The following is a 110,774-nucleotide window of genomic DNA, read 5'->3' as shown; positions in this document are numbered from 1 at the left end:
GGCGAAAATGCTGGCCGTAGGCGCCTACCCCGCTGTCACGCTCGCCCAGGCCCGCGAACGCCGGGATGCCGCGCAGAAGTTGCTGGCGCAGGGTGTAGACCCAAGCGCCCATAAACAGCAGGAAAAGGTAGCCGCAGCGATCCAGGCCCTAACGGTCGAATCGCTGGCGCGGGAGTGGTACGCCTACAACCAGCCACGATGGGCACCGGCCACCGCGTCGAAGGCATTGCAGTATCTGGAGTCGGACATTTTCCCGGTGATCGGCAAGCGGCCCGCTGCCGAGGTACAACGCCCGGAGCTGGTCGACCTGGTGCGCAAGATTGAGCGGCGCGAGGCGTTCAACGTCGCCCGCAAAGTTCGCCAGTGGCTGAGCCAGATATTCCGCTTTGGCCTGGCCAAGGGCGTAGTGCCTGGCAACCCCGCCACCGATCTGGACGTGGTAGCCGCGCACGCCCCACGCACTCGCCACCACCCGCATGTATCAGAGGCCGAGCTTCCCACGCTGCTGGAGAAGCTTGAGACAGCCCAGTGCGACTTCACCAGTAAGATCGCCATTCGCCTGCTGCTGCTGACAGCAGTGCGCCCCGGCGAGCTACGGCTGGCACCCTGGGGCGAGTTCGACCTGGATGCCGCGACCTGGACAATCCCAGCAGCGCGGATGAAGGCACGACGCCCTCACATTGTCCCACTCCCACGCCAGGCCGTGGTGCTGCTGCGCACCCTGCATGAGCTGACCGGCACCTACTCCCTCGCCTTCCCTGGACGCAATGACCGGGCCAAGCCCATGAGCGAGAACACGGTGAACAAGGTGCTATCCACAATGGGTTACGAGGGACGTCAGACCGGCCACGGCTTCCGCCACCTGCTGAGCACCAGCCTCAACAGCCGGGGATACAACCGCGACTGGATCGAGCGGCAGCTGGCCCACGGCGATCAAGACTCGATACGCGACACCTACAACCACGCGCATTACCTGGAACAACGCCGGGAAATGATGCAAGCGTGGGCTGACTCCATCGACGCGATGTGTGCCGGTGAAAACTCCAAGATTCGAATCATGAGGGCTTGCTAATGCTTTGCGAATATTTCCGCCATATAGACTTGGAGGGTGTCTATGAGGACATGGAAGCCTTCACGGCGTATGAAATACACAAGCTCTCCAACATACCCGAACAGTTCGCAGACACATTGCAAACCGTATTCGAGGATCTGGCTGACGTAACGTGTCAAGACAATGAAGCATGGAAGACTCTTGAGCCGATAGAACTAGCAGCCGAAGTTGGCGATGTGATTGAAGGAGATTTAGAGCGCCTCGCCATGGCTGCCGATATCACCTTGCCTGGACCACGAACATCCGCAAGCAAGACCATCGAAAAATTGAGAACCCTCTCAATCCACGCCTCTTTTGGTGACTTTGACTACTGGCAGAAAAACAGCCTTTTAGCGTATCAATACGACATTCTTTGCTGGCTGTACAGCAAGGGGAAAATGCCGGAGGCCTTTGAAGTTTATGAGATGCTACTTAGAACCTTCGGAGAAATTTCCGCAAAGTACGCCTTAAATGTCGCCTTTCATAAACAGAATGAAATAGCCTCAAATATTGCACGCGAGCGTGCCAATAAACGGCACGCCTCCACCAACAAGAAAAAGACTGAACTACTGGATGAATGGATCAAAACCGGTGCTGAGTACAAAAGCCGTGCAGATTTCTGCCGAGTTGTATCACGACTCCGTGGCCTGAAAGAGCGGACAGCCCAGGAGTGGATTCAGGCTTACGAACGAGAGCGCACGTAAGCCGACTACGGTCTGCACTGCAAACCGTACATTATGCTCGGCAAACTGTACGGTTTGCAGTGCATACCGGACTGTTGCCACCGTCTCTTACCCGCCAGCATTGCCATCGTCAATTACCCAAAACGCCCTAGGAGGCGCCGACGATGACAGCCACCACCCACGCCATCCGCAAACAATCGAAGCAAGCCGTAATAGTCCCCGGTGACAATCCGGCAATCCGTTTTATTAAGCGCCAGGAAGTGGAAGGCATCACCGGCCTCTCATGTACCGAGATTTACCGCCGCATTGCCGCCGACAACTTTCCGAAGCAAATCATGCTGGGGCCGAAGTGCGTGGTCTGGGTAGAGGCTGAAATTTACGGCTGGATGAATGACCGCATCGCGGAAAGCCGAGCGGTGGCCTGAAATGAAAAAGGCCACGATCCCCGAAGAGAAACGCAGCCAGTCGCAAGGCAATACTACCACCAGCAAAGCGCCGAGCAAGATTGCCCGTGTGCTGGCGTACATGCTGAATGACGGCAGTCTGCAACGGTTCGAGGCAGAGCGCCTGGGCGACCACTGCTTGCACTCGACCATCAGCAGCCTGGCCAACGGCTATGGCCTGAAGTTCCAGCGCCAGCTCGAGCGCGTGCCGAATCACTGGGGCGAGCCTTGCACGGTGACCCGGTACACCCTTCCTGCCAGCGAGCGCCGCCGCGCCAGCGCCGTGCTGGAGATGCTGTGTTCGCCACTGAAGCAGCGCCAGCGGGTGGCAGCATGAAAAAGACGACCGTGTCGCCGGCAGAGCCTGGCAACGAGAAATCCTCCATCACCTTGACCCAGCACAACGGTGAGCCACGCGTGGATAGTCGCCTGCTGGCTGAACAGTTGGAGAACAAGCACAAGAACTCCATGGCGCTGATCGACCGCTACCTGGCCAAGTTCGAAGAGTTCGGGGTTGTTCCGTTTCAAACGGAGAAACCCTTGGCCGGAACTGCTGGTGGTAGGCCGGAACGCTTCGCCCTGCTGAATGAAGATCAGGCGTTCTTCCTGCTGGCGCTGTCCCGCAACAGTGATCGCGTGGTTGGTCTGAAAGCCGACCTCATCATGGCCTTCCGCGAGGCAAGGTATGGGTATGCCCGCCAGGCCTTGGAAGCTCGCCAGCAGCAAGCCAGCGATTGCGGTCGCCGCCTGGCTCACTGGCGCTACGACAAGCCAGGCGCGTATCAGCACGTCGCCCATTTGCGGGAGCAACTGAAGCTCCCACTCGACCCTGAAGGTAGCCACCAATGATGCTGGCGCTCAAGACAGAAGATGACCGGTCGATATTTTCTATTGCAGGCAGTCGTGTTGCTCGGTATGGTTTGCCCGTCGCTGCAAATTCAGCGGCCGGGCGTAGGAACCCGATGAGCAAAAGGCGCAACAGCGCCCAGATCACTACTGCCGGCGTTTTTTTTCGCCTGCAGTTCCGTGTTATGGCGGCTGTGTGCGGGCAGGCTTCGGCCTGGCCGGGTTCCTTTTGCCCCGGTATTCCTACCCCGTGCACAGCTGCCACCCAATCCCGTAGGAAGGATCGTGGCAGCTCCTCGACAGCAGAAGGAGCTCCACCCATGCACGCCCTCAATCCGTCCGCAATTTCCCCAGAACATCAGAAAGCCTACTGCTCGCGTCTGTTGAAGACGTTACTGCGCTATTCCTCCGCAAACGAGCTGGGCCGTATCACTGCAACTCTTGAGGGCGAAGTCAGCAAGACGCTGGCCACGCGATTCGTCCCTGGTCTCAACGATGCAAGCTATGACGTTTATCGCAGCTTCTGGCTGAAGGGTGGTGCCAAATGAGTATTCCTGCCCGCCTCCGCGCCCTTACTCACCGCCGTATGGCCCTGAGCGCCCTCCGTGCAAATTCGTCCCTTTCCGTCCGCCTCGCACGCTACAGCCATCACGTAGAGATTGCCCGCGCCCTTGAAGCGCAAGGTGGTGCCAGATGACTCATGCTCTCCGCGCAGCCGGTGCCGTTCCAGGCTTTATCGAATGCCGAGTCGTGATCAACGTACCGGGCCAGGAGCCATTTCGTCTTCCAGCAATTATTGGCCGCAGCTCAGCCTCCGCCATAGCCAGCTTGCTGCATTCAGATTTCCCCGACGCTTCAATCAGCATTCAAGAGCGTTGCCAGTGCTCTTTGGACGGTCTGGATGAAGCCTTGCGTGTATCGGATGACGTCAGAGCCATGCTGGTGGAGTGCCAACACCAATCGCGCCCAGGTGCCGCGCTGCTGAAGCACTTCAAGAACGCGGCTTGTGTCGGGGGTGTCCAATGAGCTGCTTCCCAAACGCTGCAATCCTTGAAGGGGAGGTGCTACCTAAAGCGGTCCTCGACGCCCACGCAATGAGTTCAATGAACTTTGCCCGCGAAGAGTTCGACAGGCTGGAGCGCATCCTCTTGCCGCTGCTAGACCCGCTGCTGTGTCGGGAGGAAAACACCATCGCCTCTGACGTTGCCCGCCACCTTGAGCAGATCCGCATCTTCAGCGCCAACTTCTGCTGGAAGCACCGCCACTTGGGCGCCTCGTATGGCGTCGTAGGCAAGTGCGCTGACATGGACGGGAGGGCTACCGCATGAATCCCCCTATCCAGATGCCCGACGACACCCACGACGATCTGCGCGAGGTGCAAGGCATCCTTGTACTGCTGAGCCTGGCGCTTGCCGTCATTGCCTCGCCCGCCACCCCCGTCATCGTGGCCCGTGTCACCGCCGCGATAGCGCAGCACACCGCCATGGCCTGGGCCGAAATGCTGGAAGGCGTGATCGCTGAGCAAGGGGGTGACCTGTGAATGCCGTGATTAAAGCTCCCATCGTTTGTCGCGACGATCTCACTTTCACAAGCCGGGACGATTGCGGGCGGATGGTCAACTGGCCGCGCAACAACCCTGGTGTCGCAGCTGACTGGGAAAAGGGCATCGCCTTTTTCGACAGTGAAATTGCCGAACTGGCGGCCAACGATGAGACCGCAGCATATGAGGCCATCAGGTTTGCTATTGCTGGCATGGGCGGGCGTACGACCAATCTAGAGCTGGGCTTTGCAGACGCATTGGCCAGGGCTGCCGCACTTGGCCTGAGAGTAGTACGCAACGGCGCCGAACGCTTCACGCCTAAAGACTTCGACGGGGAGTAACACCATGAAAATTCAAAACGGTGCTTCAGCGCCGATGGGATCGGCTTGCCTGAAGAAAGCTGCCGAGCTGTTTTACGTGACTCACCCCAAGGCTTCTAGGGCTGTGCTTGGGCCATTCCTCAGCCAGGCCGATGCCGAGTGCGGGCGCGTAGTTTTGCGTAGCGCTGACGCCATGGTGACGGCTTGCCTCGTCGATTCGCTGGACGAACTGACCTACTGGCACGCGGTGAACAATGGCCAGGTCTGCCGGGCATTCAATGGCGCTGATCGGGAGGGCGTGAGCCATGACTAAGGTCACGCCTATTCGCCGCAAGGGTGCCGGTGGTCCACCTACTGCTGGCGCTCACATCGACAGCGGCAGCTATGCGCTGCTGGTGGAAACCCTGATTGGCTTTTTGGAACTGCGCATTGTCGAGGATGATGCTGGCCGTCACTGCCCTGAGCTAGAGCGCCTGACCCAGCAACTCGAACGGCTCGCCCAGCGTTTCACTCAGCCGCAGGGGGCCGCATGACCGACGCCACGATCCTTTTCCGTGAAGCGCTCCAGTCGGTCTATGGGCTGCTCGACTGGCTGCCCCTGGGCGATGGCGACATTCACCGCTTCCACGTCCCCGGCGACAAGTCCGGCACCCTAAACGGCTGGTACTGCCTGTTTGCCGATGGCATCGCCTCGGGTGCGTTCGGGAGCTGGAAGACGGGCGGCACCAGCACCTGGTGTAGCCGTGAGCCGGTGGACGCCCGCGAAGCCGAGCAGGTGCGCCAGCGCATCGAGCAGGCCCGGCACCAGCGGGAGGCCGAACGGCAGCGGCGCCAGCTCAAAGCGGCGAATCTGGCTCAACGTTGGTGGCGTGACGCCCGCCGTGCCGACCCGGCCCACCCGTACCTGCTCGCCAAGGGCATTCGTTCCCATGGCCTGCGCCAGCGTGGTCACGACCTGCTAATTCCTCTGTATGCCGGTGGTGTGCTGGTGAATCTGCAGCGGATCGCCGCGGATGGCGAAAAGCGCTTTCTGTTCGGCGGGCGGATTAAGGGCACCTATTCGCCCCTGGGCCGCATCACACCGGGCAAGCCGCTGTGCATCTGCGAAGGCTGGGCCACGGGCGCCACGCTTCACGAAAGCGGTTACACGGTCGCCTGCGCGATGAACGCCGGGAATCTGAAACCGGTGGCGCTGGCGCTACGGGCCGACTACCCCGGTACCGAAATCATCGTCGCCGGCGACGACGACCGCCAGACCGAAGCCGAAGGCAAGGGCAACCCTGGGCGCATCGCCGCCCATGAAGCCGCGGCCGCGTGTGGTGGCCTGGTGACCTTCCCCGAGTGGCCAGCCGATGCGCCGCTGACCCTTTCTGACTTCAACGACCTCGCTGCCTGGAGGTGCCGCCATGCGCCCGCCTGAAACCAACGTCATCAACCTGCGGCCAGAGGCGCCCAAGGTCGAGCCTGATCGTCCGTGCTGGGGCGTGTATGAGCACTGGGTGACCAATGAGAAAGGCCGCAGGCTCAAGCCTGGCGTGTACTGGCACGGCTTCAAGCGAAGCGCCGCCGACGATGACGGCGACGACGACAAGGCCGATCGCCCGATCACTGATGAGTGGATCGCCACGCCCGTGACCGTCGCCGCTCGCACCACCAACAGCGACGACGGCAGCGAGGGCCGGTTTCTGCGCCTGCTCACCGACAGCGGTCCCAAGGAGTGGATCATTCCTATGGAGGTGTTCGGGGGTAGCGGTGAGGACGCCAGGCGGACGCTGTTTGGCATGGGCGTCATCATCGCCTTGAAGAAGCGCGGCCAGTTCATGGAGTACCTGCTGGACCAGCGCCCTGCAGAGGTGTTCGCCACTACCTGCCGCCCCGGCTGGCATGAGTCGGGCGCCTTCGTGCTGCCTGGACGCACCATTGGCAGCGACAAGGTGCGCTATCAGGCCAGCGCCAAGGGCCAAAACCTATTCAGCGTGCGCGGGAGCCTGGATGGCTGGAAGGTCGAAGTGGCGGCCAAGTGCGAGGGAAACCCGGTGCTGACCCTAGCTATCGGCTGCTCCCTTGCTGGCCCGCTGCTGAGCCTGGTGGGCGTGTTGGGTGGCGGTGTTCATCTGGTGGGCGATAGCTCCAGCGGCAAGTCGCTGGCTCAGTTGATCGGCTCATCGGTATGGGGCGACCCGGGCATATTCGCCGCGTCATGGGATATGACCAAGGGCGGGCTGGAGATTGAGGCATCGAGCCGCAACGACACAATGCTACCCCTGGACGAGATCAAGCGGGCCGACCCCAAGCGCGTACAGGAGATGGCGTACTCGCTCGCCAACGGTCAGGGCAAGGGCACCATGACTCGCGATCGGGAAGCCCGCGGGAAACTGAGCTGGCGCCTCCTGGCGCTATCCAGCGGCGAGCGCTCCCTATCTGAGCACGCGGCCATCAGCGGTAACGCCGCACATGCTGGTGCTGAGTTGCGCATGGTGGACGTGAACGCCGGCACCCGCACGCACCGGGCCTTCGATGAATTGCACGGACTGGAGGGCGCCGACTTCCACCGCCAGCTCACTGTGGCCGTGGGAGCAAACCATGGGCATATCGGGCCGGCATTCGTGGAGAAGCTGCTGGCCAGCGATGACCGCCCCGGCCTACTCGAGGACTTCGCCGGTATCCGCGCCCAGTTCGCTGAGGACAACGCCCAAGCCGGGCGGGTGGCCGACCGCTTCGCGGTGATTGCCCTGGCCGGCGAAATGGCCATTGCCTACGGCCTGTTGCCGTGGACGCCGGGCGCCGCTCTGGCCGACTGCCAGTTGCTGTACGGCGAGTGGTTGAGCCGGGTGGGCGGTGGCAACGCCGAGGACCGCCAGATCCTGGCCGGCATCCTCGACTTCATCGACAAGCACGGCACCAGCCGGTTTTCGGACGTAGAAGACCAGACACCGGACACCAAGGTGTTCAACCGGGCCGGGTACTGGGAGGTGGTGGGCGCCAAGCGCCTGTACCTGTTCAACAAGTCCGCACTGACTGAGGCCGCTCATGGGCACGGGCTGGCGCGTGTCGTGAAGGCGCTGGAAGGCGCTGGCGCTCTCGCCAAGCACGATACCGACCGTGACAGCCGCAGAACCAAGAAATACCGCCTGCCTGCTGGTGGGTCTGCCCGCCTGTATGTGATCGATCCCGACGCCATGGATAGCGAAGGCGGTGGCCTATGACCGTCATCACCATCCAACGCCAATGCCCGAATCCACAGGAACCTAAAAACGTGGGGAACAGGGGGAACGGGGGAACAGCCAGTAAATACGCGGGCTGTAGCCGTTCCCCCTTATTGAAGTGTTGGGGAACAGGGGGAACACAAACATGTTTTTGAATATAAGCGCCTGTGCGTTTCCTGATGTTTGGTTATCACTGTTCCCCCGTTTTTCGCGTGGGGAACACGTACCCCCGCTGGAGGCCCCGGAAACACTGGGTGTTCCCCGCGTTCCCCCGTTCCCCCGATTTTTTTTCACAGACACATTTGGGAGTTATGGAAATCAGGGAGAGGTGACGCCATGAGCCTCCTTGCTGACCTGCTCAATCACATGCCGCCGAACGTTGCTGGCGCTGACAAATCATCCGTGGCGAAACGCGCCCAGGATCGCCCACGCCTGGTACTGGTTGAGCCTGCGCAATTGCCGTCCAGCCCTTACACCAACGCCGCCAATGCCACGCCCGAGTGGCGCCAGGCCCGTGACCGGTACATCAACCACGTTATGACCTGCCGGGGCTGCTATGCGCCTGGTGGCCGCCATTGCCTGACCGGTGCCGAGCTGCGCGCCGCCTACGACAACACGCCCATGGAGGCCCACCCATGAAACCCACACAGACCATGCGCCTGTGCGATATCGCCCTGAAGCCAGGGGCCAGCGCCAGCACGCAGCTCATCACCACCCGGCGCATCTGCCGCAACATCAACCGCAACCTCGATTCGGTCCGCGATGAGCGACGTGCCATGCGCCGCCAAGCGGGCAAGCTGAAAGCGTTCTTGCCGTTCACCCGCCAGGCCATTGCCGATCTGGAGCAGCAGGCTCAAGCGCACCGAGAGGACGAACGCAGCAAGGCCCTGGTCGCGCTTGCCGGGTTCGGCCAATCACTGCTGTTCGACCATGACGGGCTGGCCGGCGCCCTGGGGTTCGACCGTATGTGCGATCTGCTGAGCGTGAACACTGTTGAGCGCGAGCAGGCCAGGCGGGAGGGCGTCACCAGCCTGGAAGACCTGGTGTTCGCCCATGCGCTGGAGGACAGCGCAGAACACCGGGGGCAAGAGTGGAATGACGCGCCGCTGTTCAACGCCTGCCATGCGGCGATGGCGGACTTCATCAGGGAGTGCCCCAAGCATCTGCTGCCCGATCCCTTCGCACCCGGGGCACCGTTCGGGCCGAAGCTGCCACCCAAGCTGAGCGTGGTGTGAGCCATGACCACGCCAATGAAACAGGCAGATTCAGCCGCCAAGACGAAACAACGGGTTTCAGATGAGCAGCGGCACCTGGTGCTGGAGTTGCGCCGCCGTCACTCGCTGCGCGAAGTGGCCGAAGCGACCGGCCTGCCGCTGGGAACGGTGAAGACCCTGGTTTCACGCTCCGGGGCATTCCGCGACAACGAGCAGCACCGCGCCATGTTCACTCTGCCGCCGATCAGCGCCAGCACCGAGACCCTGCCGAGCGTGCCCGAGCTGCCGCCGCAGGAGGTCGTGACCGGGGATAAGGAGGTGGATGCGGTGCTCTGGTTGCGCTCGATCATCAGTACCGGCCAGACCGCTCTGATTGACCGGGCCATGGAGGGCGCCAAGAAGATCAGGACGCCGCTCGATGTGCTGGAGAAGCGTTACCGCGATTACCTGGTGGCCGCCAACCCCGGTCACCTGTTCGCTGCCATGTCGTCGTTCGGCTTCGCTGACCTCGAGGCGCTGGCCAGTCGGGCCATTGGGCAGCACCAGCTTCGGCTGGAAGGCGCCGCCCGCTTCGGTGACGACCTGCTGGCCGACACCTCCGCGGAAACGTTCTGCATCGAGGCGCTTCGCGGGCTGGAGGCTACCGGCCAATTCGGCGACTTCGATAAAGACCAGGTAGCCGCCAGGTTCAACGCCCACCCTGAGCTGCTGCCGCACACCCTCGCGGATTGCCTTTACGAGCTGGGCTACTGGGATCAGCTCTACCGCCTGCGCCACGCCGCGGACCGGGACGCCAGCGACGGGCCGCCCGATGCAACAGCACGGGACTGGTTTGTGTTCGGCCTGCTGGCGCAGATCCGGCCCCGAGACAAAGCCGAGGCGCTGACGGTGTTCCGCTACCTGATCGCCAGCCAGCGCGACGACATGGCGGAGTCTGAGGCAATTCTTTGCAACTTGATTGGATAGGCCGCGCCACGAAACGCAACTGCGAGAAAACGTGGCGCGACATGGAACAACACCACCGGGCACTAGCCCATGACCAGCGCCAGCGGCGCACTGAGGTACGCATGACAGAACCAAGCAACAGCAGGGCTTCACAGCCAACCCACCGCGAGCGTTTTGCCGAAGCCTGCAAGATCGCTGACTTTGAGGAACACCCCACAGTGGTGGGCGGTTACAAGGTCTGGGACGTGAGCGACATCGTGAAGGGTGGGCGCAAGGACTTCGACGGTCCTTACTTCACCGAGGACGAAGCGAGGATAGCTGCCGAGCTTTGGCAGGCAGTGCCAGAACGCAAGTGCGCACGCGCTGAGGTGTCCATCCATTGCGCAGCCTGGAACCCTGATCCGATACGTGAGAAGGCCATTAGAGAGGATGCGATGGCCGCTCGCATGATCCTTGCCGAGCAGATCGGCGCCGCTGTACCAACCCGCACCCAAAACGACAGTTGAGAGGCAAAGACCATGGCCGCATTAGCAATCGAATACAGCCCGCGAACCATCATCAAACTTGGCGGCTATCTAGGGAGGAAATACGGAAGGGAGCACCCGTACCTTCTTTCCGACCATGGCGACACTCGTGAAGCGATGAGGGCGATTGATGTAAATCACCCCGGCTTCTTGAAAGACCTCGCGGATGCGCGATCGAAGGGGCTGGACTTCGCGGTGTTCCGAAACGGCAGGAATGTCGGCGAAGAAGAGTTCGGCCTGGGCGGTTGTCGCGAGATCAGGATTATCCCAGTGGTCCGTGGGAGTAGCGCTGAGTAAGCCATGAGCACCTCCTTTTGGCTGAGTGGGTTTCCCTAAGATATGGGGATTCCCGTGATGGCTATCAACAGGGACGCTGATTATTGCCATGGTGCATTCCGTGTCAATGGCAATCTGTCTCTATTTGTACCTCACTATCGGGAGGCGTGCATAGGGAAAGGCATCATGCCTGCCACTTTGTTGTACCCAGCCTTTACCGAGTGTGAGACAGGCATGAGACGGAAACCGTATGGCCTGGGCGCCCGAGGCCTCACGCCAGGCTGCGTCGGTAAAACTGGCGATCGGCTCCGTCTTACATTCTGGTGGTGCCGGACACTTGTTTGACCACGCTTTGACGGAGTGAGGGCCAGGCAGATGGCGACCGCGCCTGTGGGCGGGCGTCTAAGGTCCGGCCGGTGCTGGAGGCCGTCAAAGTAGAGGGTCTGGCCGTCTCATACCCCTGACAGACCCCTGACGGATTTTGGACAGCTTTGGACGGATCGGCGCCAGCAACAGGTGGGAGGGGTGGGCCTGAGGGCAGATGCCATTGAGCATTCAGCCTGGGTTGGCGACTTCGTCAGCGTGCGGGCCGTCAAAAATCAACAGCGAATGTTTGACTGACACTAGACAGAATTAGACGAGTTGCCACGAGCATGCGGTGCTCAAGCCCACGACTGGCCTGGGCGGCGACCCAAACAGTGGTCCCGACGCGCCTCACCTCGTCAAACATTTTCGAGTGCTTATTCTGGACAGGCTCTGGACGGATTCAGGGTGCCAGCAGGTGGCCACCTGGGCCGGGGAACGCGCCAGGCGGGGCTTACAGATGGTTGGTGTCGAGCGCCAGGCGAACGCTCGTCCAGAATCGCGCCCAGCCTTGACAGTCCTTGACGGAAATTCTTGACCCTTCTTGACGGATTGGGACACTGGCGCTTGAGCGGGATCGACTGTAGAGCTTGCTGTACAAGGGCTGGCGCTGTATCTGGCGGACCTGTGGGAGCGGAGGTCGTCAAGAATTCTCGGCCGTGTTCGTCAAGGGAAAACCGGTCGGTCCAAAACCTGACATGTCGGGTCTGCGAAGCGGGCGGCCAAGCGGCGCGGTTCAAGGCTGTCGCGCATCCTGTCGGAGCGGGAACCAGGGTCAACACCACTGATAAGGGTGGATATCACCACGCCCTGGCGGCAAAGGTGTCTCCGAGGAGACACCATGAGAGCGGGGGTATTGCCTGAGTAGGCTGCCCTAGACGAAATTACTTTTGCTCTACCTTATCGAGCCCTGACCAAGTGCGCCCTTTGGACTGAGTTACCAGTATGCCCCCTTTCTTTTTGGTAGATTTAACAGCATCTTTTACTGAGTCGAGCACGATCTGGCGGATCTTTTCGTCACTCGAAAGGTTGTACTCAGCTGTTGGCAATTGGACAGTGACCCCATTGCCGCCAGTGATAGTGTTTGTGAAACCAAGCTTCTCCATTGCTTCGTGCAACGTTCGATAATCCTCAGAATCTGCGTCATGCAGCTCTACACGTACAGTGAAACTCGTCATTACAGCCTCCTCACGGCTCGTTGATAGACGAGGTTGTATGTGATGGCTTAATGCCTCTATTTCAAGGGGCCCGACTGGGCTCGCAGGATCATCAGGCAGATGGGGCTGTAATTACGGGATTCCCCGTAGTTGCCTGGTCAAGGGGTTGCTGTCATCGCAACACCCGCCAGCGAGAACTCATGGTCATTGGGTGGTGAAGCGCCACCCCACCCTTCCTGGTCGCTGGTATTCCCCGGTGAAGGGTGAACGATCCGTTCACCCAGTGGCCTTACCCTGATCTACCCGTGACAGGTGCCGAGCACTACCCCGAAACAGGGTGGCGATAACACCGCCGATTTGTCCGATTAAGAGTCGCAAAGGGGCCACGCGAAGAAAAGTGAGTAGATTTGTGAGTAGATCAAAAACCACAAATCACGAAAAACCCATAAACACTAGACAAAGCCCCATGTGTTTTAGTCCCCCTCGGGCACCAAACGCAAAAAGAAACCGACCCTCGGGTCGGTTTTTTTGTGCCCGGCGAATCAAGCGCAAGCCACCAGGCGCTGCACCTGCCGGTGGGTTTCCTCACCGTGATTGAGCTTGGCAGTGCGCAGGTCAAACGCCGTCTGCAGGTTGAGCCAGAACTCGGGGGTGGTGTCCAGGCAGGTGGCGAGGCGCAAGGCCATGCCTGCCGATACACCGCGACGCCGAGAAAGAACGCCATGGATCGAAGTGGCAGACACGCCGAGCGCACGAGCCAAAGCGGCAGCGCTAACACCCATCTCGCTTTGGAAGTCCTCGCGCAAGACCTCTCCTGAGTGGACCGGACGCATGGCGTTCTTGCAGATCATGATGCACCTCAGTGGAAGTCCGTAGTTTCAACACTTACAGGCTTAGCGCATTGCGCAATGGATTGCCCGTCACTGCACCACCCCACACGCAATCCGCGCCCCACCACCACCCAACGCCTGTGGGTGATCGCTGTGGTTATCACCGCCGCCATGCACCATCAGCGCATGGCCCTTGAACTCTTCGGCCTTCAGGCGTGGCGCCAGGACCGGATAACGGGCGGTGCCGTCGGCGCTGACATACAGGGCCGGCAAGTCGCCTTTATGCCCGGCATCGTCGTATGGGCCCAGGTGTTTTTTTCTCTGTTGCGGATCCCAGTGCCCGCCCGCAGCACCTGCCGGTGTGGTCTTGCCATCGGCGGTTGCCGGTGCACAGGAAGGCTGTTCATGCAGGTGAAAACCGTGTACGCCCGGCGGCAAGTCGCGCAGGTCAGGCGTGAGCAGGGTGCCGTATTGGTTCTGCTCGAGGGTGATGGTACCGACCGGTTTGGCGCTGCCGTCGGCGCCCACCAGGGCCAGTTCCACAGTCTGGGCCTGGGCGGCGCCCGCTGTTGCCAGGGCGGCAGTGAACAAGAGTGCTTTCATGGTGTTGCTCCTTGTGGGTCGATGCAGCCGAAGGGCACCTTATCAAGGAGACCCTTGGTCCGGCGTGGGGATTGCATTACCGGCTTTGTCAAAATGTGTAGGATCACTGTCCCCCCTCATTTGCAGATCGAGTCGCGCCATGCAATTGACCCACCGCCCCGTCCAGCCCCACGACATCGCTGCCATTTGCTGCTTCCCCCAGGGCCCGGACGAGCTGTTCTACATGTTCCCCAAGGCCAGGTACCCGCTGACACCCGCGCAACTGAGCGAGGCCATCGCCCAGCGCAGCGGCTCGACCGTGGTCGAGGGCGACGGGACCGTGCTGGCCTTCGCTAACTTCTACAAGGCAGAGCATGGTGGCGTTTGCGCCCTTGGCAATGTGGTGGTGGCCCCCGCCGCGCGCGGCCATGGCGTAGCGCGCTATCTGGTGCAGAGCATGATCGAGCTGGCGCGCCGTCAGTTCGAAGCTCGCGAGGTGCAGGTGTCATGTTTCAACAGCAACACCGCCGGGCTGCTGCTTTATCCACAGCTGGGCTTTGAGCCCTTCGCCATCGTCGAACGTGAGGGCCCCGGCAATACGCGGGTCGCACTGGTGCAGATGAAGCAGGCGCTGTAGCCGATCGATGGGCTGCAACGAACCTTGAGCGTGCGACGGCGTTCGATCCCGTGCGCTGGTGGTGCTGGTCAGCTTTCGCAACAGCAGCGCCTACAACCGCTGGTGGGAAGCGCGCACCTTGTGGGGCGGGCTGGTCAACAGTTCACGCAGCTTTGCCCGCCAGGTGCTGACGCTGATCGATGATTTGGATGACGGCGTCAACCCGATCAAGACGACATTGCTGCGCCGCCATATCGCCTATGTGAACTGCCTGGCCGCACACCTTCGCGACGAACCGTGCCCGGATGAACTGATGGCCTTCATCCCGCCCGAAGAATTCGACCGGCGCAGCCGCTCGAACAACTTCGCCAACGACATCCTCACCGGCTCTGCGGCGCTGCTAACCCGCGAATACAAGGCCGGGCGCCTGGACAGCATTCGCCTGGCGCGGCTGGAATCGACCCTGGTCGACCTGTCCAACAGCCAGGGCGGCATGGAGCGCATCGCCAACACGCCCCTGCCCTACCCTTACGTGTATTTCCCGCGGCTGTTTATTTCGCTGTTCTGTTTGATCGTGCCGATCGGGCTGGTCGAATCGCTGGGCTGGTTTACCCCGCTGGCGTCGACCGTGGTGGGGTTCATGCTGCTGGCCATCGAGCGCATCGGCACGGATTTGCAGAGCCCGTTCCGGATCAGTGAGCATCAGATTCAGATGGATGCGATTTGTGAGACCATCGAAAGGAATTTGGAGTCGATGCAACGGGATGCGCAGTGTGGGGAGCTGGTTGGCGAATCTACCCATTGACGTGCAATCGAGTGCGGGCGACTCAGAGTCTCGACGAAGCATGAGGGTGGGCCAGAAGATCAATCCCTAGCGCCCGGATGACCTTCAGTACAGTGTCAAAACGAGGCTTCGCACCGGGGGTCAACGCCTTGTACAGGCTCTCGCGCCCCAATCCACTGGCAGTTGCGATCTGGCTCATGCCGCGAGCCTTGGCGATATAGCCGAGGGCGCGAATCAGTTCGTCATGATCACCATCCGCCAGCACTTGAGAAAGGTACTCGCTGATTGTCTCATCGCTATCGAGCAACGCGGCCATATCAAACGTAGTAAGTGACAAACTCATATCAAATTTCCTTGGCCAGCTTCCTGGCCAGTTGGATATCAACAGATTGCGATGACTTGTCACCACCTGCCAACAAAACAATGACTACACCGTCCCGAGCCGTGAAATACACCCGATAACCCGCCCCCACATCGATGCGCATCTCGCAGACCTGACCACCGACGGACTTCACATCTCCCAGATTTCCCGCCGTTACACGCTCTATTCGCCGTGCGATTGCCACCCTTGCACGCATGTCGCGTACGGAAATCAACCAAGAGGTGAATCTGGGCGTTTGCAAAACACTGTATTTCAAGGCTCACACCAATGTATCCCATTGGATACAAGCAAGCAACCAGCAACCCACACCTCTCATCGCCTGGCCAGAAATTTGGCCGGGTTATGCAGATGCCTGAAGATGGCAACAATGACACCGAGAGAAAGGTTGCTGGATACCGCTGCTTCGCTGTTTCGTGTAGTCCATTTCCCAAGCATAATCCCCAAGCACTTCAGCTGTTGCGCCTGCATCGCTAGCTGCCTAGTCTTGGCCGGTCGTTGCCAAATCAACGACCGGTTTTGACAGACCGCTGTTGATACAGTCGCACTGCTCTATGGCAGCTGTGCGTGGGGCACATTCGTGTGCGCCGGTTCCTGTATCACCGGTCTGTCAACCCACGTACTGCTGCCACCCTCCTGTTTGACAGCGGGTTTGTGGCGGCTCGACCGATACAGGAGCTGACCATGCTGAAAATAGTCCCCGATCCCCCGCTTCTCTCCACCGATTCCCCTCATTGCCTTGAAGACATCCTGGTTCATGCCGGCGAGCATCTGGCCTGTGCCCTGGCTGTCGGCCAGCAAGCGGTGTTGTTGCATCCCGATAGGCATGGGCAGGCGCTGGTGCGTACTGCCCTGCACGAGATGGAAACGGCGCGCTGGCGGGTTGAACAGGCGCTGGCCTGCGTTCAGGTAGCCCACTGATTACGAGCGCTTTGCGCTCGATCGCTGGCAAGCCAGCTCCCACAGGGTTCGGCGCATGCCGATCGTTTGTGGGAGCCGGACTTGCCGGCGATGGGCGGCGCAGTCGACCCGGGCATCCCCAGCGAACAGGCACTGGAGCACGCCTCGCTAGGTGCCAGCGAAGAAGACCCCACCCTGGCCTGGGCCGCGCACCTTCTGGGCGAGATGGCAAGGCGATTGTTGATGACATGGGCCTGGGTTTGCAGCAGGCCGAGCACGCAACAGGTAAAACCCAGTGAGGATTTCGCCCGCGCGGCCGTTATCCTCAAGGTAAGACCCTGCGCCCGAGGTAACGATGTTTCAACAATGGAGCGAAATGCTGCAGCTCTACAAACGCAGCCGCCCGAACTATTGGCACGCGATTCGCCACAATCCGCTGGCAGCGCACCTGTTGCCGACCTGGCTGGTGGTGCTGGCAATCATTCTGGTGGTCAGCGCGTCCTTCAGCGTGCAACAGCACCCGCTGGGACCGGTTACGGTGATGTTCAGTACCAGCCTGTGCATGTGGGCGCTGTTGCTGGCCCGTGAGTACTTTGTCGCCGAGCAGTTCAAAAGCCTGTATCAACGCCACGCCATCGCCAGCCAGCCGCTGCTGCAGCGCGACAGCTACCTGCGCTATGCACATTTCCTGCAGATGCTTGAACAGAACGCTGTCAGTGCGGCCCAGGCGGCCGAGATCGTAGCGTTTGCGAAGATTTCCGAGAACCCGCCCAAGTCGTTGAACCTGACCCAGAACGCGATGTTCGTGGCGATCATGACCTTCCTCGCCACCATTGCGGCCGAAAAGGCCAAGTTGACCGAGCTGTGGGCGTTCGGCAAAGGCAACCTGGTCATCCTGCTGACCTTCGCCGTCCTACTGGTGCTGTGGCTCGGATTGATAGTGGTGCGCGATCACCTGCATTACAAGGAACGGATCATCCGCTACCTGGAATGGGCCAGCCATGATCTGCCCGCTCGTGAAACCCCTTGGAAATGAGACTCACTCTTATTAGTATGCGCGACTCGCGTGGGGCGAAATCAGGGTGGCGGGGGCTGTGGCCGTGGAGACGAATCAACAAAAGCTCAGCACGCTTTTTATCGGGCAGCGCAGTGCCTTGATCCGCATGCTGTCGCGAGTCGTCGGCTGCGCCAGCCTGGCCGAGGACCTGGCGCAGGAAACCTATCTGAAAGTGGCTAAAGCGCTGAACACCCGACCGATCGAGCATTTGCACCCGTTCCTCTACCAAACCGCCCAGTACCTGGCATTCGATCACTTGCGCAGTCAACGAAGCAAGCGTCGCTTCGAAGACCCGTACGCGGATGAAAACCTTGTGGTGGAAGTGCCGACCAGCGCGCCTGGCCCGGACAGTCACGCCCAGGGCCAGCAACAGTTGCAACAGTTTCAGCAAGTGCTCGCAACCTTACCCAAACGCCAGCAACAAATCCTGATATTGCATAAACTGCATGGCCTTGCCCAAGCTGAGATTGCCCAGCGCCTGCAGGTTTCTCTGAGCACGGTGGAAAAAGACCTACGCAATGCGCTCACTGCCTGCATTAAAGCCACCGACATGCAGACCGCCCATGACTGAAGCATCCCCCCTCCTCATTCCCGGCGAATCAGCCAGAGAGCAGGCAAGCTACTGGTTCGCCCACCGTGCCCAGATCGCCAGTGATCAGGCAACCCGCCAGCGCTTCGAGCAGTGGCGCGGTGCCGATGCAGAACATGACGCAGCCTATGCCGAGCTAGAAGCACTGTGGAACAACCGCGCGTTCGAGCAGGCTCTGCAAAGCCTGGAAGTCGATCTGGGGTTGCCACCCGCGCCTGTCCAGCGCTCCTGGCGACGCCCAATGCGCCAATACCTGGCCACCGCCGCTGCCGTACTGCTGATGCTCGGTGCCGGCTGGATGGCCGATGTGCCGATGCGCTTGCAAGCCGAGCACCTGACCGCCATTGCCCAGGTCGAACACCTGGAGCTGGCTGACGGTTCGCATATCGTCCTGGGCAGCAACAGCGCAATCAGCACCGCGTTTGACGGTCAATCCCGGCATATTCGCTTGCTGCGTGGCGACCTTTACATCGAAGCCTTTCACGACGCCGCGCGCCCGTTGATCATCGATACCGGCGAAGCCAGGGTAACGGTGGTCGGTACTCGCTTCAGCGTCAGCAAGCGTGACAAGCAAGTCACCGTTGCCGTACGCGAAGGCCGGGTACGCTTCGCCAACAACGCCGGTGACAACAACCTGCTGCTGGTCGGTAACTGGCAACAACTCAAGGCCGGGCACCTGCAACCTGCGCACCAGGAAGGCGGCGAACGGCAGATGGCCTGGATCAATGGCCGCCTGTCGTTCCAGGATGCGCCGCTGGCCGACGTTCTCAGCGAGTTGCGCCGCTACTACCCGGCGCCCATCCTGCTGTTCAACAGCACTGCCGCCACTCAGCGCGTCAGCGGCAATTACCAGTTGGATGAGCCCCTGGCGATTGTCCAGGCGCTGAGCAAAGTTACCGCCACACAGGTCACCCGCCTGCCCGGCGGAACCCTTGTGGTTCGCTGAGCGACACCAGCCGATCACACCGGTGAAAAAAGTTTTACGGCTTTCGAGCTTTCAACCCGTCAAGGTTTTTGCGCTTGCAAATAATTCCTATTCAGAACGGGGCTCGCATGCACCTTCCAGCACTCCACCCAACCCACGCCCATAGCATCCTGGCACTGGCCATCTACCTGGCCTGTAGCAACGCCATAGCCGCCGAGATCATCGACACACCGATTGGCAACCAGGTGCTGAGCACCCACGATTTCGCCATTGCCGCACAACCACTGGCCAACGCCCTCGATCAATTGAGCGAGCAGAGTGGCTTGCAGATCGCCTATTCGGCAGATCTGGCCCAAGGTGTGCAATCGTCCGGTGTCAGTGGCCAGATGACCAGCCAACAAGCGCTGGCCCAACTGCTGGCAGGCACACAGCTGGGCTTCGAGCCCAACGGCGCGAATGCAGTCATGCTCGTGCGCCGCCCTGCCCCGGGTTCGGCACTGGAGCTGGGCGCCACCAGTATTATCAGTAACCAGCTAGGCACGGTTACCGAAGGTACGGGCTCCTATACCCCAGGCACTATCGCCACGGCAACGCGCCTGGTCCTGACACCCCGGCAAACCCCGCAGTCGATCACCGTCATCACTCGCCAGCACATGGATGACTTCGGCCTCAACAACGTTGATGACGTGATGCGCCATACACCCGGTATCACCGTCTCGGCCTTCGACAGCGACCGTACCAACTATTACGCCCGTGGTTTTTCCATCAACAACTTCCAGTACGACGGCATTCCCTCCACCGTACGCAACGTCGCCTATTCGGCGGGCAATACCCTGAGCGACATGGCCATCTATGACCGTGTCGAGGTACTTAAAGGCGCCACAGGACTGTTGACCGGTGCCGGGTCCCTGGGCGCCACCATCAATCTGGTGCGTAAAAAACCCACCGCTGATTTCCAGGGCCACGCCAGCGCCGGGATGGGCTCCTGGGATAACTACCGCAGCGAACTGGACCTCAGCGGGCCCCTGACCGACACCGGCAATGTCCGTGGCCGGGCGGTGGCGGCCTACCAGGACAAGAACTCGTTCATGGACCACTACTCGCGTAAAAGCTCGGTGTACTACGGCATCCTCGAGTTTGATCTGTCACCTGACACGATGTTGACCGTGGGCGGCGATTATCAGGACAGCAACCCCAAAGGCTCGAGCTGGTCGGGGAGCTTCCCGCTGATCAACTCCGCGGGTGGTCACAACAGCGTCTCGCGCTCGTTCAACAACGGCACCGACTGGTGCGGCTGGGAGCAATACACCCGCACCGTGTTCGCCACCCTCGAACATGAGCTGGGCGATGGCTGGGTCACCAAGCTGCAACTGGACCACAAGATCAATGGCTACCATGCCGCGCTTGGCTCGATTCAGTTCGACCAGCCCAAGCCCGATGGCAGCGCCAGCATCAACGCGCAGAAGTACACTGGCGAAACCACCAGCGACTCGGCCGATCTCTATGTCAGCGGGCCCTTCACGCTACTGGGACGCGAGCATGAGCTGGTGCTGGGTGGTTCGATCGGTACCTCGCACTGGAAAGGCAAGGGCTACTGGGACGTGACCCATCGCGGCCCCAACATTGTCGATTTCAATCATTGGAACGGCAATTTCCCCGAGCCTGACTGGGGCCCGGTGTCCCAACGTAGCGATGATGTGGTGCGCCAGACCGGCGCCTACATGACCACCCGGCTGAACCTCAGCGATGACCTGAAAGTCTTTCTTGGCGGCCGCGTCGTGAACTATCACCTGACAGGCCTGAACCCGTCCTACAAGGAGTCGGGACGCTTCGTGCCTTACGTCGGCGCAGTCTATGACCTCAACGACACCTATTCGGTGTACGCCAGCTACACCGACATTTTCATGCCCCAGGAAAGCTGGAACAAAGACCGCGACAGCAAGCTGCTCGAACCGGACGAAGGGCAGAACTACGAGTTGGGCCTGAAGGCGGACTTTTTCGAAGGCCGCCTGAACAGCAGCCTGGCCTACTTCGAGGTGCATGAAGACAACCGCTCCATGCCCGATGATGACTACAACAACCTGCAACCCACGCCACCCAACTACGCCTTCAAAGGCACCCAGGCGGTGACTAAAGGGTATGAGCTGGAGATTTCCGGGGAGCTCAGCCCGGGCTGGCAGTTGCAGGCCGGCTACACCCACAAGATCGTGCGCGATGACAATGATCAAAAGATCTCGACCTTTGAACCGGAGGACCAGGTCAGCCTGTACACCAGCTACAAGCTCAACGGTCGCCTGGAAAACCTGACCGTCGGCGCCGGCGCGCGCTGGCAAAGCGTGGGTTGGCAATCGATCTACAACGCCCCTCTCGGGCATTACCAAGACATCTCCCAGGAGTCCTACTGGCTGGTGGACCTGATGACCCGTTACCAGTTCAGCGAACACCTGTCGGCAACGCTCAACATCAACAACCTTTTCGACAAGTACTACTACACCAACGTCGGTTTCTATAACTCGGCGGCTTATGGTGAGCCACGCAATTTCATGCTGAGCACCCGCTGGGACTTCTGATCCGGGCACATCGCGGTAAACAAAGCCAGCGGACTGATCAAGCCCGCACAAACCGCTGCCTGAGCACGTCACTCAAGGCATCCACCAGCAACACCAGCACCAGCATGGCGATGATCACCGTGCTGGCCTGGGCTTCCTGGAACAGGCTCAGGGTGGTGTAGAGCATCTGCCCCAGGCCACCGGCACCAACAAAACCCAGTACGCTGGCCATGCGGATGTTGTTCTCCCAGCGGTACAGGCTGTAGGCCAGCAACTGCGGCCAGAGGTTGGGCAAGGTGCCGAAGCAGAACGCCGTGACCTGGCTGCCGCCTTGCAGGCGAATGGCCGCAGCCGGTTCTGGCGGGGTGTTTTCCAGCGCTTCGGCGAACAGGCGGCCGAGTACGCCTGAGGTATGCAAGGCCAAGGCCAGCGTGCCGGCATTCGGTCCAAGGCCCGCGGCCAGGACGGTCAAGGCCGCCCACACCAGCTCCGGAATCGCTCGCAATGCGTTGAGCAGCAGGCGCGCTACGCCTTGCAACGGCCAGCCAAAACGCCCGGCTGCCGGCAAGGCCAGCAACAGGCCGAGCACCACCGCAAGCAAGGTACCCAGCCCTGACATCGCCAGGGTTTCCAGTGCGCCTTTGCCAACCGCCCGCAGGTGATCGGGGCTCAGGTCGGGGCTGAGGAATCGCAGCGCGTATGCACCCATCTGCCCTAACCCGCCATCGCCAAACAGCGCCTGCAGATCAAGACTCAAATAAGCGAACGAAGCTGCCACCGCCGCCAACAGCGCCAGCACCAGCGCCGTGTTGACCAACGCTCTCATGCCAGCCTCCCGCGCAGCAGGCGACTGAGCTGGTCGGCCAGCCATACCAGCAGCAGAAACGTCAGCAGCATGCTTGCTACCTCGGCGCCTGCGAACATGCGCATGGACAGGTCGATCTGCTGGCCCAACCCGCCCGCGCCGACAAAGCCCATCACCACCGAGGCACGGATCGCGCATTCCCAGCGGTACACCGTGTAGGACACCAGCTCCGCCGCCGCAGCGGGCAGGATGCCGTAAAAAAACGCGCTCAAGCGGCTGCTGCCGGCCTGCAACAGGGCATGGGCCGGGCGCTGGTCGACCGATTCGAAGATCTCCGCGTAGACCTTGCCAAGCATGCCGCTGTAGGTAATGGCGATGGCCAGCACCCCGGCGGTCGGGCCCAGGCCGACCGCGCGGACGAACAACAGCGCCCAGACGATCTCCGGCACGCTACGCAGGAAGATCAACAAGGCGCGCACCGGCAGACGCAAGGTGCGCGACCAGAAGCCCAGGCGCCCGCCCCGTGAGGCAGCGCGCAACGACAGCGCCCGGCTGGCCAGCAGGCTGGCCGGGATCGCCAGCAGCAAGGCCAGGGTCATGCCGGCGGTAGCCACTGCCAGGGTCTGCAAGGTGGCATCCAAAAGCAGCCGAAGGAAGTCAGGCTCATGGGCCGGCGGCCAGAAGGCGCTGAGGAAATTGGCCATCTCCCGGCGGTTGTCGGCCTGCAGCAATACGCCGGGGTTCAGTTCGCTGAGGCGGATGCCCGGCCACAACAGGGCAATCGCCAGCAGCGCCAGCAGCACCCTGGGCAGTGCCGCCGGGTCGCGGCTATCGACCTTCAGCATCGGGGAATCTGCAGGTTCAACGCTGGCAGCGGTAGCGGCGGCGACACCAGATGTTCGTTGGCATACAAGCCATCGAGCATGTCGCTGGAGACCTCGCTCGCCGGGCGATCAAAGACGATCCGCCCTTCTCGAACACCAATCACCCGCGGGAAATGCGCCAGCGCCAGCTCTACCGCATGCAGGCTGGCGATCAGGGTCACGCCGCGCTCATTGGCATGCTGGTTGAGGGTTTTCAGGCTGTGTTCGGCCAGCACCGGGTCCATGGCCGAAACCGGCTCGTCAGCCAGCAGAATCTGTGGTTGCTGATACAGTGCCCGGGCAATGCCGACCCGCTGCAACTGGCCACCGGACAGTTGCCCGCACTGGACAAAAATCTTCTCGGCCATGCCCAGGCTCGTCAGCACTTCGCGTACACCCGGAACGTCCGCCGGGTGCAGCAGATTGAGCAGCCCGCGCAAGGTGCTCCACTGCCCCAGGCGCCCGGCCAGCACCGCCGTCACCACCCGCTGGCGCGGTGGCAGCGGCGGCGCCTGATGGATCAGGCCGATGCGCGCGCGCAGGCGCTGACGCGCCCCGGCCGACAAGCGCCAGGGCGCCACATCGAGCAGCTCGACGGCGCCGGTACTGGGGGCCAGGGCAGTGCCCAGCAACTGCAACAGGCTCGACTTGCCCGCCCCCGAAGGGCCGATGATCGCCACCCGCTCGCCGGCGCCAATCTGCAGGTCGATGCCGTGCAGGGCCTGGACCTGGCCATGGCGCAGGCTGGCGCCGGTCAAACGGATGGTCATTTCAGCAGTTCGGCGGCGCGCGCGGCCTCTTCGATGCCCTTGTAGTTGTCCGGGCTGGTTTCGATAAAGCGGCTGGCGGCCTGCAGGTCGAGGATGGCCTTGTCGGCGGGCTTGGCCGGATCGAGGTCGAGGAACGCCTGTTTGATCTTGTCTTTCAGCGCCGGGTCGAGGCTGCCGCGCACGGTCCAGTTGTAATCGAAGTAGCTTGGGGTGGTGGCGAACACCTTCACCTTATTGGTATCGACCTTGCCCGAGGCCACCAGCTTTTCCCAGACGCTGGCGTTGAGTACCCCACCGTCGGCCTTGCCGGCCTGGACCCACGCCGCCGTAGCATCGTGGGCACCGGAATAGGCGACGCGGCTGAAGTAGGTTTCAGGCTTGATGCCATCCTTGAGCATGAAGTAGCGCGGCATCAGGCTGCCCGAGGTGGACGAAATGGAACCGAAGGCAAAGGTCTTGCCCTTGAGATCGGCGAGGCTCTTCACATCCGGGTTGGCGGTGATGAATTTGCTGGTGAACTTGGCGTCCTGTTCACGCTGTACCAAAGGCGTGGCTGTCGGATCCTTGAGGTGCACCTGCACGAAAGTGAAACCGCCCAGCCAGGCCATATCCAGCTTGTTGGCGACCAGCGACTCGACCACCGCCGGGTAGTCTGCCACCGGCACGAACTCGACTTTCATCCCCAGCTTCTGCTCCAGATACTCACCCAACGGCTTGAACTTACGCAGCAGTTCGGTGGGCGCTTCGTCAGGGATCGCGCTGACCCGCAGGGTATCGGCCGCCTGGGCCAGGTAAGACGTGCAGGACAATAGCAGACCGGCAAACAGCGCCAGGGGACGTTTGAGCATGGGGATTCTCCGGTTCAATAGCGGGGAAAGGGCCGGTACGGGCCACCCCGGAAATTATAAGAGGCATCGGCGCAAAGGCCAGCTTTGCTACACTCGGGCCTTGACGATTTTTCGAGGTGCGTATGAGCGAAACGATTCGCCTGACCCAGTACAGCCACGGTGCCGGCTGTGGCTGCAAGATCTCTCCGAAGATGCTCGAGGTGATTCTCGCCGAAAGCGGTACCCAGGCGCTGGACCCGAAACTCTGGGTCGGCAACGCTTCGCGCGATGACGCGGCAGTTTACGCCCTCGATGACGAACGCGGTGTGGTTTCGACCACCGACTTCTTCATGCCGATCGTCGATGACCCCTATGACTTCGGCCGCATTGCCGCCACCAACGCCATCAGCGATATCTACGCCATGGGCGGCGACCCGCTGATGGCCATCGCCATTCTCGGCTGGCCGGTCAATGTGCTGGCCCCGGAAGTGGCCCGTGAAGTGATCCGCGGCGGCCGTGCCGTGTGCGCCGAGGCCGGCATTCCCCTGGCTGGCGGCCACTCCATCGACGCCCCCGAGCCGATCTTTGGCCTGGCGGTAACCGGCGTGGTGCAAAAGCGTCACATGAAGCGTAACGACACCGCCACGGCAGGTTGCCGTCTGTACCTGACCAAACCCTTGGGTATCGGCATCCTCACCACCGCCGAGAAAAAGGCCAAGCTGCGCGATCAGGACAAGGGCCTGGCCCGCGACTGGATGTGCACCCTGAACACCCCCGGCAGCCGCTTCGGCAAGCTGGCCGCGGTCAAGGCCATGACCGACGTCACCGGCTTCGGCCTGCTTGGCCACCTGGTGGAGTTGGCCGACGGCAGCGGCCTGAGCGCACGCCTGAACTACAACGCGGTGCCCCGCCTGCCGAGCGTCGAGCATTACCTGGCCGAAGGCTGCGTGCCCGGCGGAACCCTGCGCAACTTCGACAGCTACGGCGACAAGATCGCGCCCCTGAGCGATGAGCAGAAGCACCTGCTGTGCGATCCACAAACCAGCGGCGGGCTGCTGGTGGCGGTGACCCCGGAAGGTGAAACGGAGTTTCTCGCCGTCGCCGCCGAACTGGGCCTGAACCTGGCGCCGATCGGCGAACTGGTAGAGCGACAGAGCCATGCGGTTGAGGTGCTTTGATGCGCGACAACTGCACCGACTACCGCCAGCTGTTTCTCAACGATGTAGCCATGATGGACCTGCGCGCCCCGGTCGAATTCACCAAGGGCGCCTTCCCCAATGTCAGCAACCTGCCGCTGATGAACGACCTTGAGCGGCAAAAGGTCGGCACCTGCTACAAGCAGCAGGGCCAGCAGGCCGCCATCGCCCTCGGCCATCAACTGGTCAGCGGCCAGACCAAGGACCAGCGCATTGCCGCCTGGGCCGCGTTCGCCCGGGCCAACCCAGAAGGTTACCTCTACTGCTTTCGCGGTGGCCTGCGTTCGCAGATCGTCCAGCAGTGGCTCAAGGCTGAAGCCGGCATCGACTATCCGAAAGTGGTCGGCGGTTACAAGGCAATGCGCACGTTCCTGATCGAGACCACCCGGCAGGCCGTGGCGGAGTGCGACTTCGTGCTGATCGGCGGCCTCACCGGTACCGGCAAGACCGAAGTGCTACAACTGCTGGATAACACCATTGACCTGGAAGGCCACGCCAACCACCGCGGTTCCAGCTTTGGCAAGCGCGCCACCGGCCAGCCGGGGCAGATTGACTTCGAGAACGGCCTGGCCATCGATGTGCTGAAGAAACGCGCCCGGGGCATCGAGCAGTTTGTGCTGGAAGATGAGGGCCGCATCGTCGGCAGCTGCACGGTGCCGCTAGAGCTGTACCAGGGCATGCAGGGTTACCCGCTGGTGTGGCTGGAAGACAGCTTTGACAACCGCGTCGAGCGGATTCTCGGCGATTACGTGATCAACCTGTGCGCCGAGTTCGTTGCCCTGCACGGTGATGAAAACGGCTTCAGGCTGTTTGCCGAACGCCTGACCCGGAGCATGGCCAATATCCTCAAACGCCTGGGCGGCGAGCGCTACCAGCGACTGTCGGCGTTGCTCCAGCAAGCGCTACAGGAACAACTGCGCAGTGGCGCGGTGGAGCTGCACCGCGCCTGGATCAGCGGCCTGCTCAGCGAATACTATGACCCGATGTACGCCTACCAGCGCGACAGCAAGGCCCAGCGCATCGAGTTTGCCGGCGATCAGCGCGAAGTGCGCGAGTACCTGCGCGAGCGCGCCGCCCGGCGCTGATCTCAGGGCTGCAGCAATGCCTGCAGTTCGTCTGCCCGGTCCCGGGTGCTGCCGAGGATGCACCCGGCGCCATTGAGCTGGTCGATAGTGCCGCCGGTGAGGCTGTAATACAGGTTGCAGTTGGCGTCGCGGTACTTGATCCAGGCCCGCTGGGCCTCACGCAGCTGGGTTTGCTGAGGGCCTTCGAAAGCGGCCATGGCCTTTTTGTAGGCGCTGTTGAGGCGGCTGTCCTGGCGCTTGATCTCGGCGCCGTTGCAGTTGTTCATGGCCAGGGTGGACTCGGCGGTTTTCATGCAGGCTGTGTAGGCCGGGGAGTACTCGTCCTGGGCCTGGGCTATTGAGGAACCACAGACCAATAGGCCGAGGAGCAAAAATGGGCGGTTCATGCTGCGGACTCCGTCTTGGGTGGGAGCGGGCTGATCGTGGTCGGCATGCTAGATGGCGCCCTTGTCGATCTGGACCGGCGTCGGTGGCTCGATCACTTTCTTTAGCTGAAAGTGCAGGCTAGGCGTCTGGATCGCGTAGACGATGGCAATGTTGAGCACGATTGCCAGGCCGCCATCAAGCCAGTGCCAACCCGGCATCTGCGCGCCTTTGACCCCCTGTCGGCACCACCAGGCCTGCGCTACGCAGAAGAAGCCGATCGATAGCAGCCAGACGTAATAACCGGGGCCGAAGCCTGTGACGTCGAGAAAACTGTAGCTGTGATTGTCTGGCAGACGCTCGACTTGCAGCGCGCTGAGTGCCAGGTACAGCGCGCCAAGGCCAAGCACCAGGGCCAGCCAGCGCCAACGCCGGTGCATCAGGATCGCCAGCCCCAGCAACGGGTTGGCAAACCAGCCGTAGATCTGCATGACAATGCCCCAAGGCCCGAGCAGCAGCACCTGCAAAGCATGCAGAGAGCCGTCAGCCGACAGGTAGATGGCTTTGAAGCACAGGCTCAACAGGTACAACGCCAGGGTGATTGCAACGTAGAAACGGGCCATCAGTTGCCTCCGCACTCAATGCACGGTACCTGCTCGGGGACCGACCGAAACGGCACTTTACTCCAGGGCGTGAATGCCAGCGGCACACTGACTACGATGCCAGCGACCAGCACCCAGCCCGGCCAGCCCAGCAGCGGTACCCTGCTGCTACCCGCAGGTTCCTGGCGGTAGCGCCACTGGCCAAGGATGAACAGCGCCATCGCCAGCAACCACACGTAGTAGCCGATCAGCAGCCCCGGACCGTTGGGCGAATCGGGTACCGGGGTCAAGTCGAACCAGCCCAGCGGCACCATCGAGCCACTGAGCAACAGCGCAGCGCACCCCAGGTACAGGGCCACCCGTGGTTGTTTGCGGTGCATCACCAGGGCGGCGAAATACAGCGGATTGGCATACCAGAAGGAGCCGCCCAAGACCCCCAGGGCCAGGGCGTGCATGCCACGCATCACATCGTGCTCACGGGCACAAGCCTCAAGGAACAGGCAGGTCAGGTAGCAGGCGAGGCTGAGGGTCAGGTAGTTCAGGGGCACCAGTAAATCCATTTGGCTGGTCAAAGAGCGCGCGACAATAGCGCAGACTGCGCTGCCGCGCTTGAGTATTCAACCTTCCATTGGCGCCTGATCGAGCAGCAGCCCGTATAGCCCCGAGTCCGACAGCTCACCGGCGACACACCAGCGCTGGCGCAGCAACCCTTCGAGCACAAACCCCTGACGCTCCAGGGTGCGTGCCGAGCCGTGGTTGCGCGGGTCGATTTCGGCCTCCAGGCGCCGCAAGTGCAGGCCGTGAGCCAGGTAGTCAATGAAACAGGTCAGCGCCTCGTCCATGAAACCACGGCCTTGGGCAGCACTGGCCAGGCAGTAGCCGATTTCCCCGCGGCGCGAAGTGGGCTCCAGATTGAACAATTGGCTCATGCCGATCAGTTCGCTGTTGTCGCGCCGGTAGATGCCCAGCTTCAGCATCTGCCCAGCGGCATAGGCGGCGCGGTCTTCGGCCAATGCCGCCCGTGCCTCGGTCAGCGCTTGCCAGGGACGGTGGTGCCAGTAACGCATGACCTGCGGGTCGGCCATGATGGCAAACCATGCGTCGGCATCCTCGAGCACCATCGGGCGCAGTTGCAAGCGCGGGCTTTCCAGGCACAGGTCAGCGGGAAAACTGTACATGCGGGTCACGCGGGACCTCCTGTCCGATTCATGAACCCGCCAGTGTACCCCTCAAGCCGCGCCTCAGGCGACTTCAGCGCCCTCGTCCGGCCAGATCGGTTCGTTGGCCTCGAGCGGTGGCAGCCCATAGGCGGCGCGGGCCGCATCGCAGCTGGGGTTGGCTTCGCCATTGACCCAGGCCGCGTCGAACTCCCGGCACGGGCTGGAGCGTTGTTCATACAAGGTGCAGCTCACACCTTTGCCGATCTCGCCTTCGAGCCCGATGCAGCGACAGGGCTTGCTGTCGGTGCCGATCATCGCCACGCGGCTGGGGCTGATCTGGACCACCAGATCGTCGGGCACGACACCACCCGCCGACGTGCACTCACCCCAGAAGAAAGACACACGGAAATACCCGCAGCAGGCGCCGCAGTTCAAACAAGGATTATGTTCGGACATGATCAGAAGGGGGGGAGGTTGATTATCGTTATAGGGAGAAACCCGCCGCCATTCTATGCTTTGCCGGATGTTTGAGAAGGGGGGTATTGCAGAAATAAATCGCCGCTGACGGACGGTTGTTTCGCTGCGGCAATCCCGCTCCCACTGTAGGAGCGGGATTGACCCGCGATGGCCTGTACGCTTATTTCTGGGCCGGCTTGCTGCCCACACCATCAGCCCTGAACATCTGCCGGATGCCGCGCACCGCCTGACGGATGCGGTCCTGGTTCTCGATCAGGGCAAAGCGCACATGGTCGTCGCCATAATCACCAAAGCCGATGCCCGGCGACACGCAGACCTTGGCCTCGGCCAGCAGCTTCTTGGAAAACTCCAGCGACCCCAGGTGCGCGTACTCTTCGGGGATTTTCGCCCAGACGTACATCGACGCCTTGGGGTTCTCGACCATCCAGCCCAACTCGTGCAGGCCCTTGACCAGCACGTTGCGACGCTGGCGATACTGCTCGGCGATATCGAGCACACACTGCTGATCGCCTTCCAGCGCGGCAATGGCCGCGACCTGCAGCGGGGTGAAGGTGCCGTAGTCGTGGTAGCTCTTGATGCGTGCCAGGGCGCTGACCAGCTCGGGGTTGCCGACCATGAAGCCGATCCGCCAGCCGGCCATGTTGTAGCTCTTGGACAGGGTGAAGAACTCCACGGCAATGTCCTTGGCCCCCGGCACCTGCATGATCGACGGTGCTTTCCAGCCGTCGTAGACGATGTCGGCGTAGGCCAGGTCGTGGATCACCAGCACGTCGTACTGCTTGGCCAGGGCCACCACCCGTTCGAAGAAGTCCAGCTCGACGCACTGCGCGGTCGGGTTGGAGGGAAAGCCAAGGATCATCATCTTCGGTTTCGGGATGGTTTCGCGGATTGCCCGCTCCAGCTCGTTGAAGAAATCCACCCCCGGAATCAACGGCACCGAACGCACCTGGGCACCGGCTATCACCGCCCCGTAGATGTGAATCGGGTAGCTGGGGTTGGGCACCAGCACGGTGTCGCCATGGTCAAGGGTGGCGAGCATCAGGTGCGCCAGGCCTTCCTTGGAGCCGATGGTGACGATGGCTTCGCTTTCCGGGTCGATCTCGACCTCGTAGCGGTCCTTGTACCAGCGCGAGATCGCCCGGCGCAGGCGTGGGATACCGCGGGAAGTCGAGTAGCCGTGGGTGTCTTCACGCTGGGCGACCTGCACCAGTTTCTCGACGATGTGCGGCGGCGTGGCGCCGTCGGGGTTGCCCATGCTCAGGTCGATGATGTCCTCGCCACGACGGCGCGCGGCCATCTTGAGCTCGGCAGTGATGTTGAAGACGTAGGGGGGGAGACGATCAATGCGCGCAAAGCGGCGCGGCGAACCTTGGTCAGCCATGGCTTCCTCGAAGACGTAAGCGCCCGGAACCGTCCGAGCGACGTTGGCCACTGCGGTGGCCGAGGCAAACCATAGAGCCTTTGCCCGCCGGGTGTCCAGTAACTGCAGAAAAATACCTCGCCAAGCCTTTCTTTTGCATTACAGTCCTGACACCATAATGAGAATCATTTGTATCACATTTATTAATTAGCCAGCATTCAAAGGAACTGCAATGCTTCCCCCCCTCCCCCAGCACCTCCCGTTCACACCGACACTTCTTGCCATCGCGCTATGTGCCGCCAGTGCCGGGCTGCACGCAGCCACGCCAGAAGACGACACTGAACCTGTCGACGTTCATCACCATCATGTGTGGGAACTTGGCGAAACCCAGGTCATCAGTAACCAGCTGGGGACCATCACCGAAGGCAACGGCAGTTACACCCCGGGCACCATCGCCACTGCCACCCGCCTGGTGTTGACCCCCAAGCAGACTCCGCAGTCGATCTCGGTGGTCACCCGCCAGTTCATGGATGACTTCAATCTCAACGCCATCGACGAGGTGATGCGCCATACACCGGGCATCACGGTATCGAGACTGGACAGCGAGCGCACCACCTACTATTCCCGTGGCTATTCGATCCAGAACTACCAGTACGACGGCATTCCCACCCTGGATAACGGCGTCAACGCCGCCGGCAACAACCTCAGCGACACTGCCATCTACGACCGCATCGAGGTGATCAAGGGCGCCAACGGCCTGCTTTCCGGTGCCGGCAAACCTGGTGCAGCGATCAACTTCGTACGCAAGAAACCCACCGCCGACTTCAATGCCCATATCGGCGCCAGCGGTGGCTCCTGGGACAACTACCGCAGCGAGCTCGATGTCTCTGGCGCACTCAACGACAGCGCCAGCGTGCGGGCTCGGGCCGTGGCCGCCTTCCAGGACAAACACTCGTTCCAGGATCACTATGAACGCAAGACCAGCGTCTACTACGGCATTGTCGAAATGGACCTGGATGACGACACCCTGCTGACGTTGGGCGCCGACTACCAGGACAACGACCCCAGGGGCTCCAGTTGGGCGGCCATCCCGATATTCAACAGCGATGGCAACCTGAACAAGGTTTCGCGTTCGTTCAATCCGGGGGCGCAGTGGAGCCGTTGGGAGCAATACACCCGTACCGCATTTGCCAGCCTGGAACGGCACTTTGCCAGCGACTGGGTCGCCAAGTTCGAGCTGAGCCACAAGCTCAACGGTTACCACGCAAGGCTCGGCTCTCTCAGCGGCGGTGCCCCCAACCCTCGCACGGGCAGCGGCAGCGCCCTGTACTCGGGCAAGTTCACCGGCGAAACCAAAACCGACACCGCAGAGCTCTATGCCACCGGCCCTTTCGAGCTGTTCGGGCGCGAGCACGAGTTGGTGGTCGGCACCAGCTATTCGCGGGCCAGGTTCGATGCCAAGGCCTATGACGCGGCGGCGGGTTACAACAACCGGGTCGACAACTTCTACACCTGGAACGGCAACATTGCCGAACCGGACTGGAAGCTGTCGCGCACCGACGACCTGACCACCCGCCAGACTGCCAGCTACATCACTGCGCGTTTCAAGCCCACTGATGATCTGGCACTGATCCTCGGGAGCCGGTTTGCCAACTTCACCCGCTCCGGCGACAGCGATCAGAAGGAAAGCGGACGCGCCGTGCCTTACGCGGGCGTGGTCTACGATCTCAATCCGACCTACGCCGTCTATGCCAGCTACACCAGCATTTTCAACCCGCAGTCCAGCCAGGATCGCTTTGGCAAGACCCTGGAGCCCAACGAGGGCGACAACTATGAAGTCGGTCTGAAGGGCGAATGGTTCGACGGGCGCCTCAATGCCAGCCTGGCCTACTTCGAGATCCATGAAGACAACCGCGCCGAACAGGACCGCAGCGGGCAACCGTCACAGGTTCTGAGCCCCTATGTGGCGACCAAGGCCAAGTCCAAAGGCTACGAAGCGGAGATTTCCGGGGAACTGGCCCGCGGCTGGCAGGTGCAGGCCGGTTATACCCACAAGGTCATTCGCGATGACGATGGCGACAAGATCTCTACCTGGGAACCGGAGGACCAGGTCAGCCTGTTCACCAGCTACAAGCTGCCCGGCGAGCTGGAGCGCATGACCGTTGGGGGTGGCGCGCGCTGGCAGGGCAAGTCATGGCAAGCGGTGAACAACCCGGTTCGCGGCCGGGAAGACTACACCCAGGAAGCCTACTGGCTGGTCGACCTGATGACCCGGTATCAGTTCACCGACAGCCTCTGCGGCCAGGTCAACCTGAACAACCTGTTCGACAAGAAGTACTTCACCAACGTCGGCTTCTATAACTCCTACTACTACGGCGACCCACGCAACGTGAGTGTCAGCGCTCGCTACGATTTCTAAGCCATGTCTCAGCGAATTTCCTGGTAGGAAGATGCCTGCCAGGTGATAGGCGCTGCCAACCCGGCAGGCGGCATCAAGGTGCCGCCCTTCACCGCAGAGAAGCCAGCGCCCTGGCTGCCCAGCGAAACAGCCCGCTCGCCCTTCTCCGACTCGGTCAGCACGGTGTAGGAATGCGTGCGCATTGCCTGGTACTTGCTGTCGTCGCGCGCGAGCACCTGGTGATAGGCCTGCAGGTCGCGCTCGCCGAGGTTGAGCATTTTCTGCAGTTTCACTCCCCAACGGGTCAGGCACACTTCAGCAAAATGGCGAACGATCAGGCCCGGCTCGGCCAGCACCTTGCCACCGGCGGCACCATCGGCTGCAGCATTGCCCACCAGAGTGGCATGGCGCCCGGGCATCGGGTAGACATGGCAACGGGTGCTGGCATGGGTCTTGGGGATCACGCAGGAGAAACCTTTGGAGCGTTCGTCGCGGGAGAAGAAGCCAACGTACTGCTTGACGTTTTCGCCCAGTTGCACCCGGTGGTGGTCGAAGTTGCCAATGCCTGGTACCGGATCGATGGCGAAAATATTCACCGCAAGCTTCTTCAACTCACTATCGCCAAGCAGGGCATTGGCCAGCATGTGACAGCTGACGCCGCCTCGGCTCCACCCCACCAGGTTGACCTGGGTGGGGATGATGCCGTCCTTGCGAAATTGCTTGATGATCTGCTCCTGGAGCATTTGCGGCGTAATCTTGCGGTTGCCGTAGTTGTAGGTGCGCCAGAACCAGGAAGCCGTTGCCGTCGAGTTGGGGATTGGGACGCCAGCGGCTTTCAGGCGCTGATACTCCTCCTCACTCAGTTCCGTGCGCTGCCAGTTGCTCTCGCCCTTGATGATCTGCAGTGCATGCTGGACATTTTCCTCCCAGCCTTTGCCAAACAGGGTCTGGTTCCAGTTGTAGTAGCCACCTGGCTCCACGAACAACTCATCGGCCTGCAGGTTGCCACTGCCTGGGCCGTCGACGGCAATCCAGTGGGCATACTCCTTGCCCTGGTCGTTGGAGGCCAGGGTCGAAACCAGCTCGCCATTCCAGAAGTTGGGGTTCTTGTCGTCGAAACGATGAGAGCCGGTGCCACAAAAGTAAACGGTCAAAATGCTCATGTCATGATCCTGTCAGGTTGAGGACCAGCACACGCTATTGCAGCCCGAGCGCCACCGACAGACGGAAAGAAACCCTGACAGCGGGCACCCCGCTGTCAGGGTCAGCGCCTCAGTAGACCTGAACCCGCCAGAGCTCGCGCGAAGCCGAAGCCGGCGACATCGGCAAGCGACCATGCAGGGTCTGGTAGTTGTCGATCAGAACCAGATCGCCCTCGACCCACTCATGGGCGATCAGGCAATCCTCGTCATAGACCAGCGCATTGAGCTGCTCGAGCAAAGCCTGCTGGGCTTGCGCCTCGAACCCGTGCACTTCCTGGCTCAAGGTCTGCAGGGTCGACTCGGTGCCTTCCTGGTAGCGCAAAATACGTTCACCGGTGCGCGGGTGCAGGTCCACCAGGCTGTAGCTACGCGGCGAGCCACCGAAGTAGGTCATGCGCGTGTAATAGGTAATGTCCACGGCCTGCCATTGTCGGGCTACCTGGCTGCCGACCTTGCGCAGGGCATTGCGGCTGTCGACGATGGTGGTCTGGCCTTCACCCGGCTGCGGCGCGGTCTTGCAATAGAGCATGAACTTGCTCGCGCAGAACTTCGGATCACGCTGCACCTGGGCATCGCTGGCCGGCAGCATGTTCAGGTCCCAGTGCAGTGGCGTCTTCTCCAGCGAGTGCACCACGCCCTCGGGCTTGTCCGCCGGCTTGACCACATGCACCTTGCCGAAGGCCCATTGGTAGATGGTGCCGAAACGTTCGCAATCGCGGGCGAAGCTGTCGCGGTCTTCGAAGGTGCAGCCGCGCAGGCAGACAAAACCGAAGGTTTCCACCAAGGCTTCGAGCAATTGCGTCGAGAAACGCTCAAAGCCCAGGCCCAAGGGGGCGCGTACCAGCAAGCCGAACAACGGGCGCTTCTGGAGCTCGAATTCAAAGCCCTGCAGCGCCTCGCCGGTGGTTTCGTGGTACAGCCAGGGGCGCCCCTGGTACTGCACCAGCAGGTGCCGGTCGATATCCACTTCAGCCCGGGTGCGCAGCGTTTGGCTGCCATCCAGATGACGCACCGGCACCGCATGCCAGGGGCTGGAAACCCGTGTCAGGCCATCAGCCAAGGCCAGGGTGAACTTCGGCCCGGCATTGTCGTACTGATGCACCGACAGACGAATGTCGTCCGGGAAGAAGCGATTGACCGCGGCATTCAGCGCTTGCCCGCGGAACATCATCTGATAGGCCTTGTAGCCGATCTGCAGCAGGTGCTCGTCTTCGCTCTGCCCCGCTTCGCGGCACAGACGCAGGTCGTTGTAGAGGTGGCTGCAGAGCTTGTCGTGGGCATGACTGAGGGTCTCGTCATGGCGACTCTGCGCGATCAGCGCCTCGACGTTCTTCCACGGCAGCCGGGCCTGCTTGACCAGCGTGGCGCGCACGGCATCGGCGCTGCTGGCCTGGGGGAACAGGTCTTCCATGCTTACCCAGTTGATCGTGTGGGTGGTGCACAACTCGCGCAATGCCTGGTTGTAGGCTTTGCGCACGTCGTCGGGCACGCCGACGATATCGTTGAAGGTCGTGCCGTCACTCAGGATCGATACCACGCAACCTGGCGCGTACAGCGCCGCGATCTCCTGGCCCAGTTGGTCCAGACGCTCGATGGCCATGGCTTCGCCGTAATCTGGCAGCACACCGAACGTCTGGTCGCGGGCATTCGGCGACTTGCACGGGAAGCCCGGCAACACCAGGCGTACCGGCGCCTGTTGATCGTAGAAGTGGGCAAGGCTGGTGGCCAGGCTGGCCCGACCTGCCCTGTCGAACCGATCGTCGTTGTCCTTGAGCAGATAACCTGCCAGCACATCGCTGACCGCCTTGATCCAGGTGTCCTTGTGTTGCATGACCTTTCTTCCTTGAGAGGTGGTGTATCAGAGCGGGCTGGCAATAGCGCCAGCCACGCAGGTTGGGTTGGCCCGCTGCACGGCATGCAGCAGGTCTGCCGGTTGATCGCAGTACAGGTCCGCCGTCTGTGCTTGCAAGGCATAGGCCCGACCGTAGCCCCAGGTCACGCCAGCGGCGTGCATGCCGGCTGCGCGTGCGGTCATCAGGTCGATGACGGTATCGCCGACGAACAGGCAGCGGGAGGGTTCCACCGCCAGATGCCGGGCCGCTTCCAGGGCAGCATCCGGCTGGGGTTTGAGCGGGTGGCCACGGCGCTGGCCAAGAACGATTTCGAAGGTGTTTGAGGGGAACAGCTGCCCAGCCACCTGCAACGCCATGTCGTGGGCCTTGTTGGTGACGATGGCCATCGGCAATTGCAATTGGCGACAGCCCTCGAGCATTTCCAGCACGCCCTCGAACGGTCGCGAGAACTGCACCAGGTGCTGCTGGTAGCAGGCGATGTAATGGGTATGCAGGGCCTTGTCATCGGCAATGCCCAGGCGCGCGGCGACACGCTCGAGCATCGCCCCGGTTCCACCGCCGACATAGGCGCTGATGGTCTCCCGTGGCAGCGGCTGATAGCCCTGATCCTGCAGCACCCGGTTCAGGCACCAGACGATGTCCGGCAAGGTATCGACCAAGGTACCGTCGAGGTCGAAAATCACGGCATCTGCCGTCAATGCTGGAAGCATCATTGCGCACTGGCGTAGTGGCAGGGGCGGCCCTGGCGGAACACCAGGCGGCTGTAGCGCTCGTCGATATTGCTGCGCTTGTCGAGCATCACCACCCCGCGGCGCTTGATCGCTACCGAGTGCCAGGGCGTACGCCACAGGTCGCTGGTGGGCACCAGGCGGATGCCGATCTTCTGTGACACGGCCAACTGCGGGTGAATCGACAACCGCAGGCACTGTGGGTAGCGCGCCTGCAACAGCGCGCTCCAGGCTTCGCTGCGCTGGATCACCCGTTGCGACGCCGGCTTGGCGATCTTCTTCACGGCGTTGAGGCTCATGCCGGCGAACTCGGCAAGCCCCGAGTAATCCTCGGACAGAAAACGGTGAATGCCGCAGTACATCAGCATCATGTGTGGCTCATCCTGAAAGCGCTGACCCAGTGCGATCAGCGACTGGCCATACTCGATCATCAGCTCCTCGCGCATGGAGTCCAGGCAGCCCAGTTGCGGGTAGGCATCCTTGAGATCGAACAAGGCGAAGCTGTGCGGATAATGCTGCTCGGCGTAACGCTGGATTTCGTCGGTGTAAGCCTTGACGTGGGCATCGGGCACACGCACCAGGTCGGAAAACACGTAGCCGTCGGAACAGATGTGAATCAACGCGCCCGGCGCATACAGCGCCTGGATTTCAGCGCACAGGTGCTGCAGTTCATCGATGGCGTGACGCTCGGCAAGGTCCGGTAGGTGGCTGAGGGTTTTCTGCCGGTTCGGCGACTTGCCCGGGAAGGCTGGCAGGACCATTTCGATGCGCTGGCCGGCCTCGATCGCGCTGAGGACTTTATCCAGATGCGGCTCGAGCACTTCAGCCGACAACTCGTCGTCCTGGCCCGGTGCCAGGCTGCGGCGGCGGAACAGGCAGTCGAGCACCTGCAAGGCGGTATCGAGGTGCGCAGAGGTATGGCGTTCGCGCAGCAGCGCGAGGCACGCCCGTTGAGCAACGGCGTTTGGCTCGGTCATGGACAATCCCTTGTGTGGTCAATCACGGCCAGCATCCTCTGGCCATACGCAGATACTCCTTACCCGCGCCGCGCTAAAATCCGGCAAACCCCGGGTACTTGTCAACAGCAGATTCGGTCGTTGTGGCGTTCACTATCGATCGCGGGACAAGCCCGCTCCTACAGGGTTGATGCAATTCCTGTGGGAGCGGGCTTGACCCGCGATGAGCCCACCGGCACAAACAAAAACGCCCCAGGCTCTGCAGCCTGGGGCGTTTTTGTTACACGCGGATGAATCAGTGCGCGTAAGTCAGCAACAGCTCGGTCGGCACCTTGGTGTCCAGCGACATCATCACGCTCAGGGCAGTGATGGTGAAGATCGAGAACACGAACAGCTTGCGTGCCCACAGGCGATCGTCCACTGCCTTGTAGCCGGTCCAGGCCATGTACAGCCAGTACATGCCCATGGCGGCGGCAACGGCCATGTAGCTCATGCCCGCGTAGCCGCCCAGGGTCAGCATCAGGGTCGCGACCAGGAACGCCACGATGTACCAGAGGATGTGCTTCTTCGCCACCAGGATCCCACGCTTGACCGGCAGCACCGGAATCGATGCGGCCAGGTAGTCGTTGAAGCGGAAGATCGCAATGGCGTAGGAATGCGGCATCTGCCACAGGCTGAACATCACCAGCAGGGTCAGTGCAGCCAGGTCGAAGCTGTTGCTCACCGCGCAGTAGCCGATCACCGGAGGCATGGCACCGGACAGGCTGCCCACCAGGGTGCCGTGCACCGATTTGCGCTTGAGGTACAGGCTGTAGAAGCCGACGTAGATGACAAAGCCGATCAGGCCGAACAGCGCCGCCAGGGCATTGGCCTGCACATACAGCAGGCCAAGGCCGGCCACCCCAAGCAGGGTGGCGTAGGCCAGCGCGACGTTCAGCGAGATCTGGCCCTGGACCATCGCACGGTTCTTGGTGCGCTCCATCTTGATGTCGATGTCACGGTCGATGCAGTTGTTGAACACGCAACCGGACGCCACCACCAGCGAAGTGCCAATCACCGTGGCCAGGAACAGCATGAAGTCGACATGCCCTTGCGCGGCAAGGAAAAAACCGCCTGCCACAGAAAGCACGTTACCGAAAATGATCCCCGGTTTGGTGATTTGGATAAAGTGCTTAACGGACATGTCGTCTTACCTCACTTCGCCATCATGCTGGTGTGGATGCTGAACATGATCCACAGCGACAGGCCGACCAACAGTGCAATGACCATCGCTGTAAACAGGAAGGTCGACACGTTGGAGCGCTGCTCGGCGGAACGGTCCATGTGCAGGAAGTACACCAGGTGAACCACGACCTGAATGACCGCCAGGGCCACCACGATCATGATCGTGATGTCCTTCGGCATGCTCGGGAACATCACCAGGCCGAACGGAATCGCCGTCAGGATCACCGACAGGATGAAACCGATCACGTAGGACTTGACGCTACCGTGGTTGCCCTCGGCGTGGCTGTTATGTGCGTTAGCCATTTACAGAACCCCCAGCAGATACACGACGGTGAACACGCAGATCCAGACCACGTCCAGGAAGTGCCAGAACAGGCTCAGGCAGCTCATGCGGGTCTTGGCGGTACCGGTGATACCGTGCTTGTTGATCTGGTACATCATCACCGCCATCCAGATCAGACCTGCGGTCACGTGCAGGCCGTGGGTACCGACCAGCGCGAAGAACGCCGACAGGAAGCCACTGCGCTGCGGGCCGAAGCCCTCGGCGATCAGGTGATGGAACTCATAGACTTCCATCGCGATGAAGCCGGCACCGAACAGGAAGGTGACAGCCAACCAGCCCAGCACGCCGCCCTTGTTGCCTTTGAACATCTGCAACATGGCGAAGCCGAAGGTGATACTCGAGAACAGCAGCAGTGCGGTTTCGACCGCGACAAAGTCCAGCTGGAAAATGTCGTGACCCGACGGGCCGCCGGCAAAACTGCCGGACAGCACCGCGTAGGTGGCGAAGAGCGACGCAAACAGGATGCAGTCGGTCATCAGGTACAACCAGAAACCGAATACGGTCATCTGGCCCGAGTCGTGGTGGTGGTCGTCATGCCCATGGTCGTGACCATGAGCATGAGTATCAGCGTTAATTACATGACTGGACATTGATTAAACCCGTTCAAACGATTCGACACGTGCGCCAACCGGGGTACCGGTAGCCAGGCCCAGGGACTTCATGCGCTCACCTTCGATGCGCGCCACTTCCTCGGCTGGAACCATGTAGCCCTGGTCGTCACGAGCAGCGTGGGCGACGAAGACCGCGATGGTACCGATCAGGCTTGCGCCGACCAGCCACCAGATGTGCCAGATGAAGGCGAAACCGAATACGGTGAGCAAGGCACCCATGAACACACCGGTAGAGGTGTTGTTCGGCATGTGGATCGCTTCGTACTTGGCTGGAACCTTGTAAGCCTTACCGGCTTGCTTGGTTTCGTGCCATGCATCCAGATCGACATTCTCAGGCATGCTGGCGAAGTTGTAGAACGGCGGTGGCGACGAAGTCGACCATTCCAGGGTACGGCCGCCCCATGGGTCGCCGGTCACGTCCATGTTGTCCTTGCGGTCGCGGATCGAGACGTACAGCTGGATCAGCTGGCAAGCGATACCGAACAGGATCAGCACGGCGCCGAACACGGCTACGTACAGGTAGGGTTCCCACAGTGGGTTGTCGGAGTGGTTCAGACGACGGGTCATACCCATGAAGCCCAGTGCGTACAGCGGCATGAAGGCCACGTAGAAACCGGAGATCCAGAACCAGAAGGCAGCTTTGCCCCACTTCTCGTTCAGGGTGAAACCGAAGGCTTTCGGGAACCAGAAGGCGAAGCCGGCAATGTAGCCGAACACCGCACCACCGATGATCACGTTGTGGAAGTGAGCGATTACGAACAGGCTGTTGTGCAGGACGAAGTCAGCACCTGGAACAGCCAGCAGTACGCCGGTCATACCACCGATCGAGAAGGTCACCATGAAGCCCAGGGTCCACAGCACCGGTGCGGTGAAGCGCAGACGGCCCTGGTAGATCGTGAACAGCCAGTTGAACAGCTTCACCCCGGTCGGAATCGAGATCAGCATGGTCGCCAGACCGAAGAAGGTGTTGACGCTGGCGCCCGAACCCATGGTGAAGAAGTGGTGCAGCCATACCGCAAAGCCCAGTACCGCGATCGCGCCCGAAGCGTAGATCATCGACTTGTGGCCAAACAGGCGTTTGCCGGCGAAGGTCGAGGTGACTTCCGAGAACACACCGAAGGCCGGCAGGATCAGGATGTAAACCTCAGGGTGACCCCAGGCCCAGAACAGGTTGACGTACATCATCGGGTTCCCACCAAGCTCGTTGGTGAAAATGTGGAAGTCCAGATAACGGTCAACAGTCAGCAGAGCCAGTGCAGCGGTCAGGATCGGGAACGAAGCGACGATCAGCACGTTGGCCCAGGTGCAGGTCCAGGTGAAGATCGGCATGTCCATCAGCTTCATGCCAGGAGCGCGCATTTTCAGCACGGTGGCGAGGAAGTTGACACCCGTTAGCGTCGTACCCAGACCCGATAGCTGTAGCGCCCAGATGTAGTAGTCGACACCCACGCCAGGGCTGTACTGGATACCCGCCAGCGGTGGATAGGCGACCCAGCCGGTCTTGGCGAACTCACCAACACCCAGGGAGACGTTGACCAGCACGACGCCGGACACCAGCAGCCAGAAGCTCAGGGAGTTCAGGAACGGGAAGGCAACGTCACGTGCACCGATCTGCAGAGGCAGGGCCAGGTTCATCAGGCCGGTGAAGAATGGCATTGCCATGAAGATGATCATGATCACACCGTGAGCGGTGAAGATCTGGTCATAGTGTTCGGGAGGCAGGTAGCCCTCGGAACCGCCGGTGGCCATGGCCAGCTGCGTGCGCATCATGATGGCGTCGGCAAAGCCGCGCAGCAGCATGATCATCGCGACGATGATGTACATCACCCCGATTTTCTTGTGGTCGACCGAAGTCAGCCACTCGGACCACAGGTAGGTCCATTTCTTGAAATAGGTGATTGCACCGATCAACGCAATACCGCCGAGCGCGATCATGGCAAGTGTCACCATGACTATCGGCTCGTGATACGGAATCGCATCCAGACTTAGTTTACCGAACATCTCTTACTCCTCTGCCCCAGCAGCTGAATGCATAGTCACGTCCATCCCTTCGGTACCGGCCGCTTCTTTGCTCTGCTCTTTTTCGTGGACCGGCCGACCGCGGTTCATGCCTTCGTACTTGTCGACGATGGACTGGAACTGCTCAGGCGAGGCCACGCTGTACAGCGCGACTGGATTGTTTTCGCTCGTTTTGGCCAATGCCGCGTATTCAGCCGCATCCAGCTGTTTAGGCGATTGCTTGACTTCGTTCACCCATGCTTCGAAATCAGCCTGGGAGGTGGCGGTTGCCTTGAACTTCATACCGGTGAAACCAGCACCGCTGTAGTTGGCGGAGATACCGTCGAACTCACCGTTCTCGTTGGCGATCAGGTGCAGTTTGGTGGTCATGCCAGCCATTGCGTAGATCTGCCCGCCCAGGCCCGGGATGAAGAAGGAGTTCATCACCGAATCGGAGGTCACGCGGAAGTTGACCGGGGTGTTGGCCGGGAAGACGATCTTGTTGACCGTGGCGATGCCTTGTTCCGGGTAGATGAACAGCCATTTCCAGTCCAGGGCGACCACGTCGATCTGCACCGGCTTCACGTCGGAAACCAGCGGACGATACGGGTCCAGCTCATGGGTGGTCTTGTAGGTGACGTAACCCAGGGCAATGATGATCAGCACCGGGATGGTCCAGACCGCCACTTCGATCTTGGTCGAGTGCGACCAGTCCGGGGTGTAGGTGGCTGCCTTGTTGGAAGCGCGATACTTCCAGGCAAACGCCAGGGTCATGAAAATGACAGGAATCACCACCAGCAACATCAAGCCGGTAGCGATCAGGATAAGGTTCTTTTGCTCAATGCCGACCTGGCCCTTCGGGTCGAGCAGGGTCCAGTTGCACCCACTGAGTAAAAGCATGCCTAAAAAGGGCAGAATGCCAAACAGTCTGGGGTAACGCTTTTTACTCATCTCACGACCTCTAGAGCAGCTTGCTTCAATGCAATTTGTGTTTTGGTCGCCAACACTTCGTCCTGCCAAGCGTCAGCATTTATGGGATCGAATACGGTCATGCCTTGAGGCCAGCTGCGGCGGCTCGGCATAAACCGGGTATTACGGTGTTTATTGTTTTGACTTCAGTAGGCAACAGGCCTGTCTTCAGACCAATTCCATTTGGTGCGGGAAATCACGGAGGGGGGTCAGCCCGGCATCGCCGCAGGCGATGCTCGTCAGAGTCAGCGAAAAGAGCCTGGGCTCCTTTAATCCTGCGACTCGCAAGCGGTGCCGAACGGAAATTGGGGGCGATTGTAGATAGGTAACCAATCGTTGACTATGACTTATTGAGCAACAGTCCTTTACCGATTACGTAACAATAGCGCCTGAAAAATCAGTTTCGCGACAGTTTGTCGCACCCCTTCCAATACCCCTGGAACGCCCGTTTTACAAGGGCCGAGACTTGATCAGGATCAAGTCTGGTGCGACAAACTTTGCAAATCTCATTGCGCAACGGACTTGCGTCAATACATGACTTTTGTCTAAGCCTGGCGGCGGTTGCGGTAGATGCCCAGAGGCACCAGAACGGCGGTCAGGATAAAGGCCGCCAGGGCCCATTGCGCCAGGGACAGGCCCATGACCGGCGGGTACGGCGTGGAGCAGAAACCATCGACCTGGAACACCAGTGGCAGCACCGACGCCAGCGGCAGGCCGTCGACGATCGGTTGCAGGGTATCGATGCCGCAACTGACCGCTGGATTGGCCAGAATGTACACATGATTACCGGCAGCGGCGATACCGCCGATGGCGCTGAGCACCACCAGGCCTTCGAGCACGGTCAGGCTGCGTTTGCCGGGCATGGCCGCACCGATGAAGGCAAACAGCGCGATCAGCAGCAAGGCATAGCGTTGCAGGATGCACAGCGGGCATGGCGCCTCGCCCAGCACGATCTGCATGTAAAGCGCCCCGCCGATCAGGGCCAGGCAGATCACCCCCAGCAGTACCAGAAAGCGCCGTTCCCGATTCAGGCGCGATGTTTGCTCGTTCATTGCTGTTCCTTCGTAGACTGGATGGCTCGACTGCCGATACGCAATTCTACACGCTGAAGCAGACCATAGAGAGCGGCAAAAGTGCCGCGCCAGGCCCTCGTGGAGAGAAGCGAAGAGCAGAATACTGATTTGCCACTATCTTAGTCCTGTGGATTACCCTATCATTAACACTGTACAAATAAACAGTATCGAATACATCGATTACCAAAGGCATGTGAGGTGATGAATGGCCGTCGAAGTGGTATACCGCAGCAGCCGCGACCTGGAGCGCTTGTTCATGGATAAAGCCGAAGCAGACCGTCACGACAAGATGCTCGAGCTGGCCGAGCTGTTGGCCGAGGTCCTGAAGAAAGCCGTGCCTTCGCTGAGCGAACAGCAGGTCGAGGATGCCGGTATCTATATGGCGAAAAACCGTGATGTGTTCGCCAAGGCCTTCAAGAGCCAGCCCGACGCCCTGTCCGAGTTGCTCAACGACAGTACCGCCGAGTAACCGTCTTCAGTTGTAGATCAACTGCTCGGCCAGCATCTGCGCCACCCGCGCCGGCGAGCGCTTCTCGGCCTGGGCATGAGCGAAGACCTCGGTCAGGCGCAAGGGGATGCGCGCCAGGTGCGCGGTAATGGTGCTCAGGTCCTCGCCACGGTGCCTGAGCGCCACGTAGATCAACCCGCCGGCATTGATCACGTAATCCGGGGCATAAAGGATGCCGCGGCTTTCCAGCTGATCGGCCACCTGCAAGGTGGTCAACTGGTTGTTGGCCGCCCCCGCCACCGCCGCACAGCGCAACTGCATCACGCTCTGCCCCGTGAGCACCGGCCCTATCCCGCACGGGGCAAAGATGTCGCAGGGTGTGCTGATCAACATCTCGTTGGCCACCGGCCGGGCATTGAACTGCTCAATGGCCAGTTGCACCCGCCCCGGGTCATGATCACTGACCAGCAACTCGGCACCCGCTGCATGCAACTGCTCAGCCAGCGCATAACCGACATTGCCCAGGCCCTGCACGGCAATACGCAAACCTTCGAGGTTATCGCTGCCCAGGCGTGCCATCGAGGTAGCGCGAATGCCGGCGAACACACCCATGGCCGCATGCGGCGAGGGGTCGCCGGCAGCGGTGGTGCTGGTGACATGCTGGGTGGTCTGGGCGATGCAGTCCATGTCCAGGGTCGAGGTGCCGCTGTCCACGGCCGTAATGAAGCGCCCCTGCAGGGTATCGACAAAGCGCCCGAACGCCTCGAACAAAGCTGCACGGTTTTCCACATGGGGGTTGCGAATGATCACCGCCTTGCCCCCGCCCAACGGCAACCCTGCCAGCGCAGCCTTGTAACTCATGCCCTGGGCCAGGCGGATGGCGTCGATCATGGCGCTGTCGTCGTCCGGGTAAGCCAGGTAGCGGCAACCTCCCATGGCCGGGCCCAGGTGTTCGCTATGAATGGCGACCACTGCTTTGAGGCCGGTCGGCGGATCGATGCACAGGTGCAGCGACTGCGTGCGGGTGCTTTGCATGAGAGCGAACATCAACGGGCTCCTCGATGAGGTGCTGATCCCAGTATAGGTCGCGCTTTCACGCCTGATGACAACACTCGGACCACTGGACGAAAAGCCGCGCCAGCGCTACAACAGAAGCTTGAGCGGAGATTGTCATGAACCCACGTAGCGCCTGCCTGGCTTGCCTTGAACGTGACCCGGTCGCCTTGCTGGAAGCGGCACTGTGGATTGCTGCCGAGCACGATGAGAGCGTGGTGCCGGCGCAGGTCCTGGCCGAGGTTCAGGCATTGCAGCAGGAGGTCAGCGCCGGGCTGCCGATGCTGCCGCTCAGCGAACTGGCCCAACCCTTGTTGCGCCGCCTCAACGCCCTGGGTTTCCAGCAGGACGAGTACCACCCCCTGCGGCCCCAGTCGGCGCTGCTCGACAAAGTCATACAGCGTCGCCGCGGTCAACCATTGGCCCTGGCCCTGCTGACCCTGGAACTGGCCCGTGGCCTGTCGATCCCCCTTGAGGGCGTGAACTTCCCCGGGCATTTCCTCTTGCGGGTGCCAGGCGCCGATCACCTGCTCGATCCTTGTGGCGGGCGGCGCCTGTACCCGGCCGATTGCCGCGAACTGCTGGGCCGTCAGTTCGGCCCGCAACTGGCCCTGAGCGCCGACCACCTGCTGACCGCCAGCCCTATGCAGATGCTCCAGCGCCTGTCACGCAACCTGCGCCAATTGCACGCCAGCCACGATGACTACCTCGAAGCCCTGAAGGATGCCGAACGGGTGTTGCAGTTGGGCCCGGGCACGGCTGCCGACTACATGGCACGCGCCACCCTGTATCAGCACCTGGAATGCCCCCAGGCCGAACGCTTCGACCTGGAGCACGCCCTGCTGCTCAGTGACGATCCAATCCAGCGCTTGCGCCTGACGGAACGCCTGAGTCATTTGCCACCGGCGTCGCCATCGGTGCATTGACCGCCTCGGCCGGGCTGCGCACCTGAATGATCAACAACGCTGCCAGCACCGCCGGAATCGCGCAGAAGAAGAATATCTGCTCGACCGGCAGGTGCATGGCCAACAGCAGGCTGCCGAACAGCGGCCCGAGGATCGAACCAAAGCGCCCTACCCCCAGCGCCCACCCCGTGCCGGTGGCGCGCACCTGGGCTGGATAGAAGTTGCTGGTAAAGGCGTTGAGCGTCAGTTGCCCGCCGATGATGCAGAAACCGGCGGCGAACACGCAGACCACCAGCCAGCGCGGGTTGCTGTGGTTCAGGCCGACCAGCACGGTAAACACCGCCGCCGCCAGCAGCACGGCACTGAGCAGGCGCACCTTGCGCTTGAGGCGGTCGGCGAACCAGGCCATGAACACCGCACCCAGGGTGCCGGCAAACAGGAACATCGAGGTCACCAGGTTGGCCTGATTCAGGGCCAGACCGCTTTCAAGCAGCAGCGAGGGCAGCCAACTGATCATGAAATACAAAAGGATCAGGCTGACGAAGAAGGTCGACCAGATCAACAGGGTCGGCCTGGCGTAGCCATCACGAAACAGCGCCACGACAGTGAGCTTGTTCTGGTTGTCTGCCATGGCCTGCGCACTGGCTGCAGGCGGCTGCCAGCCCGGGAGCATCTTCGCCGTGATCTTGAGCAGGCGCGCATAGGGCGGCGCATCACGCAGCAAGCGGGGCAAGGATTCAGGCAGGTACAAGACCAGGAACGGAAACAACAGCAGCGGCGCAATACCGCCGGCGAGGAACACCGCCTGCCAGCCGAAGCTGTCGATAAACCCGGCAGCGACGAAACCGCCCGCAGCGCCCCCCAGCGAGAAACCGCAAGCGGCCAGCGTGACCATCAGGGTACGCAAGCGCGGCGGCGCATATTCGGACATCAGCGCCATGGCACTGGGCATTGCCCCGCCCATGCCGATGCCACACACAAAGCGCGCCAGCATCAGGCTGTTGAGGGAGTTGGCGAACACCATCATCACGGTCAGGCTGGAGTACAGCAGTACACAGCACAGCAGCACCCGACGCACGCCAAAACGATCCGCCAGCGGCGTCACCGCCAGCGAACCGAGGGTCAGGCCCAGCAGGTTGGCGCTGAACACCGGCCCGAATGCGGCCTTCTCCAGGCCCCAGTCCTGGGCCAGAGAAGGAATCACATAGCCCAGCACCTGAGCATCATAACCATCGGTAACCAGCAATAAGGCGAGTAACAACAGCAATAACCACTGATAACGCGACACGGGCCGGGCATCCAGCGCCGTGCGAAAGCTGGCAATCTGATTGTGCATCGCAAGGTACCTTTTATTGTTATGGGTATCAGGTGCGGGCAGCGGGGTTTATGGCGTATCGGGCTGCCTCGACGGATGAGCCTGGGCGAACGCCGCATGTTGCTCGGCCAGCGCGGCGACCCGGCGAATGCGCGGGAAGCCACTGAGGTCGATGTTGAAGCGTTCGGCGGCATACAGTTGCGGAATCAGGTAGACGTCAGCCAGCCCCGGCTCGTCGCCAAAGCAGAAGCCTTCATCGCCGATCAACTGCTCGACAGCAGCCAGGCCCTGGCTGATCCAGTGGCCGATCCACTGGTTGACCTGGGCGTCATCGTGGCCCAGGCCACGCAACTGGTTAAGCACACTGACGTTGTGCAGCGGATGGATATCGCAGCCGATCAACGCCGCAACACCACGGGCCTGGGCCCGCCGAAGCGGATCTTGCGGCAGCAGCGCCGGCTGTGGATAAACCTCTTCCAGGTATTCGATGATCGCTGGCGACTGCACCAGCACCTCACCGGAGTCGACCTTCAGCGCCGGCACCCGCCCTTGCGGGTTGAGGGCCAGGAAGTGCGCCTCGCGCTGCTCGCCCTTGAGCAGGTTGACCGGCAGTTGCCGGACCTCCAGCTGCTTGAGCGCCAGGGCAATCCGCACCCGGTAGGACGAGGTCGAGCGGTAGTAGGTAAAGAGTTCCATGGCCCTGCCCTCTCAGTGAGCCGCAAGGATCTTGCCGCGGCATTCACCGAAGCCGATCGAGGCCACGCCATCGCGCTTGCAACGGGCGCGCAGGATGATCTCGTCACCGTCTTCGAGGAACTTGCGCACCTCGCCCGACGCCAGTTCGACCGGCTCCTTACCGCCCTGGGTGATTTCCAGCAGGCTGCCGAACTGGCCCGGCTGGGCACCGGACAGGGTGCCGGAACCGAACAGGTCGCCCGGCTGCAGCTGGCAACCGTTGACGCTGTGGTGGGCAACCATCTGCGCCACGGTCCAGTACATGCTCAGGGTGTTGCTCAGGGTCAGGCGATGGGCCGGCAGCTTCTGCTCGCGCATGCGCTCGGTCAGCAGCAGCACTTCCAGCTCGATATCGAAGGCGCCGTTGGCCTGGTCGCGCTTGTCGAGCAGGTACGGCAATGGCTGCGGATCACCTTCCGGGCGCGCCGGCTGGGCGCAGCGGAACGGTTCCAGAGCTTCGGCGGTGACCACCCACGGAGAAATGGTCGAGATGAAGCTCTTGGACAGGAACGGGCCCAGCGGCTGGTATTCCCAGGCCTGGATATCGCGTGCCGACCAGTCGTTGAGCAGGCAGAAGCCGGCGATGTGTTCAGCGGCTTCGGCGACCGGGATCGAATCGCCCATGTCGTTGCCCTGGCCGATCCAGATGCCCAGCTCCAGCTCGTAATCCAGGCGCGCGCACGGGCCGAAGCTCGGTTCGCTCTGGCCGGCGGGCAGGGTCTGGCCTTTTGGCCGGCGCACGTCGGTACCGGACGGGCGAATGGTCGACGCGCGGCCGTGGTAGCCGATCGGCACGTGCTTGTAGTTGGGCAGCAGCGGGTTATCGGGGCGGAACAGCTTGCCGACATTCTTGGCGTGTTCGATGCCGACATAGAAGTCGGTGTAGTCGCCGATACGCGCCGGCAGGTGCAGTTGGCACTCGCTGGCCGGATACAACAGCGGCTTGAGCGCGGCCTGGTGCTCGCTGTGCTCGCCGAGCAACTCCAGCAGGCGTTCACGCAGGGCGACACGCGCATTACGGCCGAGGGCGAAGAAAGCGTTCAGCGCACCGCCGCGGGTGGCTTCAACCGCAGCGCGTGCCTGGCCGTCGAACAGACCGGCAGCCAGCACGGCTTCCAGGTCGAGAATGGCATCACCGATAGCCACGCCACAGCGCGGCGCCTGGTCCTTGCGGCTGAAGATCCCCAGAGGCAGGTTCTGCAGCGGGAAGTCGCCGTGGCCGTTGGCGTGTTCGACCCAACTGCGGGCAAGGGCGGACTGATTCATGGGTTATCTCCGATTCGGGGTAAAGGTGCTCGGCAACGAGGCCCAGCAACTATCGTAGTCGGCCTGCAATTGCGGGCATTCGAGCGCATGACGGCTCGGGCGCAGCACCTGGCTGGTCTCGAACATGAAGGCCATGGTGTTGTCGATCTTGTTCGGTGCAAGCTCCACGGCAATGGCCTTGCTACAGGTCTCGGCATCCGGGCCATGGGCGCTCATGCAGCTGTGCAGCGAAGCGCCGCCGGGCAGGAAGCCTTCGGCCTTGGCGTCGTACTCGCCCTTGATCAGGCCCATGAACTCGTTCATCAGGTTGCGGTGGAACCACGGCGGACGGAAGGTGTTCTCGGCCACCATCCAGCGCGGCGGGAAAATCACGAAGTCGAGGTTGGCCATGCCTGGCACGCTGGTCGGCGAGGTCAGCACGGTGAAGATCGAAGGGTCCGGGTGGTCGAAGCTGACCGTGCCAATGGTGTTGAAGCGGCGCAGGTCATATTTGTACGGCACGTTGTTGCCGTGCCAGGCGACCACGTCCAGTGGCGAGTGGTTGAGTTGGCAGCCCCACAACTCGCCGAGGAATTTCTGCACCAACTGCACCGGGCCGTCGATTTCTTCGTAATGGGCCACCGGCGCCAGAAAATCGCGCGGGTTGGCCAGGCCGTTGCTGCCGATCGGCCCCAGGTCCGGGATGCGCAGCGGCGCACCATGGTTTTCGGCCAGATAACCACGGGCCTGGGCGTCGAGCAGTTCGACGCGGAACTTCAGGCCACGGGGCAGTACCGCGATCTCCAGCGGCTCGACGTCCAGCACGCCCAGCTCGGTGACGATGCGCAGGCGGCCCTGCTCCGGCACCAGCAGCAATTCGCCGTCGGCGTTGAAGAACACCCGTTCCATGGAGCGGTTGGCGCAATAGGTATAGATGCTGATGCCCGCCGGTTTTTCACCCGCCGAGTTGGCCGCCATGGCCACCCAACCGTCAATGAAGTCGGTCGCGTCGCTCGGGATCGGCTGTGGGCTCCAGCGCAGGCGATTGGGCGTCACCGAGCCCAGCGGACCACCGGCCAGTTGACGCTCCAGGCGCTCGAAGCGCGGGTGCAGGGCCGAAGGGCGAATGCGGTACATCCAGGTGCGGCGCAACTCGCTGCGGGCCATGGTGAAGGCGGTACCGGAAAACAGTTCGGCATACAGGCCGTACGGGGCTTTTTGCGGCGAGTTCTGCCCGACAGGCAGGGCGCCAGGCAAGGCTTCGCTGGCGAATTCGTTGCCGAAGCCGCTCTGGTAGCCGAGGACAGGGGTGTTATCGAGGTTCATCGAGCCTCCGGGCCCAGTGCAGGCCGGTCAATGGCAGTTGGCTGCAGGCCTTGAAGGGGTGGCAGCGCTTCTGCGTTATTTTTATCGTAATTACATTACGCATAACGTAATTTGATTGACGAAGACCGTCAAGCTATAAAGACGCCCACTGAACTCCCCGGATCGACTCCACCATGGCCAAAGCCAGCTCCCCCGCCGACAGCTCCGGCAAACAGAAGGTCCGCTCGGCCGAGGTCGGTACCGACATCCTCAAGGCCCTGGCGCAGTTGTCGCCGTCCACCTCGCTGTCGCGCCTGGCCGAGCATGTGGACATGCCGGCGAGCAAGGTCCACCGTTACCTGCAGGCGCTGATTGCCAGCGGTTTTGCCGAGCAGAACCCGGCCACCAACCACTACGGCCTGGGCCGCGAAGCCTTGCGCGTGGGCCTGGCCGCGCTGGGCGGGATGGACGTATTGAAAGAGGCGGCGCTGCCGCTGTCGCAACTGCGCGATGAGCTTAACGAAAGCTGCTTCATTGCCGTATGGGGCAACCAGGGCGCAACCGTGGTCAGTATCGAGCCGGCGGTACGCGCGGTCACCGTAGTCACCCAGATCGGTTCGGTACTGCCCTTGCTCACCTCCTCGACGGGCCTGGTGTTCGGCGCCTACCTGCCAGAGCGTGAAACCATCGAACTGCGCGAGCAGGAGCTGGCCACTTCTGGACACCGCTTCAGCGACTACGAAGCCTTGTTCGCCACGATCCGCCAGCGCGGCCTGCACCATGTCCATGGCCTGCTGATGCCGGGCGTCGATGCACTGTCGGCGCCGGTGTTCAACGCGGTCGGCAAGATTGCCGCGGTGCTGACCGTGGTCGGCCCGACCTCCATCTTCCATGCCGACGAGCAGGGGCCGGCAGCACAACGGCTGTTGGCTGCGGCGAAGCTGATCAGTTGGCGTATGGGGTATGAGGAAGCGCCGGCGGGATAAACTTGTTTACACACGATCACAGTCTTTCATCAAGCCAGCGCTTAATCTGACCACCGGGCACTGTTACTAGAGTTGTAACAGTGAATGTCACAATCGGCTATTTTTCCTCACCGATCAGCGGCTTATCCTGAACGCACTTACACAGCAGCAGGCAAAGCCCCAAGCCAGCTGTCTATTCCGGGCCTTTGCGGCGTGAACACCCCGCCCCCGCGACCTGTAAGCCCAGGTTCACCGACGTTGATTTTGAAGCTCCTTGATCTGCGTCTTACTTGGCCGCTGCACTGCAGCGGCCTTTTTTATGCCCGTGATTCAATCGCCATCGGCGTCGTCAAAGTGAAATCGGTGCAACAATCGGTGAGCGATGGGCGCCAGGATCAAGCCGATGCTGGCGACGAACACCAATCCCACATAAAGCCCGTAACCGGCGAAGAACAACTTGCCGCCGATGGACTCGGGGAGGATTACCGGCCCCACTCCGCCGAGCAGCAAGGTGGCATTGAACAGCGCATCATGCCAAGGCACCTGCGGCTCGAAATACAGATGCCCGACCACACCAAACAGAATCGAGCCAATCAGCAACAGGCAGGCTGCGAAGCCGTGCCACATCAGGCGGTAGCCAAACTGTCGGGTAGAGATGACAGCATCCGTTCTGGATTCGTACATCCACTGTGCTCCTGCAACCTGGGTGGCCGTCCAGCATAGGCAACTTTAGCCGACGACCACAACCTTGGGGCAGGTTCAGCCCTGTGGATACTTCTGCAGATTGGCCATCATCTGCTGTAAGGCTTGCAGGCTGTCTTGCGGGTGCACAGCGTTGTCGAAGTCGCCGATCTGCTGCCAGTTCACCGCAATATCTTCGGGTGAAAAGCCCTCGCGCGGGTCAAAACCGACACCCAGGCTGCGCTCCCAGCGCACCTTGCCGACCCAGCCACCGCCCACTTCGTAGAGGCCGCCGCTGTCCTGGCAATCGTCACTGCCCAGGTACACCACCAGCGGGCTGACCAGTTCCGGCTTGAGCTGTTCGAACACCTGCGGAGGAATCAGCCCTTCGGTCATGCGCGTGCCGCCGGTGGGGGCAATGGCGTTGACCAGGATGCCGTGCTTGCGCCCTTCGATGGCCAGGGTGCGGGTCAGGCCATACAAGCCGAGCTTGGCCGCACCATAGTTGGCCTGGCCGAAGTTGCCATAGATCCCCGAGGTCGAGGCAGTGAAGATCACCCGTCCCCAGTTCTGCTCGCGCAGGTGCGGCCAGGCGGCGCGGGTGACCTTGTAGGCACCTTCGAGGTGCACCTGGTAAACCTGCTCCCAGTCACTGTCCTCCATCTTGTGGAAGGTCTTGTCACGCAGGATACCGGCGTTGTTGATCACCACATCGACCCGACCGAAGCTGTCCAGGGCCTGTTCGACAATGCGCTGGCCATCGGTGACCGAGTCATGGTTGGCAACCGCAGTGCCGCCGGCTTCGCGAATCTGCGCCACCACCCGGTCGGCGGCCGAGACGCTGGCGCCTTCGCCATGGGTCGAGCCGCCCAGGTCGTTGACCACCACCCTGGCGCCATGCCGGGCGAACAGCAGGGCATGGGCGCGGCCCAGGCCACCGCCGGCTCCGGTGACAATCACCACTTTTTCGTCCAAGCGAATCGTCATGCTCATTTCTCCAGCAGAACAAGGGAGGGATGCCCGAGTGTCGGCCAGCACTGGCTGGCACACAATCAAGCGGGCAGACGCTGAATGGCAGGCGATAAGGCCGGGCGATAATTGCGCACACCTGGCCGCTCAGGACCAGGCGACCTTCTGCGGCATATTCACCAGGGGTTGCTCGCGAAACGCCAGGTAATGGCGCAGCACCTGTACCGGTGCTTCGGTATGCGGATAGTGGCCGATGCCCTGGAGCATCACGGTGTCGGCGTTGGGCACCAGCTCCTGGTAGCGCTCAACCATGTGTGCGCCGGAAATCGGATCGACCGCGCCGTTGATCAGCCGCAGCGGCACGCCTTCGGCCTGCAACGCCCCGACCCAGCGCTCACGATGGGCAACCCGTTCGGGCAGGTAAGTGATCAGCTTGTGCAGGATTCGTGTACCGCGGTTGGAAGCGACAAGGCTCCAGTAATCGTCCAGTGCGCTTTCACTGGGATGGGTGCAGGGGCCGTAGATCTGGGTCACGTTGCGCACCAGGTCGTCTCGCCCGAACGAACGCCCCACCAACCAACCCAGGCGGCTGAGCAGCAGTTTCTGGATCAGCAGCGGCCGATGACGCTCGGGAAACAGGCCGCCATTGAGGAATACGCAACTGGCGATTTGCGCACGGCCCTCATGGTGGCGGGCGAGCAATTCCTGGGCGACGCTGCCGCCATAGTCATGCCCGAGCAAATGCACCGGCTGCTCGACCTGCAGGTGCGCCAGCAGCGCCTGCAGCAAGTCGGCCTGCTCCAGCAGGCTGTAGTCGTGAGACAGCGGCTTGGCCGAATCGCCAAAGCCAAGCATGTCACAGGCAATCACCCGAAAACGCTGGGTCAGGGGGGCCCAGAGGTAATGCCAGTCCCAGCTGGCGGTGGGAAAGCCATGGATGAGCAGGAGCGGTTCGCCCTGCCCTGCGCTCCAGTAGCGGATGGCCAGGCCACGGAAGGAGAAATTCAAGCCCCGGGTCCGCCAGACGCACAATGGAATCTCGGCCAAAGGCATCACAGTGGTCCCGGTAGGTTGTAGCTGTTCGTGTTGGGCAAGGCATCGGCTGCGATCATTGCAATCACCTCGGCACATTCGTGTGCTCTACTGACTCAACAGTCTAGTCAGGCAGGCCCGTGCCGAGAGTTGCGTTGGCAGCCAGCTTATTGACCTTGGGAGTCAGCGCGCAAAATAGCGTGGTGAATCACAGCAGCAAGGTCAGCAACGGCGCGGCAAACAGGTTGAGCAAACCGGTCAGGACCATGACCAGGCCGGCCACCGAGCCCTCCTCGCCACCCACTTCATGGGCGCGGCTGACGCCCGCTCCGTGAGCGCCGACACCAAACAGCGCGCCACGGGCCAATGGCGTGCGCAGCGGCAGGTACTTGAGCAGCACGCCACCCAACATCGCCCCCAATACACCGGTAAACATCACGAATACGGCGGTGAGCTCCGGCACACCGCCCAGGTCCTTGGCCAGCGGCATGGCAAAGGGCGTGGTGATCGAGCGCGGCACCAGCGACAGACTGACCGAGCTGTCCAGTGCCAGCAGGTGCGCCAGGCCCCAGGAGCTGCCGATCGACGCCGCGCTGCCCATCAGCATACCCAGGGTCAGGGCCGGCCAGTGGCGGGCGAGCAAGGCCCGCTGTTGCCAGATCGGTACGGCAAAGGCCACGGTCACCGGGCCCAGCACCGTCATCAGCCAATGGGTATTGCGCGCATACTCGGCGTAGGCGGTATGCAACGGCACGGCAATCGCCAACAGCACTGCCGGCACCAGAATCAATGGCGACAGCAGGTAGCGCCCGGTGCGCCGGTACAACCAGCGGCTGCCCAGATAGGCCAACAGGGTGATGAGCAGCCAGAACAGCGGCATCGGCTCAAGCGTCATGGCGCAGCCTCCAGCGGCAGACCCACTCCACGGTTACCGCCGTAACCACCATTACCAGCAAGGTACTCACGCCGATCACCAGCAAGATCCGCCAGCCTTCATCGCGCAACAGGCTGCCATAATCGAGCAGGCTCATCAGCGCCGGAATGAAAAACAACAGCATCTCGGCCATCAGTACCCCGGCACCCAGCTGCAACATGGCCGGCTTGAGCACGCCGGCGGCGAACAACAGCAACAGCAGGGCCAGGCCAATGACCCCGCCTGGAATCGGCCAGGCCAACCAGGCGGCCAGCACACCACCGACCTTATAAAGAGCCAGCAACACCGCCAGCTCGGCGAGCAGGCGGACAAATCGGTTAAACGCAGGGGGTTTCATCGCGGGGGTCCTCTCAGGCCTTCATTTTAAAAGCCCGCTCCCCACGCCAAAAGCGAATTGTTAGACTGCCAGCTATTCCAGATTGGAATTGCGCGAATGGAATTCAAACAGCTACGCAGTTTTCTCGAAGTGGTGCACCGCGGCGGTTTTACCCAGGCCGCGCTGACCTTGCACATCAGCCAGTCCGCAGTGAGCAAGCAGGTCGCGCAACTGGAGCAGGATCTTGGCGTTGCGCTGCTTGAGCGCCAAGGCTCGCAATTGCACCTGACCGCCGCCGGTAAAATCGTTCTGGAACGCGGCGAAGCCATGTTGCGCCTGCGCCAGGAGCTGCTCAGCGAACTGGATGACCTCAGCCAGCTGACACGCGGCGAGCTGCGCCTGGGCCTGCCGCTGCTGGGCAGCGATGCGCTGTTCGCCCGGTTGTTCGCCGAGTACCGGCGGCGCTACCCGAATATCAGCATCCAGCTGTTTGAAGGCGGCAGCCGCAGTGTCGAGCACGCCGTGCTCAGCGGCGAGCTGGAACTGGGCGGCAGCCTGACGCCAAACGACCCGGCCTTTGCCTACCAGCCGTTTTGCAACGAGCCCCTCGACGCCCTGCTGCCCACCGATCACCCGTTGGCGAACGCCGGCCAGGTCAGCCTGGCGCAACTGGCCGACACGCCGTTCCTGCTCTATCAGCGCAGTTTCGTGCTCAATGATCGTTTGCTCAGTGCCTGCCAGCAGCTGGGATTTACCCCGCGCGAAGGCGGGCGCAGTGGTCAGGCCGACTTTCTCGCCGCGCTGGTGGCGGCGGGCCAAGGGGTCGTACTGCTGCCCAGCGTGGTCGCCCGTGGCCTGGAGCGGCCGGGGGTGGTTCGCCTGTCACTGAGCGAACCGACGGACCTGCGCTGGGACATTGCCTTTATCTGGCGCCAGGGCGCCTACCTATCGCGTGCCGCCCAGGCCTGGCTGCAGCTGCTGCGCGAGCAGCCACAGCCGCAGTGATCAGCCGCGCAGTTTTTCCACCAGCTCGGCAATCCAGGGCTCTGCGTCGGTTTCCGGAGTAACGGTTTCGCTGGCATCCAGGCGCAGCATCGGCAGCACTTCCTCCAGGCCCAGCTCGGCGAACAGTTCACGCAGTTGCTCGCCGCCACCACAGAAAGTATCGCCATAGCTGGAATCGCCCAGGCCGATGACCGCGCCCTTGAGTCCACGCCACTCGGCGGGCAGCACGTCGCGAATGGCACTGTACAGCGGCATGATGTTGTCCGGCAGCTCGCCCATGCCAGTGGTCGAGGTCACGGCCAGGAATGCCTGCGGGGCAAAGCCCTGGATGTCCTGCAGGGTGGCCCGGTTCGCGTGCCAGGCCTCGAAACCTGCTTGTTTGAGCAACTTCTCGGCGTGCCGAGCAACTTCTTCGGCGGTGCCGTAGACCGAACCGGAAAGGATCGCGACTTTCATAGAGGTTTCCGAAACTGAGTAAAAACGTAGGATACTAGCATCCGGCACTGGCAAAAGGCCTTATTCGGCAGCTGTACAGCGACGGTCAATCTACTAGAATCAGCCAGCATGCCCGATCTACAGCCCTTGCGGACCTAACAAGATGATCAATGCCACATTGCTGCAGCGCATGATTGACGCCTCCAATGACGGGATCGTAGTGGCCGAACAGGAGGGCGACGACGACACCATCCTGATCTACGTGAACCCGGCCTTCGAGCGCTTGACCGGCTACGACGCCAACGAAATCCTCTACCGCGACTGCCGCTTCCTGCAGAACGACGATCGCGACCAAAGCGCCCGGGCACTGATCCGCCAGGCGATCAAGGATGGCCTGCCAAGCCGGGAAATCTTGCGTAACTACCGCAAGGACGGCAGCGCATTCTGGAACGAACTGTCGATCACCCCGGTGCTCAACGAGGCCGACAAGCGCAAGTATTTCATCGGTATCCAGAAAGACGTCAGCCGCCAGGTCGAAGCCGAACAGCGGGTGATCGCGCTTGAGCGCCAGCTGGCTGAAGCCCGTGCGCGCATCGCTGCGCTGGAAGCCGACCAACGGTCTTAACAAACCCGCCGTTTGGTTGTCCATGACGGTGAAAAAACGCACTCACGACTGCAACTTCGAGTTCGACCATGCAAGCAGATGCCCTTCTGACCCAGGATGAGCTGGACTTCATCCGCTCCATGCAGCACGCGCCCCAGCCCCACCCGGCTGAACCGCCGTCGCGCCTGATGGTCAATGGCGGCAGCGAAATCAAGAACCTGCTGACCCGTCTGATCGCCGACGAGCAGGTGACCCTGCAGGCACAGTTCAACAACCAGCAGATGACCTTCCCGCTGCAATTGGTCGAAGACGAGTTCCACGCCCTGCACCTGCAACTGGGCGTGCCGAACATCTACGAAGAAGGTGCCGTGGTCCGCCCTTGGCGCCTGACCCTTGAGCAGCCGGTGGCCCTGGAAGACGAACTGGGCTTGAGCACCGGTTTGTGGGTGCGGGAAATCTCCTTCAAGGGTGTGCTGCTGGAAGTGCGCGAGCAACCCGAGCCACCCAAGCATTTCGAGCTCTGGTTCAGCCCCGACGGCGATGCCCCCATTGCCCTGCATGGCACCCTGCAACGGCGCACCGGCGATCGTCTGGCCGCCTACAACCTGGGCCAGAGCCTGCCGGCTGAAATCGAGCGCTTACGCGAGTACATCCTCAAGGCCCACCGCCGCGCCCACCCCGAACTGCACCCTTAAGAGTCCAGGTGACCGGCCAGGTATTGCTGCAGCCGCCGGCGCATCAATCGCCCGTCGCTGCCCAGGCAGGCCACCTGCGATCCGATCAGGCTGTCCTGAGCCAGGTCTGCGGCCTCCCCCGCCAGCAGCAACGGGCACTCCAGCCCCAGCGCCAGGCGCGCCAGGCGCTTGGGCAAGTCACTGGTCGGTGGCAGGTTGGAAAACAGCACCAGGGCATGAGGCGTCATGCGCTCGCAGACCAGGCTCAACTCTTCCAATGGCTGGCCAAGGCCGAGCACGCTGATGGCAATTTCACTGGTGCCGAGCAATAGCGCTGCCACCAGCAACTCCAGCTCGCGGCATTGGCCGGGAATTGCCGCCAGCACCACGCGTACTTCCTGCTGCTCACGGGCCAGCTGCAAACGCTGCAACACCCGCCCGCGCAAAAAGTTGTCGAGAAACAGCCATTCGCTGGCCTGGCCAAAGGCCTCGTGGGTGCTGCGCAGCGCCTGCCAGACCGGCATGAGGATGTCCTGGAACACCACCAGCTGTGGATAACTGCTGAACACCTGACCGTACAGTTGCTCCAGACGACGCTCGTCGAACGCCCTGACGGCCTGGCGCACGTGCGCCTGCCATTGATTGAAGTCGGCCAGGGATTCGTCGCTGCGCTGCGGCTGGCTTTCGGCCTTGAGGTTCTGGCTTTTGGCGAGGATGCGCCCGACTTTGCTGACAGCCACACCGCGTTCGATCCAGCCGAGGATGCTGCGCACCTCGTCGATATCGGCTTGTGAGTACAAACGGTGCCCACTTTCGGTGCGCGTGGGCTGAATCAGCCCATATCGGCGCTCCCAGGCACGCAGGGTGACCGGGTTGATACCGGTCAGGCGGGACACTTCGCGGATCGGGAACAGTTCTTCGTGGTCGAGCTGATGAGTACTCAATGAAGGCTGGTCAGGTTCGATCATTGCCAGGAAACCGCGGGTTTATGGGCCAACAGCCATTCTACTCCGGCTGCTGCAAGCGCGACCATTGGCATTTCTATCAGGTCGGCGACCGCCAGCACTGACGAGTCAGCCGATTTAGGGAATAATCCGCGCCCGATTCTTGCATCGATTCTTGCAAAGAAGCGAATACCGTCCAACACCCCGGGCGGCGTTCAAGGGGCAGGCCTACCGGCCACGCCCAGTTGCCAGGAGATATACCATGTCTACCCCACCCGTAACCCTGATGGTTACCCGCCGCGTCGCCGATGGTCGCTACCAGGACCTGATGGCCTGGTTGCACGAAGGCGAACAGCTGGCCACCGACTTTCCCGGCTACCTGGGCTCGGGCGTGCTCGCCCCGCCGCCGCAAGGCGATGAGTTCCAGATCATCTTCCGCTTCGCCAACGAGCAGACCATGCACGCCTGGGAGCATTCGGCCTCGCGCAAGGCCTGGCTGGCCCGTGGCAATGGCCTGTTCGCCGAGCCGTCGGAACAGCGGGCCAGCGGCCTGGAAGGCTGGTTCGGCAACAACCCGGTACAGCGCCCGCCGCGCTGGAAGCAGGCGGTGGCGATCTGGCTGGCATTCTTTCCGGTATCGCTGCTGTTCAATCTGCTGTTCGGCCACTGGCTGGGCGCGCTGGACCTGGTGCCGCGCATCCTGCTCAGCACCTTGGGCCTGACACCGTTGATGGTGTACTTCTTCATTCCACTGTCGACCCGCCTGCTGGCCAACTGGCTGAACGCCAGCCCTGCCCGCCCGAGACCGCAGGGCGCGCGCAATCCCGCCTAGTTCGGGTATGCTGGGGGTTATCCAAGCGAACCAGTAAAAGTTGACCGCCCCCACCATGAACAGCCCAATTCTTGTCACCGGAGCCAGCCAGCGAGTCGGGCTGGCGCTGGCCCTGAACCTGGCGCAGGCCGGCCATACCGTGGTCAGCGCCAGCCGCAGCAAAAACCCCGAGGCCGCACACCCGAACATCGTCCAGTTCCAGGCCGACCTGTGCCGGGAAGACGATCGCCTGGCCCTGATCGAGCACCTGCAAGGCCACTACGACGGCTTGCGCGCCATCGTCCACAACGCCTCGTTGTGGCTCGACGATGACCTGGCCAACCTCAACACCATGTTCAAGCTGCACGTCGAGGCGCCCTATCACCTGAACCTGGCCCTGGGCGCCCAACTGGCCAAGGTGGACAAGGCCGACATCATCCATATCTGCGACGAGACCTCCTCACGCGGCAGCGGCAGCCATATCGGCTATGCCGCCACCAAGGCTGCATTGCAGAACATGGTGCTGTCGTTTGCCGCCAAGTACGCGCCGAACATCCGCGTCAACGCGATTCTGCCGGGCTTGCTGATCCTCAAGGCAAACAGCGACGAGGCCTACCGCCAGCAAACCCTGAAAAAGGCCCTGCTGGAATTCGAACCCGGCGCCCAGCCGTTGATCGATGCCGTGCGCTTCTTGCTCGACAGCCAGTACAGCACCGGCAGCAATCTGGTCATCAACGGTGGCCGTCACCTGAAAAACCGCCTCGCGGTAGACTGACCTACCGCTGACACGAGAACGTCCATGAACGATCAACAGAAGCTAGAACTCGAAGCCGCCGCCTTCCGCCGCCTGGTTGCCCACCTGGACAGCCGCAAGGACGTGCAGAACATCGACCTGATGAACCTTGCCGGCTTCTGCCGCAACTGCCTGTCCAAATGGTACAAGGCCGCCGCCGACGAAAAACAGATCGAGCTGAGCATGGATGAAGCCCGTGAAGTGGTCTACGGCATGCCTTACGCCGAATGGAAATCCCTTTACCAGCAAGAAGCCAGCGCCGAACAACAAGCGGCGTTCGCCAAAGGAAAGCCCCATGACTGATCTGAACACCCTGCGCGCCAGCCTGAAATCCGGCGAGCACGTCTTCGCCGACACCCTGGCCTTCATCGCCGAGCACTACACCTATCAGCCACAAGCCTTCAACAATGGCGGCGTAGAGAATGCTGCCGGGCAGAACGAAGGTTCGTGCAAGACCCTGGGCCTGGCCCTGCTCGAAGGCCTGAGCGATGAAGAAGCCCTGCTGGCGTTCGGCGAGCACTACCGCTCGGTGCAGGCCACCCCGCAAGGCAGCGACCACGGCAACATCCGCGCGCTGATCGAACACGGCCTGGCTGCGGTCAAGTTCGCCGAGCAGCCGCTCAAGCGCCTGGCCTGATCAAACGCCCCGGCGTGCCTTCGGCCAATTGCCCGTGGCGCAGCCAGTGCAGGGCAATTGGCCACAGCCTGGGCTGGAAGCGGCTGTGGAAAAAGGCGAAATGACCGATACGGTTCTCGGCGATATCACCTGGGGCAATGCGCAGGTGACTGCGCTCACTGGCCTGGAAGTACCCCAGTAAACGCTCGATGGCAGCAACCGTGCCGAACGGGTCGTCGGTCAGGCTGATGGCCAGGGTTTGCGCCTTGACCCGGGCGAACGGCAATCCATTCAGCCCATTCAGCGCCCGCCCGCTAGGGCGATGCTCATAGCTTGCAGTGCGCGTGCTCCAGTCCTGCACCACCCCGGCCGGGGTATCTTCCAGCCACCCCAGGCGCTTGCCGGGAAAGTAACCGAATACCCGGGTCAGCAGCGGCATCAGCACATGCCATTTGCCGAACAGTTGCCAGCGGCTGTCAGCGGCATAATCGCGCCAGTAGGCAAACTGAGCGCCGACCGTCACCAACCGGCGCAGTTGATCGGCCGACGGCGCCAACCCCGCTGCACAGCCACCAAAACTGTGACCGACCACATCGACAGGCTGGCCAGGAAACTCGCGCCGGGCGCGTTGCAACATGGCTTCGAAATCCAGCGCGCCCCAGTCGGTCCAGGAGGCTTTGAAGTGGCGCATGGAGGCCGGGCGCGACTCACCGATGCCGCGATAGTCATAGGTGATGACGTCGAAACCATGGGCAAACAGGTACTGGGCAAAGCGGGCGTAATAGCTGCAGCGCACCGAGGTGGCGGCGTTGATGATCACCAACGGGCGCGTGGGGGCCGGCACCTGGTGGCGCCAACAGAAACCGCCAAGGGAATAACCGTCGGCGGTTGTCTCACGGAAGGCGTGCCCGCTGTTGCTGGCTACGGGCAAAGCCGGGAATGCTTCGAGACTGCTCATCGACCTCTGTCACGCCGAAGCCGCTACCTGCGGTGCAGGGACCTTGCGCAAGTCGCTCAGTCGCGAGCCATCGTAGCGGGTTTCGCGGAACAGGCGCCAGCGCCCGAACACCCCATACACGTGCGTCACCCGGCCCTGCTCTTGATAACCCATGCGCAAATGCATCTTGAGCGCCGGGATATTGTGGGTTTCACAGACATCCACCACTGTGCGGCAACCCTTGGCGCGCATGGTCTCCCACAGGCTGACCTGGGCATCTGCCGACAAACGAGTGCCAAAGTAGGCGCGGGTCATTTCGCCGCCGAATTCAAAGAACTCACCGGGCTTCACCGGGAAGGTGCAGCCGTAATAATGACGGTCGTGATAGTCGCGCATGCTGGCAAAGATGAACCCTACGGCATCGCCTTGTTCATCCAGGTACATGTGCCCGGTATGGCCTTCGGCGGCCAGCTCGCGCATGGTCTGCACGCGGTCGCCAAAATAGCGGGCGAAGGCATCGGCGTTTTCCGCGGTAATGTCCACCAGGCGTACCGCAGGATGGTCGCGCAGGTTGTGCGGCGGTACCGGGCTGACCAGGTCGCGTTCCATCCACAGCAACTCCCAATGGAAGAAGATGTAACGCTCATAGAGGGTTTTAAGGACTTTTTGCAGACCCTTTTGCCTGATCCGCTCTTTTAGTTTTTGTAGCCCACTCATGGTGCCTCCTGTCGAAACCTTGACGGTTTAAAAGGGCATGTAGAGAGTGGTATAGAACAGTGGCGGCGCGGGAGTAGCAAAGGGCCAGAAACGGACTTGTTTCAAATTGTTTCAAGACTGAAACTGTTGCCGCACCCGGTTAAAAACAGGTGCAGCAACAAACACTTGGCAAGTGCTACTTACAGCTCTATGCAGTCGAACCGTACGTCGGTAGCCACATCGGCGTCATAGTCAACATCCTGACGCTCGAAACCGAACAGGTTGAGGAACTGCTTCTTGTAACCGGCGTAGTCGGTAATTTCGAACAGGTTCTCGGTGGTCACCTGCGGCCACAGGGCCTTGCAGGCATCCTGTACGTCGTCGCGCAGCTCCCAGTCGTCCAGACGCAGGCGGCCTTCTTCGTCCAGCGCCGCCGGCGCGCCATCAGCACGGTACAGACGGTCACGGAACAGGCGGTCGAGCTGATCCTGGGTACCTTCGTGAACGTTCTTCTCTTTCATGATCTTGAAGACCATCGACAGGTACAGCGGCATCACCGGGATGGCCGAGCTGGCCTGGGTGACCACGGATTTCAGTACCGCGACGTTGGCGCCACCACCGACCTTCTGCTCCAGGCGCTTGGCGGTTTCGTCCAGGTCCATCTTGGCCTTGCCCAGGGCGCCGTGCCAGTAGATCGGCCAGGTGATTTCAGTGCCGATGTAGCTGAAGGCCACGGTGCGCGCTTGCGGCGCCAGAACACCGGCGGCGTCCAGGGCGTCGATCCACAGCTGCCAGTCCTGACCACCCATGACGGTGACGGTGTCGGCAATTTCCTGCTCGCTGGCAGGCTCGATGGACGCCTCGATGATGGTGTCTTTGTTGGTGTCGATGGCGGTTGACTTGTACGGCTGGCCAATTGGCTTGAGGGCCGAGCGTACCAGCTCGCCAGTCTGTGGCAGCTTGCGCACCGGCGACGCCAGGGAGTAGACCACCAGGTCGACCTGGCCGCCCATTTCGTTCTTGATCAGCTCGATGACCTTGGCCCGCGCTTCGTCAGAGAAGGCGTCGCCGTTGATCGACTTGCTGTACAGGCCTTCGGCCTTGGCGAACTTGTCGAAAGCGGCAGCGTTGTACCAGCCCGCAGTACCGGCCTTGGTCTCGGTGCCCGGCTTTTCAAAGAACACGCCCAGGGTATCGGCCTTGAAGCCGAAGGCGGCGGTGATGCGCGCCGCCAGGCCGTAACCGCTGGAAGCACCGATCACCAGGACCTTTTTCGGACCATCCTCGCGCACGCCCTGCTTGCGGGTGGCTTCGATCTGATCACGTACGTTCAGCTCGCAACCGGTCGGGTGCGTAGTGGTGCAGATAAAACCGCGGACTTTGGGATGGATAATGGCCAATGTCTGTACCTCGTCAGTGAATTTGCTGAGGGAGCCGAATCGCTTGGACTCGAGGTTCCGTGTGCTGTGAGGGTGAGACTACACCCGCAGCGTTGCCGACACATCCGGCCCCCTGGAATCCTTCAGGGCGCTACTTTGTCACAGCGTGGAAAACTTCAGCAACCGCTGATCTCAGACCCGGAACGCACCGATCAGGCGCTTGAGTTCCAGCACCTGGGTCGACAGCTGGCGGCTGGCGTCCTCGGTCTGGTGCGCGCCCTGGGTGGTGTTTTCCGCCGCCCGGTTGATCTCGACGATGTTCTGGTCGATGTCGTGGGCCACCGCCGTCTGCTGCTCCACCGCCGCAGCGATCTGCTGGTTCTGGTCGACGATGCTGCCAATGGCGCCAAGGATGTTCTCCAGCGCCTGCTGCACCTGCTGCGATTCGCCAACCGTGCCCGAAGCCATCTGATGGCTGCTGTCCATGGCCTTGACTGCGGCCCCTACCCCACCCTGCAGGCGCGAGATCATCTGCTCGATCTCTTCGGTGGACTGCTGGGTGCGCTTGGCCAGGGTGCGCACCTCATCGGCAACCACGGCAAAACCGCGGCCCTGCTCGCCCGCCCGGGCCGCCTCGATGGCGGCATTGAGGGCCAGCAGGTTGGTCTGCTCGGCGATGCTCTTGATCACCTCCAGCACCCGGCTGATGGCCTGGCTGTCGCTGGCCAGCTGGTTGATCACCGCCACCGACTGATCGATCTCGCCGGCCAGGCGGGCGATATTGCCTTGCTGGGTTTCCACCAGGCCACGCCCGCTGACGGTTTCCTGGTTGACGCTATGGGCGCTGCTGACTGCCGCCGCAGCGCTGCGTGCCACCTCCTGGGCAGTTGCCGACATCTGGTTCATGGCCGTGGCCACCTGCTCGATCTGCCCGCGCTGGCCACTGACCGCCTGGTTGCTGCGCGCCGATACCGCATGCACCTGCTCGGCCTGGCGCTCGACCTCGGCGACGGTATGGCCGACCTGCTCGATCAGGTCATGGATGCGCCGCACCGTACCGTTGAACACCTGGCCCAACTCACCCAGTTCATCGCGGCTGCTGGCCTGGAAATTCGCCGTCATGTCGCCGGCGGCAACCTTGTCCATCACCGCACCGAGGCTTTTCAGGGTATTGCGGGTCGAGGCGTAAAAGCCGCTATAGAGGTAGACGATCAGCAGGAATACGGCCGCCAGCGCCGACACCAGCAAAATCATGTGCAACCGGTGCTCGGCCAGACGCTGCTCGAGCTGCTGGCCGAGAAACTCGCCAATGGCGGTATTGAGCGTGTAGGTCTGCTCCATCAAGCCGCTAATCTGCTTGTAGAACCCCGGCCACGGTGCATCGAGGGTGTCGGCCACCACGACCTGTTCTTCGATCAGCTCGCTGGCCTGCTTGAGCGACGCCTGGCTGCTGTTGCCCAGGCTGCCAAGCCTGGCCTGGGCGCCGGGCTCGGTGGCAAGCGCCTCATCCAGGCGGATGGCATAGTCGGCGCCGAGTTTTTCCAGTTTCAACAACAGGTCATCGAAGCGCGCGCTGGAGGCCGAATTGACAAAGCCCTGGCCTAGTGAATACGAGCCGATGGCCCGCCCTTCGCCGAGCGTCTGGGTAACTTGCGGGGTCACCGTGGTCATCAGTTCGCTCAGCTGGCGGATCGCCGAGTCGCTGTCCTGGCTGAGCCCGGCCTGGCTGGCAATCACCTTGCTCAGTACCTGGGCCTGGCCCAGCAGCTTGTCGAACAGCGCCACCTTGCTCAACAGCGAGGTCTCGCTTTGGGCGGTTTTGAGCGTCTCGAGCATCTCGGCGCGCTTGCCATCGAAAGCCTTGGCCTGGGCCTCGTCACCGCTCACTGCAATCAAGCCGGACAAGCGGCTCTGCACCTGTTGCTCGACGCTGGCGATCTGCGCCTCGACATCCTCGGCCTTGCCCGACTGACCGAGCACGGCGTTGATCTGCACCAGGTTGCCGAGGGTTTCCACGTCACCGCGCAAGGCCAGGCTGCTGCCGAGCAGTTCCAGGCTCTGCAGTTCGGTGCGGGTGGCATGGAACTGCGCATAGGAATCGCGGACCAGGTAGTAGTTGGTGACCAGCATGGGCAGGAAAAACAGAATACTGATCAGGCTGAACTTCATCCCGAAGCTCAGGCGGTTCATCAGCGCGATGGCCGGATACAACAGGCTCTTCAAGGGTGGTGCCCTCCGATTCTTATTGTTTTTACGGTTCCTGCCTTTGCACCATCCTCTGCAGGAGCGGGCTTGCCCCGCGATTGCGGTTTGCGCCCCCACAGTGGCACAAGGCCACCGAACGTATTCAGCAACACCTGTATAGCGCATATCGGATCGGGGGTTTGTAACTTAAGGTTAACCGGCAGCGGAGCGACCAACGGCCGCTCCGCGATGGGCTTTAGCCGAGTACGGTCCACAGGGCGAAACAGGCGTACCAGAGCACTGCCGAGCGCAGCAGCAGCTCCCACAGGTTGTCGAGGCCGAGCAGGCCATCGGGGCCTGCCGACGCGTTGCCGGGCAGTTCAGCGGCGACGCGGCCGACCGAGTCGATCAAGCCGGCCGCGCTGATGTGCCAGTTCAGCAGTTCGTGCAACATCACCCGGCTGACTGCAACGAAGTTGCCGACCAGGGCGAAGCTGACGCCCAGCACGCGCACCGGCGCCCAGTCAAAGGCGTGGCGCAGTTGCAAGGCATGGTCACGCAGCACAGGGGTACGCCCATGCTCGGCGGTCAGTGCCAGCAGCCGATACGCCAGGGCTGCGGCCGGGCCGAGGAGGAAGTACCAGAAAATCACCGCAAAAAAGCTCTGGTAGGCCTGCCACAACAGGTTGCCCTGCACCCGCTCCAGCAGGGCCTGGGCATTGTCGGCGGTCAAACCCAGGTCGCGCTCGGCGACATGCACCGCTGCTTGCTCGTCACCGCGCCGCCAGGCATCGCGAAACGGCCCTTGGGCGGCCTTGATGTCGCCCCGGCCGAGGCTGTAGATCAGCACCAGCAGGTGCACCGGCAAGGCCAGCAAGCCATAGGCCACCGGCTCCAGCACGTGCAGCAGCAAGGCCAGCAAGGCCACCGGCAGCAACACCAGGATGGTCAGCACCCACCAGGGATGGCGCCTGCCGTCACGCTCCAGGCGGGTAAGTTCGGTGACATAAAAACCGTCGCGTTGCAGACGCTGGCGCAGGGCCGAGAACTTCTCGAACCACAACACCAGCAACAACACCAGAAAACTCATGCTTCGTCCTCCTTGTCCTTGAGGCTTGCGCGGTAGCGCAGCCAGTCAAAAGCGCCACCGGGGTCGGTCTTGCGTCCCGGAGCAATGTCGCTGTGGCCCTGAATCCGTTCAGTGCCAATGGCCGGCCAGGCGTCCTGGATCTGCCGGGTCAATGCTTGCAGTGCCTGGTACTGGGCATCGGTGAAGGGCAGCTCGTCAGTGCCTTCAAGCTCGATGCCGATGGAAAAGTCGTTGCACGCCTCGCGCCCCTCGAAACAGGACACCCCGGCATGCCAGGCACGCTCCAGACAGGAGACAAACTGCGTGACCTTGCCGTCACGTTCGATGAGGAAATGCGCCGACACGCGCAGGTGCTTGATGCCTTCGAAATAGGGGTGCTCGCTGGCATCCAGCCGGTTCTGGAAGAACTCCTGGACCTTACCGGTACCAAATTGCGCCGGCGGCAGGCTGATGTTGTGGATAACCAGCAGGGAGATGACTTCGCCTTCGGCGCGGGCATTGCAATTGGGCGAAGGACAATGGCAGACGCCGGCGAACCAGCCAGTAGCGCGGTCCAGTTGCATAGAAAATCCTGAGACACGGGGGCACCGGCTCAGTATGCCCCGTGGTGGCTATAGTTGCATCGTTAAAACGCGTAGGAATCTAGCGTGCCTGCGCCTGGCGCAACTGGCTGAGCACCGAGTCCAGTGCCCGGTCGAACAACAGGGTGTCGTCCAGCAAGCGTACATGGCCGCGGCGCAAGGCCACGGCCAGGGCCATGCGCGACCATTCGCGGACTTTGAGCCCGGTACGGTTGACGAAAATGAAACGGTCGGTGCTGTCGATCTGGGCAATCAGCTTGCAGCGCTGCACTTCATCGTCGCCGATCAACTCGACCCAGGCGCCAATACGCAGACGCTCGACCTGCAACAACGCCGGGTCGTCATCGGCCAGGCGCACCAGGGAAGCTTCCGACTCACCGCCTTCGGGGGCACGCAAGACGATTTCATCGAGCACCAGCACCCGTTCGCTGGCATTGACAGGGATAACGCGCCCGCCCTCCACCGCGGTATCGAACAGCTGCACATGCAGGGTTTCGAGCTGGGCGAAGAACTCGCTGGTGGCAAAGGGATCGAACGCGGCGCCGGCGAGGCCATCGCGCAACGCCTTGAGTAGCCCCGGCACCAGTTCCAGCAGGCGCAGGCGTGCCTGCTCGTCACTGTGCGGCTGCACGCTCCAGATCAGTTCATCCATGGTTTCCAGCGCTTCAAGCCATTGGCGAGAGGTGTCGCCGTGTTTGAGACAGGCGAGCAACAGCACCTGACTCCAGGCCTGTTCGAGAAAGCGCACCACCACCCGCGGCAACGAACGGCCAAGCAGGCGCTGATTGAATTCCTGCTGCACCCGCTGACGCGCCAGTGCGGTACGTGCGCGGCCTTCTTCCGCATCGCGGGTGCGCTGCTCAAGCAACTCATTGCGGCGTCGCTCGTCACTGCTGAAGGCAATAAACTCAGCGAGCAGTTCAGAGAAGATCGCCGGGTCATCGACAAAGTCGCTGAGCAGGCGCTGAACGATTTTTTCCACCCGCAGGTACAGGCTGTCGCGCTGGCAATCATCGCTGGCTCCCCAACCCATGGCCGCCGTGGCAATCTCGTTGAGCAAGCGCCGGGCCGGGTGGTTGCTGCGGCTGAAGAAGCTCTTGTCGAGCACCGCCACCTTGAGCATCGGGATCTGCAGGCGACCAATCAGGGCTCGCAGCGAGTGCGGCAGGTTGCGATCGCCAAGGATGAACTCGAAGAGCATGGCAATGAGGTTGATGACATCCTCGTCGACCACCTCGATCTTGCGGTAGGTGCCGCTTTTGACGCTGACCCGGGTCAGCAGTTGTTGCAGCTGTTGGTGCAGGTCGAAATCGTCACTCTCAGAGGTAGGCGGCACGTAGTGCTGCAGGTGCGAGAGCAGGCGCAACAGGTCACGGGTGCTGATCGCCTGCACCTGCTCGCAGGCCTCAAGGCGCGGGGCAACACGCCCGCGTACCGGCGAGAGCAAGGCCTGCAGCGAGGCGAACACCGCCTGGCCGTTGGCATCCAGCGGGTTGCTGTGCGGTTTGCTGTCGCCCTGGCTGGCCGACGGCTCGCATTCGGCCAGTGGCCGCTCCCGAGCCCGGCGTCGCGGCACGGCCTTGAGCTCGGGCAGCACCCCGGTGGCGATCAACAACTGGTTGGCTTCGCCGTACAACGGGTCGGCATCCTGCAGCACATAACGCTCGAACAGCTTGAGAATGATCAGTTTGACCTTGATCCCCACTCCCAGGCTGCGCCCGGCGCGCAAAAAATAATCACAGAGCATCGCCGGGCCCAGCGGGTTGCGCGCATCGTCCAGCGTCTGGCCCACCAGGGCGCCGAAGCGCAAGGTCAACTGGTTCAGGGCGATGCCGTCGCGCGCCAGTACCCGCGCGACCATGGCATCCAGGGCCATGTTGCGCTCCAGCTCATCGTTGGCCACCAGGGTCAGGCGCTCGCAGGCATCGCTACGCAGGGCCGGCAGTGCATCGGACTGACCGATCTGCACGAAGGCTTCATAGAAGTGGTCGAGATAGCCGCGCTCGATGTTCTTGCGCTTGAGGCGCAGGTCGCGCATGGCTTCGAAAAGGATGTTCTGTTCAACATTGTTGGCGGCCTTGTCGGCCATCTCGAACAGCGTATCGTCAGCGTTGTCGAATAGCGCCTGCAGGCTTTGGCGCAGCTGCAGCGCGGCCTTGTCACGGACCTGAAGAAGCACCACCGGCAGACGAGCGAGGGGCGCATTGTGCGCCTGTTCGGTGATGGCCTTGATCGGCACCACCTTCCCGTCGTTGTGCATCCTGGTCTCCTTGCCGGTTCGGTTTTGAGCGCTTGAACGCTCGTCAAAGCTATGACGCCAAATACAAGGCGCATTATCGAGTAAAAACCCTTCACTCGCCAGTGCACGGCACGCCGCGGCCGATAGACCCAGGTCCGGGTAAAACGCTCATTCGGCCTGACCAAAGGTCAAGCGTTGGCCACCCCTGCAGTGTTTGCTGCAAGCGCAGGCTGCCCTGCCCTATAATCCCGGGCACTTAGCTTGTGGAGCCCGCCATGCCGAATTTACGCCTCGCCGACCTGACCGCCGAAATCGAAGCCAACGTGCGCCGTGCGTTACTCGAAGACATCGGCAGCGGCGACATCACCGCCCAGTTGATCCCGGCCGAGCGCCTGGCCAAGGCCACCATCATTACCCGCGACGACTGCGTGATTGCCGGCACGGCCTGGGTCGATGCGGTGTTCCGTCAGCTCGACCCGCGGGTGGCGGTGCACTGGCAGGTCAAGGATGGCGACCGCGCCAGCGCCAACCAGGTGCTGTTCAACCTTGAAGGCCCGGCGCGTTCGCTGCTCAGTGGCGAGCGCTCGGCGCTGAACTTCCTGCAGATGCTGTCGGGCGTTGCCACGCACGCGCAATTTCTCGCCGACAAGGTCGCCGACACCCAGGTCAAGTTGCTCGACACCCGCAAGACCCTGCCCGGCTTGCGTCTGGCGCAGAAATACGCGGTCACCTGCGGCGGTTGCCACAACCACCGCATTGGCCTGTACGACGCGTTCCTGATCAAGGAAAACCACATCGCCGCCAGTGGCGGTATCGCCGAGGCAATCACCGCCGCGCACCGCATTGCCCCAGGCAAACCGGTGGAGATCGAGGTAGAAAGCCTGGACGAGCTCAAAGAAGCCCTGGATGCGGGCGCCGACATCATCATGCTCGATGAGCTGAGCCTGGACGACATGCGCGAAGCGGTGCGCTTGAACGGCGGCAAGGCCAAGCTTGAAGCCAGTGGCGGCGTGACTGAAAGCACCCTGCGGGTGATTGCTGAAACGGGTGTGGACTACATCTCGATCGGGGCGATGACCAAGGATGTAAAGGCGGTGGATCTGTCGATGCGCCTTAGCCTCTGAGGCTGACTGCAGGTATAAAAAAACCGGCCTTAGGGCCGGTTTTTTTTAGATTGACTCTATCAGAGCGCTGCGTTCTGCAGGCCGTCCAGGTAGCGCTCGACATCCAGCGCCGCCATGCAACCGGCACCGGCCGAGGTAATGGCCTGACGGTAAACATGGTCAGCCACGTCACCGGCAGCGAACACACCTTCAACGTTGGTCGCAGTGGCGTTGCCGTCACGGCCGCCATTCACCACCAGGTAGCCGTCTTTCAAGGTCAGCTGGCCTTCGAACAGCGAGGTGTTCGGGGTGTGACCGATAGCGATGAACACGCCATCGACCTTGATGTCGTCGAAGCTGCCGTCGTTGTTCTTCAGACGCGCGCCGGTGACCCCCATATTGTCACCCAGCACTTCGTCCAGGGTGGCGTTGAGTTTCAGCTCGATCTTGCCTTCGGCCACGCGGGCGTTGAGCTTGTCGACCAGGATCTTCTCGGCGCGGAAGGTCTCGCGGCGGTGAACCAGGGTGACCTTGCTGGCGATATTGGCCAGGTACAGGGCTTCCTCAACAGCGGTGTTACCCCCACCGACCACGGCCACCGGCTTGTTGCGGTAGAAGAAGCCGTCACAGGTCGCGCAGGCGGAAACGCCCTTGCCCATGAACGCTTCTTCCGATGGCAGGCCCAGGTAGCGAGCGCTGGCACCGGTGGCGATGATCAATGCATCGCAGGTGTAGGTGGCGCTGTCGCCCTTGAGGGTGAACGGCTTGCTGGCCAGGTCAACGGCATTGATGTGGTCGAACACCACTTCGGTCTCGAAGCGCTCGGCGTGTTCCTGCATGCGTTGCATCAGCGCCGGGCCGGTCAGGCCATGGGCGTCGCCCGGCCAGTTGTCGACTTCGGTGGTGGTGGTCAGCTGGCCGCCGGCCTGCATGCCGGTGATCAGCAGCGGCTTGAGGTTGGCGCGCGCGGCGTACACGGCAGCGCTGTAACCGGCAGGGCCGGAACCGAGAATAATCACTCGCGAATGACGTACTTCAGACATGTCACACTCCTGTCGAGCGGGCGTTCAATTGCCCGCATCGTATCGCCGGGATCACCGGCTGGAATAAAAAAGAACCTGCGAAGCACTTGGGGAAGGCTTTTGGCCGCAGGTCCTGAAAAACGTTGAATCGCAGCCTTACAGGCTGGCGGCGTTCTCGGCCAGGTAGTCGGCAACGCCCTTGGCGTCGGCCTTCATGCCTTTCTGGCCAGGGCGCCAGCCGGCCGGGCAGACTTCACCGTGCTGTTCAGTGAACTGCAGGGCTTCGACCAGGCGGATCATCTCGTCGACTTCGCGGCCCAGCGGCAGGTTGTTGACCACCTGGTGCTGGACAACGCCTTGCTGGTCGATCAGGAACGAGGCACGCAGGGCCACGCCGTCATCGTGCTCGATACCGTAGGCACGGGTAATCTCGTGCTTGACGTCGGCTACCATGGTGAACTCGACCGCGCCGATGCCGCCCTTCTCGACCGAGGTGCTGCGCCAGGCGTGGTGGGTGAACTGCGAGTCAATGGACACACCGACCACTTCCACACCCAGCTCGCGGAACTTGTCCATGCGATTGTTGTGGGCAATGATTTCCGACGGGCAGACAAAGGTGAAGTCCAGCGGCCAGAAGAACAGCACGACGTATTTGCCGCGCAGGGAAGAAAGCTTGAAGCTATCGACGATCGAACCGTCGCCCAACACCGCCGCCGCATCGAAATCAGGGGCTTGCTTGTTGACCAGAATGCTCATGGAAACTCCTTGAAAATCAGAATTCGAAGGCGTTGAAAAGATGTGCGCACTTTAGCGAGGTGGCAGAGATTAAGGAAATATCCTTAGACAATCCACCTTATAGGCCTGCTCTATTTATCAACAAAAGCGCTCGTGGTTTATCTATGAAGCCCTGCCCGGGATGCTGCCGAGGTTTTGTTACAGCCCGTTTCTCGCTCTGCACCGCGCTTTCGCCAGGCGCACAAACTCGGTAAGGTCAGCGCGTTTGCCTTTACCCGGAGCCTTCCCCTTTATGCAAGCCCCTGTCCTCTCTGGCCCACAGTACCTACGCGAAGGGCTGAAACTGGTCCTGAGCCCGAGCCTGCGCCTGTTCGTGTTGCTGCCGCTGGCGGTCAACCTGCTGCTGTTCGTCGGCCTGATCTACTTTGCCGGCCATCAGTTCAGCCTCTGGGTCGATTCGCTGATGCCCAGCCTGCCGAGCTGGCTGAGCTTTCTCAACTACGTGCTGTGGCCGCTGTTCGTGGTTTTGGTCGGGCTGATGGTGTTCTTCACTTTTACCATGCTGGCCAACGTCATTGCCGCGCCGTTCAATGGTTTCCTGGCAGAAAAGGTCGAAGTGGTGGTGCGCGGCACCGATGACTTCCCGGCCTTCAGCTGGGCGGAGCTCATGGCCATGGTGCCACGCACCCTCGGTCGCGAGGCGCGCAAGCTCGGCTACTTCCTGCCACGGGCGATCGGCCTGTTCATCCTCTCGCTGATCCCGGTGGTGAACATCATCGCCGCGCCGCTGTGGCTGCTGTTCGGTATCTGGATGATGGCTATCCAGTACATCGACTACCCGGCGGATAACCACAAGATGAGCTGGCAGGACATGCTCGCCTGGCTGCGCGAAAAACGCTGGCAGAGCCTGGGCTTTGGCGGTTCGGTGTACCTGGTGTTGCTGGTGCCCTTCCTCAACATCCTGATGATGCCGGCCGCAGTGGCCGGCGCCACGCTGTTCTGGGTGCGCGAACGCACCTGAGCCCTGGCCGCGTAGCCGCCCGGCTACGCGGCGCAGCCATCAGTTCGACAGCTGGTTGGAGAACTGCCCCACCGCATTGACTACCTTCTGCGCACCGTCCTGAATCTCGACGATCACCGTACCGGTCTGCCCGGCCAGGGACAGGCCCTGCTCGGCCTGGCGCTTGCTGCTGTCGATGATATCCACCGCCGCCTTGGCCAATTGCTCATTCTGCTGCACCACGCGAGCGATTTCTTCGGTGGCGGTGCTGGTGCGCGAGGCCAGTTGCCGGACCTCGTCGGCAACCACAGCAAAGCCGCGCCCCTGCTCGCCGGCACGGGCGGCTTCGATGGCGGCGTTGAGGGCCAGCAAGTTGGTCTGCCCGGCGATGTCGCTGATGGTCTTGATGATCGAACCGATCACCTGCGACTGCTTGTCCAGCGCCTCGATGCCTTCGGCGGCTTCCTGCATGTAGGTTTCCAGGCCGCGCATGACGTCCACGGTCTGGGTCACCACCTCGGTGGCCTTGCGTGCACAGGCGTCGGTTTCCAGCGAGGTGTTGTAGGCGATGTCGGCAGCCTGGGCTACGGCGGTTTCCTGGTTGACCTGGTCGGTGATCACCGTGGCGAACTTGACCACTTTGTAGAGCACGTCGTGGGCATCGATGATCGGGTTGTAGGACGCCTCCAGCCACACCACACGGCCATGGGCATCGATCCGCTTGAAGCGCTCGGCGACGAACTCACCATGGCGCAGTTTGTCCCAGAAGGCCTGATAGGCCACCGAGTTGTACTCCTCAGGCTCGCAGAACAAGCGGTGGTGCTTGCCCACGACCTGATCGAGCTTATAGCCCATGGTCTGCAGAAAGCGGTCGTTGGCGGTCAGCACTTCACCATTGAGGTTGAACTCGATCACCGCCGTGGAGCGCATCAGCGCCTTGATCAGGCTTTCGTGCTCGCGGGAGGTTTCGATGGTGCGGGTCAGGTCGCTCGAATGCAGGGAGAAGTACTTGATCCGCCCTTCGCTGTTTTTCACCGGCTGCAGGATCGACCGCAACCAGGCTTCCTGGCCATTGCCGCGCAGCAGGCGGAAGGCGCCATTGAGGTGCTCGCCACGGGTGATGGCGTGCTTCATGCGCTGGTAAAAGTCGAGCTGCTTGACGTGCGGGGGAACGATTTCCTCGATGTTGCGACCAATCAGTTGATGGCCGCTATAGAGCATCTCTTTTTCGAAGTTGCTGTTGACCGATTCGATTCGCCCTTGAGGGTCGAGTTGTAACACCAGCATCTCGCTGTCGAGGCTGCTTTTGACCTGTTCCATGGACTGCAGGTCTTCACGCAGCTGGAGGATTTCTTTCTTGAGTTTGCTGTTGAACATGACGCTCTCCCGGAGCGAAACCAGTCATTCGAATGCCTCTGCATCGGCTGCTGGCCAGGCAATCTTGAGTCACTTGCTGGGAAATATTTAAGCGCTGAAAACCGCCGGTAATCAGGCGTCATCGATCTGTCATTTATTGGTCACAGAGCGGCAATCCGGGCGGTCGACACTGGCTTCATGAGCACACTGTCCCTGCATGTCACCCTGATCAGTGAAACCTTCCCACCGGAAATCAACGGCGTGGCCAATACCCTTGGCCGCCTCAGCGATGGCTTGCGCTCGCGCGGTCACCGGGTCGAGCTGGTGCGCCCGCGGCAACTGGCCGAACAGCCCTCTGCCAGCGATGAAAACCTGCTGTTGTGCCGGGGCTGGCCGTTGCCGGGGTATCCGGGTTTGCAGTGGGGCCAGGTGTCGATGCACAAGTTGATCCGCCGCTGGCGCCGGCAACGCCCCGACGTGCTGTACATCGCCACCGAAGGCCCGCTGGGCCTGAGCGCCCTGCGCGCGGCGCGGCGCCTGGGGATTGCTGTGGTCAGCGGTTTTCACACCAACTTCCAGCAATACTCCAGCGAGTACGGCCTGGGCCTGCTGGCGCGCCTGCTGACCCACTACCTGCGCTGGTTCCACCGGCGCACCCACACCACCCTGGTGCCCAGCCTCAGCCAGCGCCTGGAGCTGGAACGGCGCGGCTTCGATAATCTCAGCCTAATGGCCCGCGGGGTCGACAGCCAGCTGTTCAACCCGGCACGGCGCAATCAGGCGTTGCGTGAACAATGGGGCCTGGGCGATGACGATATCGCCCTGCTGCATGTCGGGCGCCTGGCCGCCGAGAAGAACCTCGGTTTGCTCCAGCCGTGCCTGGAGGCCCTGCAGCAGCAGTATCCACAGCGGCGCATCAAGCTGATCGTAGTGGGTGACGGGCCCCAGCACAGCATGCTTGAACAACGCCTGCCGGGCGCAGTGTTCTGCGGCGCCCAGCGTGGCGAAACGCTGGCCGAGCACTATGCCTCGGGGGATGTGTTCCTGTTTCCCAGCCTGACCGAAACCTTCGGCAATGTGGTGCTTGAAGCCCTGGCTTCAGGCCTGGGCGTGGTCGCCTACGATGAAGCGGCAGCAGCCCAGCACATCCGCCACGGGCACAGCGGCGCACTGGCCATGCCGGGTGACGAAGCGGCCTTTATCGATGCCGCCGCCTGGTTGCTCGAAGAGCCGGAAACCCTGCGCCGGGTGCGCCTCAATGCCCGCCAGCACGCCAGCCGCCAGGGCTGGCCGGCGATTGTCGAGCAGTTCGAAGCGCACTTGCAGGCAGCCTGCCGCCAGGACCAGGGCAACGTTGCGCGCCCGAGCCCGGCAGCACTTGCAATCAAACCAGAGTCGTCAACGCCTCACGGCTGAACGGCAGGATGTCCTGCTCGCGGCCATCACGCACTTTGGCTGCCCAGTCTGGGTCCACCAGCAGCGCCCGGCCGACCGCCACCAGGTCGAACTCGTCGTTGTTCAGGCGCTTGAGCAGGTTCTCAAGGCTAGCCGGCTGTGCCACTTTATCGGTGGCGACCATGAACTGCAGGAACTCGCCATCCAGGCCGACGCTACCGACGGTGATGGTCGGCTTGCCGGTGAGCTGGCGGGTCCAGCCGGCCAGGTTGAGGTCCGAGCCTTCGAACTCCGGCTCCCAGAAGCGCCGGGTCGAGCAATGGAAGATATCCACACCGGCGTCGACCAACGGCTGCAGGAACGCCCCCAGCGCCTCGGCGCTCTGCACCAGGCGCGCGCTGTAATCCTGCTGCTTCCACTGCGAGAAGCGGAAAATGATCGGGAAGTCCGGGCCCACCGCCGCGCGCACCGCCTCAATCAGCTCGATGGCAAATCGCGAACGGCCAGCCAGGTCGCCACCATACTCGTCGCTGCGCTGGTTGCTGGTGTCCCAAAAGAACTGGTCGATCAGGTAGCCATGGGCGCCATGGATCTCGACACCGTCCATACCAATGGCCTGGGCGTCGCGGGCAGCCTGAGCAAAAGCCTCGATCACTTCACGGATATCGGCCTTGGTCATGCCGTGCACCACCACCTGGCCATCCTTGAGCTTCTCGCTCGGACCATGGCCCGGCACGCTGGCATCCGGCTCGGTGCCCAGGCGGCGCACGCTACCCACGTGCCAGAGCTGCGGAACGATGCGTCCGCCTTCGGCATGCACGGCTTCGACGACTTTTTTCCAGCCGGCCAGGGCGTCTTCCCCGTAAAAACGCGGCACATTCGGGTAGCCATTGGCGGCTTTGTGGCCGACCGTGGTGCCTTCAGTGATGATCAGACCGACGCCTGCCGCGGCGCGGCGACGGTAGTATTCCACCACTTGCGCGTGCGGTACGCCGCCAGGGCAGAAGGTACGGGTCATCGGTGCCATGACCACCCGGCTTGGCAGCGCGAGGGTGCCCAGTTGGAAGGGAGTGAAGAGTGCGTTGGCGGACATGGGGCGCTCCAGGGAATGGGGAATGCGCCTGAGGATAGGGGGAGCCGTTCGGGTGGCCCAGTACTATTGATCTGGGTGATTGAACAGCATCGCGGGGCAAGCCCGCTCCTACACTTCTGTAGGAGCGGGCTTGCCCCGCGATAGGGCCGATCAGGCCAAAGCCTTCTCGATCGCCTGCACCACTGTCGGATCATCCGGCGCGGTACGTGGCGAGAAACGCGCCAGCACGCGGCCGTCCTTACCGACCAGAAACTTCTCGAAGTTCCAGGTGATATCGCCCGGAAACTCGGCGCCTTCACCCGCCAGCAAGCGATACAGCTGATGACGGTCGTGGCCGTTGACTTCAAGCTTGCTGCCCAACGGAAAGCTCACGCCGTAGTTCAGGCTGCAGAACTTCTGGATTTCTTCTTCAGTCCCTGGCTCCTGGCCGGCAAACTGGTTGCACGGCAGGCCCAGCACACTGAAGCCTTTGCCCTTGTACTGCTGATAGAGGTTTTCCAGCGCCGCATACTGTGGGGTCAGGCCACACTTGGAGGCGACATTGACCACCAGCACCACCTGGCCCTTGAACGGCGCCAGAGGCAACTCCTGGCCATTCAGTGCCTGCAGCTTCAGGTCGTGAAATGCACTCATGACGTACTCCCCTTTCCAGATCCCGGTTGCCGCTGCGAGCTGCAATCAGTAAAACCAGCCCATCAAAAAGGCGCCCTGCCAAGCCGTCTTCCCCTGCTGGAGCGACGGACTTGCCCGGGCGCCTTCGCGACTCTCTGAGCTTAGCGCAGAAAATCAGTGGTGATGGCCACCTTCGCCATGAACGTGGCCATGGGCTACTTCTTCTTCGCTGGCATCACGCACGTTGACGACCTTGACCTTGAAGTTCAGGCGCTGGCCAGCCAGTGGGTGGTTGCCGTCGACGGTGACGTCGTCGCCGTCCAGGTCGCGAATGGTGACGATCTGCATCTGGCCATCCGGCGCCGAAGCGTGGAACTGCATGCCCACTTCCAGCTCGTCGACACCTTCGAACATGCTGCGGTTCAGGGTGCTGACCAGCTCGGCCAGGTATTCGCCGTAGGCGTCTTCCGGCTCGACGGCAACGTCCAGCTCGTCACCGGTGGTTTTACCTTCCAGGGCTTTTTCCAGGCCCGGAATGATGTTGCCTGCGCCATGCAGGTAGACCAGCGGAGCGCCGCCGGCGGAGCTGTCGATGACCTCACCAGCGTCGTTGGTCAGGGTATAGTCGATGGAGACAGCCTTTTTGGCGGCGATCAGCATGGGGCGAGACCTTTTGCATAAGAATGTAGAACGAACAAGTGTAACCAAGGCCTCGCCTGAAAGCGAACGCAACCCGGACAAACGGGTTGCCGGATATTTGCGACGGGTGCGCTCGGGGGGTCGATAGCGATACCCTTGGCAATTGATTCTTTTGCACAGCTCATTTCGAGAAGCTCGCATGCAGACATTTTTTATCGCGCCGACCGACTTTGGCGTCGGCCTGACCTCCATCAGCCTGGGCCTGGTGCGCACCCTGGAGCGTGCCGGGTTGAAGGTTGGCTTCTTCAAGCCGATTGCCCAGCCGCACCCGGGCGATACCGGCCCGGAACGCTCCACCGAACTGGTTGCCCGCACCCATGGCCTCAAGCCACCGCAGCCGCTGAGCCTGGCCCATGTCGAGCGTATGCTGGGCGACGGCCAGCTGGATGAGCTGCTCGAGGAAATCATTACTCTCTACCAGCAGGCCTGCATCGGCAAGGACGTGGTGGTGGTCGAAGGCATGGTCCCGACCCGCCACGCCAGCTACGCCGCGCGGGTCAACCTGCACCTGGCCAAGAGCCTGGATGCCGAAGTGATCCTGGTGTCGGCACCGGAAAACGAGGTGCTCACCGAGCTGTCCGGGCGCGTCGAACTGCAGGCCCAGCTGTTTGGCGGGCCACGCGACCCGAAAGTGCTCGGGGTAATTCTCAACAAGGTGCGCACCGACGAGGACATGAGCGCCTTCGCCGCGCGCCTGGTCGAGCATTCGCCGCTGCTGCGCGGCGGCGACTTCCGCCTGCTCGGCTGCATCCCCTTCCAGGCCGGCCTCAACGACCCACGCACCCGCGACGTGGCCGAACTGCTCGGCGCCCAGGTACTCAATGCCGGCGACTACGAAACCCGGCGGATGAACAAGATCATCATCTGCGCCCGCACCGTGGCCAATACCGTGCCGCTGCTCAAGCCCGGCACGCTGGTGGTGACCCCGGGGGATCGCGACGACATCATCCTCGCCGTGAGCCTGGCGGCGATCAACGGTGTACCGCTGGCGGGCCTGCTGCTGACCAGCGACAGCAAGCCCGACCCGCGCATCCTCGAACTGTGCCAGGGCGCGCTACTGGCCGGCTTGCCGGTCCTGTCGGTAAGCACCGGCTCCTACGACACCGCCAACCAGCTCAACGGCCTGAACAAGGAAATCCCGGTGGATGACCGCGAGCGCGCGGAGCTGATCACCGATTTCGTCGCCAGCTACCTGGACGCCGACTGGCTGCACCAGCGCTGCGGCACCCCGCGCGAGCTGCGCCTGTCGCCAGCCGTGTTCCGCTACCAGTTGATCCAGCGCGCCCAGCAGGCCAACAAGCGCATTGTCCTGCCCGAAGGCGCCGAGCCGATGACCGTGCAGGCCGCCGCCATCTGCCAGGCCCGCGGTATTGCCCGCTGTGTGCTGCTGGCCAAGCCCGACGACGTTCAGGCCGTGGCCCGCGCCCAGGGCATTACCTTGCCCGAAGGCCTGGAGATTCTTGACCCGGACCTGATCCGCGAGCGCTACGTCGAGCCGATGGTCAGCCTGCGCAAGAGCAAGAGCCTCAATGCACCGATGGCCGAGCAACAACTGGAAGACCCGGTGGTGATCGGCACCATGATGCTGGCCCTGGACGAGGTCGACGGCCTGGTGTCGGGCCTGGTGCACTCCACCGCCAACACCATCCGCCCGGCCCTGCAACTGATCAAGACCGCGCCGGGCTGCAGCCTTGTGTCGTCGGTGTTCTTCATGCTGTTCCCCGAGCAGGTGCTGGTGTACGGCGACTGCGTGATGAACCCGCACCCAACGGCCCATGAGCTGGCGGAAATCGCCCTGCAGAGCGCCGACTCCGCCGAAGCCTTCGGTATTGCCCCGCGGGTGGCGATGATCAGCTACTCCAGCGGTGATTCGGCCAGTGGCGAAGAGGTCGAGAAGGTTCGCGAAGCCACCCTGCTGGCCCAGGAAACCCAGCGCGGCCTGCTGATCGACGGCCCCTTGCAGTACGACGCTGCGGCCAACCTGGACATCGCCCGGCAACTGGCGCCCAACAGTCAAGTGGCCGGCCGCGCCACCGTGTTCGTGTTCCCCGACCTGAACACCGGCAACACCACCCACAAGGCCGTGCAGCGCAGCGCCGATTGCGTAAGCCTGGGGCCGATGCTGCAAGGCCTGCGCAAGCCGGTCAACGACCTGCCGCGCGGCGCCCAGGTCGACGACATCGTCTACACCATCGCCCTGACCGCCATTCAGGCCAACCGCTCACTGGATAGTTGAACATGCTCGGATTGCTACCCGCGCCGCTGCGCGGGGTTATCGCCTCGTTGCTGCTGGGGCTCAACACCATCGTCTGCTGCACCCCGTTGTTCATCGTCAGCCTGTTCAAGCTGTTGCTGCCGTTCGCCGCGGCGCAGCGGCTCACCGATGAACTGATGCGCCACATCCACGAAACCTGGATCAGCAACAACAACGCCTGGATCAACCTGCTGGGCAAGGCCCGCTGGCAGGTCGAGGGCCTGGCCGGGCTGGACTACCAGCACAGCTACCTGGTCACCAGCAACCACCAGAGCTGGGTCGATATCCTGGTACTGCAGTACGTGCTCAACCGCCGTATCCGCCCGCTGAAGTTCTTCCTCAAGCAGGTACTGATCTGGGTGCCGGTGATCGGCCTGGCCTGGTGGGCGCTGGGCTTCCCGTTCATGAAGCGCTACTCCAAGGCGTACCTGGCCAAGCACCCGGAAAAGGCCGGCAAGGACCTGGAAACCACCCGCCGCACCTGCGCCAAGTTTCGCGGCAAGCCGACGGCAATCTTCAACTTCGCCGAAGGCACGCGGTTCACGCAGGCCAAGCATCGCCAGCAGCAGTCGCCGTTCAAGCACTTGCTCAAGCCCAAGGCCGGCGGTATTGCCTTTGTGCTCGATGCCATGGGCGAGCAACTGCAGTCGATCATCAACGTCACCATTCACTATCCAAACGGGGCGCCAGGCTTCTGGGACTTGCTGTGCGGGCGGGTCAGGCACATTGTCGTGCACTTCGAGGAACTGGCGATTCCGGCCGAGTTCCTGGGCAGGAACTACGACCAGGATGAGACCTATCGCCTGGCCTTCCAGCAATGGATCAACCAGCTGTGGAGCGATAAGGACGCCTTGCTCGAACGGCTGCGACAAAACGCCGACGGGTAATTTGCCGGACAGCATCTATGCTCACTTCCTACGATGATTTCACTAGCAATCACAAGGAACGTAAGCCTATGAAACCGCTGCGCCGCTTTGCCCATGCTTTTGCTGTTGTTTCACTTCTGTCTGCAGCCAGTTTCACGGTGCAGGCAGAAGACATCCTGATCGACGCTGTCGCCACTGAGGATGTGGTGAATACCAAAGTCCTTGCCGTTGACCTCGATAAGCGCGTCGTTACGGTGGCAGGGCCTGAGAACTCTGAGGTGCCGATCCAGGTGAGCGAACAGGCCAAGGACCTGCATAACCTCAAGGTCGGCGACCTGGTCAACATCACAGTCAACCGCTCGGTTGCTACTGTGCTCGAAACCGACCTCACCAAGGCCCCGGGCATCAGCAAGGAGGCCGGTGTCATTCGCGCCACCAAGGACAACCCTAACCCAGGTGGTGAGGCATTTCGGCAGATCAAGGTCACCTCGAAGATCACCAAGATCGACCTGAAAACCCATGAGGTAACGCTGACGCCACCTGAGGGCCCGCAAAAGGTGGTGAAGGTCGAAGACCCTGACCTTCAGGCACGCATGAAAAATCTCAAGGTCGGCCAGTCTGTGGTCATCGTTTATACCGATGTACTGACAATCACTACCAGAAGCCCAAGCTGAGTCGCCTGACCTACCGTATCGCCGGCAAAGCCGGCTTCCACAATTAATCTGGGCACACACCGGACCTGTGGGAGCTGGCCTTGCCAGCGATCGAGCGCAACGCGCTCGCAACTCAGGCGCCGCCTGGCATCCTGATCACACGGCTCTCCAGCCCATCGAGCAACGCATCAATCAATGCCTTGGCCATTTCATGGGAATGCAGGGTCGCCTGAAGAAACCCTCGCCCCGGCTCACAGGTATGCTCGACCGCTAGCGGCCCGGTCAGGCTTGCGCACTTCAAATACAGCGATGCATGCACCAGCGCATCTTCGACATTGACCCCGGCGCGCACGGCGAATAACTGTGGATGACCAGCATCGCAGAGGCCGAATGGGGTTTCTGTGGTTTCGAGAAGGTGGAATTCAGGTGGGTCTGGAACGATTTTTTTCATGATGAAGCTCCTTTTGGAATGGAGCAGCCACCGACTCGTCGCCAAACGAAGGGGTGGCGGCTGTACGCGGATTGGCGAACCGAGCCAAAAGGGAAACCCGGCAGGGCCGAAGCCCTCCCGCGCACAGCCACCATAAAGTGAAGTCAGCGCAACTTAACGCCGACAAGCATTCACATGGTGCAGTCTTTTGTTTGCTCCAGGTCGCCAAACCCGATCGCTGATACATCAGCGACCCAGTGAGCCTAGTGGTGTACTTCCCCCGGAGCAATCATCTGCAGGGCGACAGAATTCGTAGGATAGGTCCTAGGACGCTCAAACTACCAGTCCAAGGCTGTTGCAGGATGCTAACCAGGCCTCTGTGAGAGCTGGCTTGCCAGCAATGAGGCCACTGCAGGCACAAAAAAGGGGAGCCAGGCTCCCCTTTCTTACATCTTGCAACTTACTGATACTGCTGCCCAGGAATCGGCTTGAGGTTGACCTCTACCCGACGGTTCTGCGCGCGGCCGTTGGCGTCGGCGTTGCTGGCGATCGGCTGGTCCGGGCCCAGGCCACGGGCGCTGACGCGGCTCGGGTCAACACCCTGGGAGGTCAGGTAGCTGACCACCGATTGCGCCCGACGTTGCGACAGGTCCATGTTGTGCTGACGGCTGCCGGTACTGTCGGTGTAGCCGACCACTTCAATGGTGTTCTGGTTGAACTGCTTGAAGGAGTTGGCCAGGTTGTTCAGCGGCGAGTAGAAGCTCGGGGCAATGTTGGCCGAGTCGGTGGCGAAGGTGATGTTACCCGGCATGATCAGCTTGATCTGATCGCCCTGACGTTGAACCTCGACACCGGTGTTGGCCATGCTCTCACGCAGGGCAGCTTCCTGCTTGTCGGCGTAGTAGCCATAACCTGCGGCGGCGGCGCCCACCGCGGCAGCGCCGATCAGCGCACCCTTGCCGCGGTTGTTATGGTCGATGGCCGCACCGGCAATGGCACCGGCCAGCGCGCCCAGGCCGCCGTACTTGGCAGTTTTGCTCATCCCTGTGGAACCCTGCTGCGCCTGACCCTGGCTGTCATACGGGTTGGGGCTGGCACAACCGGACATCAGCGCGGCAGCGGTAGCGACGATAATCAAACGACGCATGGTGAACATGGACAAGCTCCTACTGTAATTCGAAAGTGCAGCGGATCTGATTCGGATCTATGCCAGCCTTGGATTGCAGCAAAGCAGAAAAATTCCCTGAAACTTCACGCGCGCACGAACGGGTTCTGGCGCATCTCATCACCCAGGCGGGTATCCGGCCCATGTCCGGTCACCACCGTGGCCTCTTCATCCAGGCTGTACAAGCGCTGCTTGATAGAACGAACGATAGTCGCCTGATCACCACCCCACAAATCGGTGCGACCAATCCCACGGCGAAAAAGCGTATCGCCTGCAATCAGCAGCTTGGCCTCGGCGAACCAGAAACTCATCGAGCCCGGCGTGTGCCCCGGGGTGTGCAAGGCCACGCCACAGCCGCAGGCCAGTTCTTCGTCATCGGCCAGCCAGCGGTCCGGCGCCGGCACCGGAGTGTAGGGCACGCCGAACATCTGGCACTGCATTTCCAGGTTGTCCCAGAGGAACTGGTCGTCCTTATGCAGGTGCAGGGTGGCGCCGGTCTTCTCCTTCAACTGCCCGGAGGCGAGGAAATGATCCAGATGCGCGTGGGTATGGATGATGCTCACCACCTTCAGGCCATGGGCATCCAGGCGGGCGAGGATCTGCTCGTGATTGCCACCCGGATCGACGACGATGGCCTTTTTGCTGATCGGGTCACCGATGATGGTGCAGTTGCACTGCAACGGGCCGACGGGGAAGGTTTCGCGGATCAGGGCGGGTTTAGCCGGGTTCATGGGGCAATCCTGTGGAGCAAAGGGTGGAGTGTCGCACAGCCTTCCACCTCCGGCGACGACACTCGTCACTTCACCTCAAGGCGATACTCGCGATCCGCACTCAAGCCAGCACACTGCGTACCAAACGTCCCCACCGACACCACGAAGTGATAGACCCCCGCACGTTGCGGTGTGCCGACCAATGTCGCGTCAGGCCTGCGGCCCTGGTGCTGCAGTGTCAGCCCTGGCGGTAAGGGTTCGGCATAGAAGCCACTCACCGGCGAACTGCTGGCGATGAGCGTGATCTGCGCCTGATAGGGCTGCCCCACCCTCGCCAGCGGCAAGGCTTCAGGGGAGAGCGTCGGCTGCGCACGCAAAGCGCAGCTGACCAGGGTAATCGGGTACAGGGCAATCTGACACCCGCACAATGGCAGCAACAGCCCGGCCAACAGCCCGCGGGATAACCACTTCACGGCAAATAGAGCCTGAAAAGCCCCCCGCCCAACACCCCGCCGTTGGCAATCTCGATCCGCCCCTTGACGCCGTTGCGCTCGTGCAGAGCGGCAATCCGCGCCGCGAAGTATAGCCCCAGGCCGGTGCTGCCGCTCTTGCCGTCGATACCCTGCACATACTCCTGCTGACGCTCGAGCATGCGCGCCGGGAAGCCCGGGCCGTCATCGTTGATGCTCAGTAGCAGTTGTTCGCCTTCGTCGCTGACGCTGATCAACAAGGTATGCCCGGCATAACGAATGGCGTTGTTGAGGATGTTGGCCACTACCGAGCCAACCAGTTCGCGGTCGAAGAAACCCAGCGGGCTTGCGGTTTCAATGCGCCAGCTGGCGAGGATGTCGCGGTGCTGCAGCAGGTTCTGCTGGGCCGCCAGCTGGGCTTCGATGAAATCGTCGAGCTCGTGATAGTCGGGGCACATGGGCAGTTGGTTGACGCCCAGCTTGTACAAGCCCAGCAACTGCACCAGCATGCCGTTGAGGTGGCTGAATTCGTGCTCCATCACCCCCTGTTCGCTGCCGCTGCGCAACGCTTCGGGCAGGCGCGCCAGCCACTGGCTGTGGGCCTGGGTCAGGGCCGCCAGGGAGTTCTTCATGTCGTGTACGGTGGAGGCGATCACCGTGGAGAAATCCAGCCCCTGGTTGTCCTGGTTCATGCGCCAAAGGCCCGGATGTGCAGTTTGCGGTAGCGATCGTAACGGTTGTCGCTTTTCGGGATGCCGGTCACGCTGCCCAGGCAGGCACGGCACTCGTCCATGATCGCCGGCGGCGGTGCCTCGCCACCGATGCGCAGCAGCGCCTGGGCGGTGTTGAGGGCAATACTGATGTTCTTCGGCTGCAGCGTCAGGGCCCGGCGGAACTGCGCCAGCGCTTCGCTGAGCTGGCCGGCCTGGTAACTGCGAACGCCCTGGCGGTTAAGGTCGACCGCTTCGGTCACCGCGCCCAACACGCTCGGATCATCGGTCAGTTGTGCCACGCTCTGCATGACCTTGGGGTCGTCGCCGTAGGTCTCCACGCAGCCCTTGAGAATAGAGGTGCCGGCAGCCTCCTGACCGAGCTTTTGCAACTGCGTGGCCACCACCAACGCGGCTTCCACCGAGAAAAACTGGTCCATTTTCTCCAGCCGGGCCATGGCCTGTTCGGTCAGCTTGGCGGCGGTTTCGGCGTCGCCAGCCTGCTGCAGGCTGGCGGCTTTCATCAACCGTGCGCGCACCTGCAGCCCCTGGTCTTCGACGTTCTCTTTGGCCACTTCGCTGAGCACGGTGTTGATCTCGACCCGGGTACGTGCATCCAGGCCGTTGCCGGCGTTCTTGTTCATCAGCGCCTGCACCAGCCCGAGGTTGCTCTCCGGGTCTTTGTAACGCGAGCTCTGGCCCTGGTTGACGGCGTGCCGGTAGGCCTTGGACGAGGTGTCGTAGTCGTCGTTGCTCAGGGCCAGCTTGCCCAGCATCATCTGCCGGCGTACGGCCAACGGTGAAAGGCGCACGGCCTCTTCCAGCACACCCTGGGCGCGCTTGCTTTCACCCAGGGCCACCAGCACCTCGGCCAGGCCATCGTACAGCCCGGGCATCATCGGGAAAGCCTTGAGTGCTTGTTCGTATACGCCCTGGGCCTGGGCCAACTGGTTGCGCTTGTACAACAGGTTGCCCAGGGCGGCATAGGCCCAGGGCGTGGCGCGGCTGGCGATGATGGTGGTGAGGAACTTCTCCAGCTCATCGACGCGGTTGAGGTCGCGCAAGGCATCGGCGCGATAACGCAGGCACAGCGGCGCGAAGCGCGGGTCCTTCTTGCACAGCTCGGCACAGGCCGCCAGCACCTCGGCCGGACGGCCGCGGTCCAGGGCCTGGAGGATCGGTTTGAGCAAGGTCTTGCGCTGCACCAGTTTTTCCAGGCGCTGAGCCAGGCCGATGCGGTTGAACGGCTTGGTCAGGTAGGCGTCGGGCTCGTGCTCCAGGGCGCTGAGGACAATCGCCTGGCTGCTTTCGGCAGTGACCATGAGGAACACGCACTCATGACTGATCAGTTTGTCGAGGATCAGGTCCTCGAGCACCTGCTGGCCGTTCTTCTTGCCATCGCCCAGGTGGAAGTCTTGAAGGATAAAGTCGTAACGTTTCTGCGCGCACATGCGCAGTGCCTGCTCGCCACTGTCGGCGGTGTCGACATCGCGCACGCCCAGTTCGCGCAACATCGAGCGGGCCGAGCTGCGAAAATCGGAGAAGTCATCGACAATCAGAAAGCTTTTTTGGCTGTAGACCTGCATCCACGAAACCTGTCATGGCAAATGAAAAAATAGACGCAGAGGCACCTTCACGGACAGGCTCGGCTTCGCGGGTAGATTCGCTGCGGCAATGAATCGGGCCGCACTCGCAGAGTATCGGCCACACAGGGCGATAGCTTGAGGCTTGCGCTGCGCATATTTGGCGCACGATCGTACCAGCAATGACGCAAATAATAGCACTATGCTATCACTGTTCATGCCAAGCACAGAGTAAAGCGCCGCGCCCCTGTTGCGGACAACGGTGCTGAGGTGACGATACATACCGACCCGTCTCACCACTGTCTCAAAATGAGACGGAGCATCCCGGCGACAGGCTGCCAACGTTGCCCGACAGCGCCTGAAAACAGGGACTTCGCCACGTTGGCACACGCGTTGCGAACACCCGGCACTCACTCACAACAATGAGGTTTGCCATGTCCACCACTGCCCCCCTGCACCCCGACGTCGAAGCCTTCATTCGCCGCGCGCCACGCATGCTGATTGGCGCCGACTGGGTCGACTCCAGCGATGGCGCCCGCCTGACCCTGCGCAACCCGGCCAACGGCGAGAACCTCTGCGAGGTGCCCGCCGCCACCCCGGCCGATGTCGACCGCGCGGTACACGCCGCCCGCCAGGCGTTCGATGACTCCGCCTGGAGCCGCACCCGCCCACGCGAGCGGCAGAACCTGCTGTGGCGCCTGGCCGACCTGCTTGAGCGCGACGGCGAAATCCTCGCCCAGCTCGAATGCCTGAACAACGGCAAGAGTGCCGTGGTAGCCCGGGCCATGGACGTGCAGCTGTCGATCGACTTTCTGCGCTATATGGCCGGCTGGGCCACCAAGATCGAAGGCAGCACCGTCGAGGTGTCGATGCCGTTGATGCCCGCCGATCAGTTCCACGGGTTCGTGCGCCGTGAAGCGGTCGGCGTGGTCGGCGCCATCGTCGCCTGGAACTTCCCCCTGCTGCTGGCCTGCTGGAAGCTCGGCCCGGCCCTGGCCACCGGCTGCACCATGGTCCTCAAGCCTGCCGATGAAACCCCGCTGAGTGCTCTGAAACTGGCCGAACTGGTACTGGAAGCGGGTTACCCGGCGGGGGTCTTCAACGTCGTGACCGGCACCGGCCTGGTCGCCGGCGATGCCCTGACCCGCAACCCGCTGGTCGACAAACTGACCTTCACCGGCTCCACCGCCGTGGGCAAGACCATTGGCAAGATCGCCATGGACTCCATGACCCGGGTCACCCTGGAACTGGGCGGCAAATCACCGACCATCGTCATGGCCGACGCCGATCTGGCCAGCGCCGCCGCCGGCGCCGCCAGCGCGATCTTCTTCAACCAGGGCCAAGTGTGCTGTGCCGGTTCCCGCCTGTACGTACAGCGCAAGCATTTCGACAATGTGGTGGCCGATATCGCCGGCATCGCCAATGCCATGAAACTCGGCAACGGCCTGGACCCCAGCGTGGAAATGGGGCCGCTGATCTCCGCGCGCCAGCAGAAGCGCGTCTACGACTACATCGAGCAAGGCCGCAGCAGCGGTGCGACCATCGCCTGCGGTGGCGAGCAATTCGGCCCCGGTTACTTCGTCAAGCCAACGGTGATTGTCGATGTCGACCAGCGTCACCCGCTGGTGCAGGAAGAAATCTTCGGCCCGGTGCTGGTGGCCATTCCGTTCGATGACGAAGCTGACGCGGTGCGCATGGCCAACGACAGCCCCTACGGCTTGGGTGCGAGCATCTGGTCCAACAACCTGGGCGCGGTGCACCGGATGATCCCGCAGATCCGCTCGGGCTCGGTATGGGTCAACTGCCACAGCGCCCTCGACCCGGCGTTGCCGTTCGGCGGCTACAAGATGTCGGGGGTCGGCCGGGAAATGGGCGCAGCAGCCATCGAGCACTACACCGAGCTCAAGTCGGTGCTGATCAAGCTGTAACCCTTAGAGTGGCAATGCGCTGTTGCTGGCCGCGCTCGCCCAACGGGCGGTCGAGGCCAGCAGGCGCTGGATCAAGGCGGCGTCTGCTTGAGCTTGCGGTACAGGGTTGCACGGCTGATGCCCAGGGCCTCGGCTGCCGCAGTGACATTGCCAGCATGGCGTTCCAGGGCCTGGCGAATCAGCACGCTCTGGCTGTCACGCATGCGTGTGCTGGGCGGCTGGGCGCTGTCGCGCAATTCGTCGAGCAGGTTGTCGGGCAGATGATCCAGGCCCAGTTCCTGTTCACCGGCTTCACGCATGGCCAGCAGCAAGCGCAAGGTCATTTCCAGCTGACGGATGTTGCCCGGCCAGTGATAGCCGGCGAACAATGCACTCAGCTCGCTCGAAAGCTCGACGCCCTGGCCACCGAGGCGATCAAGCAGGCTGCGCACCAGCGCCGGCAGGTCTTCGCGCTCCCGCAGCGCGGGCAACTGCACGCTGATGCCATGGATACGGTAAAAAAGGTCTTCACGAAACTGCTGGCTTTGCACCTGGGCCTTGAGGTCGCGATGGGTGGCGCAGATCAGGGCGATATCCAGGTCTTGCTCCTGGCCCGCGCCCAACGGCGCAACCTTGCGCTCCTGCAACACCCGCAGCAGGCGGGCCTGCAAGGCCAGCGGCATATCGCCAACTTCGTCCAGAAACAGCGTACCGCCATGGGCCTGCTGCAGGCGCCCGATCATGCCGCCGCGACGCGAGCCGGTGAACGCCCCTTCACGGTAGCCGAACAGCTCCGACTCGATCAGGCCTTCAGGGATCGCCGCGCAGTTCACCGCCACAAAGGGCTTGCCGGCGCGCGCGCTGTCCTGATGCAGGGCGCGCGCTACCACTTCCTTGCCGCTGCCGGTCTCGCCCAGCAGCACCACCGGCAGGCCGTTGGCCAAGCCCTGACGCGCCATGCGCAGGGCCCTGGCGTGGCGGCTGTTGCCGGCGCCAAGGCGCTCCAGGTCCGGCTGTTGAGTGCTTTGCCGAGGCGCCCGTGCAGCCGGCACGACAACACTCAGTGGCCGCTGCGGCACCTGCAGGGCCTTGTAGAAAAAACCACCCTTGGCTGTCTCGGTGCTTTCGACGCTGCCTGGTTGCACGCGCGCCAGCCATTGCTCCAGGCGCATGCCGAGCAGGCTGTCGCAACGTCGGCCGAGCAGCGCCTCGCGCTGACTGCCGAGCAGTTGGCAGGCCTGGTTGCTGGCGGCCAGGATACGCCCGTCCAGGCCCAGTGCCAGCAGGCCCTGCCAAGGGGAGCCGAGGTATTGCCGGCGGCTGTGAAACGCCAGCACGATCTGCTGCGGGTAACTGTTGTTGAACAGCTTGCCCTCAATCTGGCTGACCGCCAGGGCGAGCAAGGCAGTGCGGTCCTGCAAGCGGCCCAAGGGCCCTTGGCGGGTCAGGTCGAGCACGCCGAACAGGTCACCTTGCGGGCAGTGGATCGGCACTGAGGTGCAGGAATAATCGCTGAGCCGTTCGAGAAAATGTTCGCCACAATCGATCTGCACCGTGCGCGCCTCCACCAGCGCCGTCCCCAGGGCATTGGTGCCGCATTCGGCTTCACTCCAGCGGGTGCCAGGGGCAATCCCCGCCTCGGTGCTGTGGCGCACAACGTCGGCCGGGCCTTCAACGGCCAGGATGGTCGCATCGGCGTTAGCCAGGATGATCAGGGCGTCCTGGCCCTGATGCCCACTCAAGTAATCGAGTTCCGCGGTGGCGGCATCGAGCAGCAAGCGGTTGTTGGCGAGTAACAGATCAAGGTTGGCCACCGGGGCCAGGCCGAGGTCATGCTGACTGTGCACGCCGACGCCATGATCAAGGCTGCGGCGCCAGGAGGCGTCGATTTCGGCACGCAACACGCCTTCCGGCACCTGGCCGTCCACCGCGAGTATTTCCCGGGCTAGGCGTGTACTGGGAGGGAGTGCGATCGTTGTTGTTTGTTGCGGGCTCATCGGCTGCTCCGGATCGGTATCCCGATTCAAGCAAGTCCCACGCCAGCAATGGTCGACGGGGCAAGCGGCTCCCATCCTTTTACGTCAAGGACGGTTGCGCTGCAATCACCCGGTGTCACTATTGCAGCATCCCCAGGGCCTTGGCCCGGGCCACCGCCTGGGTCCGGCGCTCGACGCCCAGCTTGCTGTTGATGTGGCTGGCGTGGGTTTTCACCGTGTGCAGGGAAATGAACAGGCGCTCGCTGATTTCCTGGTTCGAGCAGCCTTGGGCAATCAGCTCCAGCACGGCCATCTCGCGGCTACTCAACGATTCGTTGCCAGCCATCGATTCGACCGATTCAGGCGTCGGCAGCAACCCCAGCAAGCTGCTTTGGGCGGCCCCCTGAGGGTGTTGCAGCAACTGCTCACGCAGCCATTTCGGGTGGTCCTGCAGCAGGCGCTGGAAAGGTTGCAGAACACCGCCGCGCGCGGACTCCAGGGCCAGGCCCAGCAGGTCTCGCGCCTGCGCCTCGTTATTGCTGGCCAGCAGCAGAACCATCCACTGGCACAGCGCAGTGACGCAGAGCATCTGCCCGCCGCTGGCCTGGCCGCGCTCCACCAGTGCCTGCAAGCGGCGCCCGGCCTGTTCCAGACGACCTTGGGTGCGTTCGAGCAAGGCCTGCTGCAGTTCGATATGCAGCGGCAACAACGGGTGGAACTCGGGAGCAGCCGCCGCCTGTTCGCCACCGTAGGTCTGGCCCAGGCGCAACAGCCAGGACTCGGCCAGGTCGGTGCGGCCCTGGGCCAGCCACAGCTCGCACTTGACCAGGGTGATCATCGCCAGATAGAAAATCGGCGGAACGTCCCAGATGTGCATCAGCCGCTCGGCTTCGGCAAGCTCGGCAAAGGCTTCGGCGAAACGCCCTTCGCGGCCATCCAGCGAAGCGATCACGCAATGGCCGATCAGTACGCTGATGTCGCGACAGGCGCGCGCCTCGATCAGCCCGGCGCGCAGGCGGCTACGGCCGGCTTCCGGTTTTAGCCGTGCCGCCAGCAGGTAGCCCTCGTACAGGGTCAACCGCGCTCGTGCCGCGTACAGCCGTTGCGCCGACAAACCCTGCAGGCGCTGCAGGCCCTGGCGCACTTCATCCAGGGCGCGCAGCACCTCACCACGGGCGTGCAGTACCCGCGCGCGGTCGTAATGGGCCAGGGCTTCGAACAAGGGATTGCCGACCCGCTGGGCCAGCTCCAGCGCTTCGCGGTTCCAGCCGCGGGCACGCCAGAAATCGGCATCGGCGATGGCCAGGTTGGACAAGGTCGACAGGCATACCAGACGCTGCCCATAGCGCTTGAACGGCAAGCTGTGCAGCGCCTCGGAGCAGTATTCGAGGGTGCGCTGGCGGTCGCCGCGACCACGGGCAATGACCCCGCTCAACGCCAGCCACTGGGCCAGCATGGATTTCTGCGCGGTGGCTGAAGGCGCCGGCAAAAAACGGCTCAGGTGGCTGGCCAGCTCTTCGGCGGCATCCAGTTGCCCGGCCAGGCCCAGGGCCCAGCTGTACAGCACGATCAGCCGCGGCGTGCTGATCAGCAGGCTGTCGGGCAGGTCCATCTTCCAGCGCAGGAGCATGCCGACGTTCTGCTCGGCCAGCAGTTGCTCCTCGGACAGGTTCTGCACCAGGTTGGCGGCCACATCCAGGTGCCCGGCACGCAAGGCCTGCTCGACGGCTTCATCGAGCAGGCCCTGGCCATGGAACCAGCGACAAGCGCGCAGGTGCAGGCTCGACAACGGCAGGCTGGCCTGGCGGGTGCGCAGCAGGTCGGAGAACAAGTGATGATAACGGAACCAGCGCCCGTGCTCGTCCAGCGGCACCAGGAACACCTGGTGTGCCTGCAGGTATCGAAGGATCTCGGCACTGTCATGGCTTTCGCGCAGGGCGTCACAGAGCTCGGCGCAAAAGCGCTCCTGGCAGGCGGTGTCGTATAGAAACCCCTGCACTTCGGCGGGCAGCATCTCGATCACTTCTTCGAGCAGGTAGTCACGAATCAGCCCTTCGCCGCCATGCAGGGCCTGAGGCAAGGCACTGTCGGCCCCCGCCTCGTTGGCGGCGAGCAACCAGAAACGCAAACCGGCGACCCAGCCATCGCTGCGCTGGATCAGGTTGTCCAGCGCCTGTCCGCGCAGCACGCTCGGTTGCTGGCCAAGCACGGCGAGGGATTCATCGGTGGTCAGGCGCAAGTCCTGCTCATTGAGTTCGAGCAACTGGCGCGACAGACGCAGGCGCGCCAGGTGCCAGTCTGGCCGCTGCCGGCTGGTCACCAGCAGCACCAGGCCAGGCGGCAGGTGATTGAGGAAAAACTGCAGGCAGCGATCGAGCACCGGGCCCTGGGCCAGGTGGTAATCATCCAGCACCAGCAGCAAGGGGTTGTGCGGCTGCAGGTGCCGGGCCAGCTCATCGAGCAGGCCGTCGAGCCATTCTTCGAAGGCGAACGGCTGATGCCGCTGGCGCATTTTCAGCAGGCCCAGGGCCTGGCCGCCAAGCGCCGGGCAGTACTGCTGCAAGCCTTCGAGCAAGCGCTCAAGAAAGCGCCCGGGGTCGTTGTCGCGCCGGCTCAGCCCCAGCCACAGGCTGCTCCAATGGTTGGGCAACCCCTGGCAGAACTCCACCGCCAATGAACTTTTACCGAAGCCTGCCGGTGCGTTGACCAGCAACAAGCGCCCACCGAGCCCCGCGTGCAAACGCTGGCACAAGCGCGCTCGCGGTACATAGCCTTCGGGCAATGGCGGACGAAAGAAGCGGCCCTCCAGGACGCTCATGGCCTGGCTGGCGAACCCTTGCGTACGGGACAGATCAGTCATGGCCGGCTCGTTCTAGTTAGGGAATCTTCGGCAGTACGGATCAAGGCAGACTAACGGGTTAAACCGCACATTTGAAGATGATTGCCCCTTTATGCCGAAAAAAGACTACAACAAAAAACGACAAACCTGAGCGGGTCACGCTGCGCAAACAGAAACGCCCCGGCAAGCCGGGGCGTTCTGGGAGATCACACGGAGGTTTTAAAGCTTAGCGCACACCTTCCTGGCGAAGCGCGGCAGGCTGGAAGTCAGCCTTGGAGGCAGTGAAGCCAAAGTCGTAGGCTCTCTTTTCCTCGTTCTTCATGCCCAGAGCCAGGTAACGACCCGATTGCAGGTCGTAGATGACTTCCAGGGCGTACCACGGCACCTGGACGTTGTAGTAGTCCTGGGAGTGGGCCTCGGACACGCGCCACAGCTGGTTGCGGCCGTCGTACTGGTCGATCACCGCGGCTTGCCAGGTGTCTTCGTCGATGTAGAAGTCACGCTTGGCGTAGATATGGCGCTGGCCCGGTTTCAGGGTCGCAACCACATGCCATACCCGGCGCAGCTCGTAACGGGCGAGGTCCTGGTTGATGTGCCCGGCCTTGATGATGTCGGCGTACTTGAGCTTTGGATCGTCGAGCTTGTAGCTGTTGGAGGCAATGTACAGCTCTTTCTTGCCTTCCAGCTTCCAGTCGTAGCGATCCGGCGCACCGTTGTACATGTCCAGGTTATCGGAGGTGCGCAGGCCGTCGGCAGCAGTACCCGGGCCGTCATAGGAAACCTGTGGCGCAGCCCGTACCCGACGCTGGCCGGCGTTGTAGACCCACGCTTTGCGAGGCTCTTTGACCTGGTCCAGGGTTTCATGCACCAGCAGTACGGTACCGGCCAGACGCGCTGGCGCCGTCACCTTCTGTTTGAAGTAGAACAGTACGTTGCCCGGGTTAGCCGGATCGTAATCCTTCATCCGGTCACGGAAAACGAACTGGTCCTGGAAGTACACCAGGCTGTACGAGCCGTTTTGCTGCGGCGTGGCCTGGGTTACCAGACGGGTCACGCTGCCGCCACGGTAGCGGGTGATGTGGTTCCAGATCACTTCCACGCCGCTTTTCGGAATCGGGAACGGTACGGCGTTGTCGAAGTTCTCCAGGCCGTTGCCACCACCGACCAGGTTGGTGCTGGTGGCGTTTTTCTTGATCGCGGCAAACACTGCATCCGGCACGGTGGAACCGCGGTGGGTCGGGTACACCGGAATCTTGAAGGTGTCCGGATAGCGCTTGAACATAGCGACCTGGCCTGGGGACAGTTTGTCCTTGTACTGGTCGACGTTCTGCGCGGTGATGGTGAACTTCGGTTGCTCGTTGCCGTACGGGTCGGAAAGGAAGCCCTTGCCGTCGACGCTGCCGGCGCCGGTGGACAGCGGTTTCCAGGCGGTGATCGAGCCGTCGGCGTTACCGGCCTTTTCCGCCCCCATCGGCGTCAGGCTCGCGCCCAGCTTGGCCGCCTCGTCGGCGGAAACCGCCGCCATGACACTGGTCGCCAACAGGGACAGGCCCAGTACACCGGCTTGCAGCAGAGTCTTGGTTGTTTTCATCTTCATGGTCGTCCTGAATCCGAATTCTTAGAAGTTCACGCCGAAGCTGAGGGCGATGAAGTCGCGGTCATCCACGGTGGTGTACTTGCCGTCGAAGAAGTTGGTGTACGACAGGCTGGTGGTGTAGGTGTTCTGGTACTCGGCGTCCAGGCCCAGGCTGATCGCCTTGCGCCCTTCCTCGAAGTTGCCGCCAGGGCCTGGCGAGTAACCGGAGACGTCATGGGACCAGGCGATGTTCGGCTTGAGGTTGACCCCGGCGAACACGTCGTTGTAGTCCCAGATCGCCCGGGCGCGGTAGCCCCAGGAGGTGCTGGTGGTGTAACCGTCGTTTTCGCACTTACGACTGCGGTTGTCGCCCGAGGTGCCGGGGCCTGCGCCGGTGATGGTGCCACTGTTGAGGATCTGCGAGCAGGTATCGAAACCGCCGGTTGCCGGCAATGGACCAGGACCGTAGACCGGGTCACGGCCATAACGCACTTCGTGGGCGCTTTCCAGGCCGCCGACATGGGTCACGCCCAGCTCACCCACCACGGTCAGACGGCTGGCGCCCATGACCTGGTCGAAGAAGTGCGTCAGGGTGGTCTGGAACTGGGTGATTTCCTTGCGCCGGTAACCGTGCAGGTCCTGGCCAGGAACACCATTGAGCAACGAGGCGTTAGCCAGGGTCCCGCCAATTGGACGCACGCCAGCAAACAGGATGTCGGTGGTGTTCAGTTGCACCGGCGCATTCGGCCGGTAGCTGATTTCACCGCTCCACGCGGTACCGGTAGGCAGGGTGGTGGAGAAGCTCAGGCCATACAGGCGGATGTCTTCAGGGTACTCGACGAAGTACTGCGAGTTGCCCGCAACGATCATCGGCGCCAGCGGCCGCAGGGATGCCGGCAAGCCAGCCAACCCGGCATAGACCGATGGCGCGGCGCCGGTGGCGCTGAAGATCGGCGCACGGCTGTGGTAATTCATGAAGTAGGCGCCGAATTCGGTACCCAGCGGGTCGTACATGTAACGGAAGGCCACACCGAACTGGCCGCTGTCGCGCGCATCGCGGTCCGGGCCACGGCGTACCAGCACGCCTTCTTCGTTGATGTTCACCCCGCGGGTGGCGAGGAACTGCTGGGCAGCGCCCGGCACCGTACGGCTGCTGTTAAGCACGCGCAGGTTGTCGGTACAGCCGTCGGCAATGATGTCCGGCTGGGAGAAGAAGGTGCCGCAGTTGTCGACGACGGTCTGGTCCCATTCGATCTGGTAGAACGCTTCGGCCGAGAGGTTGTCGGTCAGGCTCTGGGACACATAGAACATGTTGACCGGAATCAGGCCTTCCTTCACTTCGGCGCCCGGGCGACGGAATGCGGCGACGTCGATCGGGTTGATCGAGTTGATGCCGCCACCGATGAAGGTACTTTCACCCCAACTGACCACCTGCTTACCCAGGCGCACCGAGCCCGGCTGATCGGCGATGGAGTAGTTGTGATAGACGAAGGCGTCGAGGATCTGCCCGCCGGACGATTGCGCGCCCTCTTTGCGGTTGGAATCGCTGATGTCCTTGAACTCGCGATGCTCGTCCTTGAGTTCGAAGTCGTACCAGTACTTGCCACGGACGAATACCCCGGTATCGCCGTACTTGAGCTCCAGGTCATGGATGCCCTTGAAGATCTTCGAGAAGGTTTCACCGCGCTTGAAGTTCAGGTGGCCGTCATCGGAGGTTTGCGACAGGCCCTTGCCGCCGTTGTTGACGCCGATCAGGTTCTTGTTCGGGTTGGCTGTCGACCAGCTCGCCCCCACCGACAGCGACGAGTCGAACGAGCCTTCGATTTCACCGATATTGAAACTGACGCCGAAAGCAGGACCGGCGAGCGTAGAAGCGAGGCTGACGGCCAGGGGCAGTTTCGCCCGGCGCCAGAACAGATTTGCTGATGTCATCGACGCTACTCCATGTACTTTATTTTTATGGCAGTGAGTCCTTTGCAGAAACGCATCGTTCGAGCGGTGTGAGCGCACCTTTTGCTCGAGCGAGTGGCTGGGCACATGCATGTGCGATCCCCCGTTCCTGAAAATCCCCTGAACCGACTATAGCCAGCAGGTTGAACTGCTTGATCCCTCTAAAGTGTGATTTGCATCCCAACCCCTCTGCCGTGGTCTGCATGACCGGCCACTACGCTGGCAGGGGGAAGAATGGCTGAATTTCGTCATTTGACAAGGCAGCCATGCGTCTGGCGTGCGGGTCGCGCCCGAATGGGCACGACCCGCCTGACGTTACAGGGTCGAGAGGAAGGTGCTGTTACTGGCTTGCCATTGGCTGATATCCACGCGGATTCGCTTCTTGTCGAGCTTGCCGACGCTGGTCTTGGGAATTTCAGTAACAAGGGCGATCTGACTGGGGATTGCCCACTTGTTGATGTGCCCCAGCTCCACGAACGGCTTGAGGTGCGCCTTGAGCGCCTTGGCATCGATGCTCTGGCCTTCGTGGAGCACCAGCAGGGCAAACGGCCGCTCGCCCCACTGTGGATCGGCGACGCCGACCACTGCCACTTCGCGGATCGCCGGATGACGGCTGATCAGGTCTTCGAGCTCCAGTGAAGAGATCCACTCACCGCCGGTCTTGATCACATCCTTGATCCGGTCGCGGATATCGATCACGCCCATGCTGTCGAGGGTGGCGACGTCGCCGGTGTGCAGCCAGCCGCCGTGCCAGAGTTCGGCGCCCTTCTCGGCCTCGCGGAAGTAACCCATGGTCAGCCACGGCGCCCGCAATACCAGTTCGCCCTGGGTTTCGCCATCGGCCGGGAGGAACTTGCCAGTACCGTCGACGATCGCCGCCTCCACCAACGGTACCGGCACCCCGGCCTTGATCCGGTAGGTGATGCATTCATCTTCGCTACCGGCCAGCAATTCGTCGTTGAGGTGGGCACAGGCCACCAGCGGGCAGGTCTCCGACATGCCATAGGCCGCGGTCAACTGGATGCCATGGGCCTTGGCCGCCTCATACAGGGCGCGGTTCAGCGCACTGCCGCCGATGATGATCTTCCAACCGCCAAAGTCCTGCTGCTGGGCGCCCTTGGCGTTGAGCAGCATCTGCAGGATGGTCGGTACGCAGTGCGAGAAGGTCACCTGCTCCTTGCGCCACAGCTCGCACAGCATCTCCGGTTCGTAACGCCCCGGGTAAACCTGCTTGATGCCAAGCATGGTTGCCACGTAGGGAATACCCCAGGCGTGGACATGGAACATCGGGGTAATGGGCATGTACACATCGTTGCTGCCGAGCAGGCGCACGCTGTCGATACTGCCGGTGACCGACGCCGCCGCCAGGGTGTGCAGCACCAGTTGCCGGTGGGTGAAGTACACCCCCTTGGGGTTACCGGTGGTGCCGGTGGTGTAGAACGTGGTGGCCACCGAGTTCTCGTCGAAATCGGGGAAGTCGTACACCGGGCTGGCCGCCGCCAGGAGTTGCTCATACTCACCGACCAGATTGGGCAGGTCGGCGGTTTTTTGCTCACCATCGGTCAGCAACAGGGTTTTCTCGACCGTGGTCAGTTGCCCGGCGATAGCCTGGTAGAGGCCGACAAAGTCGCTGTTGACCAGCACGAAGCGGTCGTCGGCGTGATTCATGGTGTAGAGGATCTGCTCCGGCGACAGGCGCACGTTGATGGTGTGCACCACTGCGCCGATCATCGGGATGGCAAACATGCATTCGAGGTAGCGATGGCTGTCCCAGTCCATCACCGCCACGGTGTCACCGGCCTTGACCCCCGCCGCGGTGAGCACGTTGGCCAGCCGCGCGATGCGTTCGTTGAGGGTCAGGTAGCTGTAGCGCAGTTGATCGCGGTAGACGATTTCGCGGGTTTTCTCGTAGCGACTGCCCGACAGCAGCAAACGCTTGATCAACAGCGGAAACTGATAGGCGCCCTCGGCGGGAGGAATGACGCGAGTCTGCAACATAGGAGTCCCTTTTCTAGTGTGCACAAGCTAAGCAAGACATGTCCTACTCTAGAACGCCACAGCAGCGGCCAAATCAGCCAAAGGAATGATTTGACCGGTGCAGGGACCAGCGGCGTTTAACCATCACTGTCAGTGCATCTCGGTGAAGGCAATCTTCACGCCCAGGGCAATCAGCACCGCCCCCATGCTGCGGTCGAACCAGTGGCCCATGCGCGCAAAGGCGGCGCGCACCCGCTGCTGGCTGAACAGCCTGGCCACCAGGCAGAACCACAGGCCGGTGGCCAGTGCCAGGTAGACGCCGTAGCCGGCCTGCACGGCCAACGGGGTGTGCGGGTTGATCACCACGGTGAACAGCGACAGGAAAAACAGCGTCGCCTTGGGGTTCAGGCCGTTGGTCATGAAGCCTGCGACAAAGGCGGCACGCGGCGTGCGCTCGACCGTCGAGACCTGCACGGCGTCACTGCCAGGCGCCGCAGGGCGGGCGCGCAGGGCCTTGAAACCGATATACAGCAGATAACCTGCTGCCAGCCATTTCAGCACGTTGAACAGCATGATCGACTGCGACACGATCAAGCCGATACCCAACAGCGAATAGCCCACATGCAGGAAAATCGCCGTACCGACACCGCAGGCCGTCCAGGTGCCGGCGCGCCGGCCGTGGGTAACACTCTCGCGTACCACCACGGCAAAGTCCGGGCCGGGGCTGGCCACCGCCAGCAGGTGAATCAACGCGACAGTCAGAAATTCAGCCCAGTACATGGGGGCTCCTTGCGGCAAAGAAGGCAATCGGGGGCGCTACATTACGCTTTCGTCCTTTCGGGCAACAGTCTCTGGTAGGAGCGGGCTTGACTCTCCTCCTGAGGGCAGGGGTTAGCCTCAGCGCTTTTGCCCCTGGACCTGCCTTCGATGAGTAAACGAATCCTGGTGATACTCGGCCACCCTGCGCGCAACAGCTTCTGCGCCGCGTTAAGTGACAGCTACATCAATAGTGCCCGGGATAAAGGCCATAGCGTCTGCCTGCTGGCACTCGGCAACCTGGCCTTCGACCCGATCCTGCATGACGGTTATCAACAGGTGCAACCCCTGGAGCCCGACCTGCTGCACGCCCAGCAACTGATCAGTTGGGCCGAGCACCTGGTGTTCATCTTCCCGGTCTGGTGGGGCGGTATTCCGGCGTTGCTCAAGGGCTTTCTCGATCGCATCCTGCTGCCCGGCTTTGCCTTCAAATACCGCAGCGGCTCGCCCTTCCCCGAACAACTGCTCAAGGGCCGCAGCGCCGACCTGCTGGTGAGCATGGACACGCCGCCCTGGTATTACCGCTGGGTCTATCGCATGCCGGCCCTTGAGCAAATGCGCCGCACCACCCTTGGCTTCTGTGGAATCAGGGCCAAAAAGACGTTAACGTTCGGTCCTGTCATCAGCTCAAGCGAACGGCAACGCGAAACCTGGCTGCAACAGGCGCGCACACTGGCTCGCCGGCATTAAAAGGACGTTCGATGTACATTGGCAAAGCCGCGCAGTTGTCCGGGGCGACCATCAAGAGCATTCGCCACTATGAGCGCATCGGCCTGTTGCCGGCGCCCAGGCGCCAGGGAAGCTATCGCCTGTATGACCAGCAGAGCGTCGCCCTGCTGAGCCTGATCAAGTGCGCGCAGAAGCTCGGTTTCAGCCTCAAGGAAATGCAGGCGCTGGTCGGCGATGATCAGGCCGGGCTGCCGATGGAGCGCGTGCGCCAAGCGATTGCCGGCAAGAAAGCCCAGTTGCAGGCGCAGATCCAGGCGCTGCAGCAACAACATCAAGGCCTGCTCGAACTGGAAAGCAGTCTTGAGCAAAGCCATTACGATTGCTTCGTCTACAACGCCTGAGCCCTCACAGGAGTCATCCTAATGTCCATCTCCCGTCGCGCCGTATTTCTCGACCATAGTTCCCTGGACCTGGGTGACCTGGCGCTGGATCGCCTCAAGGCCTGTTTCGATGATTTGCAGCTGTATCCGGCAACCGCTCCCGAGCAGGTCGCCGAACGCCTGCAGGGCGCAACCGTGGCGATCAGCAACAAGGTCATGATCGACGCCGCCACCCTGGCGGCCTGCCCCGAACTGAAGCTGATCCTGGTGGCCGCCACCGGCACCAACAATGTCGACCTGCAGGCGGCACGCGCTCAAGGTATCGTCGTCAGCAACTGCCAGGGTTACGGCACCCCGTCAGTGGCGCAGCACACCCTGGCCCTGCTGCTGGCCCTGGCCACCCGCCTGAGCGACTATCAAAAGGCCGTCGCCGACGGCCGCTGGGGCCAGGCCAAGCAGTTCTGCCTGCTGGACTTCCCGATCGTCGAGCTGGAAGGCAAGACCCTCGGCCTGCTCGGCCATGGCGAGCTGGGTGGCGCCGTGGCGCGCCTGGCCGAAGCTTTCGGCATGCGCGTGCTGCTAGGCCAATTGCCCGGCCGTCCGCCGCGCGAAGACCGCCTGGCGCTGGATGAGCTGCTGCCGCAAGTCGACGTCTTGACTCTGCACTGCCCGCTCAACGAGCACACCCACAACCTGATCGGCGCCCGCCAACTGGCCCTGCTCAAGCCGGGCGCTTTCGTGATCAACACCGCCCGCGGCGGCCTGATCGACGAGCAGGCCCTGGCCGATGCCTTGCGTGCCGGCCACCTGGGCGGTGCCGCCACCGATGTGCTGAGTGTCGAGCCGCCAGTCAATGGCAACCCGCTGCTGGCGACGGACATCCCGCGCCTGATCATTACCCCGCACAGCGCCTGGGGCGCGGTCGAATCACGCCAGCGTATCGTCGAGCAGTTGAGCGAAAACGCCGAGGCGTTTTTCGCCGGCAGCCCGCGCCGCCAGGTCTAAGCCAGGCCCGGCTCTGGTAAACTGCGCCACTTTTTTCAGGAGTCGCCGTCCATGGACCCGCGCAGTGAAGTGTTGCTTCGTCAGGCTGATCTTTTCCAGGGCTCGCTGTTGCTGGCCGGTTTGCCTGCTGACGACCTGCTCGGCAAGCTGCCAGCGGCCCATGGCTGGAGCTGGCATGCCGGCGATCATGCGGCGCTCGATGCGCGCTTCGCCGGGCGCAGCCACTTCGGCGTAGAAGCACCGGCCCAGGCCTTCGACGCCGCCGTAGTGTTTTTGCCCAAGTCCCGTGACCTGGCCAATTACCTGCTCAACACCCTGGCTTCGCGCCTGGCCGGCCGCGAGCTGTACCTGGTCGGCGAGAAACGCGGCGGCATCGAAGGCGCGGCCAAGCAGCTGCACGCCTTCGGCAAGCCCCGCAAGCTCGACAGCGCCCGCCATTGCCAGTTGTGGCAGGTCACCGTGGAGCACGCACCGCAAGCCAAATCGCTGCAAAGCCTGGCCGAGCATTTCGAACTGGCGCTGGCCGATGGCCCGCTGCAGATCGTCAGCCTGCCGGGGGTGTTCAGCCACGGCCGCCTGGATCGCGGCAGCGCCCTGCTGCTGGAAAACCTCGATCAACTGCCCACCGGCCACGTGCTGGATTTTGGTTGTGGTGCGGGCGTCCTCGGCGCGGCCATAAAACGTCGCTATCCGCAAAACCGCATCACCTTGCTCGATGTCGATGCCTTCGCGGTCGCCAGCAGCCGCCTGACCCTGGCCGCCAATGGTCTGGACGGCGAGGTGATCAGCGGCGACGGCATCGATGCCGCACCGCGCGAGCTTGACGTGATCATCAGCAACCCGCCGTTTCATACCGGGGTGCACACCAATTACCAGGCCTCAGAAAACCTGCTGCGAAAATCAGCCGATCATCTGAAAAAAGGCGGAGAAATGCGCCTGGTGGCCAATAGCTTCCTGCGCTACCAACCGCTGATCGAAGAGGCCCTGGGCAACTGCCGGATCCGCGACGAAGGGCAAGGCTTTCGCATCTACCAGGCAACACGCGGTTAAAATCAGCGCTTGCCGAAACGGATTTGCCTAGGCAGAATCCGCTCCGTCCTAGGGGAGTAGTCTCCCGCGAGCACCCAGCTCGCCCGGTACGCGTCAACATACTTGGTCCACAGACCATGGCGCGTGCGACCCACGGTCCGCACAGACGGACCCAGGGTTTGACAAGACCTATGACACGAACACCTTACCCGGGGCGGGAAGGCTGTACGTGTCATAGCCGTGTCGACCCGCCCCCGTAGGAATCCTGATGCTGGAATCATTGCTCGTCCCCACCGCGATCGTGGCCCTCGCCGAAATTGGCGACAAGACCCAATTGCTCGCGCTCATCCTTGCCGCCCGCTTTCGCAAACCCTGGCCGATCATTGCCGGCATCATTGCTGCGACCCTGGCCAACCATGCGGCTGCAGGCGCGGTCGGCGCCTGGGTCAGCACCTTCTTCAGCGCCGCCACCTTGCACTGGATTCTCGCGGCCAGCTTTGCCGCCACGGCGTTGTGGACGCTGATCCCGGACAAGATGGACGATGACGAAGCCAGCACCGCCCGGCGCTTCGGCCCGTTCCTGACCACCCTGATCGCGTTCTTCATCGCTGAAATCGGCGACAAGACCCAGGTCGCCACGGTGATGCTGGCGGCACAGTATCCGCACCTGATCATGGTGATTATCGGTACCACCCTGGGCATGTTGATTGCCAACGTACCGGTGGTGCTGGCGGGCAACTTCGCCGCCGAGAAACTGCCGCTGACCCTGATCCGCCGCCTGGCTTCGGCCGCGTTCTTCGTCCTGGCCGCTGTGGCGGTGTATTCGGCAATGCAGGTCAGTGGCTGGATAGGCTGATCGGTGGTGACTTCATCGCTGGCAAGCCAGCTCCCACAGGCCTTGTATACACAGAACCCTGTGGGCGCCGGTCTTGCCGGCGATGGGCCGCAGCGCGGCCCCGGCTATAACTTACTTGCGGGCCTGTTCGTACAACGGCATCACCTTCGGAATCGCCGCCTGCAACGACGCCTGGCGGCTCGCCGAGGCCGGGTGAGTGCTCATGAACTCCGGCTGCGAACCGCCCGAGGCCTGAGCCATCTTGTCCCACAGGCTGATGGCTGCATTCGGGTTGTAACCGGCTCGGGCGGCCAGTTCCAGGCCGATCAGGTCGGCTTCGTTCTCGTTAGCCCGGCTGTTGGGCAGGGTCAGGCTGTATTGCACCACGGTGTCGGCAATTGCCAGGCTGTCCTGGCCCAGGCCCAGCAAGGCTCCCGCGCCCTGGCGGGCCATCTGCACACCATAGGCCTTGGACATCGCTTCACGGCCATGCTCGCGCAAGGCGTGGGCGATTTCATGGCCCATCACCGCAGCCAGCTCGTCATCGGTCAGCTTGAGTTTGTCGATCAGGCCGTTGTACACGAAGATCTTGCCGCCAGGCCCGCAGTTGGCGTTGAGCTCGTCGCTCTTGATCAGGTTCACTTCCCAGTTCCACTGTGCCGCATCCGGGCGGAATTGCGGTGCCTGGGCAATCAGGCGATTGGCGATGGCCTGCACGCGCTTGGCATTGGCGCTGCTCTTATCGAGCACACCCTTGCTCGAAGCCTCACCCAGGGTCTGCTGGTAGGACTGGGCGTACATCTGGTTGACTTCATCGGTCGACAGCATGCTGAACATATATTGCTTACGCTCGACACCCACGGCGCCGCCGCTGGTGGTGTTCACCGCCTGGCAGCCAGCAAGCAGGACGCTGGCGCTCAATGCACCGATTACAAATGACTTACGCATGAAAACACTCCCTTCGAACATGCCGCGTATCCTAGGCCGACTCGCTTGAGCCCGCCATATCCCTGATGAAGATTTCTCCAGACGGTGCTCATGCTTTCGCCCCGCCGGGCCGATAACGCAAGGCAGACGCCTTTCCTTGCGCTTGGAGCCCCACATGAAGTTCCGGTCGATCCAGTTTTCCGTCGCCGCCCTGGCTGGTGCCATTGTCCTGAGCATTGTTGCCGCTCTGGTGCTCTACGCCGTGTATGCCGGCGAACGCACCCAGGAACTGGTGCAAACCCGCACTCAGCAGCAGTTCGAGGCGGTGATCGAGCAGCGCCTGACCGCCCTGGCGCGGACCCAGGTCAGCGAAATCCAGCGCGGCCTGGAAGCGCCCCTGCTGATCGCCCGCGGCCTGGCTACCAGCAACGCCATGCTTGGCATGCAGGACAGCAACGGCAATGCCCTGATGAAGATCGAACGCGAGCAAATGATTGCCCTGCTCAAGCAGACGGCGCTGACCAACCCGCTGATTCTCGGCACCTACCTGGGCTGGGAGAGCAATGCCCTGGACCACGATGACGCGCGCTTCGTCGGCACCTCGGTCACCGGTATCGACAGTGCCACCGGGCGCTTCCTGCCCTGGTGGTTCCGCAACGAAGACGGCAGCCTGGGCCTGGACAAGCTGGCCGACGTCAATGACCAGACCGTCCTCGCCACCGGCGTGCGCGCCAGTGAGTACTACCTGTGCCCACGGGAGTCGAAAAAAGCCTGCGTTATCGACCCGGCACCTTACAAGGTAGGCGACAAGGTGGTGATGCTCGCCTCGTTCGTCGAGCCGATCATGATCGACGGCAAGTTCCAGGGCATTGCCGGCGCCGACCTGTCGGTGAACTTCATCCAGGAACTGCTCAATACGGCCGACCGCCAGCTCTATGACGGGGCCGGCGAACTGGCGCTGGTGTCCGGCAACGGCCGCCTGGTGGCCTTTACCAAGGACCCGGGCAAGTTCGGCGAAAAAGCCAGCGACGCTCTCGACGCCAATGCCGCCGGCACCCTGGCGCAACTGAGCGGCGAAAACCTGCACTACGAAGTCGACAAGAGCGCTGGCCGCATCGAGCTGTACCTGCCATTCAAGATTGCCAATACCGACGCCCGCTGGACCCTGCTGCTGGAGCTGCCGATCAGCGCAGTGATGGCCGATGTGGAAAAACTGCAAAGCGATCTCAGCGCCCAGCGCAGCACCGACATCACCGGCATGACCCTGGTAGGCCTGGGCATCGCCGCGCTGGGCCTGCTGGTGATCTGGCTGCTGGCCCACGGCATCGCCCGACCACTGCGGCAGATGGTGGCGATGCTCGATGACATCGCCCAGGGCGAAGGCGACCTGACCCGCCGCCTGAGCAGCGACCGCGCCGATGAACTGGGCTCGATCGCCAAGGGCTTCAACACTTTCCTGAGCAAGCTGCAGGCGATGATCAGCCAGGTGGTGGCCTCGGTGCAGAAGGTCAGCGACTCCTCGGAGCACACCGCCGACATCGCCATCCGCACCAACCAGGGCGTGCACAAGCAAATGGCCGAAATCGACCTGGTGGCCACCGCCGTGCACGAGATGACCGCCACCGCCCAGGACGTTGCGCGCAACGCCACCCATGCGGCCCAGGCCGCCAGCAACGCCGATCAGGCCGCCCACCAGGGCCTGGAAATCGTGCGCAACACCTCCCATTCGATCAGCGCCCTGGCCGAGGAAATCGGCCGCGCTGTCGGCGTGGTGCAAACCCTGGCCCGCGACAGCGAGAACATCAACGCCATCCTTATCGCCATCCGCGCGATTGCCGAACAGACCAACTTGCTGGCGCTCAACGCCGCGATCGAGGCAGCGCGCGCCGGTGAACAGGGCCGTGGTTTTGCCGTGGTGGCCGACGAGGTGCGTAACCTGGCGCAGAAAACCCAGCAGGCCACCGAAGAAATCCAGCAGATGATCCAGCAACTGCAGCAGGGTACCCGCGATGTGGTGCGCGTCATGGAAGACAGCCAGGGCAAGACCGACGACAGCGTGCAGCAAGCGGCGCGCGCCGCCGAAGCCCTGGAGAGCATCACCCAGGCGGTATCGGTGATCAACGACATGAACACGCAGATAGCCAGTGCAGCCGAAGAACAGAGCGCGGTAGCCGAGGATATCAACCGCAACGTGATCAATATCGGCCAGGTGGCCAACGAAGTGGCGGGCGGCGCCGATGAGTCAAGCACCGCCAGTGCCGAGCTGACCAAGCTGGCCGAGCAGCAGCGGCGGTTGATCAACCAGTTCAGAGTGTGAGGCCTTGGGGCTGCTTCGCAGCCCATCGCTGGCAAGGCCAGCTCCCACAGGGTCAGTACACACTCCATTGTGGCAGCCGGCCTTGCCTGCGAAGCCCTTTCCAGCCCCCTCAAGCCGGGGTCAAGCACTCCGGCCCATTGAGCTTGGGATCGTTGACGAAATTGGCCAGCACCCGCTCGCGCAGCGGTGCCTGGCCGCCCGCCAGCAATTCGTACAAGCGCGCCGGCGGGGTCTGGGGATCAAGCCACGCCGCTTGCCCGGCGGCATCAAGAATCAGCGGCCGTCGCTGGGTCATCGCCGCCTGGGTCACCACCGCGGTGCTCAGCCAGACCTGATCCTGCACCGGATACGCCTCCCAGATCGCGGCAAAAAACAACGAGGAGCCCTCCCCCGGCGTCAACCAGTAGGGGCGCTTGCGCTGGGTGCCACGCCATTCGTAAAAACCGTTGGCCGGCAACAGGCAGCGGCGCAGGCGAAAGGCCTCACGGAACATCGGCTGTTCGGCCAGGGTCTCGGCCCGGGCATGGGCCGGGGTGCGTGACAAGTCGGTGAGCCAGGCCGGAGTCAGCCCCCAGCGCGCCCGCGCCAGTTCCATCTGGCCATCGTCGAGACGGCGCTGGATCAGCACCGAGGCACCGGGGGAGATGTTCCATTGCGCCTGCTGGTCACTGGGAAATCCCGGCAACGCAGCAAAGGCGGGAGACCAGCGAAACAGCGCATAACGTCCACACATGAGGGGCAAAAACCTAGCAAATCAGGGTTCCGGGGAGGTTCTCCGGTTCGTCGCCCACAAGTGGCTGGGCGCTATTGTACGCGGCGATCAGCTCGCGTGCGCAGGCGGCCTGCTCATCAGCCACCGCCAGGCCCAACAGACCGTGCATCGGCAGGTCGCCCATGGCGCCCATCAGGTCGCGGCCGACCAGGTGCACGGTGATGCCTTCACTGGCGAGCATGCCGATAAGCATTTGCGCTTCCAGCAGGCTTTCAGGCTCGTAAATTCGCTGCATCAGTCATTCTCACCATAAACGTCCAGCATCCATTCCTCGCCATGCACCTGCAGCACGAAGCGGATCGGCTTGCAGCACACCTGGCAGTCCTCGATGTACTCCTGATCGCCGCCCGACAGGTCCACCGTCGTCTCGA

116 protein-coding genes, 6 pseudogenes and 1 riboswitch (2 of these 123 running past the window's edge) are annotated in these 110,774 nt (G+C 62.2%); of the genes and pseudogenes, 54 read left to right on the top strand and 68 right to left on the bottom strand.

Annotated features, from left to right (window positions below):
* The 19 genes from PspR32_RS04405 to PspR32_RS04315 form a co-directional block, all read left to right on the top strand.
* Window positions 1-1,072: the 3' portion of a tyrosine-type recombinase/integrase gene (locus PspR32_RS04405; protein ID WP_159388141.1), read on the top strand. The gene continues 140 nt to the left of window position 1, outside the view; only the last 1,072 of its 1,212 coding nucleotides appear in the window; the start codon falls outside the window, past its left edge; its stop codon occupies window positions 1,070-1,072.
* 50 nt (window positions 1,073-1,122) lie between these two features.
* Window positions 1,123-1,794 carry a hypothetical protein gene (locus tag PspR32_RS04400; protein ID WP_159388140.1) on the top strand — a complete coding sequence of 224 codons (672 nt, stop codon included), beginning with the start codon at window positions 1,123-1,125 and terminating at the stop codon, window positions 1,792-1,794.
* Between the two features lie 143 nt (window positions 1,795-1,937).
* A complete protein-coding gene (locus tag PspR32_RS04395; protein ID WP_159388139.1) occupies window positions 1,938-2,198 on the top strand; it encodes a helix-turn-helix transcriptional regulator in 261 nt (86 codons plus the stop codon).
* Between the two features lies 1 nt (window position 2,199).
* On the top strand, window positions 2,200-2,553 hold the full coding sequence (locus tag PspR32_RS04390; RefSeq protein ID WP_159388138.1) for a hypothetical protein: 354 nt from the start codon (window positions 2,200-2,202) through the stop codon (window positions 2,551-2,553).
* Window positions 2,550-3,065 (top strand): Rha family transcriptional regulator, encoded by a 516-nt coding sequence (locus tag PspR32_RS04385; RefSeq protein ID WP_159388137.1) that lies wholly within the window; start codon window positions 2,550-2,552, stop codon window positions 3,063-3,065. The genes PspR32_RS04390 and PspR32_RS04385 overlap by 4 nt, the downstream gene beginning before the upstream one ends.
* Window positions 3,066-3,382: 317 nt before the next feature.
* Window positions 3,383-3,610 (top strand): hypothetical protein, encoded by a 228-nt coding sequence (locus tag PspR32_RS26305; RefSeq protein WP_232531808.1) that lies wholly within the window; start codon window positions 3,383-3,385, stop codon window positions 3,608-3,610.
* Window positions 3,611-3,755: 145 nt separating this feature from the next.
* Window positions 3,756-4,088, top strand: a complete 333-nt coding sequence (locus tag PspR32_RS04375) for a hypothetical protein (protein ID WP_159388135.1) — start codon at window positions 3,756-3,758, stop codon at window positions 4,086-4,088.
* Window positions 4,089-4,165: 77 nt separating this feature from the next.
* Window positions 4,166-4,390, top strand: coding sequence for a hypothetical protein (locus PspR32_RS04370; RefSeq protein WP_232531806.1), 225 nt, complete (start codon window positions 4,166-4,168; stop codon window positions 4,388-4,390).
* Entirely contained in the window at window positions 4,387-4,602 is a 216-nt protein-coding gene (locus PspR32_RS04365; RefSeq protein ID WP_159388133.1) for a hypothetical protein, read from the top strand. The genes PspR32_RS04370 and PspR32_RS04365 overlap by 4 nt, the downstream gene beginning before the upstream one ends.
* On the top strand, window positions 4,599-4,943 hold the full coding sequence (locus PspR32_RS04360; protein ID WP_115085309.1) for a hypothetical protein: 345 nt from the start codon (window positions 4,599-4,601) through the stop codon (window positions 4,941-4,943). Before PspR32_RS04365 ends, PspR32_RS04360 begins: the two co-directional genes overlap by 4 nt.
* Before the next feature lie 4 nt (window positions 4,944-4,947).
* On the top strand, window positions 4,948-5,235 hold the full coding sequence (locus PspR32_RS04355) for a hypothetical protein (protein ID WP_159388132.1): 288 nt from the start codon (window positions 4,948-4,950) through the stop codon (window positions 5,233-5,235).
* The gene (locus PspR32_RS04350; RefSeq protein ID WP_159388131.1) at window positions 5,228-5,455 is read left to right on the top strand and encodes a hypothetical protein; all 228 of its coding nucleotides are present in this window, start codon (window positions 5,228-5,230) and stop codon (window positions 5,453-5,455) included. The genes PspR32_RS04355 and PspR32_RS04350 overlap by 8 nt, the downstream gene beginning before the upstream one ends.
* Window positions 5,452-6,342, top strand: a complete 891-nt coding sequence (locus PspR32_RS04345) for a toprim domain-containing protein (RefSeq protein WP_159388130.1) — start codon at window positions 5,452-5,454, stop codon at window positions 6,340-6,342. Before PspR32_RS04350 ends, PspR32_RS04345 begins: the two co-directional genes overlap by 4 nt.
* Window positions 6,329-8,128 carry a DUF927 domain-containing protein gene (locus PspR32_RS04340; RefSeq protein WP_159388129.1) on the top strand — a complete coding sequence of 600 codons (1,800 nt, stop codon included), beginning with the start codon at window positions 6,329-6,331 and terminating at the stop codon, window positions 8,126-8,128. The genes PspR32_RS04345 and PspR32_RS04340 overlap by 14 nt, the downstream gene beginning before the upstream one ends.
* A gap of 336 nt (window positions 8,129-8,464) precedes the next feature.
* Window positions 8,465-8,767, top strand: coding sequence for a hypothetical protein (locus PspR32_RS04335; RefSeq protein WP_159388128.1), 303 nt, complete (start codon window positions 8,465-8,467; stop codon window positions 8,765-8,767).
* Window positions 8,764-9,363, top strand: a complete 600-nt coding sequence (locus PspR32_RS04330; protein WP_159388127.1) for a hypothetical protein — start codon at window positions 8,764-8,766, stop codon at window positions 9,361-9,363. Before PspR32_RS04335 ends, PspR32_RS04330 begins: the two co-directional genes overlap by 4 nt.
* A gap of 3 nt (window positions 9,364-9,366) precedes the next feature.
* Entirely contained in the window at window positions 9,367-10,308 is a 942-nt protein-coding gene (locus tag PspR32_RS04325) for a hypothetical protein (protein ID WP_232531805.1), read from the top strand.
* Between the two features lie 41 nt (window positions 10,309-10,349).
* Complete coding sequence (locus PspR32_RS04320) at window positions 10,350-10,793, top strand: hypothetical protein (protein WP_232531802.1); 444 nt, start codon at window positions 10,350-10,352, stop codon at window positions 10,791-10,793.
* A 12-nt stretch (window positions 10,794-10,805) separates the two neighbouring features.
* Window positions 10,806-11,108 carry a hypothetical protein gene (locus PspR32_RS04315; protein WP_232531801.1) on the top strand — a complete coding sequence of 101 codons (303 nt, stop codon included), beginning with the start codon at window positions 10,806-10,808 and terminating at the stop codon, window positions 11,106-11,108.
* A gap of 1,226 nt (window positions 11,109-12,334) precedes the next feature.
* On the opposite strand, the gene PspR32_RS04310 is transcribed toward PspR32_RS04315, so the two are convergent.
* The 3 genes from PspR32_RS04310 to sodC form a co-directional block, all read right to left on the bottom strand.
* The gene (locus PspR32_RS04310; protein ID WP_159388126.1) at window positions 12,335-12,628 is read right to left on the bottom strand and encodes a type V toxin-antitoxin system endoribonuclease antitoxin GhoS; all 294 of its coding nucleotides are present in this window, start codon (window positions 12,626-12,628) and stop codon (window positions 12,335-12,337) included.
* A gap of 521 nt (window positions 12,629-13,149) precedes the next feature.
* Window positions 13,150-13,455, bottom strand: a complete 306-nt coding sequence (locus PspR32_RS04305) for a HigA family addiction module antitoxin (protein WP_159389354.1) — start codon at window positions 13,453-13,455, stop codon at window positions 13,150-13,152.
* 72 nt (window positions 13,456-13,527) lie between these two features.
* The gene (sodC, locus tag PspR32_RS04300; RefSeq protein WP_159388125.1) at window positions 13,528-14,040 is read right to left on the bottom strand and encodes a superoxide dismutase family protein; all 513 of its coding nucleotides are present in this window, start codon (window positions 14,038-14,040) and stop codon (window positions 13,528-13,530) included.
* 139 nt (window positions 14,041-14,179) lie between these two features.
* Here sodC and PspR32_RS04295 point away from each other — a divergent pair, with 139 nt between their 5' ends.
* Entirely contained in the window at window positions 14,180-14,656 is a 477-nt protein-coding gene (locus PspR32_RS04295; RefSeq protein WP_036993897.1) for a GNAT family N-acetyltransferase, read from the top strand.
* A gap of 52 nt (window positions 14,657-14,708) precedes the next feature.
* A pseudogene (locus tag PspR32_RS04290) lies at window positions 14,709-15,440 on the top strand (bestrophin family protein); the annotation flags it as partial.
* Window positions 15,441-15,462: 22 nt separating this feature from the next.
* Here PspR32_RS04290 and PspR32_RS04285 read toward each other — a convergent pair.
* Window positions 15,463-15,762 carry an addiction module antidote protein gene (locus PspR32_RS04285; RefSeq protein WP_010223489.1) on the bottom strand — a complete coding sequence of 100 codons (300 nt, stop codon included), beginning with the start codon at window positions 15,760-15,762 and terminating at the stop codon, window positions 15,463-15,465.
* Window position 15,763: 1 nt separating this feature from the next.
* Complete coding sequence (locus PspR32_RS04280) at window positions 15,764-16,057, bottom strand: type II toxin-antitoxin system RelE/ParE family toxin (RefSeq protein WP_036993896.1); 294 nt, start codon at window positions 16,055-16,057, stop codon at window positions 15,764-15,766.
* Window positions 16,058-16,482: 425 nt separating this feature from the next.
* Here PspR32_RS04280 and PspR32_RS04275 point away from each other — a divergent pair, with 425 nt between their 5' ends.
* From PspR32_RS04275 to PspR32_RS04255, 5 genes are all read left to right on the top strand, one after another.
* Entirely contained in the window at window positions 16,483-16,719 is a 237-nt protein-coding gene (locus PspR32_RS04275; protein WP_081492801.1) for a hypothetical protein, read from the top strand.
* Between the two features lie 334 nt (window positions 16,720-17,053).
* Window positions 17,054-17,734, top strand: a complete 681-nt coding sequence (locus PspR32_RS04270) for a hypothetical protein (protein ID WP_145959264.1) — start codon at window positions 17,054-17,056, stop codon at window positions 17,732-17,734.
* Window positions 17,735-17,798: 64 nt separating this feature from the next.
* The gene (locus tag PspR32_RS04265) at window positions 17,799-18,326 is read left to right on the top strand and encodes an RNA polymerase sigma factor (protein WP_026001351.1); all 528 of its coding nucleotides are present in this window, start codon (window positions 17,799-17,801) and stop codon (window positions 18,324-18,326) included.
* Window positions 18,319-19,290, top strand: a complete 972-nt coding sequence (locus PspR32_RS04260) for a FecR family protein (protein ID WP_100781957.1) — start codon at window positions 18,319-18,321, stop codon at window positions 19,288-19,290. Before PspR32_RS04265 ends, PspR32_RS04260 begins: the two co-directional genes overlap by 8 nt.
* A gap of 107 nt (window positions 19,291-19,397) precedes the next feature.
* Window positions 19,398-21,839: a TonB-dependent siderophore receptor gene (locus PspR32_RS04255; RefSeq protein WP_174242285.1), complete on the top strand. Its 2,442-nt coding sequence runs from the start codon at window positions 19,398-19,400 to the stop codon at window positions 21,837-21,839.
* 37 nt (window positions 21,840-21,876) lie between these two features.
* Here the strand turns inward: PspR32_RS04255 and phnE are convergent, their stop codons facing one another.
* Genes phnE through PspR32_RS04235 form a run of 4 tightly spaced genes read right to left on the bottom strand, consistent with a single transcriptional unit; the run spans window position 21,877 to window position 25,104 of the window.
* Window positions 21,877-22,644: a phosphonate ABC transporter, permease protein PhnE gene (phnE, locus tag PspR32_RS04250; RefSeq protein ID WP_010223495.1), complete on the bottom strand. Its 768-nt coding sequence runs from the start codon at window positions 22,642-22,644 to the stop codon at window positions 21,877-21,879.
* Window positions 22,641-23,468 carry a PhnE/PtxC family ABC transporter permease gene (locus PspR32_RS04245; RefSeq protein WP_159388123.1) on the bottom strand — a complete coding sequence of 276 codons (828 nt, stop codon included), beginning with the start codon at window positions 23,466-23,468 and terminating at the stop codon, window positions 22,641-22,643. The genes phnE and PspR32_RS04245 overlap by 4 nt, the downstream gene beginning before the upstream one ends.
* On the bottom strand, window positions 23,462-24,256 hold the full coding sequence (locus PspR32_RS04240) for a phosphonate ABC transporter ATP-binding protein (RefSeq protein ID WP_010223497.1): 795 nt from the start codon (window positions 24,254-24,256) through the stop codon (window positions 23,462-23,464). Before PspR32_RS04240 ends, PspR32_RS04245 begins: the two co-directional genes overlap by 7 nt.
* On the bottom strand, window positions 24,253-25,104 hold the full coding sequence (locus PspR32_RS04235) for a putative selenate ABC transporter substrate-binding protein (RefSeq protein WP_010223498.1): 852 nt from the start codon (window positions 25,102-25,104) through the stop codon (window positions 24,253-24,255). Before PspR32_RS04235 ends, PspR32_RS04240 begins: the two co-directional genes overlap by 4 nt.
* A gap of 122 nt (window positions 25,105-25,226) precedes the next feature.
* Between PspR32_RS04235 and selD the strand changes: the two genes are divergently transcribed.
* A complete protein-coding gene (gene selD, locus PspR32_RS04230; protein ID WP_010223499.1) occupies window positions 25,227-26,261 on the top strand; it encodes a selenide, water dikinase SelD in 1,035 nt (344 codons plus the stop codon).
* Entirely contained in the window at window positions 26,261-27,364 is a 1,104-nt protein-coding gene (gene mnmH / locus PspR32_RS04225; protein ID WP_010223500.1) for a tRNA 2-selenouridine(34) synthase MnmH, read from the top strand. Before selD ends, mnmH begins: the two co-directional genes overlap by 1 nt.
* A gap of 2 nt (window positions 27,365-27,366) precedes the next feature.
* On the opposite strand, the gene PspR32_RS04220 is transcribed toward mnmH, so the two are convergent.
* The 6 genes from PspR32_RS04220 to alaC all read right to left on the bottom strand — a co-directional run bounded on the left by PspR32_RS04220 (window position 27,367) and on the right by alaC (window position 31,347).
* A complete protein-coding gene (locus PspR32_RS04220) occupies window positions 27,367-27,750 on the bottom strand; it encodes a lysozyme inhibitor LprI family protein (protein ID WP_036993890.1) in 384 nt (127 codons plus the stop codon).
* Window positions 27,751-27,798: 48 nt separating this feature from the next.
* A complete protein-coding gene (locus tag PspR32_RS04215; RefSeq protein ID WP_036993889.1) occupies window positions 27,799-28,350 on the bottom strand; it encodes a hypothetical protein in 552 nt (183 codons plus the stop codon).
* A complete protein-coding gene (locus PspR32_RS04210; RefSeq protein WP_145997583.1) occupies window positions 28,350-28,877 on the bottom strand; it encodes a hypothetical protein in 528 nt (175 codons plus the stop codon). The genes PspR32_RS04215 and PspR32_RS04210 overlap by 1 nt, the downstream gene beginning before the upstream one ends.
* 69 nt (window positions 28,878-28,946) lie before the next feature.
* The gene (locus tag PspR32_RS04205) at window positions 28,947-29,516 is read right to left on the bottom strand and encodes a GNAT family N-acetyltransferase (protein WP_159388122.1); all 570 of its coding nucleotides are present in this window, start codon (window positions 29,514-29,516) and stop codon (window positions 28,947-28,949) included.
* A 54-nt stretch (window positions 29,517-29,570) separates the two neighbouring features.
* Complete coding sequence (locus tag PspR32_RS04200; RefSeq protein WP_010223505.1) at window positions 29,571-29,945, bottom strand: YkgJ family cysteine cluster protein; 375 nt, start codon at window positions 29,943-29,945, stop codon at window positions 29,571-29,573.
* A gap of 181 nt (window positions 29,946-30,126) precedes the next feature.
* Window positions 30,127-31,347, bottom strand: a complete 1,221-nt coding sequence (alaC, locus tag PspR32_RS04195) for an alanine transaminase (protein ID WP_010223506.1) — start codon at window positions 31,345-31,347, stop codon at window positions 30,127-30,129.
* Between the two features lie 211 nt (window positions 31,348-31,558).
* Between alaC and PspR32_RS04190 the strand changes: the two genes are divergently transcribed.
* The gene (locus tag PspR32_RS04190; RefSeq protein WP_232531799.1) at window positions 31,559-33,745 is read left to right on the top strand and encodes a TonB-dependent siderophore receptor; all 2,187 of its coding nucleotides are present in this window, start codon (window positions 31,559-31,561) and stop codon (window positions 33,743-33,745) included.
* Window positions 33,746-33,753: 8 nt separating this feature from the next.
* On the opposite strand, the gene PspR32_RS04185 is transcribed toward PspR32_RS04190, so the two are convergent.
* The 10 genes from PspR32_RS04185 to PspR32_RS04140 all read right to left on the bottom strand — a co-directional run bounded on the left by PspR32_RS04185 (window position 33,754) and on the right by PspR32_RS04140 (window position 44,660).
* The gene (locus tag PspR32_RS04185) at window positions 33,754-34,887 is read right to left on the bottom strand and encodes a hypothetical protein (RefSeq protein ID WP_010223508.1); all 1,134 of its coding nucleotides are present in this window, start codon (window positions 34,885-34,887) and stop codon (window positions 33,754-33,756) included.
* A 109-nt stretch (window positions 34,888-34,996) separates the two neighbouring features.
* Window positions 34,997-36,757 carry an isocyanide synthase family protein gene (locus PspR32_RS04180; RefSeq protein ID WP_010223509.1) on the bottom strand — a complete coding sequence of 587 codons (1,761 nt, stop codon included), beginning with the start codon at window positions 36,755-36,757 and terminating at the stop codon, window positions 34,997-34,999.
* 27 nt (window positions 36,758-36,784) lie between these two features.
* Complete coding sequence (locus PspR32_RS04175) at window positions 36,785-37,489, bottom strand: HAD family hydrolase (protein WP_036993883.1); 705 nt, start codon at window positions 37,487-37,489, stop codon at window positions 36,785-36,787.
* The gene (locus PspR32_RS04170; RefSeq protein ID WP_010223511.1) at window positions 37,489-38,484 is read right to left on the bottom strand and encodes an isocyanide synthase family protein; all 996 of its coding nucleotides are present in this window, start codon (window positions 38,482-38,484) and stop codon (window positions 37,489-37,491) included. The genes PspR32_RS04175 and PspR32_RS04170 overlap by 1 nt, the downstream gene beginning before the upstream one ends.
* Before the next feature lie 274 nt (window positions 38,485-38,758).
* Window positions 38,759-39,646 carry a heme o synthase gene (gene cyoE / locus PspR32_RS04165; protein WP_010223512.1) on the bottom strand — a complete coding sequence of 296 codons (888 nt, stop codon included), beginning with the start codon at window positions 39,644-39,646 and terminating at the stop codon, window positions 38,759-38,761.
* A gap of 11 nt (window positions 39,647-39,657) precedes the next feature.
* Window positions 39,658-39,990, bottom strand: a complete 333-nt coding sequence (cyoD, locus tag PspR32_RS04160; RefSeq protein ID WP_010223513.1) for a cytochrome o ubiquinol oxidase subunit IV — start codon at window positions 39,988-39,990, stop codon at window positions 39,658-39,660.
* On the bottom strand, window positions 39,991-40,620 hold the full coding sequence (locus PspR32_RS04155; RefSeq protein ID WP_026001353.1) for a cytochrome o ubiquinol oxidase subunit III: 630 nt from the start codon (window positions 40,618-40,620) through the stop codon (window positions 39,991-39,993).
* 3 nt (window positions 40,621-40,623) lie between these two features.
* Window positions 40,624-42,642: a cytochrome o ubiquinol oxidase subunit I gene (gene cyoB, locus PspR32_RS04150; RefSeq protein WP_010223515.1), complete on the bottom strand. Its 2,019-nt coding sequence runs from the start codon at window positions 42,640-42,642 to the stop codon at window positions 40,624-40,626.
* Between the two features lie 3 nt (window positions 42,643-42,645).
* A complete protein-coding gene (gene cyoA / locus PspR32_RS04145) occupies window positions 42,646-43,590 on the bottom strand; it encodes a ubiquinol oxidase subunit II (RefSeq protein ID WP_010223516.1) in 945 nt (314 codons plus the stop codon).
* Window positions 43,591-44,153: 563 nt separating this feature from the next.
* Complete coding sequence (locus PspR32_RS04140; protein WP_010223517.1) at window positions 44,154-44,660, bottom strand: disulfide bond formation protein B; 507 nt, start codon at window positions 44,658-44,660, stop codon at window positions 44,154-44,156.
* 226 nt (window positions 44,661-44,886) lie between these two features.
* On the opposite strand from PspR32_RS04140, the gene PspR32_RS04135 reads away from it, so the two are divergent.
* On the top strand, window positions 44,887-45,150 hold the full coding sequence (locus PspR32_RS04135) for a YebG family protein (RefSeq protein WP_010223518.1): 264 nt from the start codon (window positions 44,887-44,889) through the stop codon (window positions 45,148-45,150).
* Between the two features lie 6 nt (window positions 45,151-45,156).
* On the opposite strand, the gene PspR32_RS04130 is transcribed toward PspR32_RS04135, so the two are convergent.
* Window positions 45,157-46,176, bottom strand: coding sequence for a Leu/Phe/Val dehydrogenase (locus PspR32_RS04130; protein WP_010223519.1), 1,020 nt, complete (start codon window positions 46,174-46,176; stop codon window positions 45,157-45,159).
* A 125-nt stretch (window positions 46,177-46,301) separates the two neighbouring features.
* Between PspR32_RS04130 and PspR32_RS04125 the strand changes: the two genes are divergently transcribed.
* A complete protein-coding gene (locus PspR32_RS04125; protein WP_159388121.1) occupies window positions 46,302-47,108 on the top strand; it encodes a SirB1 family protein in 807 nt (268 codons plus the stop codon).
* Here PspR32_RS04125 and PspR32_RS04120 read toward each other — a convergent pair.
* The 4 genes from PspR32_RS04120 to hmgA are packed head-to-tail and all read right to left on the bottom strand — an operon-like array spanning window position 47,029 to window position 51,708.
* A complete protein-coding gene (locus tag PspR32_RS04120; protein WP_010223521.1) occupies window positions 47,029-48,423 on the bottom strand; it encodes an MFS transporter in 1,395 nt (464 codons plus the stop codon). The genes PspR32_RS04125 and PspR32_RS04120 overlap by 80 nt on opposite strands.
* 48 nt (window positions 48,424-48,471) lie before the next feature.
* On the bottom strand, window positions 48,472-49,098 hold the full coding sequence (maiA, locus tag PspR32_RS04115) for a maleylacetoacetate isomerase (protein WP_010223522.1): 627 nt from the start codon (window positions 49,096-49,098) through the stop codon (window positions 48,472-48,474).
* 12 nt (window positions 49,099-49,110) lie between these two features.
* Window positions 49,111-50,403: a fumarylacetoacetase gene (fahA, locus tag PspR32_RS04110; protein WP_159388120.1), complete on the bottom strand. Its 1,293-nt coding sequence runs from the start codon at window positions 50,401-50,403 to the stop codon at window positions 49,111-49,113.
* Window positions 50,404-50,406: 3 nt separating this feature from the next.
* Window positions 50,407-51,708, bottom strand: coding sequence for a homogentisate 1,2-dioxygenase (gene hmgA, locus PspR32_RS04105; protein WP_010223524.1), 1,302 nt, complete (start codon window positions 51,706-51,708; stop codon window positions 50,407-50,409).
* A 173-nt stretch (window positions 51,709-51,881) separates the two neighbouring features.
* Between hmgA and PspR32_RS04100 the strand changes: the two genes are divergently transcribed.
* Entirely contained in the window at window positions 51,882-52,673 is a 792-nt protein-coding gene (locus tag PspR32_RS04100; protein WP_036993879.1) for an IclR family transcriptional regulator, read from the top strand.
* A 309-nt stretch (window positions 52,674-52,982) separates the two neighbouring features.
* Here the strand turns inward: PspR32_RS04100 and PspR32_RS04095 are convergent, their stop codons facing one another.
* The 5 genes from PspR32_RS04095 to PspR32_RS04075 form a co-directional block, all read right to left on the bottom strand.
* Window positions 52,983-53,336, bottom strand: coding sequence for a hypothetical protein (locus PspR32_RS04095; protein ID WP_010223526.1), 354 nt, complete (start codon window positions 53,334-53,336; stop codon window positions 52,983-52,985).
* Window positions 53,337-53,411: 75 nt separating this feature from the next.
* Window positions 53,412-54,326 (bottom strand): SDR family oxidoreductase, encoded by a 915-nt coding sequence (locus tag PspR32_RS04090; protein ID WP_159388119.1) that lies wholly within the window; start codon window positions 54,324-54,326, stop codon window positions 53,412-53,414.
* Between the two features lie 123 nt (window positions 54,327-54,449).
* Window positions 54,450-55,355: an alpha/beta fold hydrolase gene (locus PspR32_RS04085; RefSeq protein WP_010223528.1), complete on the bottom strand. Its 906-nt coding sequence runs from the start codon at window positions 55,353-55,355 to the stop codon at window positions 54,450-54,452.
* 187 nt (window positions 55,356-55,542) lie between these two features.
* Entirely contained in the window at window positions 55,543-56,229 is a 687-nt protein-coding gene (locus PspR32_RS04080; RefSeq protein WP_010223529.1) for an LrgB family protein, read from the bottom strand.
* Window positions 56,219-56,605, bottom strand: coding sequence for a CidA/LrgA family protein (locus PspR32_RS04075; protein WP_010223530.1), 387 nt, complete (start codon window positions 56,603-56,605; stop codon window positions 56,219-56,221). The genes PspR32_RS04080 and PspR32_RS04075 overlap by 11 nt, the downstream gene beginning before the upstream one ends.
* A 96-nt stretch (window positions 56,606-56,701) precedes the next feature.
* Here PspR32_RS04075 and PspR32_RS04070 point away from each other — a divergent pair, with 96 nt between their 5' ends.
* Entirely contained in the window at window positions 56,702-57,589 is an 888-nt protein-coding gene (locus tag PspR32_RS04070) for a LysR family transcriptional regulator (RefSeq protein ID WP_010223531.1), read from the top strand.
* On the opposite strand, the gene PspR32_RS04065 is transcribed toward PspR32_RS04070, so the two are convergent.
* Window positions 57,590-58,045 carry a flavodoxin gene (locus PspR32_RS04065; protein WP_036993873.1) on the bottom strand — a complete coding sequence of 152 codons (456 nt, stop codon included), beginning with the start codon at window positions 58,043-58,045 and terminating at the stop codon, window positions 57,590-57,592.
* Window positions 58,046-58,187: 142 nt separating this feature from the next.
* Here PspR32_RS04065 and PspR32_RS04060 point away from each other — a divergent pair, with 142 nt between their 5' ends.
* Window positions 58,188-58,649: a PAS domain S-box protein gene (locus tag PspR32_RS04060; RefSeq protein ID WP_010223533.1), complete on the top strand. Its 462-nt coding sequence runs from the start codon at window positions 58,188-58,190 to the stop codon at window positions 58,647-58,649.
* 68 nt (window positions 58,650-58,717) lie between these two features.
* The gene (locus tag PspR32_RS04055) at window positions 58,718-59,323 is read left to right on the top strand and encodes a hypothetical protein (protein ID WP_010223534.1); all 606 of its coding nucleotides are present in this window, start codon (window positions 58,718-58,720) and stop codon (window positions 59,321-59,323) included.
* Here the strand turns inward: PspR32_RS04055 and PspR32_RS04050 are convergent.
* The gene (locus PspR32_RS04050) at window positions 59,320-60,270 is read right to left on the bottom strand and encodes a MerR family transcriptional regulator (protein ID WP_010223535.1); all 951 of its coding nucleotides are present in this window, start codon (window positions 60,268-60,270) and stop codon (window positions 59,320-59,322) included. The two genes, PspR32_RS04055 and PspR32_RS04050, sit on opposite strands and share 4 nt — an antisense overlap.
* Before the next feature lie 238 nt (window positions 60,271-60,508).
* On the opposite strand from PspR32_RS04050, the gene PspR32_RS04045 reads away from it, so the two are divergent.
* Genes PspR32_RS04045 through PspR32_RS04030 form a run of 4 tightly spaced genes read left to right on the top strand, consistent with a single transcriptional unit; the run spans window position 60,509 to window position 62,487 of the window.
* On the top strand, window positions 60,509-61,078 hold the full coding sequence (locus PspR32_RS04045; protein ID WP_159388118.1) for an antibiotic biosynthesis monooxygenase: 570 nt from the start codon (window positions 60,509-60,511) through the stop codon (window positions 61,076-61,078).
* A 55-nt stretch (window positions 61,079-61,133) separates the two neighbouring features.
* Window positions 61,134-61,832 (top strand): dihydromonapterin reductase, encoded by a 699-nt coding sequence (gene folM, locus PspR32_RS04040; RefSeq protein WP_010223537.1) that lies wholly within the window; start codon window positions 61,134-61,136, stop codon window positions 61,830-61,832.
* 24 nt (window positions 61,833-61,856) lie between these two features.
* Window positions 61,857-62,153 carry a DUF1244 domain-containing protein gene (locus PspR32_RS04035; RefSeq protein ID WP_010223538.1) on the top strand — a complete coding sequence of 99 codons (297 nt, stop codon included), beginning with the start codon at window positions 61,857-61,859 and terminating at the stop codon, window positions 62,151-62,153.
* Entirely contained in the window at window positions 62,146-62,487 is a 342-nt protein-coding gene (locus tag PspR32_RS04030; protein WP_010223539.1) for a HopJ type III effector protein, read from the top strand. The genes PspR32_RS04035 and PspR32_RS04030 overlap by 8 nt, the downstream gene beginning before the upstream one ends.
* Here PspR32_RS04030 and PspR32_RS04025 read toward each other — a convergent pair.
* The 8 genes and pseudogenes from PspR32_RS04025 to PspR32_RS03995 form a co-directional block, all read right to left on the bottom strand.
* Window positions 62,471-63,424, bottom strand: a complete 954-nt coding sequence (locus PspR32_RS04025) for an alpha/beta hydrolase family protein (RefSeq protein ID WP_010223540.1) — start codon at window positions 63,422-63,424, stop codon at window positions 62,471-62,473. The two genes, PspR32_RS04030 and PspR32_RS04025, sit on opposite strands and share 17 nt — an antisense overlap.
* A 9-nt stretch (window positions 63,425-63,433) precedes the next feature.
* Window positions 63,434-64,120 carry a GNAT family N-acetyltransferase gene (locus PspR32_RS04020; protein WP_159388117.1) on the bottom strand — a complete coding sequence of 229 codons (687 nt, stop codon included), beginning with the start codon at window positions 64,118-64,120 and terminating at the stop codon, window positions 63,434-63,436.
* 179 nt (window positions 64,121-64,299) lie between these two features.
* Complete coding sequence (gene fabV, locus PspR32_RS04015; protein ID WP_010223542.1) at window positions 64,300-65,499, bottom strand: enoyl-ACP reductase FabV; 1,200 nt, start codon at window positions 65,497-65,499, stop codon at window positions 64,300-64,302.
* Between the two features lie 171 nt (window positions 65,500-65,670).
* Window positions 65,671-66,375, bottom strand: coding sequence for a methyl-accepting chemotaxis protein (locus PspR32_RS26615; RefSeq protein ID WP_374045997.1), 705 nt, complete (start codon window positions 66,373-66,375; stop codon window positions 65,671-65,673).
* A 150-nt stretch (window positions 66,376-66,525) separates the two neighbouring features.
* Window positions 66,526-66,732, bottom strand: a pseudogene (locus PspR32_RS26610) (HAMP domain-containing protein); the annotation flags it as partial.
* Between the two features lie 1,186 nt (window positions 66,733-67,918).
* Window positions 67,919-68,752 carry a regulatory signaling modulator protein AmpE gene (gene ampE, locus PspR32_RS04005; RefSeq protein ID WP_010223544.1) on the bottom strand — a complete coding sequence of 278 codons (834 nt, stop codon included), beginning with the start codon at window positions 68,750-68,752 and terminating at the stop codon, window positions 67,919-67,921.
* The gene (gene ampD / locus PspR32_RS04000) at window positions 68,749-69,315 is read right to left on the bottom strand and encodes a 1,6-anhydro-N-acetylmuramyl-L-alanine amidase AmpD (protein ID WP_010223545.1); all 567 of its coding nucleotides are present in this window, start codon (window positions 69,313-69,315) and stop codon (window positions 68,749-68,751) included. Before ampD ends, ampE begins: the two co-directional genes overlap by 4 nt.
* Before the next feature lie 79 nt (window positions 69,316-69,394).
* Complete coding sequence (locus tag PspR32_RS03995; RefSeq protein ID WP_159388115.1) at window positions 69,395-71,593, bottom strand: DUF1631 domain-containing protein; 2,199 nt, start codon at window positions 71,591-71,593, stop codon at window positions 69,395-69,397.
* Between the two features lie 254 nt (window positions 71,594-71,847).
* Here PspR32_RS03995 and nadC point away from each other — a divergent pair, with 254 nt between their 5' ends.
* Entirely contained in the window at window positions 71,848-72,696 is an 849-nt protein-coding gene (nadC, locus tag PspR32_RS03990) for a carboxylating nicotinate-nucleotide diphosphorylase (protein ID WP_010223547.1), read from the top strand.
* A 59-nt stretch (window positions 72,697-72,755) separates the two neighbouring features.
* Here nadC and trxB read toward each other — a convergent pair whose 3' ends face one another.
* Together trxB and PspR32_RS03980 are read right to left on the bottom strand one after the other, a co-directional pair.
* Entirely contained in the window at window positions 72,756-73,718 is a 963-nt protein-coding gene (trxB, locus tag PspR32_RS03985) for a thioredoxin-disulfide reductase (RefSeq protein WP_010223548.1), read from the bottom strand.
* Between the two features lie 135 nt (window positions 73,719-73,853).
* Window positions 73,854-74,453 (bottom strand): peroxiredoxin, encoded by a 600-nt coding sequence (locus PspR32_RS03980; protein ID WP_159388114.1) that lies wholly within the window; start codon window positions 74,451-74,453, stop codon window positions 73,854-73,856.
* Window positions 74,454-74,724: 271 nt separating this feature from the next.
* Here PspR32_RS03980 and cysZ point away from each other — a divergent pair, with 271 nt between their 5' ends.
* Window positions 74,725-75,453, top strand: coding sequence for a sulfate transporter CysZ (gene cysZ / locus PspR32_RS03975; protein WP_010223550.1), 729 nt, complete (start codon window positions 74,725-74,727; stop codon window positions 75,451-75,453).
* A 39-nt stretch (window positions 75,454-75,492) separates the two neighbouring features.
* Here the strand turns inward: cysZ and PspR32_RS26605 are convergent.
* A pseudogene (locus PspR32_RS26605) lies at window positions 75,493-75,852 on the bottom strand (methyl-accepting chemotaxis protein); the annotation flags it as partial.
* Window positions 75,853-76,083: 231 nt separating this feature from the next.
* Window positions 76,084-76,719 (bottom strand): annotated as a pseudogene (locus PspR32_RS26600) (PAS domain-containing protein); the annotation flags it as partial.
* A 267-nt stretch (window positions 76,720-76,986) separates the two neighbouring features.
* Here PspR32_RS26600 and PspR32_RS03965 point away from each other — a divergent pair.
* Entirely contained in the window at window positions 76,987-78,204 is a 1,218-nt protein-coding gene (locus PspR32_RS03965) for a glycosyltransferase family 4 protein (protein WP_159388113.1), read from the top strand.
* On the opposite strand, the gene PspR32_RS03960 is transcribed toward PspR32_RS03965, so the two are convergent.
* The 3 genes from PspR32_RS03960 to PspR32_RS03950 all read right to left on the bottom strand — a co-directional run bounded on the left by PspR32_RS03960 (window position 78,173) and on the right by PspR32_RS03950 (window position 80,548).
* Window positions 78,173-79,276: an NADH:flavin oxidoreductase gene (locus PspR32_RS03960; protein WP_159388112.1), complete on the bottom strand. Its 1,104-nt coding sequence runs from the start codon at window positions 79,274-79,276 to the stop codon at window positions 78,173-78,175. The genes PspR32_RS03965 and PspR32_RS03960 overlap by 32 nt on opposite strands.
* 150 nt (window positions 79,277-79,426) lie before the next feature.
* On the bottom strand, window positions 79,427-79,909 hold the full coding sequence (locus tag PspR32_RS03955) for a glutathione peroxidase (RefSeq protein WP_010225806.1): 483 nt from the start codon (window positions 79,907-79,909) through the stop codon (window positions 79,427-79,429).
* Between the two features lie 153 nt (window positions 79,910-80,062).
* Entirely contained in the window at window positions 80,063-80,548 is a 486-nt protein-coding gene (locus PspR32_RS03950; protein WP_010225804.1) for an FKBP-type peptidyl-prolyl cis-trans isomerase, read from the bottom strand.
* Between PspR32_RS03950 and PspR32_RS26300 the strand changes: the two are divergent.
* From PspR32_RS26300 to PspR32_RS03935, 4 genes and pseudogenes are all read left to right on the top strand, one after another.
* Window positions 80,517-80,633 (top strand): annotated as a pseudogene (locus PspR32_RS26300) (DUF3565 domain-containing protein); the annotation flags it as partial. The gene PspR32_RS03950 and the pseudogene PspR32_RS26300 overlap by 32 nt on opposite strands.
* Window positions 80,634-80,726: 93 nt before the next feature.
* Complete coding sequence (gene pta, locus PspR32_RS03945; protein ID WP_010225802.1) at window positions 80,727-82,823, top strand: phosphate acetyltransferase; 2,097 nt, start codon at window positions 80,727-80,729, stop codon at window positions 82,821-82,823.
* 2 nt (window positions 82,824-82,825) lie between these two features.
* The gene (locus PspR32_RS03940; RefSeq protein WP_010225801.1) at window positions 82,826-83,728 is read left to right on the top strand and encodes an acyltransferase; all 903 of its coding nucleotides are present in this window, start codon (window positions 82,826-82,828) and stop codon (window positions 83,726-83,728) included.
* 68 nt (window positions 83,729-83,796) lie between these two features.
* Entirely contained in the window at window positions 83,797-84,381 is a 585-nt protein-coding gene (locus PspR32_RS03935) for a hypothetical protein (RefSeq protein WP_159388111.1), read from the top strand.
* Window positions 84,382-84,493: 112 nt separating this feature from the next.
* On the opposite strand, the gene PspR32_RS03930 is transcribed toward PspR32_RS03935, so the two are convergent.
* From PspR32_RS03930 to PspR32_RS03905, 6 genes are all read right to left on the bottom strand, one after another.
* Window positions 84,494-84,811, bottom strand: a complete 318-nt coding sequence (locus PspR32_RS03930) for a DUF3077 domain-containing protein (protein WP_010225799.1) — start codon at window positions 84,809-84,811, stop codon at window positions 84,494-84,496.
* 439 nt (window positions 84,812-85,250) lie between these two features.
* On the bottom strand, window positions 85,251-85,946 hold the full coding sequence (locus PspR32_RS03925) for an OmpA family protein (protein WP_010225798.1): 696 nt from the start codon (window positions 85,944-85,946) through the stop codon (window positions 85,251-85,253).
* Window positions 85,947-86,041: 95 nt separating this feature from the next.
* Complete coding sequence (locus PspR32_RS03920) at window positions 86,042-86,686, bottom strand: MBL fold metallo-hydrolase (protein ID WP_010225797.1); 645 nt, start codon at window positions 86,684-86,686, stop codon at window positions 86,042-86,044.
* Between the two features lie 65 nt (window positions 86,687-86,751).
* A complete protein-coding gene (locus PspR32_RS03915) occupies window positions 86,752-87,138 on the bottom strand; it encodes a hypothetical protein (protein WP_159388110.1) in 387 nt (128 codons plus the stop codon).
* A complete protein-coding gene (locus PspR32_RS03910) occupies window positions 87,135-87,827 on the bottom strand; it encodes a sensor histidine kinase (RefSeq protein ID WP_010225795.1) in 693 nt (230 codons plus the stop codon). The genes PspR32_RS03915 and PspR32_RS03910 overlap by 4 nt, the downstream gene beginning before the upstream one ends.
* The gene (locus PspR32_RS03905; protein ID WP_036993859.1) at window positions 87,824-89,431 is read right to left on the bottom strand and encodes a tetratricopeptide repeat-containing response regulator; all 1,608 of its coding nucleotides are present in this window, start codon (window positions 89,429-89,431) and stop codon (window positions 87,824-87,826) included. Before PspR32_RS03905 ends, PspR32_RS03910 begins: the two co-directional genes overlap by 4 nt.
* 431 nt (window positions 89,432-89,862) lie before the next feature.
* Here PspR32_RS03905 and PspR32_RS03900 point away from each other — a divergent pair, with 431 nt between their 5' ends.
* Window positions 89,863-91,356, top strand: coding sequence for an aldehyde dehydrogenase family protein (locus PspR32_RS03900; RefSeq protein WP_036993858.1), 1,494 nt, complete (start codon window positions 89,863-89,865; stop codon window positions 91,354-91,356).
* 71 nt (window positions 91,357-91,427) lie between these two features.
* Here the strand turns inward: PspR32_RS03900 and PspR32_RS03895 are convergent, their stop codons facing one another.
* The 6 genes from PspR32_RS03895 to PspR32_RS03870 form a co-directional block, all read right to left on the bottom strand.
* Window positions 91,428-93,332: a sigma-54-dependent Fis family transcriptional regulator gene (locus PspR32_RS03895; protein WP_159388109.1), complete on the bottom strand. Its 1,905-nt coding sequence runs from the start codon at window positions 93,330-93,332 to the stop codon at window positions 91,428-91,430.
* Window positions 93,333-93,450: 118 nt separating this feature from the next.
* Window positions 93,451-96,171 (bottom strand): LuxR C-terminal-related transcriptional regulator, encoded by a 2,721-nt coding sequence (locus tag PspR32_RS03890; protein WP_010225788.1) that lies wholly within the window; start codon window positions 96,169-96,171, stop codon window positions 93,451-93,453.
* Between the two features lie 205 nt (window positions 96,172-96,376).
* Entirely contained in the window at window positions 96,377-97,741 is a 1,365-nt protein-coding gene (locus PspR32_RS03885) for a DUF1329 domain-containing protein (RefSeq protein WP_010225787.1), read from the bottom strand.
* Between the two features lie 27 nt (window positions 97,742-97,768).
* Window positions 97,769-99,658 (bottom strand): DUF1302 domain-containing protein, encoded by a 1,890-nt coding sequence (locus PspR32_RS03880; RefSeq protein ID WP_010225786.1) that lies wholly within the window; start codon window positions 99,656-99,658, stop codon window positions 97,769-97,771.
* 333 nt (window positions 99,659-99,991) lie between these two features.
* The gene (locus tag PspR32_RS03875) at window positions 99,992-101,674 is read right to left on the bottom strand and encodes a fatty acid--CoA ligase (RefSeq protein WP_100781939.1); all 1,683 of its coding nucleotides are present in this window, start codon (window positions 101,672-101,674) and stop codon (window positions 99,992-99,994) included.
* A 129-nt stretch (window positions 101,675-101,803) separates the two neighbouring features.
* Window positions 101,804-102,433 carry a LysE family translocator gene (locus tag PspR32_RS03870; RefSeq protein WP_010225784.1) on the bottom strand — a complete coding sequence of 210 codons (630 nt, stop codon included), beginning with the start codon at window positions 102,431-102,433 and terminating at the stop codon, window positions 101,804-101,806.
* Window positions 102,434-102,580: 147 nt separating this feature from the next.
* Between PspR32_RS03870 and PspR32_RS03865 the strand changes: the two genes are divergently transcribed.
* The 5 genes from PspR32_RS03865 to PspR32_RS03845 all read left to right on the top strand — a co-directional run bounded on the left by PspR32_RS03865 (window position 102,581) and on the right by PspR32_RS03845 (window position 106,408).
* The gene (locus PspR32_RS03865; protein ID WP_010225783.1) at window positions 102,581-103,159 is read left to right on the top strand and encodes an NAD(P)H-dependent oxidoreductase; all 579 of its coding nucleotides are present in this window, start codon (window positions 102,581-102,583) and stop codon (window positions 103,157-103,159) included.
* 11 nt (window positions 103,160-103,170) lie between these two features.
* Entirely contained in the window at window positions 103,171-103,539 is a 369-nt protein-coding gene (locus PspR32_RS03860; protein WP_010225782.1) for a MerR family transcriptional regulator, read from the top strand.
* A 21-nt stretch (window positions 103,540-103,560) separates the two neighbouring features.
* Window positions 103,561-104,523 (top strand): 2-hydroxyacid dehydrogenase, encoded by a 963-nt coding sequence (locus PspR32_RS03855; protein WP_010225780.1) that lies wholly within the window; start codon window positions 103,561-103,563, stop codon window positions 104,521-104,523.
* 51 nt (window positions 104,524-104,574) lie between these two features.
* On the top strand, window positions 104,575-105,573 hold the full coding sequence (locus PspR32_RS03850; RefSeq protein WP_036993850.1) for a class I SAM-dependent methyltransferase: 999 nt from the start codon (window positions 104,575-104,577) through the stop codon (window positions 105,571-105,573).
* A 38-nt stretch (window positions 105,574-105,611) separates the two neighbouring features.
* A riboswitch (yybP-ykoY riboswitch) is annotated at window positions 105,612-105,733 on the top strand.
* An 87-nt stretch (window positions 105,734-105,820) separates the two neighbouring features.
* On the top strand, window positions 105,821-106,408 hold the full coding sequence (locus PspR32_RS03845) for a TMEM165/GDT1 family protein (RefSeq protein WP_010225776.1): 588 nt from the start codon (window positions 105,821-105,823) through the stop codon (window positions 106,406-106,408).
* A gap of 111 nt (window positions 106,409-106,519) precedes the next feature.
* Here the strand turns inward: PspR32_RS03845 and PspR32_RS03840 are convergent, their stop codons facing one another.
* Complete coding sequence (locus PspR32_RS03840; protein ID WP_010225775.1) at window positions 106,520-107,335, bottom strand: M48 family metallopeptidase; 816 nt, start codon at window positions 107,333-107,335, stop codon at window positions 106,520-106,522.
* Window positions 107,336-107,489: 154 nt separating this feature from the next.
* Here PspR32_RS03840 and PspR32_RS26595 point away from each other — a divergent pair.
* Window positions 107,490-108,776, top strand: a pseudogene (locus PspR32_RS26595) (HAMP domain-containing protein); the annotation flags it as partial.
* 12 nt (window positions 108,777-108,788) lie between these two features.
* The gene (locus PspR32_RS26590; protein ID WP_374045267.1) at window positions 108,789-109,631 is read left to right on the top strand and encodes a methyl-accepting chemotaxis protein; all 843 of its coding nucleotides are present in this window, start codon (window positions 108,789-108,791) and stop codon (window positions 109,629-109,631) included.
* 109 nt (window positions 109,632-109,740) lie between these two features.
* Here the strand turns inward: PspR32_RS26590 and PspR32_RS03830 are convergent, their stop codons facing one another.
* The 3 genes in view from PspR32_RS03830 to PspR32_RS03820 are tightly spaced (at most 13 nt apart) and all read right to left on the bottom strand, a layout consistent with a single transcriptional unit that may run on beyond the window.
* Entirely contained in the window at window positions 109,741-110,364 is a 624-nt protein-coding gene (locus PspR32_RS03830; RefSeq protein WP_010225773.1) for an SOS response-associated peptidase, read from the bottom strand.
* Window positions 110,365-110,377: 13 nt separating this feature from the next.
* Window positions 110,378-110,638, bottom strand: a complete 261-nt coding sequence (locus tag PspR32_RS03825) for a putative signal transducing protein (RefSeq protein ID WP_010225772.1) — start codon at window positions 110,636-110,638, stop codon at window positions 110,378-110,380.
* Window positions 110,638-110,774 carry the 3' portion of a CPXCG motif-containing cysteine-rich protein gene (locus PspR32_RS03820; protein ID WP_010225771.1) on the bottom strand. The gene runs 46 nt beyond the window's last position, so the window shows 137 of its 183 coding nt (coding positions 47-183); the start codon falls outside the window, past its right edge; it ends in the stop codon at window positions 110,638-110,640. Before PspR32_RS03820 ends, PspR32_RS03825 begins: the two co-directional genes overlap by 1 nt.

Origin of the sequence: Pseudomonas sp. R32, from assembly GCF_009866705.1 — a bacterium.
In the GTDB taxonomy this organism is placed as follows: Bacteria; Pseudomonadota; Gammaproteobacteria; order Pseudomonadales; family Pseudomonadaceae; genus Aquipseudomonas; species Aquipseudomonas donghuensis.
The sequence above is the reverse complement of the archived record's forward strand: the minus strand, read 5'-3'. Positions and strand labels throughout refer to the sequence as shown.

Coding starts and splice junctions, on each gene's coding strand:
- PspR32_RS04095 (WP_010223526.1), bottom strand. CDS start 53,336: ATGTACGAATCCAGAACGGATGCTGTCATCTCTACCCGACAGTTTGGC.
- PspR32_RS04255 (WP_174242285.1), top strand. CDS start 19,398: ATGCACCTTCCAGCACTCCACCCAACCCACGCCCATAGCATCCTGGCA.
- PspR32_RS04085 (WP_010223528.1), bottom strand. CDS start 55,355: ATGCCTTTGGCCGAGATTCCATTGTGCGTCTGGCGGACCCGGGGCTTG.
- cyoD (WP_010223513.1), bottom strand. CDS start 39,990: ATGGCTAACGCACATAACAGCCACGCCGAGGGCAACCACGGTAGCGTC.
- PspR32_RS04350 (WP_159388131.1), top strand. CDS start 5,228: ATGACTAAGGTCACGCCTATTCGCCGCAAGGGTGCCGGTGGTCCACCT.
- PspR32_RS04215 (WP_036993889.1), bottom strand. CDS start 28,350: ATGGCCCGTTTCTACGTTGCAATCACCCTGGCGTTGTACCTGTTGAGC.
- PspR32_RS04340 (WP_159388129.1), top strand. CDS start 6,329: ATGCGCCCGCCTGAAACCAACGTCATCAACCTGCGGCCAGAGGCGCCC.
- PspR32_RS04375 (WP_159388135.1), top strand. CDS start 3,756: ATGACTCATGCTCTCCGCGCAGCCGGTGCCGTTCCAGGCTTTATCGAA.
- PspR32_RS26590 (WP_374045267.1), top strand. CDS start 108,789: ATGATCAGCCAGGTGGTGGCCTCGGTGCAGAAGGTCAGCGACTCCTCG.
- PspR32_RS04335 (WP_159388128.1), top strand. CDS start 8,465: ATGAGCCTCCTTGCTGACCTGCTCAATCACATGCCGCCGAACGTTGCT.
- PspR32_RS04245 (WP_159388123.1), bottom strand. CDS start 23,468: ATGCTGAAGGTCGATAGCCGCGACCCGGCGGCACTGCCCAGGGTGCTG.
- PspR32_RS03910 (WP_010225795.1), bottom strand. CDS start 87,827: ATGAACCAGGACAACCAGGGGCTGGATTTCTCCACGGTGATCGCCTCC.
- PspR32_RS04140 (WP_010223517.1), bottom strand. CDS start 44,660: ATGAACGAGCAAACATCGCGCCTGAATCGGGAACGGCGCTTTCTGGTA.
- PspR32_RS04295 (WP_036993897.1), top strand. CDS start 14,180: ATGCAATTGACCCACCGCCCCGTCCAGCCCCACGACATCGCTGCCATT.
- PspR32_RS04080 (WP_010223529.1), bottom strand. CDS start 56,229: ATGACGCTTGAGCCGATGCCGCTGTTCTGGCTGCTCATCACCCTGTTG.
- PspR32_RS04075 (WP_010223530.1), bottom strand. CDS start 56,605: ATGAAACCCCCTGCGTTTAACCGATTTGTCCGCCTGCTCGCCGAGCTG.
- PspR32_RS03860 (WP_010225782.1), top strand. CDS start 103,171: ATGTACATTGGCAAAGCCGCGCAGTTGTCCGGGGCGACCATCAAGAGC.
- PspR32_RS04200 (WP_010223505.1), bottom strand. CDS start 29,945: ATGTCCGAACATAATCCTTGTTTGAACTGCGGCGCCTGCTGCGGGTAT.
- PspR32_RS03965 (WP_159388113.1), top strand. CDS start 76,987: ATGAGCACACTGTCCCTGCATGTCACCCTGATCAGTGAAACCTTCCCA.
- PspR32_RS04055 (WP_010223534.1), top strand. CDS start 58,718: ATGCAAGCAGATGCCCTTCTGACCCAGGATGAGCTGGACTTCATCCGC.
- PspR32_RS04260 (WP_100781957.1), top strand. CDS start 18,319: ATGACTGAAGCATCCCCCCTCCTCATTCCCGGCGAATCAGCCAGAGAG.
- PspR32_RS03960 (WP_159388112.1), bottom strand. CDS start 79,276: ATGTCCGCCAACGCACTCTTCACTCCCTTCCAACTGGGCACCCTCGCG.
- PspR32_RS04330 (WP_159388127.1), top strand. CDS start 8,764: ATGAAACCCACACAGACCATGCGCCTGTGCGATATCGCCCTGAAGCCA.
- PspR32_RS04155 (WP_026001353.1), bottom strand. CDS start 40,620: ATGTCCAGTCATGTAATTAACGCTGATACTCATGCTCATGGTCACGAC.
- PspR32_RS03855 (WP_010225780.1), top strand. CDS start 103,561: ATGTCCATCTCCCGTCGCGCCGTATTTCTCGACCATAGTTCCCTGGAC.
- PspR32_RS04345 (WP_159388130.1), top strand. CDS start 5,452: ATGACCGACGCCACGATCCTTTTCCGTGAAGCGCTCCAGTCGGTCTAT.
- PspR32_RS03840 (WP_010225775.1), bottom strand. CDS start 107,335: ATGCGTAAGTCATTTGTAATCGGTGCATTGAGCGCCAGCGTCCTGCTT.
- PspR32_RS03905 (WP_036993859.1), bottom strand. CDS start 89,431: ATGCAGGTCTACAGCCAAAAAAGCTTTCTGATTGTCGATGACTTCTCC.
- PspR32_RS04175 (WP_036993883.1), bottom strand. CDS start 37,489: ATGCTTCCAGCATTGACGGCAGATGCCGTGATTTTCGACCTCGACGGT.
- PspR32_RS04320 (WP_232531802.1), top strand. CDS start 10,350: ATGGAACAACACCACCGGGCACTAGCCCATGACCAGCGCCAGCGGCGC.
- PspR32_RS04170 (WP_010223511.1), bottom strand. CDS start 38,484: ATGACCGAGCCAAACGCCGTTGCTCAACGGGCGTGCCTCGCGCTGCTG.
- PspR32_RS26305 (WP_232531808.1), top strand. CDS start 3,383: ATGCACGCCCTCAATCCGTCCGCAATTTCCCCAGAACATCAGAAAGCC.
- pta (WP_010225802.1), top strand. CDS start 80,727: ATGCAGACATTTTTTATCGCGCCGACCGACTTTGGCGTCGGCCTGACC.
- PspR32_RS04045 (WP_159388118.1), top strand. CDS start 60,509: ATGTCTACCCCACCCGTAACCCTGATGGTTACCCGCCGCGTCGCCGAT.
- cysZ (WP_010223550.1), top strand. CDS start 74,725: ATGCAAGCCCCTGTCCTCTCTGGCCCACAGTACCTACGCGAAGGGCTG.
- PspR32_RS04365 (WP_159388133.1), top strand. CDS start 4,387: ATGAATCCCCCTATCCAGATGCCCGACGACACCCACGACGATCTGCGC.
- PspR32_RS04060 (WP_010223533.1), top strand. CDS start 58,188: ATGATCAATGCCACATTGCTGCAGCGCATGATTGACGCCTCCAATGAC.
- PspR32_RS04220 (WP_036993890.1), bottom strand. CDS start 27,750: ATGAACCGCCCATTTTTGCTCCTCGGCCTATTGGTCTGTGGTTCCTCA.
- PspR32_RS04035 (WP_010223538.1), top strand. CDS start 61,857: ATGAACGATCAACAGAAGCTAGAACTCGAAGCCGCCGCCTTCCGCCGC.
- PspR32_RS04240 (WP_010223497.1), bottom strand. CDS start 24,256: ATGACCATCCGTTTGACCGGCGCCAGCCTGCGCCATGGCCAGGTCCAG.
- PspR32_RS26615 (WP_374045997.1), bottom strand. CDS start 66,375: ATGTCGGCAACTGCCCAGGAGGTGGCACGCAGCGCTGCGGCGGCAGTC.
- selD (WP_010223499.1), top strand. CDS start 25,227: ATGAGCGAAACGATTCGCCTGACCCAGTACAGCCACGGTGCCGGCTGT.
- PspR32_RS04020 (WP_159388117.1), bottom strand. CDS start 64,120: ATGAGTGGGCTACAAAAACTAAAAGAGCGGATCAGGCAAAAGGGTCTG.
- PspR32_RS04030 (WP_010223539.1), top strand. CDS start 62,146: ATGACTGATCTGAACACCCTGCGCGCCAGCCTGAAATCCGGCGAGCAC.
- trxB (WP_010223548.1), bottom strand. CDS start 73,718: ATGTCTGAAGTACGTCATTCGCGAGTGATTATTCTCGGTTCCGGCCCT.
- PspR32_RS03950 (WP_010225804.1), bottom strand. CDS start 80,548: ATGCTGATCGCCGCCAAAAAGGCTGTCTCCATCGACTATACCCTGACC.
- PspR32_RS03925 (WP_010225798.1), bottom strand. CDS start 85,946: ATGTTCACCATGCGTCGTTTGATTATCGTCGCTACCGCTGCCGCGCTG.
- fahA (WP_159388120.1), bottom strand. CDS start 50,403: ATGAATCAGTCCGCCCTTGCCCGCAGTTGGGTCGAACACGCCAACGGC.
- PspR32_RS04135 (WP_010223518.1), top strand. CDS start 44,887: ATGGCCGTCGAAGTGGTATACCGCAGCAGCCGCGACCTGGAGCGCTTG.
- PspR32_RS04065 (WP_036993873.1), bottom strand. CDS start 58,045: ATGAAAGTCGCGATCCTTTCCGGTTCGGTCTACGGCACCGCCGAAGAA.
- folM (WP_010223537.1), top strand. CDS start 61,134: ATGAACAGCCCAATTCTTGTCACCGGAGCCAGCCAGCGAGTCGGGCTG.
- PspR32_RS04025 (WP_010223540.1), bottom strand. CDS start 63,424: ATGAGCAGTCTCGAAGCATTCCCGGCTTTGCCCGTAGCCAGCAACAGC.
- PspR32_RS03870 (WP_010225784.1), bottom strand. CDS start 102,433: ATGTACTGGGCTGAATTTCTGACTGTCGCGTTGATTCACCTGCTGGCG.
- PspR32_RS03875 (WP_100781939.1), bottom strand. CDS start 101,674: ATGTTGCAGACTCGCGTCATTCCTCCCGCCGAGGGCGCCTATCAGTTT.
- PspR32_RS04120 (WP_010223521.1), bottom strand. CDS start 48,423: ATGCACAATCAGATTGCCAGCTTTCGCACGGCGCTGGATGCCCGGCCC.
- PspR32_RS04050 (WP_010223535.1), bottom strand. CDS start 60,270: ATGATCGAACCTGACCAGCCTTCATTGAGTACTCATCAGCTCGACCAC.
- PspR32_RS03900 (WP_036993858.1), top strand. CDS start 89,863: ATGTCCACCACTGCCCCCCTGCACCCCGACGTCGAAGCCTTCATTCGC.
- PspR32_RS04070 (WP_010223531.1), top strand. CDS start 56,702: ATGGAATTCAAACAGCTACGCAGTTTTCTCGAAGTGGTGCACCGCGGC.
- cyoE (WP_010223512.1), bottom strand. CDS start 39,646: ATGTCCGTTAAGCACTTTATCCAAATCACCAAACCGGGGATCATTTTC.
- PspR32_RS04235 (WP_010223498.1), bottom strand. CDS start 25,104: ATGCTCAAACGTCCCCTGGCGCTGTTTGCCGGTCTGCTATTGTCCTGC.
- PspR32_RS03825 (WP_010225772.1), bottom strand. CDS start 110,638: ATGCAGCGAATTTACGAGCCTGAAAGCCTGCTGGAAGCGCAAATGCTT.
- ampE (WP_010223544.1), bottom strand. CDS start 68,752: ATGAGTTTTCTGGTGTTGTTGCTGGTGTTGTGGTTCGAGAAGTTCTCG.
- PspR32_RS03865 (WP_010225783.1), top strand. CDS start 102,581: ATGAGTAAACGAATCCTGGTGATACTCGGCCACCCTGCGCGCAACAGC.
- PspR32_RS03830 (WP_010225773.1), bottom strand. CDS start 110,364: ATGTGTGGACGTTATGCGCTGTTTCGCTGGTCTCCCGCCTTTGCTGCG.
- PspR32_RS04355 (WP_159388132.1), top strand. CDS start 4,948: ATGAAAATTCAAAACGGTGCTTCAGCGCCGATGGGATCGGCTTGCCTG.
- PspR32_RS04325 (WP_232531805.1), top strand. CDS start 9,367: ATGACCACGCCAATGAAACAGGCAGATTCAGCCGCCAAGACGAAACAA.
- ampD (WP_010223545.1), bottom strand. CDS start 69,315: ATGCAACTGGACCGCGCTACTGGCTGGTTCGCCGGCGTCTGCCATTGT.
- PspR32_RS03880 (WP_010225786.1), bottom strand. CDS start 99,658: ATGACATCAGCAAATCTGTTCTGGCGCCGGGCGAAACTGCCCCTGGCC.
- PspR32_RS04180 (WP_010223509.1), bottom strand. CDS start 36,757: ATGCAACACAAGGACACCTGGATCAAGGCGGTCAGCGATGTGCTGGCA.
- PspR32_RS04370 (WP_232531806.1), top strand. CDS start 4,166: ATGAACTTTGCCCGCGAAGAGTTCGACAGGCTGGAGCGCATCCTCTTG.
- PspR32_RS04315 (WP_232531801.1), top strand. CDS start 10,806: ATGGCCGCATTAGCAATCGAATACAGCCCGCGAACCATCATCAAACTT.
- PspR32_RS04190 (WP_232531799.1), top strand. CDS start 31,559: ATGCTTCCCCCCCTCCCCCAGCACCTCCCGTTCACACCGACACTTCTT.
- PspR32_RS04310 (WP_159388126.1), bottom strand. CDS start 12,628: ATGACGAGTTTCACTGTACGTGTAGAGCTGCATGACGCAGATTCTGAG.
- cyoA (WP_010223516.1), bottom strand. CDS start 43,590: ATGAGTAAAAAGCGTTACCCCAGACTGTTTGGCATTCTGCCCTTTTTA.
- PspR32_RS03980 (WP_159388114.1), bottom strand. CDS start 74,453: ATGAGCATTCTGGTCAACAAGCAAGCCCCTGATTTCGATGCGGCGGCG.
- PspR32_RS04385 (WP_159388137.1), top strand. CDS start 2,550: ATGAAAAAGACGACCGTGTCGCCGGCAGAGCCTGGCAACGAGAAATCC.
- PspR32_RS03850 (WP_036993850.1), top strand. CDS start 104,575: ATGGACCCGCGCAGTGAAGTGTTGCTTCGTCAGGCTGATCTTTTCCAG.
- PspR32_RS04275 (WP_081492801.1), top strand. CDS start 16,483: ATGCTGAAAATAGTCCCCGATCCCCCGCTTCTCTCCACCGATTCCCCT.
- hmgA (WP_010223524.1), bottom strand. CDS start 51,708: ATGAACCTCGATAACACCCCTGTCCTCGGCTACCAGAGCGGCTTCGGC.
- PspR32_RS04100 (WP_036993879.1), top strand. CDS start 51,882: ATGGCCAAAGCCAGCTCCCCCGCCGACAGCTCCGGCAAACAGAAGGTC.
- PspR32_RS04390 (WP_159388138.1), top strand. CDS start 2,200: ATGAAAAAGGCCACGATCCCCGAAGAGAAACGCAGCCAGTCGCAAGGC.
- PspR32_RS04270 (WP_145959264.1), top strand. CDS start 17,054: ATGTTTCAACAATGGAGCGAAATGCTGCAGCTCTACAAACGCAGCCGC.
- PspR32_RS03955 (WP_010225806.1), bottom strand. CDS start 79,909: ATGAGTGCATTTCACGACCTGAAGCTGCAGGCACTGAATGGCCAGGAG.
- PspR32_RS03920 (WP_010225797.1), bottom strand. CDS start 86,686: ATGAACCCGGCTAAACCCGCCCTGATCCGCGAAACCTTCCCCGTCGGC.
- PspR32_RS03895 (WP_159388109.1), bottom strand. CDS start 93,332: ATGAGCCCGCAACAAACAACAACGATCGCACTCCCTCCCAGTACACGC.
- PspR32_RS03885 (WP_010225787.1), bottom strand. CDS start 97,741: ATGAAAACAACCAAGACTCTGCTGCAAGCCGGTGTACTGGGCCTGTCC.
- PspR32_RS04400 (WP_159388140.1), top strand. CDS start 1,123: ATGGAAGCCTTCACGGCGTATGAAATACACAAGCTCTCCAACATACCC.
- PspR32_RS04285 (WP_010223489.1), bottom strand. CDS start 15,762: ATGAGTTTGTCACTTACTACGTTTGATATGGCCGCGTTGCTCGATAGC.
- PspR32_RS03930 (WP_010225799.1), bottom strand. CDS start 84,811: ATGAAAAAAATCGTTCCAGACCCACCTGAATTCCACCTTCTCGAAACC.
- PspR32_RS04090 (WP_159388119.1), bottom strand. CDS start 54,326: ATGAGCATGACGATTCGCTTGGACGAAAAAGTGGTGATTGTCACCGGA.
- PspR32_RS03890 (WP_010225788.1), bottom strand. CDS start 96,171: ATGACTGATCTGTCCCGTACGCAAGGGTTCGCCAGCCAGGCCATGAGC.
- mnmH (WP_010223500.1), top strand. CDS start 26,261: ATGCGCGACAACTGCACCGACTACCGCCAGCTGTTTCTCAACGATGTA.
- PspR32_RS04130 (WP_010223519.1), bottom strand. CDS start 46,176: ATGTTCGCTCTCATGCAAAGCACCCGCACGCAGTCGCTGCACCTGTGC.
- alaC (WP_010223506.1), bottom strand. CDS start 31,347: ATGGCTGACCAAGGTTCGCCGCGCCGCTTTGCGCGCATTGATCGTCTC.
- PspR32_RS03940 (WP_010225801.1), top strand. CDS start 82,826: ATGCTCGGATTGCTACCCGCGCCGCTGCGCGGGGTTATCGCCTCGTTG.
- PspR32_RS04185 (WP_010223508.1), bottom strand. CDS start 34,887: ATGAGCATTTTGACCGTTTACTTTTGTGGCACCGGCTCTCATCGTTTC.
- phnE (WP_010223495.1), bottom strand. CDS start 22,644: ATGAGAGCGTTGGTCAACACGGCGCTGGTGCTGGCGCTGTTGGCGGCG.
- cyoB (WP_010223515.1), bottom strand. CDS start 42,642: ATGTTCGGTAAACTAAGTCTGGATGCGATTCCGTATCACGAGCCGATA.
- maiA (WP_010223522.1), bottom strand. CDS start 49,098: ATGGAACTCTTTACCTACTACCGCTCGACCTCGTCCTACCGGGTGCGG.
- PspR32_RS04395 (WP_159388139.1), top strand. CDS start 1,938: ATGACAGCCACCACCCACGCCATCCGCAAACAATCGAAGCAAGCCGTA.
- PspR32_RS03845 (WP_010225776.1), top strand. CDS start 105,821: ATGCTGGAATCATTGCTCGTCCCCACCGCGATCGTGGCCCTCGCCGAA.
- nadC (WP_010223547.1), top strand. CDS start 71,848: ATGCCGAATTTACGCCTCGCCGACCTGACCGCCGAAATCGAAGCCAAC.
- PspR32_RS04125 (WP_159388121.1), top strand. CDS start 46,302: ATGAACCCACGTAGCGCCTGCCTGGCTTGCCTTGAACGTGACCCGGTC.
- PspR32_RS03935 (WP_159388111.1), top strand. CDS start 83,797: ATGAAACCGCTGCGCCGCTTTGCCCATGCTTTTGCTGTTGTTTCACTT.
- sodC (WP_159388125.1), bottom strand. CDS start 14,040: ATGAAAGCACTCTTGTTCACTGCCGCCCTGGCAACAGCGGGCGCCGCC.
- PspR32_RS03995 (WP_159388115.1), bottom strand. CDS start 71,593: ATGCACAACGACGGGAAGGTGGTGCCGATCAAGGCCATCACCGAACAG.